The organism is Rhodococcus sp. BP-160 (assembly GCF_019836205.1).
Classification (GTDB): Bacteria; Actinomycetota; Actinomycetes; order Mycobacteriales; family Mycobacteriaceae; genus Rhodococcoides.
This window is the reverse complement of the sequence record NZ_JABUEK010000007.1, coordinates 1-94,534: the sequence shown is the minus strand read 5'-3', so window position 1 is coordinate 94,534 and position 94,534 is coordinate 1. Positions and strand designations below refer to the sequence as shown.

Genomic DNA, 94,534 nt, shown 5'->3' with positions numbered 1-94,534 from the left:
ACTAGTGGACGACATCGTCGCGACGCGGCGCGAGCGAGATGCCCCGGGGAGCGGTGACCTTCTCGATTTGATGTTGAGCACCGCGGACCCGGCGACGGGGGAGCGGTTGTCCGATCAGAACATTCGCAATCAGATACTCACGTTTATGGTTGCGGGCCAGGAGACGTCAGCCGGTGTGATGGCGTTAGCTCTGCACTTCTCGTCGACTCATCCGGACGTGGTCGAGCGGATCCGGGCCGAGCTCTCGGCGGTGTGCCCCGATGGTGATCTCCAGTTCGATCACGTGGGCAAGCTGCGGTACCTGCGGCGCGTGGTCGACGAGACGTTGCGGCTGTGGCCGGTGGCGCCCGGTTACTACCGGAAGGCTCGGCGAGACACGATGGTGGGGGAGCACCCCTTCGAGAAGGGGAAGTGGGTGTTCGTGGTGTTGCTACAGCTGCATCGCGATGCGGCGTGGGGTGCTGATTCGGAACGATTCGACCCGGATCGCTTCGAGCGCAGTCGCGTCCCCGCCAATCTCGCCGATCTGTACAAGCCGTTCGGGACTGGAATGCGCGGCTGTATCGGCCGACAGTTCGCCTATCACGAAGTGCTTGTTGCACTTGCTCTCATAGTTGGTCGAGTCGACTTGATCGAGGACCCCGACTACTCTCTCGAGGTAGACGAGACTGTCACTCTGAAGCCCCGTAATTTGTCCCTGCAGGTCCGTAAACGGTCCGATTTCGTTGCGTAGCCCGCGGGCTGTTCTTGTCGACAAGGAAGTCGGAGCGCTGCCGACTTGGTAAGCGAGCGGTCTTCGGTTCAATCCCGAAAGGAGTCTCCTCGAGATGGCTCTGACCAGCGAAACAATTGGGACCGTTTATTTTTGGGCTGTTGCCACCGCTTGTTCCTTGTGCGACCCGGTTCGTCCACCTGGGTGTAATTGTCCTGTGTGACCTCGGGTTTCGCCGGTTCGTCGGCTCGATTCGGTATTCGGTGTCACGGAATGTCACAACTCGTTGCTAACTCACCGGTGAGCATTCGTGTGGATGTAGGTGGATGCGTATGGACTGGGCTGCAGGTGTTCGGGCTGTATTACCGTGTTGCGGTGGGTGTCGGGTTTGTAGGCTTGGAGCCTACATATTCGATACACGACGGACGTGCCCGTGACTTCGAGCGATGTGCGACGCCGTCACACCGGTCTGCCTCCGGAGTTTGCGCGGCTTCTGATGCGGATGGTGCGCGTGCCGCGACGGCGGCCGATGTCTACGCGCACCCGCGCGCCGAGCTTGCGCGGCTGGCGGACTTGGGTCTGCTGCATCGGGTAGCGACGGGCTTCCACGTGGCGCTGCCCGACGACCAGGTCGGGACCGAGTGGATGTCTGGATTGGAAGCAGCGGCGGCCGGTATCGCTGTTGCGGCCTGCAGTGCCGACGAAGCCGTCGTGATGGGTGTCAGCTCGGCCCGCTTGCACGGTGTGATTCCGCGGGCCTTGGCGACGGCTGTGGTGGCTGTTCCGACGCGACAAGATCCGATTCGGTTGGCGGATCGGCAGGCGGTGATTCGGTTCGTGGTTTACGACACCGCACGTCTGAATGCGGAGCGTATCGATACCGAGTTGGGTCCGGTATAGGCGACTACTGCGGAGCAGACGGCGTTGGATCTGGTGAAGCGTCCGGGGCTCGGTGATGCCGAGGGTGAGGTGTGGCCGGCGGTGGAGAGGTTGTATCCGAAGTGCGATCCAGAGGTGTTAGCCGAGATCGCAATGCGTTCTCAACCTGCCCTTCCCGCCTGGCAGCAGACCGTCGCGAATCGTCTTGGCTACGCATCAGTCGAAGGTGATGACGACCTTCGGTGGCGGGCACCGCTCCGACGGCCACCACCACGACATCGGCGTCCAGCCTCTCGCCGGTGTCGAGTACGACGCCGCTGACGCGACAGTCGGAATCGGTGAGGGACGACACCGCGACCCTGGGCCTCAGCACGACGCCTCGTTCGGTGTGCAGAGTGCCCACCAATTCACCGACCATCGACCCCAATTGCGCCGCGAGGGGATGGTCCTGCGGGCCGACCAGTATGACCCGACTAGCGGATGTGATTGCGATGGCGGCGATTTCGGTACCCAATACCCCGTCGCCGACGACGACCACACGGGAGTGTTTGTTGAGTGCCGACCGTAGCTGCTGCGCATCGTCGATACCACGGAGCACAAAAGCACCGGCCAGATCGCGCTGCCAGGGCGGTGTTCGGGGTGCGGCGCCAGTGGCGATCACGATGTCGTCGGCGTGCAGGACGGTGCCCGACGCGGTGGTCACCGACCGTGCGGCCGCATCGAGGGCCACTGCCCGATCGCCGAGTCACAGATCGATGCGCGCGGAGGCCAGCTGTTCGGGTGCGCGCAGTCGGGTGCGTTCGGGTTTCCATGCGCCGCTCAGTACCTGTTTGGACAGCGGGGGCCGATCGTAGGGGAGATGCTCCTCGTCCCCGAGAAGGGTGATGGTGCCGTCGAATCCACGCTGTCGGAGGGCTTCGGCGGTGCACACCCCGGCCGCCGAGGCACCCACGATCAGTACACCTGCTACGCCCGCTGATTCACGCGAGTGCTGTTCACGATGCCCCTGTCGAGGACGGTGATCCCGGACCAATTTCGGTGTCACCGCTCAGCGAACAGAAGAATCGCGATTAGGTCACGCAAGTGACTTAATCAGCGGCAGTCGAGTCGGCTTTCCAGATCCCGACGATGGCGTCGACCAGTTGGTGTCCGCACTCGTCCCAGGAGGCGGCGGGATCGGCGTCCGGCCTGGTGAGGTAGCGCTCGAACTCGGCGCATCCATGCGTGACGAGGATTCGTGCCATCGAGTTCCTGGCCGCGCGGGTGCCCTCGGACAGGCCGGGCGTGCATGCGGCCAGCTGGTTGACCGCGAAGCGCAGCGACTGCGACTTGGTCGCTTCGTTGACGAGCGACGCACGGATCTCGGGGTCCGTGGCGATCTGGGCGCCGAACCGGGCGTACGAGGTCGGATTGCCCATCGATGCGAGGTGGTCGGTGACCGGCAAGACCATGCACGACACCCAGGCCCGAATATCTCTGGAGCCCTGATGAAGTCGGACGAGCTCTGTGCGACCTGCGTCGATGGCGACCGTATGTCTGTCGATGATCGCCTTCACCAGATCGATCTTCGTGCCGAAGTGGTATCCGACGGCCGCGTTGTTGCCTTGGCCGGCGGCTTCACTGATCTGCCGATTGGATACCGACAGCACCCCGTTCTCGGCGAAGAGTCGTTCGGCGGTGGTCAGGATGGACTCGCGCGTGGCCGCGGCTCGCGCGTGCTTGGGGGCCGATGTCGGCATGGATCGTCTCCGTCGTCGGTGCGAGTCCCGCGCAGTGATGTCGGGTTCAGGGTAAGGCATGGCAGGCGGTGTTTAAGTCAGTCAGTTGCTTTATAGTCCCCTGGGTTAACGCTCTTAGCCCGTTGAAGGGACCGCCCACCATGTCGAACACCGACCTCACGACGCGAGCGGAGGCCAAGACCCGAACGTGACACCGATCATCGTGTCCCTCGCGTTCGCGGTCATCGTGGTCTCGCTCATGCAAACCCTGCTCATCCCGATCACCCGCAGCTCCCGACACTGCTCGATGCGAAATCGTCGGACACGTCGTGGGTGATCACCGCGACCCTGCTCGCCGGTGCGGTGTCGACACCGATCGTCGGCCGCCTCGGCGACATGTTCGGCAAGCGCCGGATGTTGCTGGTGAGCGTCGTGCTTTTGATCGCCCGATCGGTGATCGGGGCGCTCAGCGAATCGCTGGTGCCGCTGATCGTCGCCCGAGTGCTGCAGGGACTGTCCGCGGGTGTGGTGCCGTTGGGTATCAGCATCCTGCGCGATGTGTCGCCGCGCGAGAGACTGGACTCGGCCACGGGCATGATCAGCTCATCCCTCGGTGTCGGTGGTGCCCTCGGGCTGCCCATCTCGGCCGTCATCGCCGACAACTGGGACTGGCACATGCTGTTCTGGGTGTCCACGGTGCTCGGGGTGATCGTCCTCGGCTTGAATCGCGGTGGTCCTGCCCGAGTCTCGGGTGCGCACAGGCGGGGCGTTCGCCTACGTGAGTGCGCTCACGCTGTCGACCGCTCTCGTGGGACTGCTGCTGGCCATCTCCAGTACGTACGGTCCAGAAGGGGGACGGTCCGCCGAACAACGGTCATCGACTCGTGCAGCGACTCCGGGCGGAGGTGTGGACGCAGACAGGGGGTTGTCCGCACGCCCCGGTCGGGTGCCGGGGGTCGTTCGTCTGCATCGGTAGTTCAGCGAAAGGCCCGTGGGCCGGATTCCGTGGCGGCCCGGAGGCGCGGTCATTGCGTGTCGTCGCCGGGCTCTGCAGCGTCGGCGAGGCCGTGGCGTAGCGGCTGCGCTGCGGCACGCAGAAGATCGTGGAGGTCGGCATCCTCGTCGACGAGCCACTGTTCGTACGCCGAGATCGCCGTGCCCAGGGCGAGCCATCCGCAGGTGCGGGGAATGAGATCTTCGCTGTCGCGACCGGTACGCGTGGCGACGAACTCGGCTATCACGTGCCGCCATCCCTGATACATGATGGTCGAATACGACTGCAGTGCCGGTACTTCGAGGATCAAGCGCATACGTCGGCGGTGTGTCGGTCGTTCGTCCTCGGGGAAGGTGTTGAACTGGAGGATGGCGTCGAGTATCGCGTCGGCCAGGGGAACCTCGCGGGGGATCTCGCTCAGTAGCCGTCGCAACAGGGCGAGACCGTCGTCGAAGTCTCCCCATGGCACCGCGTTCTTCGAGGGAAAATAACGAAAGAAGGTGCGTCGCGCGATGCCGGCTGCCTCCGCGATGTCGTCGACGCTGGTCTCGTCGAACCCCTTGGCGACGAACAGTGCGATACCGACGTCGCTGATTCCCCCCTTGGTCGTCGACGGCGGACGTCCGACCTGAGCGGGCAGCTGGTGCTCCACTCGTTCTCCTCTCCACTCCCAGCATCCTGTTTACTTTGTGCACTCGATGCCATTATTGTGTGTGGTGCGCGCCACCATGCGGTGGAACTGCGACTCGAATCTCACTCTCCTGGAGGTTTCCATGTCCGATCAGTCGAACACCACGTCCGAAGCATCGCAGTCCGAGGAGCCGCTGGTGCAGGAATCGTTGGTGGAGGAAGTGTCCATCGACGGTATGTGCGGCGTGTACTGAGTCGACCGATGAACATCGACGATCGCTGGCAGTTGCACCCACAGGTGGCGCTGCGTCCGGAACCGTTCGGGGCGTTGCTGTATCACTTCGGAACCCGCAAGCTCTCGTTCCTGAAGAACACGGCGATCGTCGACATCGTTCGGTCGCTGCCCCACCACGACGACGCTCGTTCGGCGTTGACGGCGGCGGGTGTGTCGGACGAGGCGATGCCTCGATACGCCGACGCGCTCGCAGTCCTGGCCCGTTCGAACATGATCGTGTCCTCACCCGGTAAGGAAGGCCCGGCATGACCTCCACACTCGCCCGCCCCGAGCAACCTGTCGGCCGCCTGGTCGACCAGTTCGAGCTCGGCCTCGACGCCCCCATCTGTCTGACCTGGGAGCTCACCTACGCCTGCAACCTCTCCTGCGTTCATTGCCTGTCTTCCTCCGGGCGTCGTGACCCGCGGGAACTCTCGACCGAGCAGTGCAAGTCGATCATCGACGAACTGCAGAAGATGCAGGTGTTCTACGTCAACATCGGCGGCGGCGAACCCACCGTGCGATCCGACTTCTGGGAGCTCGTCGACTACGCCACCGCGCACCAGGTGGGTGTGAAGTTCTCCACCAACGGCGTCAAGATCGACGAGAAGGTGGCCGCGAGGCTCGCCGCGTCCGACTACGTCGACGTGCAGATCTCCATCGACGGCGCCACCGCCGAGGTCAACGACGCCGTCCGCGGTCCCGGCTCGTTCGACATGGCCGTCCGCGCCCTGAAGAACTTGAAGGACGCCGGGTTTCGCGACGCGAAGATCTCCGTCGTCGTCACCCGCCACAACGTGTCACAGCTCGACGAGTTCAAGGCCCTCGCCGACGAGTACGACGCCACTCTGCGCATCACTCGTCTGCGTCCGTCCGGTCGCGGCGCGGACGTGTGGGACGACCTGCACCCCACCGCCGGTCAGCAGCGCGAGCTCTACGACTGGCTCGTAGCCAACGGCGACGGTGTGCTCACCGGCGACTCCTTCTTCCACCTCTCGGCCTTCGGCGATGCCCTGCCGGGGCTGAACCTGTGCGGCGCCGGGCGAGTGGTGTGCCTGATCGACCCGATCGGCGACGTCTACGCCTGCCCCTTCGCCATTCACGACCAGTTCCTGGCCGGCAACATTGTCCGCGACGCCACCCCCGACATGGGCGGCTTCCAGGCCGTGTGGCAGACCTCGGAGCTGTTCCAGGAACTGCGCTCACCGCAGACCTCCGGCGCGTGCACGAAGTGTGCGCACTTCGATGCCTGCCGCGGTGGTTGCATGGCCGCGAAGTTCTTCACCGGCCTCCCCATGGACGGCCCCGACCCCGAATGCGTGCAGGGTTACGGCGAATCCGCCCTCGCAGCCGACCGCGGCGTCGTCCCGAAGTCGAGTGTCGATCATTCCCGCACCGGAAAGCGTTCCACCCCGAAGGCGTCGATCCCGTTGACGCTGCTCACCCGCCGCGACGGCGCACCCGCCAAAATCTGCGACGAGAACCCCCTCGCAGGAATGACTTTCAGCAAGGACTATCAGTGAAGCTTCGCGACATCCAAGCCCACAATCCGTGGGCGAAAAACCCGTGGATGGAATCCGTCGCCGAGATGCAGCGACGAGCCAAGAAGCGTCTTCCCCCGTCGGTGTACTCGGCGCTGATCGCCGGCTCCGAACGTGGCAACACTTACGACGACAACATGGCGGCGTTCGGCGAACTCGGCTTCGCACCACATGTCGCCGGCCACTCGGCCGTGCGTGACCAGTCCACCACCGTGATGGGTCAACACATCTCGATGCCGGTGATCATCTCGCCGACCGGCGTGCAGGCGGTCGACCCCGAGGGTGAGGTCGCCGTCGCCCGTGCCGCGGCCGCCCGCGGCACGATCATGGGACTGTCGTCGTTCGCCTCCAAGTCCGTCGAGGATGTCGCCGCGGTCAATTCGCAGACGCTCTTCCAGGTCTACTGGCTCGGCACGCGCGAAGAGATGGTCGCGCGGATGGAACGGGCGAAGGCGGCAGGTGCTGTCGGCATCATCCTCACCCTGGACTGGTCGTTCTCGTACGGCCGCGACTGGGGCAGCCCCGCCATCCCCGAGACGATGAACCTCGCCGCCATGGCGAAGTTCGCCCCCGAGGGCCTGATTCGTCCGGCGTGGCTGCTGAAGTTCGCCAGGTCGGGGCGCATCCCGGATCTCACGACACCGAACATTCTGCCCGCCGGTGCTCCGCAACCGCCCACGTTCTTCGGCGCCTACGGCATGTGGCAGCAGACCCCACCGCCGACCTGGGAGGACATCGCCTGGCTTCGTGCGCAGTGGGACGGCCCGTTCATGCTCAAGGGCATCTCCCGCGTGGACGACGCACGCCGCGCTGTCGACGCCGGCTTCTCCGCGATCTCCGTCTCCAACCACGGCGGCAACAACCTCGACGGCACACCCGCCACCATCCGGATGCTGCCCGCCGTCGCCGAGGCTGTGGGTGACGAGATCGAGGTCCTCCTCGACGGCGGGATCCGCCGCGGCAGCGACGTCGTCAAGGCCGTCGCCCTCGGTGCTCGCGCGGTGATGATCGGCCGCGCCTACCTGTGGGGTCTCGCCGCGAACGGTCAGGCCGGCGTGGAGAACGTGTTCGACGTCCTGCGCATGGGTGTCGACAGCGCCCTGCTCGGTATGGGCAAGAGGTCGATCGCCGATCTGCGTCCCGACGACATCGTCGTTCCCGACGGCTTCGTCAAAGTGCTCGGAGCCACTGACGATCAGGCTGTGCGCAGCTTCTGACATGGCCGATCTCGGGTCGGCGCGGTGGCCGCACATCGACGGTGGGCTGGTGGTCGTGCCGGTGGGGTCCGTGGAACAGCACGGACCCCACCTCCCGTTGAACACGGACACCGTGATCGCCGAGGCGGTGGCAGCCGGCCTGTCCGATGCCTGGATCGCCCCTGCTCTCGCCTACGGCGCGAGCGGAGAACACGAAGGTTTCCCCGGCACCGTCTCGCTCGGCCGCACGGCACTGCGCACGGTCATCGTCGAGTACGGGCGCTCGATCTGCCGCTGGGCCGACCGGGTGATCTTCGTGAACGGACACGGGGGCAACGGATCCGCGCTGGTCGACGCGGTCACGCTCCTACGCTACGAGGGACGCGACACCGCGTGGTTTCCGTGCAGTGTCCCCGGAGCGGACGCGCACGCCGGACGGACCGAGACGTCGTTGATGCTGCACATCGCACCGGATCAGGTCGGGATCGAGTCGGCGGTCGTCGGCAACACCGAGCCCATCGCCGCACTGATGGAGCGACTGACAGCATCGGGCGTCGTGAGTGTGTCTCAGTCCGGTGTACTCGGCGATCCCAGCGGAGCGACATGTGCAGAGGGCGCCGACCTACTCGCAGCCCTCAGACAACGGTTCGTCGCGGCCGTCGAACAATGGACTCCGGACGACCGCGGACTCCTCCGATGACGACACGTCCCCACCGTGGTTGACGTCATCGTCGTGGGAGGCGGCAGCGCGGGCTGCGTTGCCGCAGCGACATTCGCGCGGGCCGGGGCCTCGGTGCTGATCATCGAAGCCGGCCCCGTCTTCCTGCCCTCGGCCACCACCGAGTCGTGGCCACCCGATCTGACGGACGTCCGCCGCATGCCGATCGGTCCAGAGTCCCCCTACATCGACCCGATCACAGCGAGCACCTTTCGACACCGACAGTTCGTTGCCACGCGAGGACGCGTGCTCGGAGGGTCCGGAGCCGTCAACGGGGCCTACTTCGTCCGCGCACCTCTTTCCGACTTCGACATTTGGCCTCGAGACCTGTGGGACCGAGAGACCGTTGCCCGGTACTACAACCGCATCGAGACCGATCATGACTTCGGGCGGCTCGAGCACCACGGCTCGACCGGCCCGGTTCCGGTGACGCGAGCGGTCACTTCACGTGTAGCGCAGAATTTTCAGAACGCAGGCAGGGCAGCGGGACACCGGCAACTGGACGATCTCAACGCACCCACGGCGGGCGACGGCATGGGCGCGGTCCCGTCGAACGTGCGCGACGGGCGCAGGATCTCCATGGCCGAGGCCTACCTCTCGCCCGTTGTCGACAGGATCACCGTTCGAGGACGCTCGCAGGTGGCGCGCTTGTTGTTCGACGGCGACAAGGTCATCGGTGTCACCGGCCGCGACGACGACGGCACCTTCGACGTTCACGCAGATCGGGTGGTGCTCGCCGCCGGAGCAATCCGCACACCGAACCTCCTGCTGCACTCCGGGATCGGCGATGCCGACACACTTCGGCGGGTGGGCGTGCCGGTCGTGCAGCACCTCCCGGGGGTCGGGGTCGGCATGGCCGACCACCCCGAAGTCACGATCGACTACCGGCCTGGAGCGAAACCCGCCGCGTCCGACCGTGGGACACCACTGCAGGTAGTCCTGCACTCGGGTCCGATCGAGATCCGTCCTTACACCTCCTCGTTCGACCATCTGATTCCCGGATTGCCCCCGATGTTGCCGGCGGTCGGGGTCGCGCACATGACTCCTGAAGCACGAGGGGTCGTCACCGTCGTATCGCCCGATCCGTTCTCTGCACCACACGTCGAACACAGGTACGCAGAGACCCGAGCCGACAGAGAGGCGCTGCGCACCGGTATCGGACTGGCCGAGGAACTACTGGCGATATCGGCACTGGTGCCGTACGAGTCCGATCTGTCGGCACGTGACGTGTGCGGTTGGTCGATACCTCTGGGGGGATCACTGCACACGATGTGCAGCGCCCGCATGGGAACCGACGACGATCCGCTGGCGGTCGTCGATCCGATCGGTCGTGTACGAGGTGTTCGCAGCCTGTCCGTCGTCGACGCGTCGATCTTCCCGGCGCCGGTGTCGCGCGGTCCGCACGCCACCGTGGTGATGGCGGCACTTCGAGTGTCGGAACTGCAGATCGAGTGACGTTTCGGATTCGAGAACTCGCGGTTCGGAAGTGAGTACGTCGAGCGAGCCGACATTGCCTCCGCATTTCCTGGTCACGTGAATTGAACTGTGGTTCACTGTTGTGAACACGTTGTTCCGTAGCATGCGACACCTGCTGGAGACACGACGACAAGGCGGGAGCGGAAGTGGCCGAGGTTTCAGTCAACGGTGGGACGGTGGTCTACGAGTTCGTCGGTCCTGCCGACGGCGAGGTAGTGGTGCTGACTCCGGGAGGGCGATTCGGTAAGGACCACGGTGGGGTGCACGAACTCGCCGAGGCTGTCGCCGCCGGTGGCAAGCGGGTGCTCCTGTGGGACCGGCCCAATTGTGGGGCGTCGGATGTTCAGTTGTTCGGCAGAACCGAATCGCACATGCGGGCCGAGACCCTCGGATCCATGCTGAACATTCTCCGAATCGGGCCGGTCGTTGCCGCGGGTGGCTCCGGCGGCGCACGGGACATGATCATCTTCGCCGACATGTACCCGGAGCTCGTCACCAAATTGGCAGTCTGGTCTGTTGTCGGTGGAACCTTCAGCACCCTCAACCTGGCGTCGTTCTATCTGCTGTCGGAACTGAGGACGGTCCAGACCTCCGGAATCGACGGTGTGATGGCGCTGCCCGCGTGGGCAGAGCTGATCCGCGTCAACGGCAACAATCGCGAACGCCTCCGAGAACTCGGCGTAGCCGAGTTCGAGAGGGTGATGAATCGGTGGCTCGATGCGTATGTGCCCAAGGCGAACGAGATAATTCCGGGCGTCCGCGACTTCGAGGTGAGCCGCATCGATGTTCCCACCCTCATCATCCGCGGGGGCGAGAACGATCGAGATCACCCGAAGCGCACGTCGTACGAGTTGCACGCCTTGATGGGTACATCCGTGATCGTGGATCCACCCTGGCCGGAGGACGCCTGGGAACGGGCTCTCCAGGAGGCGATGGTGGGTCGCGGCAGTGTCTTCGATCCGTGGCAACTGGCGGCGCCGGTTCTCCTGGACTTCATCGAGGGTCGCCCGTTCGCGACCACGTCGGTAGCAGAGAGGGTGTCGTGATGAGGTCGGTTCGCTCGGAGGACGAGGTCGATGTCTGAGATCGAAGTCAACGGTGGAATCGTCGTCTACGACTTCGTCGGACCCGAGGACGGCGACGTCGTGGTTGTCACTCCCGGTGGTCGACTCGGTGTGGATTCAGCAGGAGTGCGGCAGCTGGCGCTCGCTCTCGCAGACGGCGGCAAACGAGTTCTCCTGTGGGACAGACCGAATTGCGGGGCGTCCGACATCCAGTTGTTCGGTCGCTCGGAGTCTCACATGCGCGCAGACACACTGGCGAGCATGGTGAAAGAGCTGGTCGACGGACCTGTCGCGGTCGTCGGTGAATCCAGTGGAGCCGTGGATTCCATCGTGTTCGCCGTCGAGTACCCGCATCTGGTCTCGACGATTGCGTTGGGCTCGATCGTCGGCGGGGCCTTCAGCACGATGTCCCTGGCCGGGGCGCACTCGATCTCCGCATTGCGGACGGTGCGGGACGCCGGTGTCGAGGGAATCTTGCAACTCGACGACGGAGCCGGCAGTTGGCGCGACCTCGTGGCCGCCGATCCGCGCAATCGAGAGAGGCTTCTGGCCCTCGGAGCACACGAGTTCGAGGCCGTCATGACGCGCTGGCTGGACGCGTACATCCCGAAACCCAACGAGGCGGTACCGGGGGTGGCGGACTGGGAGATCGAAGGTATCGACACACCCACGCTCATCATGTGCGGCGGCGCGGCGGATCACGACCATCCGAAGCGGACGGCGTTCGCGGTTCATTGTTTGATCAGGACATCGAGACTGGTCGAAGCGCCGTGGGCGGACGGTGCTCGGACGCGGCCGTCGCCGGACACGGGACGGGGTGACAGCGTCGTCGCCCCGTGGTCGAAGGCGGTTCCGCTCCTGCTCCACCATCTCGATGCCGAGCCTGCAGGCGGCTCCACCGCACTTGTGCTGTGACGGGCCACACAGTAGCCTGGTGATCAAATATTTGGTCCGCATCCCCCCTCAGAGATGCCTCATCAAGGCGACAGCGTTGCCGGTACGGCCGGCGAAGACTCGCACGCCAGACATCAGCGACACAGCAACGGAGAGAACATGGTCAGCAAGGATGACAGCTACGACTTCGTGATCGTGGGCAGCGGCGGTGGGGGACTGGTTGCAGCACTCGCAGCGGTCGAGGCCGGCCTCCGCCCCATCATCCTCGAGAAGCAGTCCGTCGTCGGTGGATCGACGGCGATGTCCGGTGGCGTGGTGTGGATGCCGAACAACCCGTTGATGCAGCGAGACGGCGTCCCCGACTCGTTCGACGAGGGCATGACGTACTTCGACTCCGTGGTGGGACCTCCGGACGCCGCGTCGTCGATCGAACGGCGTCGGGCATTTCTGACGGAGGGGAACGAGATGCTCTCGTTCATCGAGCGGTGCGGCGTCCGGCTCGAACGGTGCGAGGGGTACTCGGACTACTACGACAACGTCCCGGGTGGAAAGGCGCGCGGCCGATCCGTCGAAGGAATCCCCTGGGACGGTAAGCAGTTGGGTGAATGGCACGCACGCATCAACCCCGGCATGGCGCGCCGGATCGGACTGGCCGTCAAGACCAACGAGGTTCGACACGTTCCGATGGTGTTCCGCTCGCCGTCGAGATTCGCCCGTGTCGCGCGCGTCGTCATGCGCACCTACCTCGGCAAGTTCAGACGTCAGGACCTGCTGACGAACGGTATGTCCCTCGTCGGACAACTGGTCCAGATTCTTCTCGACAGGGGCGTCAGGATCAGTCTCGAGACCACTGTCGACGAGTTGATCGTCGAGAACGGACGTGTGGTCGGTGTACGGGCGACGAAGGACGGCGACGCGCTCGAGTTCCGCGGTGAACGGGGGGTTCTCCTCGCAGCCGGCGGATACGAGCGCAACAGTGAATTCCGCAGCAAGGAGACCGAAGCGACGCAGCCCAACGACGGTCGGTGGAGTCTCGGCAACCCGGGTAACACAGGTGACGCGCTCGCGGCCGCCATCGCACTCGGTGCGCAGACCGACTACATGGACGAGGCGGTCTGGTTCCTGACGCCCAGGTTGGAGATGGCAGGTTCGACGCTCACCTTGGCTCGTCAGTTCCCGCACACCATCTTCGTCAATCAGGACGGCAGACGATTCGTGAACGAATCCAATTCGTACATCGAGGTCGGTCGGGCGATGTACGCGAACAACGGCGCACCGTGCTGGCTGATCTTCGACGACACGTATCGCCGCACCGTGCCCTGGAGCACCGGGATGCCGAAATTGCGCAAGTTGTGGTCGGCGCGTCCGGGCAACATGCCGCAGGAATGGGTCGACAGCGGCTGGATCGTCAAGGCCGACAGCATCGAAGCGCTTGCCGCTGAGATCGATGTCGACCCGGCGACGCTGGCGCAGACGGTGCGGACGTTCAATGCGGGCGCGGCGACCGGCACCGACCCCGAATTCCACCGCGGCGAGTCGCAGTACAACAAAGCGCTCGGCGACCCGGGCCACAAGCCCAATCCGGCCGTCGGTGACATCGCCACCGGGCCGTTCTACGCCACGCAGATCTTCCCGGGCGATGTGGGAACGATCGGCGGCGTGGTCTGCAACGAGCGAGCCCAGGTGCTCGACGATGCTGCCGCTCCGATCCCGGGCCTGTACGCGGCCGGAAACATGGCCGCGACTGTCATGGGGCGTACCTATCCGGGTGCCGGCGCGTCGATTGCCCACACGATGGTGTTCGGCTACATCGCTGCCAACGACGCTGCACGTGCCGGGGCATCGGCAGAACCGGCGAAACATGCTGCTGACAATGCGCTTCCAGGCAACACACCGACGGCGCGTGCGCTGTGAAAGGAACACGATAGTGGACGAGAAGACTCGAGACGCGCGCGCCGAGTTGGGGCGCAGCTTGTACATCAAGATGGCGCGGGCCTTCACGGTCGACGAGCGGCTGCGCAAGGGAATCGGCCGCGGTGAATTCGCTACCGTCATCTGGCCGTCGCGCGGACAGGAAGCCATCCCCGCCGGGATCGGCGAAGCGCTGACCGCTGACGACCGCCTGGTCACCACCTACCGCGGACTGCACGACCTGGTCTGCAAGGGCGTGCCACTCACCGAGGTCATGGGCGAGGTGCTCGCCAGCACCATCGGTGCCTCCGGAGGCAAGGGCGGGACCATGCACATCACCGCTCCGGATCACGGCGTCATGCTCACCACCGGCATCGTCGGTGCAGGGGTGCCCGTCGGCGTCGGGCTGGCGTTGGCAGCCAAGCAGCAGGGCAGTGACAGGGTCGTCGTCGTCACCTTCGGGGACGGCGCCACCAACACGGGCTCGTTCCACGAAGGTCTGAACCTGGCGGCGGTGTGGAAGTTGCCCGTGATCTTCGTCTGTCAGAACAACCTGTACGCAGAGCTGACACCCGTCGAAGACACGATGAACATTGCCGAGGTGCGCGAGCGGGCGCTGGCGTACAACATCCCCGGACTTCGCATCGACGGCAACGATCCCGAAGAGGTCTTCGCGACCGTGACCGCCGCTGCCGACCGGGCCCGTGCCGGGGAGGGCCCCACGCTCATCGAAGCCGTCACCTTCCGATTCAAGGGCCACTACGTCGGCGACACGATGAAGTACATGCCGAAAGAACAATTGACAGAGGCGAAAGCGAAGGATCCGATGGTGACGTATCGACGCAAGCTGATCGACGAGGGGCTGCTGACCGTCGAAGAACTGGACGACATCGATCGATCGGCCGTTGCCGAGGTGGAGGAGGCGGTCGTCGCGATCGCCGCCGCCGGCAGACCGGGGGCCGATGCGCTCGAGAACGATCTGTACGCCGATATGACGGGTGTGCCGGCATGACCGCCGTCACGACCGAGGCCATCGCTGCGACCACCACGATGGGGAACCTGCAGGCGATCAACGAAGCCTTGGACGAGGCGATGGCGGCGGACCCCCGAGTCTTCTTGATCGGCGAAGATCTGGCTGATCCGGGCGGCGGCGTCAATGGGGCGACCCGCGGGCTGTCGACCAAGCACGGCAAGGCCAGGGTGCTCGACACTCCCATCTCCGAGGCCGCGATCGTGGGAGCGGCGATCGGTGCCGCGATCGAAGGGCAGATCCCGGTCGCCGAGATCATGATCATGGACTTCATCGGAATTGCGATGGATCAGATCGTCAACCACGCGGCGAAAGCGCGGTTCATGTCGAACGGTCGAACGACGGTGCCCCTCACCGTGCGAACCGCGACATTCGGCGGACTCGGTAGCGGTGCGACCCATTCCCAGTCTCTGGAGGCGTGGTTCATGCACGTGCCCGGGCTCAAGGTCGTCATGCCGAGTACGCCCGCGGACATGAAGGGCCTGCTCAAAGCGTCGATCTTCGATCCCGATCCAGTGATCTTCATCGAGACCGTCGCGTGCTACGGCGTCAAGGGCGAGGTTCCCACCGGCGACCACATCGTGCCGATCGGCAAGGCCGACATCAAACGGGCGGGCACCGACGCGACCATCGTCACCTACGGGCGCGGCGTCTTCGATTCGCTGAAGGCAGCCGAACTGCTCGCGTCCGAGGGGATCGATGCCGAGGTACTCGACCTCAGAACACTACTTCCGCTCGACACGGAGACGATTCTGGAATCCGTGGGTCGTACCGGACGAGCGATCATCACCCACCATGCCGTCGAGTTCGCCGGCCCGGGAGCCGAAGTCGCGGCACAGATCAACTCGAACCTCTTCGGCCGACTACGTGCACCGGTGGAGCGGGTCGGAACCAGATTCCGTTCCATTCCCTCGAGCACGCTCGAATCCGAAGTCCTTCCCTCGCCCGACAAGATTGCAGCCGCCGTCAGAAAGACATTGGAGTACGGAAAATGAGTAGCGAAGTGTCGGTCCAGATCCCGAAGCTCAACATGGCCGCCACCGAGGCCACCTTCGTCGGTTGGCTGGTCGAGGACGGAGCATCGGTCGTCGAGGAGGAAGCGATCTACACCGCCGCGACCGACAAGGTCGAGGTCGAGATCGAGGCGCCCGCAACGGGAATCCTGCGCCACGGCACGGCCGAAGAGGACGAGGAGTACGAGGTGGGTACCGAGATCGGAAAGATCGAGGTCGGATAGCGACTTCGGTCCGAGGGCCGTCGTCGTCCTACGAGTGAGGAGTGTGAAGCGATGATCATCGCGAACACGATCGGTGACGTGACAGTTAGTGACGTCGCACAGGATCTTGGCGCAGTCGTGGCGACGTTGAAGGATCTCGACGAGCAACGCATAGCGAAGAACGACGACATCGTCCTGCGGAAGGCAGTGCTGGCCCTGCTCGAACTGGTCGGTCGGCTCGAAGAGCGAGTCGTTCGGCTCGAGCGAGCCGGAGTCGACGGGAAGAACGGCGAAGCCGGTGACGTCCCATGACGCTGGTGCGCATCGAGGGATCCGATGTGGAGATCGACGTCCGTCCGAACGAGTCCGTGGCGGAGGCAGCGTGGCGCCAGGGATACACGTGGCCGACGAAATGTTGGGGCCAGATGGAATGCATGCAGTGTTTCGTCCGCGTGAAGGACGGTGAGGTCAACATCGTGCCTGCCGAGGAGGACGAGACGTACGCGATGAGGACGTTGTTCCCACCGCGCCTTCGTAGTCGGATGGTCCGATTGGGTTGTCGACTCCAGGTGTCAGGTCCCGGTGTAGTGCTCGAGAAGAAGAGCGTGAGGGCCCCGGTCGACGCTGTACCGGGGGCCGAGGCTGAACAAACAGGAGAAAGGATCACCTGAGGTGACATCACCCACGGGCCTGCTGGTGGACGCGAGCGCACATGTGTTCTTCGAGAGCGAGCGGGATCTACGCGATCACCTGCCGGAGCCGATCAGGAGCCGGGGCTGGCCTGCAGTCGACGTGGCGCTCGCGGCGCCGATCGGCCCCAAGTATGCAGCGGGCACCGAAGGCTCCGACGGGAAGCACCCCGGATCCGACCCCGAGCTGGCCGGCCGTCACCTGTTCGCCGAACGGGGGTTCGATCTCGCCGTACTCCACCCGATGTCCGCTGCCACGAACGTGCCGGACTGGCACGTCGGCAGCGCGATCCTGGGCGCGACCAACAGAATGCTGGCGGAGCGTTGGCTGGAATCGGGTACCTACGCGGACCGCTTTCGTGGAACCATCCGTGTCAATCCGCACGACATCGACGGCGCGCTGCGCGAGATCGAGATCTGGAAGAACCATCCGAGAATGGTCCAGATCGGATTGCCGATGCAGACGCAGATGCCCTATGGCCGGCCGTACTACGACCCGATCTGGCGCGCCGCGTGCGACGCAGGTCTTCCGGTAGCGGTGCACTGGGAGATGGGAATGGGCATCACCCATCCGCCCACGCCCTCCGGTCCGGCCCGGACGTACGCGCACCACGGCGCGTTCACACCCATGACTTTCATCTGGCATCTGCTGAACATGATTCCCGAGGGCGTGTTCGCGAAGTTCCCCGACCTGAAGATGATCTGGGCGGATGGTGCGGCCGACATGCTCACCCCCTTCATCTGGCGGATGGACACGTTCGGGCGACCGCATCTCGAGCAGACTCCCTGGGCGCCGCTGATGCCGAGTGACTACCTGGCGGACCACAACTTCTTCGTCCATTCGTTGATGGACGGGCCGGGAGACGCCGATTTCGCGGGCGAGTGGCTGAGAATGACAGGCAAGGAGGACATGCTGATGTTCGGGTCGAGCTACCCCGATTGGCAGCTCGTGTCGCCCGCGGATCTTCCGACCGCCTGGAGTGATCAGCAGCGCCGAAAAGTATTGGGCGACAACGCGGCGTCGGTCTTCGGGTTCGAGCACCTCGCTCCGGCCCGTTCCGGACCGAGTCGCCCGACCGGTAGCGAGAGGACACACGCATGACCATCGAGATGAACCGCCGCCAGGCACCCTTCGACCTCGGGATCACCACCCCGGTCAGAATTGTCGATACCGACGTCCATCCGTCGCCGAAGTTCGGCGAGCTCGGGCCATTCGTTCCCGAGCCGTTTCGAAGCCGGCTCGCGAAGCGCGCGGAAGGGGCCGGAAGCGGCATCTACTACGACGCCCCGGACTTCGCCCACGCGATGGCGATGCGGGTCGACAGCTATCCCGACGACGGGAACTTCGCGGGCTCGGACCCTGACTTGCTGTTCAAGCAACTGATCATGGAAGCCGGCTCGGACATTGCCATTCTCGGTCCCACCAACGGATCGCCCGGCCAGACCGAGGAGGAGGTACACGCTCTCGCCGTCGGTACCAATCTGTGGCAGGACCAGTGCTGGCTGGACTCGAAAAACAACTGGCACAAACGATTTCGTGGATCGATCGTGGTCGCCATCGAGGACCCGCAGGCAGCTGCACGCGAGATCGAGACCTGGGCGGGCCACGAATACTTCTCGCAGGTCCTGATCAACGCGGAGATGCGCCCGGCGTGGGGTGATCCCCGGTACGACGTCGTGTGGGCGGCGGCGGCCAAGCACGATATACCTGTGGCCTGCCACCTCAGTCGCGGGCGGTACAACGAACTGCCGATGTCCCCTGTCGGGTTCATGACCTACAACCACGACCTGATGGTCAGTTACTCGATGCTCGCGGCGAACCAGGTCATGAGCTTGATCTTCGATGGAGTGTTCGACAGGTTTCCCGATCTGAAGATCGTCTTCATCGAACACGCCTTCAACTGGATTCTTCCCCTGATGTGGCGGATGGATGCGATGTACGCCAGGCACGGTGTCCCCGAGACCAACTTGAAGCGGAAGCCGTCCGAGTACGTGAAGTCCAACATCTGGTTCACCACACAGCCATTGGACTATCCCGAGGACAAGTTGGAGCTCACCAATGCTCTGAACTGGATGGAAGCCGACAAGATACTGCTGTTCTCGTCGGACTACCCGCACTGGACGTTCGACGATCCCCAGTGGGTCGCGAAGCACATGCCGGAACCCATGCGTGATGCCATCATGTTTCGGAATGGTCTGGACTTGTTCCATCTGCCCGAGGAAGTCCCGGCGCTGCCAGGTCAGAAGCGAGCATACTGATGACTGCAGAACCCACCGCCGGGCCTGCGACCGGATCCGCCGGGGGCGCTGGTTCTCTGCCTGCGCGGGGCCGCGAGCACGTGGTGGCGACCGTGTCCGAGATCGAGCCCGGTGAGCACAAGGTGGTTCCGATCGGTCGGCACGGCGTCGGGGTCTACAACGTGAGCGGCAAGTTCTACGCGATCGCGAACTACTGTCCCCATGAGGGCGGTCCGCTGTGTAGCGGTCGAACCCGCGGTCAGTCCGTCGTCGACCCGTCGGAGGCAGGCGGTCAATCCGAGTCTCGCGCCGGTGAGTTCATCTACTGCCCCTGGCACCAGTGGGGTTTCGAACTTGCCACTGGAACGACAGCGGTCAAGCCGGAGTGGAGTATTCGGACGTATCCGGTCCGAGTGGACGGCGACGACGTGATCGTCATCGCATGATCGTCATCGTGAAAGGACGGAAAAGATGACGCTGTCGACCGGAACTCGGTTGAGCGGGGACGTCCTCGTGTACCCGGGCATCGAGAACCGCCTCGTCGTCGACGGTGACAACGACGAGGACGCAGTGCTCTACCGCACGCGCGGAGGCTATCGCCCGCTGACGGACGCGACCGCATTTCTCGCCGATGTCTCGGCGGCCGGTGTCCGGGGGCGTGGGGGTGCCACGTTCCCCGCTGCCGTCAAGTTGTCCACCGTGCGCGCCGCGACCGGTGGATCGGTGGTGGTGGCGAACGGAGAGGAAGGCGAGCCGTCGTCGGTCAAGGACCGCTGGCTGATGCGCCACCGTCCGCATCTGGTACTCGACGGTCTGCGGTTGGCGGCGCAGGTCGTCGGTACGACGTCCGCGGTCGTCTATCTGTCCGACGATCTCGCGGCTCGGCGAATCGAGTCCGCGCTCACAGAGTTGTCGAACGACACGGTGTTCGATCTGCAGGTGCGGATCGTGAAGGTCTCACCCACCTATGTGGCAGGCGAGGAAACGGCGGCCGTGCGAGCGATCAACGGGGGGCCGGCTCTTCCCACGGACAAGCCGCCGCGCCCGTTCGAGGCGGGTGTCGACGGAGTGCCCACTCTGATCAACAACGTCGAGACGCTGGCCCATCTCGCGCTGGTCCACCGACTCGGCGTCGACGGCTATCGAAGCGTCGGCACCGAATCCTCGACCGGGACGTTCTTGATGACACTCACCACCGCAGCGGGTGCGGCGCTGTACGAAGTTCCGTTCGGGGTCACGCTTCGCGATGTTCTGACCTGGTCGGGTACGGACACCGATACCGTGACCGGCTTTCTGGTCGGTGGGTACTTCGCGGGAGTCATCGGCCCGCATGCTCTCGATCTCCCTCTCGATTACGACGCGTACGCGGCTGCCGGCGCCGGACTGGGGTGCGGTGCCATGGTCGTTCTCGATACCGATATGTGTCCGGTGGCCACGTCTGCTGCGGTGATGACGTATTTCAGCCGAGAGAACGCGGCCCAGTGTGGTTCCTGCTTCAACGGGACGTCGGCCATGGCGAACGTGCTGGAATCGTTGCGGGACGCCGTTGCCGACGAAGCAGAGGTCGATCGGCTGAAGTACTGGTCGACGTTTCTCCGCGGACGCGGCGCCTGCGGAACCCTCGACGGTGCGACGAATGTCGCGGCGAGTTTGCTGCGTGAATTCCCCGACGTGGTCGACGCGCATCTGCGCGGAGCGTGCGTCAGATGTGCAGACGGACATTTTCCGGCCTACCCACCGCACGGCGTCCAGTACGCCGCGGACCACACGTGAGGAACCGATGATGAAGATCAGACTGGATCGCACGTTGTGCGACGGGTTCGGTATGTGCGCAGAGTATGCGCCGCAGACCTTCTCGGTCGATGAATGGGGATACGTCTCGCTGCACAAGGGGAAGGGCGACGTCGAGCCTGCCGAAGAGGACGGTGTGCGGCGTGCACTGTTGGACTGCCCCGTCCATGCGATCATCGACGTCACGTCGAAGGATGCCTGAGTCCGCCGACGATCGGACACGGCTCCCGGTGTCGGCGGACGCCGACATCAGTGCGGCGGTGCGAATCTCACCTCGGCATTCAAGGCCGCTTCCAGCGCAGTGTGCAGTCGACTCTCCGCCACGCGGGCTCTCGAGGATTCGGTCAACGACACGGTGAAGACTTCCCGGTCGTTCTCGACGGTGCCCTCGACCGTGCCGGCGACGCCGAACCGAGCGAGTACGCTCCGTGCGTCGTCCTCGGTTCCACGGCTGATGTAGGTGATCACTCCGAGGGCGGGGTCGACGCCGAACGCGGTTCGGCACTCGGCCAGATAGTCCTCGGCCGCCGGGAAAGCGCCTCGGTCATCGGCGATCACTTCGATCTCGTGCCGCGGAACGTCGGCGGACAGGCTCGGTGCGGCGACCACCTGGAGCCCTCGGGAGCGAAGGCTCCGAAGCCCGTTCCGGTAGGCGTCGTCGTCGAGACGTCCGGTGGGGTCGACGGCGACTCGAATCACTGCAGTGGGCACGGTCGGTTCCTGTCGTTCACGGGGTAGCGCTTCGGTTGGTCTTGTCCACGACATCCGCGGCAGCCATTCCGGCCTCGGGACCGGGCTCGACTGCGGAGCCCACCGAGGAGGCAGTGGTGCCTGCCACTTTCGCGATCGGTGTGATTCTCGTGCTCCTGTCCCAGAGAATGGTCCGGGCCATGACGAGCACGACGATCGCGAAGGCCGCCGATATCAGCAGCCAGGTGCGAAAACCCTCCTCGGAGTACTGCACTCCGGTGGGGGTGACGGTGGCGTAACGCGCGAGCACGGCGAACATCAACACTGGTACGACCGCGCCGAAGCCCGTCTGGCAGAGCTGTACGGTGCCGGACGTCGAGCCCTGATCGTCGGGCGGTGTGGCCCGGATGACGAGGTTGGGTACCGATCCATTGGCCAGGCCGACACCCGTACCGAGGATGAGAGCGGCGGTGACGAGGTCGAAGAGGGTGTCGTTGCGAAATGCCAACAGCACGAGACCGATGGGCCAGAACGTCATGCTCAATGCCATGAAGGTCTGCGGATGGCGACCCTTGGCGACCAAGGTTCCCAACACCACGCCCACGACCACTCCGCACAGGGCGAACGGTGTTGCGATGTAGGAAAACTGAGATGTGGTGAGGCCGAGCCCGTAGCCGTCCGTCCCGGCGGGGGCCGTCGCCATCAGCGGAAGAATCGTTCCGGCAATCCCCGCGAAAGCGTAGCCGGTCGCGCCGGTCAGGGTGACGAACTGGAGTTGCCTGCGGCGAAAGAGACCGAGGTTGATGATCGGATCGCTGGAACGAGACGTGCGGCGGTAGAACAAGAACAGGGACACCACACCGAGTGCGGCGAGTGCGAGACCGTTCACCGACGTCCATCCCCAGGTGCGACTCATGCTCACCCAGACGAGCAGGGGAACCACGCCCGCCGCGAGATAGAGCGCACCGAGGAGATCCGGACTCGCTGCTCGGCGGAGTGGCGACTCCTCCACGACGAGCAGGATGGCCACAGCGAGTGCGGCCATCCAGACGGTGTCGAACCAGAACATTCCGCGGAAGCCCCAGTTGTCCACGAGCCACCCGATCAGCGACGGCGCGACGATGGAGAAGGCGCCCATGCCCGTCACGACGACGCTGGCCGCGATCGCAGCCGGCTTCGGCGGATAGGTGTCTCGAATCAACGAGTACGACAACGAGATCGCGGCCAGGATGACACCCTGCAGTGCACGTCCGGCGATCAACATCGTGAAACTGACGGACAGGGCACAGATGACGGCACCCACACACGAGACGACGAGCGTGACGAGCAGAACCGTCCGTTTGCCGTAGATGTCCGAGAACTTCCCCAGCACGGGTGCTGCCACGGCGCCGGCCAGGTAGTAGGTGGTCAACAGCCAGCCACCCTGGTCTGTCGGAAACTCCGCGAGGATGCTCGGAAGCCCGATGGTCACCATGGAGGAGCCCAGGGCCAACGCTTCCAGGACCATCGCGAGAAAGAGAGTCGTCAGGACGAGCCGGGAGTTCCATCCGCGGTCGTCGGACACAGGAGTCGACCTGTCGACAGGGGAGTCTTCGTGCATGGGACGTCCTCGCATTCGAGAAGATGCAATGAGGTGCGGCGACGACTCCCCGCCGGGTCTCTCTCGGCGGGGAGTCACATCGGAGCCGGCGCGGGCACGGCCCCTGCGGTGTCAGCTGTGACGAGCGATGACGCGGTCGATCTCTTCGTGCAGATTGGTGATAGTGCTCTCGACGGTGGGGGACAGGCGATGGCCTTCGTAGGAGGCGGATCGCAGCCCACGTTGCTGGCGCTCGATGTTCGAGAAGTCCTGGCGCGGAATCAGACCCCAGTTCTCGGTGTCGTCCTTGTCGAAGATTCCGCGAAGCTCGGCACGTTCCGGTTCCTGACCCACCGGGTAGGTGGTCAGCGACCACACGTCGAAGATGCACTTCCCCGGATCGTCCTGGTAAGGCCGGACGCGGTAGGACAGAGCGTTGGCGTACATCGGGAAGATGAAGAAATTCGGGAACGCGAAGATCTCGCCACCCCAGTTGATGTGCTCGGTCGGCGGGGACATCGGGATGCCCGCGCCCGCGGCGTACTCGAACAGGGCGCCCATTGCCGCCTTGACCTTCTCGTTGGTGCTGCCGTGCGAACTGTTTCGGAAGCCCTCGAAGATCTGGACCTCCCGGTCGAGCGCCATCGCGTCCTGCCCCTGCGCGAGCAGTCGATTCGACTCGATGAAGTCCTCGTAGTCCCAGTCGCTGGCACGTTCTCCACCGGGCGAGTGGAACCGGCCGTGGCCGCCGCGGAACGCCGTGTAGACGGTTCCGTACGCCATCCGCAGGGCTTCGTCCTCGGATCCGCTGAGAATCAGTTGGGGGTGGGTCTGCATGACGTGGTAACCCTCGAGGAACGCCTCCATGGCGATCTTCCAGTTCGCGTCGAGTACGACCTGCTTCCACCACTTCACGCGGAGATTGCTGGTACCTGCCTGATCCAGGATCTCCTTCACGGGAGACATGGCCACGTCGAATGCGTCGGCGTCGTGGTCGAAGTTGATCCAGACCATGCCGGCCCAGACCTCGACGAGGCATTCACGCAGCGCGAGTTCGGACTTCTCGAGTGTCCGCTCGTCGAATGCTGCTTCGGCGAAGACATACGACGAGGAACCGTCCAGATTCCATCGCCAACCATGGAACGGACAGACGATCTGGCCGCCCGGTAGCCGTCCGCAACCCTTGGCCAACTCCGTTGCGCGGTGGCGACATGCGTTGTGCAGGGCTTTGACCGAGCCGTCGGCCTGCCGCACGATGAGGACGGAGTTGCCGACGATCTCGTACTCCGTGTAGTCGCCGGGCTCCGGAATCTCCTCGAGCCGTGCGGCCATCTGCCACGAGTGCAACCACACTGCACGCTCGGCTTCGTAGTGGTCTTTGTCGATGTAGCGGTCCCGCGGAATCCGCAGTCCGTCACTGACAGGGCACGGAACCTTGGCCTGCACTTCGGCACTGTTGGGACCCGGCGCGTACTTGTCCGGTGCGAATTCGAGATCGGTGCGTGGCAGGTCGGCTATAGACATTTCCGCGATGTTCCTCTCGGGGACAGGGTGGCGGTGGTCGCGCTTGCGAGTGGTCGGAACCGACCACGAACCAAAGGTTTGTTCTCAGCGTAGAGGTCTGTGATGTGGATTACAAGCGGGCCCGGGTCCTACCTCGGAACGGACTTCGCGACGCGGCGGGGACGCACTTCACCGCCGTGGACTGCGGGCGTGGCTGTGTAGAGTTCGTCCAGGCACGACGGTGGATCAAGAGGGATGTGTGAGGGCGGATGGTCGGCGAGACTGTGCATGATCGCGGGACCTCGGCACCTGCCGGTGAGAAGGCCCGGCGCCTCCAGATACTCGACACGTCGGCACGGGTCTTCGCCCAATCCGGTTACGCGGCCACCGTCATGAAAGACATCGCGGACGCGTGCGGGATTCTGCCGGGTAGCCTGTACCACCACTTCGCGTCCAAAGAGGCGTTGATGGTCGAACTGCTGCAACGGTTTCGGGCCGAGGCCGCCGACGTCGGCGCTCGTGCGATGGCCATCGCGTACTCCGAGGACCACCCCAGCGCATCCGATCAACTCGTCGCGCTCGCCTGGGCTGTCGCCGATCTCAGTGTTCGCCATCGGGCAGCTGCGCATTTCACGCGGTACGAGCCGCCGACGAACGCCGGAGCCGAATTCACCAGTCTGGCCAGCGGCCAGCCGCCCGAGATCGGACTCGCGATCACCGAGATCCTGGTGCAGGGACGGGCTGCGGGTGACATCACGGCCGACATCGACACTGCCGTGCTGGCCGAGGCCCTCTACGTCACCATGCAGGGCGTCGGCTTGGGGGTCCTCCACGAGAACGACGATCCACAGACGACGGCCGAGACACTTGCCCACCTCGTGCTCGAGGGCGTCGCGGTGGGCGACCATCCCGACTCGGAATTGAACGTCTCCGCCGCAATGGTGGCCGCCGAGCGGAAAATTGCCTCGTGGAACGATCACGAAGACACGGGTGTCGGCGACAAGCTCGCGCTGATCCAGGGCGCGGCGCGTGCGGAGTTCGCCCGGCGGGGATACGAGGCGACGACAGTACGAGACATCGCCACTGCCGCCGGAGTGGGACCGGGCGCCATCTACCGCGTGATCAATTCCAAACGCGATCTGTTGCTCTCGATCATGGGCTCTTACCAGGCCTCCGTGTCGGCCGCGTACGACACGGTCATGGAGTCCGATTCGACCCCGGTCGAGAAGATCGACGCCCTCACGTGGGTGAACCTCAACGTCATCGAGACCTTCCGTGACGAGTTCCAAATCCAGTCCTCGTATCTGCGGGTGGTGGCGCCGGCGTCGGGCACCGCGGAGTGGGCACCCCACGAGCGACGTGCCGAACAACTCCTGGCAGTGGTTCGGGAGGGGGTTCGGTCAGAGCAGTTGCGCGCTCGTCTGCCGGATCCTGCACCGACCGACGAACTGCTGGCCAGGTGCATCCGCGACCTCATGTGGCCGGCTCTGATCGTGCATCGATTCGGCAAGGACGTCGCGATGGCACTGTGCCGGCGCAGTCTGATCCGGGGATTGGCGCGACGCGCGTAGCGAGTGCGTGAGGTTGTCGGGGTGTCAAGCGCACTGATACTCTGAGAACAAATATTAGGTTTGTCTAGTGCGTGTGATATGAGGCTGCTCGTGACGATCGTCCGCTCCGAACTCGAGCTGCCTCGATGGTGACCGATGTGAAGCCGACGCCGACGTCGCGCGCGGTTCGACGGCCGGGACTCGTCATCGCCGTGCTCGCGTTCGCGGGGATGGGTACGTCGTTCATGCAGACGATCGTCATCCCGATTCAGTCCGAGTTGCCCGCACTGTTGAGCACGACCCGCGAAAACACCGCATGGGTCGTGACGATCACCCTTCTCATGTCGGCGATCTGCACTCCCATCTCCGGAAAACTCGGCGACATGTACGGCAAACGCCGCGTGGCACTCGTGCTGCTGGCGTTGCTCGTCGCGGGTTCGGTCGTCTCGGCGTTCTCGGAGACCGTGGGCCCGTTGATCGTCGGCCGGGGTCTCCAGGGCACCGGGGTGGGTGTCATCCCACTGGGAATCTCGATCCTGCGTGACACCGTTCCCCGCCGGCGGCTGGCGTCGGCCATCGGACTGATCAGCGCAACGCTCGGGGTGGGTGGCGCGCTGGGGCTCCCGTTGAGTGCGTTCGTGACCGAACATTTCGACTGGCACATGTTGTTCTGGCTGGCGGCTGGGATCGGGTGCCTGTCGTTCGGACTCGTCGCCGCCGTGGTCCCGGCCAGCCCGCGCAGGACGGGGGGACGACTGGATCCGGTGGGTGTCGTGGGCCTGTCGGTCGGTCTCGCCGGGTTGCTCCTCGCGGTCTCGCGAGGCAACGACTGGGGCTGGGATTCGCCCCGAACACTGGTGTGCCTGATCGGTGGTCTGTGCGTCCTGCTCGTGTGGGGCTGGTACGAACTGCGAGTGGGCAACCCTCTCGTCGACCTTCGTGTCAGTGCGCGCGCGCCTGTTCTGTTGACGAATCTGGCATCGGTCGCGATGACGTTCGCGATGTTCTCGTCGAGCATCGTGTTCCCGCAGATGCTCGAGCTTCCGGTCGCGGCGGGAGGTTTCGGGCTTCCCTTGCTGAACGCAAGTTTCGTTCTGATGCCCGCGGGGCTCGCGATGCTCGCCGTGTCACCGGTGGCAGGTCGGTTGGAGCGCTCGATCGGCGCCAAACCACTGCTGGTGGCGGGCGGGGCGATCATTGCCACGGCTTACGGCGCCGCCGTGCTCATCGACCTGGACGTCTGGCACCTCGTCGCGTTCAACATCCTGATCGGAGTGGGGATCGGCCTCGGTTTCGCTGCTATGCCGACCATCATCATGCAGTCGGTTCCCGATACCGAGACCGGCGCCGCCAACGGTTTGAACGCGCTCATGCGCGGACTCGGCACGAGCTTCGCCGCGGCATTGATCGCGATGATCCTGACAGAGTCGTCGACCTCCTACAGTGGCGCCGCTGTGCCGACCGCTGCGGGCTTCGACCTCGCCATCGTGTGCGGACTCGTCGCAGCAGTCGTGTGCACCGCCATCGCATTCTTCATCCCGAGACCGGCTCCACATCCGGACGAACACTCCGCCCTGACGCAGGGCGTGTTGTAGCTAGCCCGGGTGCGCGCCCCCGAGGATCAGGTCCATGCCTGCCCGAAAAGCCCGGTCGCCGGTCATGTCCAGTTCGACGCCACTCCCCGCGACGAGAGTGGCCAGCGACGCCCAGCCCCGCTGCCGCAGATCTCCTGTCTCTCGCAGCCCGGCCAGCGGCTCCCCGTTGTGCGTGCGGGACCTCTCGGCGATGACTGTCGACTGCGTGAAATGGGTTGCGGTAGAGAATATGTACCACGCCGAACTCGGTGTGAAGCCTGCACCGACGAGGTACTCCAGGATGCGGTCGAGGGCGCCGTACGCGAACGACACCGCGTCGTCGTCGTGTGGAGCGGGGCGCAACAACATGATGTCGGCCAGTATCGGGTTCTGGTTGTACACCGCCCTCAGTTGCTCGAAGTACCGGCGCAGGAAGGCGCGCCAGAGCTGCGGATCTTCGTGCGTCGGCCGCACCATCAGACGCTCGAGACGTGCCACGGCCGGCATGCTCATCGCCTTGATCAGATCGTCCTTGGTTCGGTAGTGCCAGTACAGACCGGTGACGCCAACTTCCAGGCGAGACGCGAGGTCGGGCATCGTGAACGACGCCAGTCCCTGTTCCTCGGCGAGCGCGAACGCAGCCTCGAGGACTCTTTCCGCAGTGAGCGAGCCGCGGCGTCGGCGTCGGCGAGGCGGGTCTGGCTCGGTTCCTGACATGGGGCCGAGTCTAGGAGTGCGAGTGTGCGTGACACGAATGTGCGATTCCGGTACTGAAAGCTTTCAGTAAAGATACGCTCGAGCTCCGGGCCGATCCGGTCGACGTGGACGGGCCGAGTGGGAGGTGATTTCTCCGGCCGGACCGAGGGTCGGTGAGGTCGCGCGGCACCGACCCCGCGTGCGCCGAGTCGCGCCCGCGTGATCCGCCTGAGTCACGCTGGCCGGGTGTGTGATTGGAGTAGAACCGGCGGTTCGGACTTCCCGCTCGCGCCCTGGTTCGCGGCGCAGCACTGTGATAGCATTCACACCGTTGAACTTTAGTTCATCCAAATGAGCAGATATGCAATGCGCCGATATCGTCGGCCGGCGATTGTCCGCACCGGAACTCTCGTGGTCGGCGGGGACGCGGCAACCCTGTCCCCGCCGGGGGAACATTCGATCGTCTCACTGCTGCGGCAGGCGGACGGAAAGCGAGACAGATACATGAACGATCAGGCTGCGAAGACCTTCGAAGAGGTCATGACCGTGCCGTTCGAGGATGCAGCCACCCCGGTGTCGGAGGCGACCGCGAATTTCGTCTTCGGAGACGTGTGGTCCCGTCCGGGGTTGAGTAGGCGCGATCGACGCTGGGTGACGCTGACCTGCGTCGGCGCAGCCGACTCGCTCAAGCCGATCGATGATCACGTCTACGCCGCGCTCAACAGTGGCGACATGACGATGGACGAGATGTTGGAGTTCGTACTCCATTTCGCCGTCTACAACGGCTGGCCGAAGGCCTCGCACATCGAGGGTGTCATCCATCGGCAGTGGGCACGGATCCAGCAGGAACGAGGGATCCAGGCGGAGCCGTTCACGGCACCGGCCAACGACCAACTGGGTCCGAACGACTGGGACGAGCGGCTGGCAGCGGGTGGTGAGAAATTCGCCGAGGTCAACTGCATCCCTGCGCCACCCCCGGTCACCCCCTACATTCACGCCGGCATCCTCAACTTCGTCTTCGGGCACGTGTGGCAGCGCCCCGGTATCAGCCGTCGCGACCGGCGTTTCATCACGGTGGCCTCGGTCGCGATCTGCGACTCCGCCACGCCTCTGGCTTCTCATGTCGGCTCGGCACTCGAGTCCGGCGACATCACCCCGGCCGAGATGGAGGAACTGGTTCTGCAGTTCTCGGTCTACTCCGGCTTCGCCAAGGGCGAGCAGCTTCGCGTGACGGCGGACGCTGCGCTGGAACGCTTGGGTGACCTGGTGGCCAGTTCGAAGCAGTAGTTCCCGCTACACAGTGTCGTTCGGAAAAACAGACGATCGTAGAACCGGCCGTGTCGGCCAGAAGGAGTTCGAAAATGTCAGGCTTTGAAGGACAGGTCGCGTTCATCACCGGAGCCGCACGTGGCCAGGGTCGGGCCCACGCGGTTCGGCTCGCTCGCGAAGGTGTCGACATCATCGGAATCGACATCTGTGAAGACATCGAGTCCATGGGTTATCCGAATGCGTCCGAGGAGGATCTCGCCGAGACCGTTCGGTTGGTCGAGAAGGAGAACCGACGGATGGTTGCGCGCAAGGCCGACGTGCGCAACTACGAGCAGCTGTCCGCGGCGTTCCAGGAGGGGCTGGCCGAGTTCGGGCGCGTCGACATCATTCTGGCCAATGCCGGCATCGTACGCATGGGCTCGGAGCCGGAGAATTTCCTCGAAGCATGGAACGACGTGATCGACACCAACCTCACCGGCGTGTACCACACCGTGCGTGCTGCACTGCCCGCAATGCGTGAGGGTGGACGTGGTGGTTCCATCGTGATCACCAGCTCGTCCGCCGGCCTCAAGGGTTCGGCTTCACTGAGTGCGGGCGGGAATGCGTACACCGCCGCCAAGCGAGGCGTGGTCGGTCTGATGCAGAACTTCGCACTGGAGCTGGCGCCGGAGATGATTCGCGTCAACACGATTCACCCCACCGGCGTGATCAGCGGAATGACCCAGAATGCCGCGATGGAAAAAATGATGGCCGATGCGGCCGCGGGCGGGAACAACGAGATCGCCGGAATGCAGAATGCGCTTCCCATACCGATCCTCGAAGCCGAAGACATCGCGAACGCAGTTGCTTACCTCGTGTCCGATCAGGCCAAGTTCATCACAGGAATCCAGTGGCCGCTCGATGCCGGGTTCGCAGCCAAATGACCACGGCAGTGCAGTCATTGGCTGTGACCGACAAGGTTCCTACCGGGCTGTTCATCGGTGGTGACTGGGTCACCGGCTCCTCGGGCGGTACTCGGGACCACATCTTCGCGGGTACCGGAACGACGAACGCGACGTTCGAGATCGCCGGCACCGACGAGGTCGACAGGGCTGTCCGGTCCGCGTGGGAAGCGCACCGCGAATGGATTTCCTACACCCCGGAACGCCGTCGCGACCTACTCGTCAATGTGGCCGATCTGCTGAAGTCCGACACGGCCAGGCTCGCGCGACTGAACATCCACGACTACTCGGTTCCCACCTTCCTGGCAGGTGGCCACGTCGGATTCGCTGAGCGATTCTTCCGCTATTACGCAGGCTTCGTCGACAAGGCGAACGGGTCGAGTACCCCCGTCTCGGACAAGTTCGACGTCAACCTCATCGAACACGAGCCCTACGGTGTGGTCGGGATCATCGCCCCGTGGAACGGCGCACTGGTTGCCATCGGCTCCAGTGTGGCTCCCGCTCTGGCGGCGGGTAATGCGGTCGTTCTGAAGCCGTCCGATCTGTCGCCGTTCGCTCCGTTGCGCTTCGGCGAACTCTGTGTCGAGGCCGGTCTTCCGGTCGGTCTCGTCAACGTGATTCCGTCCGGTCCGGAGGGCGGCGAAGCCCTCGTCCGTCACGCCGGTATCAAGAAGATCCACTTCACGGGTGGAGGGGGCACGGCGCAGAAGATCATCGCCGCTGCGGCAGGCAATCTCACGCCCGTCGCCACCGAGTTGGGTGGCAAATCGGCTGCTCTGATCTTCGACGATGCCGATCTCGACGTGGCTGCTCAGACGATGGCGTTCCAAGGCCCGCTCGTGCAGAGCGGCCAGAGCTGCGCGTGCGCCAGCCGAATCATGGTTCAGAGTTCGGTGTACGACGCTTTCCTCGAGCGGTACGTCGGGGTGATCGAGGCGGGCAAGATCGGTGACCCGTTCGACCCGACGACCATGGTCGGACCCGTCGTGAACCAGGCAGCCGCCGACCGCATCCTCGGCGTGATCGACGACGCTGTCGACCAGAACATGGGCGAACTCGTCACCGGTGGAAAGCGGCTGGGCGGAGACCTCGCCGACGGTTACTACATCCAGCCGACTGTGTTCTCGCGTGTGGACAACAAGTCCGCTCTGGCGCAGGTGGAGACCTTCGGCCCCGTCACGTCGGTCATCCCGTTCGAGGACGAGGCAGAAGGAATCGCCTTGGCGAACGACAGCGTCTACGGTCTCAACGCTTTCGTGCAGACCCAGAACGTCGGCCGGGCTCACCGGGTCGCACGGAAGCTCGAAGCGGGATCTGTTTGGGTCAACCGGCACAGCGATCTCGGTCCGCAGAGCCCCTACGGTGGCTACAAGCAGAGCGGTTCGGGACGTGCGGGCGGGATCGAGGGCCTACACGAGTTCCAACAGGTGAAGACGATCCGCATCGGACTGGACTGACCGTCTGTCTCGTGTGAGACGAAAGAACCCGCCGGCAAGAGAGCCGGCGGGTTCTTTCGTGTGAGCGATCAGGTCCGGGCCGTCAGATCGCAGAGCCGGCGGCAGGGCTCGGTCGGCGATGGAACAAGGCGAGTTGGCCGGCAGCGGCACCCGCTCCCAGACCGGCGGCGACGGCCGCTGCACGTGCGCCGCCGCCCGATCGGCCCCATCCGAGTGACTCGTCGACACTCCACCGGCCGGGTCCCAGTCCGGCGAGAGCAACTGCGGCGACCGCGAGGTTCATCACGTACTCCCAGCCCTCGGAGGTGATGAAGAAGCCGTTCTCGGCGTGGACCGAATGAGCGGCAACCGTCATGACCCCGACGACACCCGCAGCAGCGACGGGTGTGGCGGCGCCCGCGACGATCGCAGCTCCGGTGCCGATCTCCACGACCGCGCTCGCTCGGGCCTGCAGAGCGGGCTGACGGAACCCGATGGAGCCGAACCACCCGGCGGTTCCGTCCAGGCTACGAGCGTGTTTGACGCCGTGCGCCACCATGGTGCCGCCGACCGCCGCGCGCAACAGCAGTCTGGCGACGGTGTGGCCGGGTCCGTCCACTGTGGGAAGGGATGCCATCGAGGACCTTTCGTAGAAGCGAGACGTGGATCAGATGTTGAAGCGGAGGGCGCCGTCGATTCGGATGACAGTGCCGTTCAAGTAGTCGTTCTCGATGATGTTCTGGGCCAGGTGCGCGTACTCGTCGACGTGGCCCATCCGCTTCGGATTGGGCACCGTAGCACCGTATCTGGCCTGAGCTTCGTCCTCTGCCATCTGAAACGCCGGAGTGAAGAACGTTCCCGGGGCGATACACATGATGCGGACACCCATCGGAGCGAGATCGCGGGCCGCCGTGAGTGTCAGGCCGATGACGCCGCCCTTGGCCGCCGAGTAGTCCGATTGTCCGACTTGGCCTTCGAAGCCGGCGATACTCGCGGTCGAGATGATCACTCCACGCTGATCGGAGTCGACCGGATCGGAGGCGATCATCGCAGCGGCGGCACGGCTCATGACGTTGAACGTGCCCGTCAGGAAGATGTCGACCGTGCGGCGGAACGTGTCGAGTGGGATGATCGTGCCGGATCGGCTCACGATTCTGCGCGCCGCCGCCGGCCCGCCGTGAACGATGACGGTCGACCGCAAGGGAGCCACCTCGCCTGCCGCATCCACGGCGGCCTGTACCGAGTCCTCGCTGGTGACGTCTGTGCTGACGAACCGCACTCGACTGCCCAACTCGGCTTCGAGCGCTCGGCCCTTGTCTTCCGCGAGGTCCGCGATGAGGACGTGAGCTCCTGCGTTCACCAGACGACGAACCGTCGCTTCGCCGAAACCTCCTGCGCCGCCGCATACCAGGGCGGATGTGTCTTTCAGTTGCATGATGTCTCCTGTTGTCCGGGGCGGGTGGTCACGGGTGCTGGACGTACCACTGCATCACCGGAGGATCTCCGGCCATGTCCATCGATGTGGTGCTGTCGATGCGCCCGGCCCGCACCGCATCCATCAGCAGGGAACTGGCGCGCGAGACGTCGGCGTCGTCCATCTCGTACACGGCCAGGAACCGTCCGGTTCCGGTACCTGCCGGATCCGAGAGGCGGTATCGGCTGGTGGCGATGATCGACGGTATCGCCTCGCGGATCTGGGGAATGTGCGTGGTGTCGTACCAGTCGTCGAACTCTGCCGCGGCTTCGGCGGAGGTAGGGCTGGACCAGGCGAGAAGTAGCGCTGTGGCCATGAGTGTCGTCCTGTCGTGTAGGTGGTTGCTCGGACGGTCAGCGAACGTCGACGACGACGGCGCCGCCTTGGCCACCGCCCGCACACATGGCAGCGACACCGGTTCCGCCGCCTCGTCGTCGTAGCTCGTGTATCAGGGTCGTGAGCATGCGCGCGCCCGTCGCCGCGATGGGATGTCCGAGGCTGCAGCCGCTGCCGTGGATGTTGACCAGGTCTTCGTCGATGCCGAATTCTCGACAGGCAGCGACGGGGACCGACGCGAAGGCCTCGTTGATCTCCCACAGATGGACATCCTCGATGCGGAGGTCGGCGCGGGTGAGAATCTTTCGAATTGCGGCGAGAGCGCCGTCGCCGGTGTATTTCGGATCGACTCCCACCGACACCCAGCTACGGACTGTCGCCAGGGCGTCGATGCCGTTCGCCGCCGCGTTCTCGGCACTGGTCAGGGTGAGCGCCGCCGCGGCATCGTTCGAGCCGCAGGCGTTCGCCGCGCTGATCGAGAACCCCTCGATCTCGGGGTGGATCACGGTGACCGCGGCTGCCTTCTCCAGCGACGTGGTCCGCCTGGGGTGCTCGTCCACGGCGAAGTCGGTGATGGAGCCGTCCGGCATCGTCACCTTGATCGGGGTGATCTCGTCGTCGAACGTGCCGGCGTCGATCGCGGTGACAGCTCGTCGGTGCGAGCGCACGGCCCACGCATCCATCTGTTCGCGGCTCAGACCGTACTTCTGCGCGATGTTCCACCCGACGGACAGGGATGTGTCGTCGGCGGCGTCCTCGGTGTAGGGGAACGTCGGAGCGATGCGAGTCTCGGTCTCCTCGGAATCGGCGATTCGCCAGACGGACCTGGGCATCATCGACGTCGATTGCACGCCGCCTGCGACGACCACCGATTCCATGCCTGCACGGACAGTGCTCGCCGCGATTCCGACCGCGGAGAGTGAGCCCGTGCAGTGACGGTTGACCGCCAGGCCGGGAACTCCGACCATGCCTGCCGCGACGGCGGCGTAGCGCGCCAGGTCGCCGCCGCCGTACATCGATTCGGCGAACACCACGTCGTCGACCGCGCCGGGTTCGAAACCCGAGCGCCGAACCGCCTCCGCGAGAATGTGCGTCGCGAGGGTCTCCGCACTCGTGTTGCGCAGCGTGCCCTTCATGGCGGTACCCACCGGCGTTCGTACGGCACTGACGACTACTGGTTCGTTCATGGTCCCTCGTTTCGATGGGCGCCGGACAACCGGCCAAACGTGAATGCAACAGAGTGAACGCTAGTTCACGGAAGCTCTACGGGCAACGGTCGAAGTCGTGGAGATTCGATGGGCGAAAACGTTTCTAAACGATCCTTCATCTGATTGAATGGAAGTTCAGCAAACAGACGACAACCGAGAACGAGGTTCCTCGTGGCGGATTCGCACGACCACACCCTGCGTCGCAACGACTACTCGCTGGACGATCAACAACGCGCGGTCCAGGAGACGTTTGCCGACTTCTTCACATCACTGTCTCCGAGTTCCGTCGTGCGGGCGGCCGAGCCGATCGGTTTCGACAAGTCACTGTGGCAGAGGGCCCAGGCGACCGGTGTCGTGACGATGGGCGTTCCCGAAGGTCGCGGCGGCGACGGCGCAACCATGATCGATCTGGTTCTGGTGGCGGAAGAATACGGAAAGGTGTTGGCACCGATCCCGTACGTCGAGGCCTCGGCGGCGGCGGTGCTCCTCGCCGGTATCGACGGCTCGGTGGCCGACGAACTGCTCACGCAGGTTCTGGAGGGTTCCAGCACGGGTACGGTAGCGCTCCATCCCGTCGACGGACGGCGGCATCAGTTGGTGCCTGCCGGCGCCGTTGCCGACTTCGTTCTGGCGCTCGACGGTACCGACCTCGTGGTCGTCCGACGCCTCGGCGAGGTCGCGCTCGAGCCGAACCTCGGTGGAGCGCCCGTCGGCAGGTGGGATCTGCGTGCGTCGGATCGCACGGTTCTCGTGGAGGGCGGCGCCGCCGTCGCGGCGCATGCGCACGCGGTTCGTCACTGGAAACTTCTCACCGCGGGCGCGTTGGCGGGTTCCGCGTCCGCGGCAGTACGACTCGGCGTCGATTTCGCGAGTAGCAGGCGCGCTTTCGGTCAGTTCATCGGTTCGTTCCAGGCCATCTCTCATTCCCTGGTCGACGCAGCGACTCTCGCCGAGGCGTCGCGCAACCTGACGCGGAAAGCGGCGTGGTTCGAGGAATACGAACCATCGGCCGAACCCGCCTTGGTCTCGATGGCTTTTCTGGCGGCGTCGCGCGCGGCAGTGAAGGCATCCACGGTCGGAGTGCACGTGCAGGGCGGCTTCGGCTTCACGAACGAATCCGACATGACACTGCACTTCAGGCGGGCCAAGGGGTGGCCGTTGCTGGCCCAGCGCCCGGTCGAGGATCTGTCGATCATCGCCGAGTCGCTGCCGTCGACTCCGCACATCTGAGTACGAAGAGCGAGGACCACACATGGATTTCGGAGCAATCGAACTCGACGCCGGACAGCTCGACTTCTGGAAGGAAGTCGACACCTTCCTCGACGAGCACATCACGGACGAGGTGCGGGAGGAAGAGGAGCGTACGGGTTCCGGTCACAATCAGGCCGTGCACGAGGAGATGGGCCGGCGTGGCTGGATCATGCCGCGCTGGTCGAAGGACGAGGGTGGCGCTGATCTGGACCCGGTTCGCGCGCGCATCCTGCAGCTCGAGTTGGACCGTCACTACCTCCCGAACGTGACCATCTCGACGACCGGTATGACCGTGGCCGTCGTGCGGGCCAACGGGAACGACGTCCTCAAGGCGAAGGTGCTGCCCGGCGTCGCGTCGGGTCACACGAAGATCTGCCTCGGCTACACCGAGCCCGACGGCGGCTCGGACCTCGCGGGCGTGCGGACCCGGGCGACTCGAACCGAGGGCGGGTGGTTGATCAACGGCGCCAAGATGTTCACGACGGGTGCGCACAACTGCCAATACAGCATGCTGGTCACGCGAACGGATCCGGACGCGCCGAAGCATCGCGGAATCACCGTCTTCCTCGTGCCGCTGGACGGACCGGGTATCGAGATCCAGCCCGTGCTGACCCTCGGTGGGGAGCGAACCAACGCGGTGTTCTACGACAACGTGTTCATCGACGACGATCACCGCCTCGGGCCGGTGAACGGCGGTTGGGCCGTGATGAGCGCTCCGCTGGACTACGAGCACGGGGTGAAGGCCTCCGACGGGCTCGCCGAGATCAGTGGCGGCGCCACGTACGGAATGACGTTGCGCCGGTTGCTCTGGCACGCGACGCGCTGGGCCACGACGGAACGCGCGGACGGTACGCGCCCCATCGACGAGAGCCTCGTGACGATGGCGCTGGCCGAGATCGCTCTCGACCTCGAGACGATTCGTAATGCGCAGGGCCCGATGGGTCGTGTGCTGTCGTCCGAGAAGCTGATTCAGCGCTCGGCCGAACTGCTCGATCTGGTCGGTGTCGACGCTCTGTTGCCCAAGGGGGTCGACGGTGCGATCGAGGACGGGATCCTCGAATGGGGCCATCGCTTCGCTCAGGGAACGGCGATATACGGCGGCACCACGGACGTCGCCCGCAACATCGTCGCTCAGCACACGCTGGGGCTGCCGAGGCCGCCGAAAGTCGTCTGACCGTGCTGGTCGACGCGATCGTTCTCTGCTCGGGACACCGCACTCCGTGATAATGTTCACAAAAATGAACGCACGCTCATAATGCTGATATCGACGCCGGTAGTCGAGGAAGGGGTTCCGATGTCGAACGTGTCGTACCCGTCCCCGACTCGGTTCGTCGTGGACGTCGACGGCGTCCCGATGTCCGGACTGCTGAGCGCAGTCGAGAGGCCCCGGGCGATCGTGGTCGCAGTGCACGGGGGAGCCACGACGCCCGAGTACTTCGATGCACCTGGCTTTCCCCATCAGTCGCTGCTGCGGATCGGTGCGTCCCTGGGTTTCACCGTGGTGGCGCCCGATCGTCCCGGCTACGGCGCTTCACGTGAGGTTCTCGGGGAGCGCGTCACTCCGTCCCGCCAGCTCGACCTGACCTTCGGCGTGCTGGATCAGGCCCTCGCCGGTCATGACCGCGGCGCAGGGGTGTTCGTGCTGGGGCACTCGCAGGGTTCGGTGTTGACAGCGCGGATTGCAGCACACCCGGGGGCCTCGGATCTGCTCGGACGTGATGTGCCCGGAGCGGGTCTACTCGGAATAGAGATGTCCGGAACCGGTGTGCATCACAGCGAGGAAGCGCGCAGACGCATTGCGTCGTTCGCCGCCGGGGGGAGTGCCGGGTCCGATCTCCGGAACCTCTTCTGGCAGCCGGCGTACCTGTACCGGGATCGAGAGCGGGTGCTCAGCCCGGCACCGAAGTTCGACGGTGTGGACGCAGCGTCGTGGCCGCAGGACCTGACCGAACTGGCCCCACGGGTCACCGTTCCCGTGCGGATCAGTCTGGGTGACCACGAGCACTGGTGGTCGGCCGGTACGGCCGGACTGAACTCGATGGCAGAGTTGTTCGTCTCCTCGCCACGGGTGGTCGTGGACGAGCAGTTCGAATCCGGACACAGCACGAGCCTGGGTGTGTCCGCCCTGGCGTACCACTTGAAAGTCCTCTCGTTCGTGGAGGAGTGCGTGCTCATGCGCGAGCATGCCGAACTGAACAGCAATGTGAAGGAGAGAGAACATGTCTGACTACAAGACCGGTGAGCGTCTGCGGAGTCGAGTGTCGTCCGCACAATTCGTCGTCGTGAGCGCCGCCGCCGGGACAGCCGAGATCACCTGTGGGGGTGAGCCCCTGGCCCGCGACGGTGAGGACATCTCGCCCGGCGCCGGAGCGTCGACCGAGGGACCGAAGATCGAGATCGGAAAGCGATACGAGGACGAGGCGGCCACGGTGGAGTTGCTGTGTGTGTCGGCCGGCGTGGGCGATCTCGAGGTCGCCGGCTCGCCGTTGCAACTCAAGATGCCGAAGCCTTTGCCGGCGTCGGACTGACCGCACCCGAATCTTGCGCACCTGAACTGAGGAACTCGACGTGAACGTTGCAATGCTCTTGGAGATGGCCGCTTCCGCTCGGCCGACCGACACGGCCGTGGTCGAGCGGTCGGATCGAGTCCGCCGAATCACCTACGGCGACCTCGACACCAAGTCGTCGGGTGGAGCGGCGCTCGCCGATTCCGAGAACGCGGACGCCATTCTGTTCGTGGGCGTCAACGGGGTAGCCATGCCGGTGGCACTGTTCGCGGCAGCGAAGGCCGGAATACCGTTCGTGCCGTTGAACTACCGGCTGGCCGACGACAAACTGGCCGCGTTGCTGGGAGAGTTCGAACGGCCACTGATCATCGCGGACGACCCGTCACGTATCCGGGGCGAGCACACGATCCGCACGCCGCAGCAGTGGCTGGACGATGCTTCCGCAGCCGGCCCTGTCTTCGCCAAGGACATCGACACCGAAGCGCCGGCGGTACTGCTGTACACCAGCGGTACCACCGCTGCGCCCAAAGCTGCGGTGCTACGGAACCGGCACCTCGCGTCGTACATCTTGGGAACCGTCGAATTCGCTTCTGCCGGGCCGGAACAAGCCAATCTCGTGAGTGTTCCGCCCTACCACATCGCGGCCGTCGCGAACCTGCTGTCCAACGTCTACGCAGGGCGTCGGCTGGTCTACCTCGACCGCTTCGACGCCGAGGGTTGGCTGGACATGGCGGACTCGGAGGGCGTCACGCACTCGATGGTGGTCCCGACGATGCTGGCCCGGATCTGTGACTACCTGGCCGAGCACGACCAGAAGGCCCCGCCGGTCACGTCCATGTCGTACGGTGGCGCGCGGATGCCCGTCAGTGTTCTCGAACAGGCGCTCGAGGCGTTCCCGAACGCCGGGTTCGTCAACGCTTACGGCCTGACCGAAACAGCGTCGACCATCGCACTTCTGGGTCCCGACGATCACCGTGACGCGTTCGCGACCGATGATCCGGCCGTTCGAGCGCGCCTGGGTTCGGTCGGTCGTCCGGTCCCCGGTGTCACCATCGCTGTCGTCGACGAGAACGGTGCCGAGTGCGCCCCCCACGTTCGCGGTGAGTTGTGCGTGCGCGGACCGCAGGTGTCCGGCGAGTACCGCGGAACGGGATCGCTGCTGAGCGAGGACGGTTGGTTCCACACTCGTGATCAGGCGTACGTGGACGATGCCGGGTACGTGTTCGTCGAGGGACGCATGGACGACACCATCATTCGTGGAGGCGAAAACCTCGCCCCCGCCGAGATCGAGGAAGTCATCGTCGGACATCCCTCGGTCGAGGACGCGGGCGTCGTGGGTGTGCAGGACGACGAGTGGGGTCAGCGGATCGTCGCACACGTGGTCACCTACCCGGGAAGAACCCTCGACGAGAACGACATCAAGGAGTGGGTCCGCGCTGCCTTGCGTTCGTCCAAGACTCCGGACGACGTGGTCTTCCGTGACGAGCTTCCCCGTACCGACACCGGAAAGCTGATGCGCCGACTCCTCTGACCTCGCGTCGGCCGCGTCGTTCCGCGATCCAGCACACCACGAAGGACACCCATGACACCGGCACCGAGTCGCCCCATTCCCGTCGTCACGCCCGAGACGGAGTTCTACTGGACGTCCGGCGAGGACGGGCGACTGCGAATGCAGTCGTGTGTGTCCTGCGCGGGCCTCATCCATCCACCGCGGCCGATGTGCCCGTACTGCCGAAGCAAGGACACCACGGTACGCACGGTGTCCGGCTTCGCGAGCCTGTTCGGGTTCACCGTCAACGAGCGTTTCGCGTTGCCCGGATTGACCCCGCCCTACGTGGTCGCCCAGGTGGCACTGATCGAGGATCCGCGGGTCCGCCTCACCACGTCGGTCGTCGACTGTGTGCCGGAGGATCTGGTTCTCGGAATGCAGATGGAGGTCGTGTTCGAGAACGTCGACGACGTGTGGCTGCCGCTGTTCCGCCCGACGACGGAACAGGTCGAGCCGGAGCCGTTGCCCGAGGACGAGATCGATGCTGCCGAGTACTCGGCGTGGATTCGGCCGATGGCCGCGCCGCACAAGTTCGAGGACAAGGTGGCGATCACCGGGATCGGAGCGTCGGACATCGGGCGTCGTCTGATGGTCGATCCCCTGAGCCTGACCATTCAGGCGTGTGAGCGCGCAGTCGCCGACGCGGGGCTGACGCTCGACGACATCGACGGGTTGTCCACGTACCCGGGCAGCGGGGCCGACTCCGGCTTCAGCGAGGGTGGCACGACGGCGCTGGAATCGGCCCTGCGGATTCGACCGACCTGGTACAACGGCGGCGGCGAGACCTTCGGCCCCGGTGGATCGGTGATCGCGGCCATGCTCGCCGTGGCATCCGGTCTGGCCCGGCACGTCCTGTGCTTCCGCACGCTGTGGCAGTCCACACACGAGACGTTGATGCGCGAAGGCAAGCTGGCGTCGCCGGGTGGCGGACGCGTCAGCGGGCCGATGATGTGGACCATCCCGTTCGGCGGCATCTCGGCCGCGCACACCCTGTCGATGAACGCGCAGCGCCACTTCCACAAGTACGGGACAACGCGCGAGACCCTGGGGTGGGTCGCTCTCAACCAGCGAGCAAACGCGGCACTGAACCCCACCGCCATCTACCGCGAGCCGCTGACCATGGACGACTACATGAATGCCCGTCCGATCACGACGCCGTTCGGGCTCAACGATTGCGATGTGCCGTGCGACGGAGCCGTGGCGGTCATCGTCTCCGCGGTCGACGCGGCGCGCGATCTGGCCAAGCCCCCGGTGCTCGTCGAGGCTGTCGGAACGCAGATCGTCGAGCGCTTGGAGTGGGATCAGAGCACGTCCACACACGAGCCGCAGGTGCTCGGGCCCGCCGCGCATCTGTGGACACGGACCGACCTGACACCGGGGGACGTCGATGTGGCGGAGCTGTACGACGGCTTCACCTTCAACTGTGTGTCCTGGATCGAGGCGCTGGGCTTCTGCAAGATCGGTGAGGCCAAGGACTTCCTCGACGGCGGACACAACATCGCCCGAGACGGCGTGCTCCCGTTGAACACCAACGGCGGTCAGCTCTCGCACGGGCGCACGCACGGTATGGGTCTGCTGTACGAAGCGGTGTCCCAGTTGCGGGGCGAGGCCGGCGCGAGGCAGGTGTCCGACGCGAAGGTCGCTGCAGTCGCCAGTGGGGGACTCACCCCGAGCGGAGTCATGTTGCTGAGGGCCGATCGATGAGTCTGACCGCGCCGGACCGAACCGTCCCGGATGCAGATGCGGGCATGGTCGACATCGTCGTCGAGTGGGACGCCGGGCTGACGTCCCTGGATCCACTGGACTTTCCCGGATACGCGGGCGATCGGACCGGTGTCGAGGCCGTACGAACAGGTGTGGGGTATGTCGGTGACGTGACGTGCGTGGTCGTCGAGAGCGACTACTCCGTGTTCGGGGGCAGCATGGGACTCGTCGTGGGGGAGAAGGTGGCGAGGGCCTTCAGGCGAGCGGCCGCGGAGCGACTCCCGGTCGTCGCGACGGTGCGAACCGGCGGCGCTCGAATGCAGGAAGGCATGCTGTCGCTCGTACAGATGCCGCGCGTCGTCGCGGCCATCGGTGCGCATGCGGCGTCCGGCGCGATCTCCGTCGGTCTGCTCCGGTCTCCCACCACGGGTGGGGTGTTCGCTTCCTGGGCATCGCTCTTGGACCTGCGTGCTGCGGAGACTGCGGCAACCATCGGGTTCGCCGGGCCGCGGGTGGTCGAGACGATGACGGGCGAGTATCCGCCTGCGCATTCGCACACCGCCGAGTCCGCATACGATGCAGGGCTCGTCGACGCCGTGCTCGCACCGGGAGAGGTGTCGCAGTGGCTGCACGGAGTGCTCGGCGGCGAAGAAGGCGCGCTGGACGTCCCCACCGGTCGGCCTGGTCTCGACGGACGTGGCTACTCCCCGTCGGTGCCCGGATCGTCGGCGACGGACAGGGTGCGGGATATCACTCGTCCGTCCGGCCTGGAGTGGGCCGGCGTGCTGTGCGACAGCTGGTCGGAGATCAAGGGATCGGATTCGTCGGTACGGGCAGGTCTGGCCACCGTGGGCGGAGTTCGGTGCGTCGTGATCGCGATGGACCGGCACGCGTTCGGCGACGGGCGCGCACGCCAAGGCACGGAGGCGTACCGATTGGCACAGCGGGCGGTCGAACTGGCCGACAAGGTGAGCGTGCCCGTGCTGACGTTGATCGACACTCCCGGCGCGGATCCGTCACCGAGTTCGGAAGCGGGTGGAATAGCCCGCGAGATCGCGCGAACACTGCGGCGCTTCGACGAACTGAGCACTGCGAGTGTCTCGCTGTGCGTGGGTGAAGGAGGAAGCGGTGGCGCGATCGCGTTGGCCCACACCGACCTCTTCCTCATGCTCGAGGATGCGGTGTTCTCGGTGATCGGACCGGAGGCAGCGTCGGTGATCCTGTGGCACGATGCATCGCGCGCGAGCGAGGCGACGTCGGCGTTGCGTATCGACGCACGTTCGCTGTACGACCTGGGTGTGTGCGACCGAGTCGTCCCGTCCGATGTCACGGCCAAGTCCGTGGACGAGGTCCGGTCCGCAGTCGCCACCGCACTTCTGGAGGCGACGCCGGGAGATCGTCACGGACGGATTGACGCCGCAACCGAGCGGTGGTTCGTCGGCGATCCGCCTCACTTCGACGAGGGCGCAGCCAACGAGGCGCCACGTCGATCTCCATAGGTTCACGAACGAGAACCGTGGTTCAATTGGTTACCGGTCTGTGCTGCGGCTGGACCGGTACCGTGAGAGATGTCCTGTAGGAGGGGGTGGCACATGCCGAAGGATGGATCGAGCGTACCTGCGCGATCGCGGGCAGTCACTACGGTTTCGCCCGGCAAGTCGGCGGCGACCCGGTCGGCGGCGCCGACCAAGCGAGCAACGCCTGTACAGCGCGCTGCAACCGGCGAACCTGCTGCGCCCGCGAAACGAGCGACTGCTGCGAGGAAACCGGTGAAGCAGAGTCCGCGGGAGGCACGTCGCCTCCAACGCATCGAATTGTCACGCGAGCAGATTCTCGACACTGCCGAGGAACTCTTCGCGACACACGGGTACTACGACACGGGTCTGAAGGACGTGGCCGCGAAATGTGAGTTCTCGGTGGGGTCGATCTACACGTTCTTCGAGAGCAAAGACGTTCTCTACGAACAGGTGTTGATGCGTCGAAGCATCGGGGTCGATGCGCTGCAGATTCTCGCACCGGAGTCGATGCCTGCCGACGACCGCTTGGTCAAGATCGCAGAAGTGCTGATCAACCACTCGGTGGAACATCCGGCCTGGGGTGCCCTCACCGCGGAGGTGACGCGGATCGCGCGGTCGCCGGGAACCTCGATCCCCGAGGTCTGGGGTCACCATGCCGTGCGCCTGCACAAATTCCTGGTCGACGTGGTCAAGAAGGGGCAGGCGGACGGCACGCTTCGTCACGGATCCCCGAGAAGTCTTGCTCGACTCTACTGGGCAGTCGTGACGTCGTTCATCGTCGTCAGTGCCATGGGGACGATGTACGGGACCGATCAGCCGGACGACCCGGAGGAGTTCCTGATGTTCCTGCGCGACACGTTCTCCACTCGTACGAGTGCAGATCCGCTCGACGACTAGCGTCGCGACGGACCCGACCGACAAAGGGGGTCGGCGAGCACTCGCTCGCCGACCCCCTTTGTCGGTCGCTGATCAGTCCCTGAACGTGTCGCCCGGGACCCGGCGCGTCGTCCACCGGAACGGGACGCCGTGCGTCGTCTCCGGCCGGCTCAGAATCGTGTCGTCGTCTCGGGATTCTGTCTCGATGCCCTTGGACGCCAGGTACTTCTCCGCTGCATCGAGATCCTCGACGCGGAACGCCGCGGCGTGGTGTGCCTCACCGTTGGTGGCAAGGTCTCTGCCTGCGATGGTGTCGGCTTCGGTCGGCAGTGACAATTGCACCACCGCTTCGCCGACGCGGACGTAGATGTCCTCGGTGCCGGTCAGGGTCGACGTGGAACGCTCGAGGACGGTTCCACCCAGGACGTCCGCGTAGATGTGGGTCGCTTTGTCCAGATCCTTGGTGATCACGGTGGTGTAGGCGAGTCCGTGCAGTCCGAGCGGATGGTTGTCCCGCCACCACAGGGGGTCGTAGTCCGGTGCCAGCCGCGGGTCCAGTGAGCGGAACTCCCGCGGTGGTTCCATCTCGAGCTGGGCGATGGTGTCCTTCGGGTGCGTCATCAGTGTCGCGTCGGGAGCCGGCGGTCGATCCGTTGACGAGCCTGCCGTGCCGAGGACACGAATGTTGTTGTCGACCAGATTCTTCCAGACTGGTCCGTTGTCCTCGCAGTACCAGGCTATGGAGTGCCAGTGGTTGCCGAATTTCTTGTAGAACCGGCCGAGAGGGTATTTGTCCCAGTGCTCGACCGAGAACGAGGGTGCGAGAGGTTCGATGACGACGTCGGCGACGGTCACCAGCGATGCGTCCCTCTGCTCCGACTCCAGGTAGTTGTGGTCCAACCATCCTCTGCGCACGGCGAACACGTCGTCGTACCAGGCTTCGAGCGACGGCAGATCACCGGTCATGTGGATCAGGTGAAAGATCTTGCCGAGCGTCAACGGACGCTCCTTTCGGTGTCGGTGAGTGAGGAGTGTCAGTCGACGAGTTCGACCGTGGCCGAGCCCGGAGTGAGAACGGTGCCGTTCGAGTCGGAGATCCAGATGTCCAGATCGACGAGACGTCGACCGGCATCGTCGCGCACGGCCGTGACGGTCCCGCCCGCGGTGAGCTTCATTCCCTTGGTGTTGGGGCTGCGGAACTGGCACCTCACCTCGCGAATACGACCGGCGTCACCGATCCAGTCGCGCAGCATGCAATGGAGGTAGGACCACAGAAGATTTCCCATACCGAAAGCGGAGTCGTACCCTGCCGCGCGGCCGGCCTCGTCGTCCATGTGGATGTCGACGAACTCATGGTTCACGGCGGCGAATCGGTTCCAGTTCGCGAAGCCGGTCGTACGTTCGAACGGCGGGACCGATTGGCCGACCGCGACCTCGAAGGTGTTGCTGCTCATCATGATGAGGCCCAGCTTTCAGTATCGGATGATGGTCATCTTCTGGCGGCGGACTTCGGCGCCGGTCTGATTGGTCCATGTCGTCTCGAACGTCGTGAACAGCATCAGCCCGAGACGGCCTTCGCGCTCGGAGAGTGCAGAGACGGCCGCGCTGGACGTGATCACGTCGCCCGGCTTGATCGGCTCGCCGTACGAGACTTCCAACCCGCCGTTGACCTGGCGCTCGAGCCCGGGGCCGTCGACCCCCAGCTTCGTGAAGTGATCGTCCGGGTCGTACACCGCTGACGATGCCTGCGGGCCCGCGGCAGTCATCCAGGCGAAGGGGTTGAAGTCCTCGGGGGCGACGATGCTCGATACCGACGACGAATCCCAGTACCTGCGTGGGGGCGGGTCCGGGTAGTACGTCGCCATGGCCCACCGTCGAATATCGGACTCCGAGACCGGGAAGCTGGTCGCCGTGGAGTACTCCTTGCCGATCACCGACCGCATCGAATCCGTGATGTGTCCCTCGCTCACAACGCTCCTCGCCTCGTATCGCACGCCGTGTTCTCACTCGGGCACCAGGAGGGTGCGCAAGATTCGAATCAGTCTTATCACAGAAAAGTACGCAATCTCAGTAAAATGAACGTAAGTTCAGGCTTGCCTGATCCTGCTGGATCCACCCGCGCCAACCGAGGAGAACGTCATGACCGAAGCGTCCACAGTGCCGGCTACCGAGGGCAGGAGCGTCGACTCCGTCCGTGTCGGTTTCATAGGTCTCGGCAGCCAGGGCGGGCCGATGGCACGGGCCATCGCAGAATCGCAGGTGAGGACCACCTTGTGGGCGCGCCGCCAGGAGACGCTCGACGAGTTCGCGGACACCGGTGCGGTCATGGCGCAGACGCCCGCCGAGCTGGCGGCCTCGAGTGATCTGGTGTGCATCTGTGTCGTCGACGACGCAGGTGTCGAGAGCGTCCTCCTCGGCGACGACGGAGTGCTGGCCAACATGGCCCCGGGTGGCGCAGTGGCCATCCACAGCACGATCCATCCGCGGACCTGCCTGCGTCTCGCAGAGGCTGCAGCGGAGCGTGGAATCGGCCTCATCGACGCACCTGTCAGCGGCGGGGGAGGGGCCGCCGCGACCAGATCGCTGCTCGTGATGGTCGGCGGCGACGAACAGGTGCTGGAGCGGTTCCTGCCCGTGTTCGCGATCTTCGCCGATCCCGTCGTGCACCTGGGGCCGCTCGGATCCGGTCAGGTGACCAAACTGCTGAACAACACGGTGTTCGCAGCCCATCTCGCAACGGCAGAGAGCGTTCTGGGAGTGGGCTCGGAACTCGGAATCGACCCGCGAAAGCTGTCGAGTGTGATCGCCCGCGGTAGCGGCGCGAGCTTCGCGATGAATCTTGTCGGACCCATGGGTGGGGATCTCGCACCCATGGCGGCCACAGCGGGCCCGTTGCTGCACAAGGACGTCGGGCTGCTCGCGACCCTGATGGCGGAACGGTCGGGTACGGACGGGTTGGTGTGGAGTGCGGCAGACGCTGCGCTGGCCAAGCTCTCGCATCCACGGTGACGGGAAGTCACACAAATGAACGGGCATTCATTTTCATGACTCGGTGGTGCATCGGAATGAAAGCAACTACAGTCTGAGTGACGCACATCTCACGACGAGGTGGCGAATCTCGATATTCAGGAGTGCAGATGCCAGCCAGGCCTATGAGTGGTGTTCGAGTCGTCGAGGTCGCTCAATTCACGTACGTCCCGGTGTCAGGCGCAGTCCTCGCGGACTGGGGCGCCGATGTCATCAAGGTGGAGCATGCCGTCAAGGGTGATGCCCAACGCGGCTTGAGTAACCTGGGCGGAGGTGATTCGATGGGCGGCTTCGCACCCCTGATGGATCACCCGAACCGTAGTAAGCGGGGAATCGGACTGGCCCTCGAGAAGCCCGAAGCCCTCGAAGTTCTGTACGAGATCGTCCGCAACAGTGACGTTTTCGTCACGAACTTCCTTCCGGACGCACGCAGTCGGTTGAAGATCGACGTCGAGCACATCCGTGCGATCAACCCGAAGATCATCTATGTCCGGGGTACCGCACTCGGCGTTCGCGGACCCGAAGCGGACAAGGGCGGTTACGACTCGCCCACCTTCTGGTGCCGAAGCGGCAATTCGTTCGGCGGCACACCGCCCAGCCTGAACGGCGCCCTGAACCAGCCCGGGCCGGCATGGGGCGACACCATCGGCGGCATGAACATCGCTGGCGGTATCGCCGCAGCGTTGTTCGCGCGGGAGAAGACGGGTGAGGGCTCCATCGTCGACGTGTCACTGCTCGCCAGTGGCGCCTGGGCGAACGCCCTGTCGATCGACGTGGCCCTGAACGGCGGACCCGTCAAAGGCGGATCGGACCCGATGTCGGGAGTTCCGGGCAACCCGTTGGTCGGGATGTACACCACGAAGGACGACCGCCACATCAACCTCTGCATGTTGCAGCCCGGTCGGTACTGGGCGGACTTCGCGGAGCATCTCGGCCGCACCGATCTCCTCGAAGACCCGCGTTTCGACACCACGGAGAATCTGATGCGGAACTGGCAGCCCGCCTCGGCGGAGATCGCCGACGCCATCCGTGCGCAGCCGCTCTCGCACTGGATCGAGAAGTTCCAGACGCTGGAGGGCCAGTGGGGCGCCGTTCAGAATGCGCTGGAAGCGGGGAACGACGTGCAACTGCGCGCCAACGGACATGTCGCGACGGTCGTCGACATCGACGGCGTCGACCGGGAACTGGTCACCTCGCCCGTGCAGTTCGACGAAACGCCGGCAGCCCCGGGCCGCGCGCCGATGTTCGCCGAACACACCGACGCCATTCTCAAGGAGTTCGGTGCGAACGACGAACGCATCATCGAGCTCAAGATCGCCGGTGCGGTCACCTGAATTGTCCGAGACCGACAGGGACAGCAGGTACTCGAGCAGAACGGCGTGACGTGGTCATCGGCTTCATAGGTGCGGGCAGGATGGGCGGCCCGATGGTGTCGCGGTTGGCGGCGGCGGGAGAATCTGTCGTCGTCCACACGCGGACACCGGCCGAGACGGTGACTCGAGCGGACGGCGTCGCCACCGCCACCGACCTTGCCGATGTCGTCGTCGATGCCGGAGCTGTCGTCGTCTGTGTTCACACGGACGACCAGGTGCGGGCAGTGTGTTTCGAGGGCGGAATGCTCGAGGCGATGCGCCCGGGATCAGTCCTCATCGTGCACACCACCGGTGACCCGCGAACCGTGCTCGGCATCTCGCGCGCGGTCTCTCACCGGGGTATCGATGTGGTCGATGCCCCGGTGAGCGGCGGTCCGCACGACATCGAACAAGGACGTGTCACGACGTTCGTCGGCGGCAGCGCGGATGCGTTCACGGCCGCGAGCGCAGTGATCGGGCACTACTCGAATCCGCGTTTTCACACCGGTGCACTCGGGTCCGGTCAACTGACGAAACTTGTGAACAACGCCGTCTTCGCGTCCAACGTCGCGGTTCTCGGTGCCGCTACCGAGCTCGGTCGCCAGTTCGGTATCGACGACTCCGTGTTGGCGCGCTGTCTGCACCGTGGCAGTGCGAGCAGCACGGCTCTGGACAACGTGATTCGGGCGGGCACCTTCGGGGCGTTCGCCGGCGCGGTCGAAGAGTTCCTGGCCAAGGACATCGCCGTGGTACGGGAGGTGGCCGCCGACTTCGACGTCGATATGGGGTTGCTCGAGACGGCTCTGGATGCATCGAATCGATCACCGCACAGCACTACAACGAATGGAAGCCACTGATGACAGGACACGACATGGCAAGGCTCGAAGGCAAGGTGGCGTTCATCACCGGCGTCGCACGCGGGCAGGGGCGAGCGCACGCGGTCCGGCTGGCCAGAGAGGGCGCCGACATCGTCGGCGTCGATCTCGCCGACACACTGCCGGGAGTGCCGTACGACTCCGCGACGATGGCGGATCTGGCGGAGACAGCGTCCCTCGTGGAAGCAGAGGGGCGCGGGGCACTTCTGGAGCAGGCGGACGTGCGTGATCTCGGGGCGTTGAAGCGCGTCGCGGAGAGCGGAGTCGCGCGGTTCGGCGGCCTCGACATCGTCGTGGCGAACGCGGGAATCTGCATACCCGCGACGTGGGACGAGTCCACTCCCGAGATGTTCCGGGACACGATGGACATCAACGTGACGGGGGTGTGGAACACCGTGATGGCGACGGCGCCGCACCTGGTCACGCGCGGCGGCGGGTCCGTCGTGCTGATCAGCTCGTTGGCGGGTATGAAGATGCAACCCTTCATGGTGCATTACACGACCAGCAAGCACGCGGTGACGGGAATGACGCGAGCGTTCGCCGCCGAGCTCGGACAGCACAGTATTCGCGTCAACAGTGTGCATCCCGGCGCGGTCGGAACTCCGATGGGATCCGGCTCGATGGTCGACCGCATCACCGCCACCGCCGCGTCCTATCCGCGCCTCGCGACGATGGGCACCTCGATGCTGCAACAGTGGCTCGCGGACCCCTCGGAGGTGGCCGCAGTGGTCGCGTTCCTGGCCTCCGACGAGTCGACGTTCATGACAGCGGAACACCTGTCCGTCGACGGTGGCGCTCACGCGTTCTGACCTCGCCGAGAGTCACCGCGCTGCGATGGCGTCGATCAGTCCCCATCGCAGCGCGGTCGGCGAGTCTATTCGCGCGCCCGACACCACCAGATAGGCCGTCCGCCAACGGCCGATCCGCCTCGTGACGCTGACGGTCCCGCCTGCACCGGGGATCAGACCGAGGTTCAGTTCCGGTAGACCGAACACACTGTCCGGATGAGCGGTCACGGTGTCGCAGAACGACGCCATCTCCAGTCCGCTGCCCATGACAGCTCCGTGCACGTCGGCACCGAGTGAGGTCGACGATCTGCTGCGCAGTTCTTCCAGCAGGCGGGCCGGGCTGTGCAGTGTGCGCGCCAGGTGGGCCGACGCAGGATCGGCGGACAAGCCGAATTCGCCCAGATCGCCACCGCTGCAGAACGAAGGCCCATTGCCGCGCAGCATGACACCGGTCACGGACGGGTCCGCCGCAGCGACGACCAGACCCTCGAGCAGACCGGCCCGGAGCGAGTCGCTGAAGGCATTGTGCCTGTCGGGCCGGTCGAATGTGATGTCGAGCCGGCCCCCGTCCCTGACCAGTCGAACGGAGTCGTCCTGCTCATGTCGTCTCGCGGGCTTCCGGTCGGCGAGCCACTCATGAAATTCCGGCCCGGCCTGCAGCGTCGAGTACGCCAGGGATTCCGTGAGGAGGCCTGCCTCGACATCGCCGTGGCGAGCGAAGGCGCCGAGTACATCGAGAAGTACCGCCGTGGTCATCGGGCGTCCGTCCACCCGGTCACGACACACCTCCATGGCCTCCGTGATCGACGGGACCTGCACGAAGCGGGTGTCGTCGATGTGAGTCTCGGTGAGAGTGAACGCCATTCGCTCGCACATCGCGAACTCGGTTCCGGTCAGGGTGGTGGGATCTGCGCAGACACCGATGACTACGCCGACCGACTCGGCACGGTCGAATCCTTCGATGTCCGATCGCGTCGGATCGACGAACGTCGCGTGGCGAGACACCCGGCACTCCTGTTCCGGCCGACCGGTCTCGGTCCGTGCCTCCTGCCGGTGATCGTATCGTCGGCATGGTGAACGAGACAGGGGCATCGTGAACGAGACAGGGGCACCGTGAACGAGACAGGGGCACGAGCGGACTGGGCCGCCAGCGGAATCCCCGCGCTGACGGGCAGGTCCGACGGCCCTGCGCTGTTCCCGCCGGGTGAGGCGGCCACGTGGGCTCGCCGCTGGGCGAGGTGGGTCTGCGACGCGGGATCGATGTCCGAGGCTGTCGACGGCGCGGCATTGCTGGGTGAGCGAGCGGCCTTCACCGGACACGTCCGGCAGGGTCGGACATCGGTCGGCGGCCACGCCAGGCTGCTTCCGACAGCAGAGGGGTGGGCGGCCGTGTCGTGCGCGCGACCGGACGACCTCGGCTTGCTGGGAGCCATGATCGGTGCCGCGATCGACGCGGAGCCCTGGGACGCCGTCGCGCGGTGGCTCGCGGTTCGAGGCAGCGACGAGGTGGACGAGCGGATGGCCTTGCTGGGCATCGCCGGCGGGTGTGTCCGCCGACGACCCACCGGGCTCTCGGCTGGTCTGCCCGCCGAGGCTCGATCGGTCGACGGAGCAGTCGTCGTGGATTTCAGCGCGCTGTGGGCGGGGCCGTTGTGTGCGCACCTTCTCGGTAGCGCAGGGGCGCGTGTGATCAAGGTCGAGACACCCGACAGGCCGGACGGGGCACGCGGCGGACACCGGGGTTTCTACGATCTGCTGCACGCGGGCCACGAGTCGGTCGTCCTGGATCCGCGTCGTGCGGTCGAGCGCGATGCGCTGGCCGTGCTGGTGGATTCTGCCGACATCGTCATCGAGGCATCGAGACCACGTGCGCTGGCCCGTTTCGGACTGGATGCGCGTGCTGCGGCGGACCGGGGCTGTACCTGGATCTCGATCACCGCGGACGGACGGTCCTCGAACCGGATCGGCTTCGGCGACGACGTGGCGGCATCGGCCGGTCTGGTGGCACACGAGAAGGGCGAGGGCCCGTCGTTCGTGGGCGACGCGATCGCCGACCCGCTGACCGGCCTTCGTGCCGCCGTGTGCGCGCTGGACGCGCGGAACGAGGCGTCGGGTGCAGTCTGGGACGTGTCGATGACCGACGTCGTGACATCGACGCTCGGACGTCCGGCCGCCGATGGGGACGTGTCGGCCGAGGCGCCTGACGTGAGTCCACCGCGCGGGAGAACGCCGATGGGGCGCGCGCCCGCCAGTGGTGCACACACGTCCGAGGTGCTCCACCGGCTGGGTGTCGATCTGTGACAAAATCTTGAATATAAGTTCAATGAACTGAAAACAAGTCCAGTTCCGCGATAGACTGGACACGCGGTCACGGCGATCGCCTTGTTCAGCTTGGGAGAGTTCATGTCGTTGCCGTTGTTCGATCGCCCCGCGGATACGCGAGATTCTCTGTTCATCAACGGGAAATGGCGATCAGGGGCCACGGACGAGTTCCTGGAGGTGACCAACCCGGCGACCGGTGAGGTGCTGGCATCGGTCGCAGCGGGACAACCGTCGGATGTTCGAGAGGCCATCGAGGCCGCCGACGAGGCATTTCCGGCGTGGTCCGAGTCGACCGCGTACCAGCGAGCCGACTACCTCTACGCTGCTCACAAACTGATGCTGGAACGCTCCGAGGAGCTGGCCACGCTCATGACGATGGAGCAGGGTAAGCCGCTCAAGGCGTCGCGCACCGAGGTGAAGTACGCCGCCGACTTCCTGATCTGGTTCGCCGAGGAAGCGAAGCGCGTCTACGGCTCCACCATTCCGTCCGCCCGAGCCGACCAACGATTCGTCGTGCTCCAGCAGCCCGTCGGCGTCGTGGCGGCGATCACTCCGTGGAACTACCCGATCTCGATGATCACGAGGAAGGTCGCGCCCGCCCTGGCTGCAGGATGCACCGTCGTTCTGAAGCCGGCCAAACAGACACCGCTGACCGCGCTCGCAGTGTTCCGAATCTTCGAGGAGGTCGGGATCCCGGCAGGCGTGGTCAACCTCGTCACGACCAAAAAGCCGAGCTTCTTCTCGGACGAGGTGCTGGCCAGCACGTCAGTTCGAAAGATCACGTTCACCGGTTCCACCGAGGTGGGCAAGATGATCGCGCGTGACGCCGCGGCGACGGTCAAGCGGGTGTCACTGGAGCTGGGCGGGCATGCTCCGTTCATCGTCTTCCCGGATGCGGACCCGGAGCATGCGGCCAAGGGCGCCACCTTGGTGAAGTTCCTCAACACGGGCCAGGCGTGCATCAGCCCCAACCGCATCTTCGTTCACCGGTCCATCGCCGAGCGGTTTCTCGACACGTTGGTGGCCAGGTCCTCGAAATTGCAGGCAGGCAACGGAATGGATCCGGCAAGTGGCGTCGGACCGTTGATCGACGAGGCATCCGTGCAGCGGATGCAACGGCAGGTCGACAATGCGGTGTCCGGAGGTGCGCGGGTCCTCGCGGGCGGAGCTCGATTGGGTGACGCTCCCTTCGATGCGGGTTATTTCTACCCGCCGACCGTCCTGACCGACGTGTCCTCGGACATGGAGATCTACCGCGAGGAGACGTTCGGCCCGATCGCCGCGGTCACGATCTTCGACGACGAGGACGAAGTGATCACGATGGCCAACGACACCGAGTACGGCCTCGCGTCGTACGTCTACACACGGGACATCTCGCGGGCGATCCGAGTCGCCGAGAAGTTGCGATTCGGCATGGTGGGAATCAACGACATCAATCCGACCTCCGCGGCGGCGCCGTTCGGTGGCGTCAAGGAGAGCGGTCTGGGCAGAGAAGGATCGGCTGTGGGTATCGGGGAGTACCTCGATACGAAGCTGATCGGCATCAGCGTCTGACTCGTCGATGACACCTGCGGGTGCATCCGACGACAACCGACCGCGTGACCGCCCTCGGGTGGTCACGCGGTCGGTCCTGTTCGTGGCACCGTCGCAGGAGATCCGAGACCGTGAGTCCCCTTGTGTATCGCGCTGCTTCGGTCTTTAATGACATACGTCACAATTGGTCGCCGAGGCGAACGCGCGCGTTCTTGCGGGTCGCGACCTGACCACCCCACCCACGAACCGCTAGGTCGAAGTTCTATCCACTGTCTGTGAACAGATATTTGTTCACAGACGCTGACGACGACACTGCAGATCCCCGACGAAAGGAGGTACCGATGCTCGTCGACGTCTCGAAGCGAGTGGGCCGCAGCGTTGTCGTGGTACTGCTCGTCACCATCGCCGTGGCGGCACTCCTGAGTCTCGCCCCGGGTTCGGTGTCGCAGGTGATGCTCGGGGAGAACGCCACCCCCGAGGCGCTGGCGGCACTCGATTCGAAACTGGGACTGAACGATCCGGCCTGGCTTCAGTACGCACACTGGCTCGGCGACGCAGTTCGAGGCGATCTCGGAGTCTCGCCGTTGACCGGGCAATCGGTCAGCGAAGCCATTGTCGAGCGACTACCGGTCACGCTCCAACTGGCGCTCATAGGACTGACCCTCTCCTTGCTCGTCGCGCTCGTCCTCGGGATCGTGTCGGCGTCACGGCCGGGCAGCGGGACGGACCGCGCGATCAACGCCGTCACCTCGGTCTTCCTGTCCGTTCCGGCTTTCATCGCGGGTCCGGTGCTCATCTACCTGTTCGCCATTCAGGTGAACTACTTCCCCGTCACGGGGTGGTCCCGGATGGCGGACGGCCTCGTCGACAACCTGCAGAGCGCTCTGCTACCTGCTCTGGCGATCTCGCTCACCGAGATCGCAGCCTTCCATCGACTGATTCGGACCGACCTGATCGGAACTCTCCGAGAGGATTTCGTCGTCGCGGCCCGAGCCAAGGGAATGAGCAACTCCTACGTGATGCTTCGGCACGCTCTTCGTCCCTCCACCTTCTCCCTGATCACGGTCGCCGGCATCAACCTCGGTCGCCTCATCGGTGGGACCGTCGTCGTCGAGACGCTGTTCGGGCTCCCGGGCCTCGGGCAGCTGGTCGCGTTGTCGATCACGTCCAGGGACGTCGTCATGGTTCAGGGAGTAGTGGTCTTCATCGCGATCGCTTACGTCGGCATCAATGCCGTGGTCGACCTCAGCTACGGGTTGATCGACCCACGCGTCAGAAAGGCAGTGCGCGCATGACCGACACGGCGACGACCGCTCAGTCGAGCGACACCGCACCGTCACCGGCCGCACCTCGCGTACCTGCGGTCAAGACCACTCGATCGGTGCTGGTGTACCTCTCGACGGCCTGGCTGGTGGCCATCGTCTTCGCAGCGGTGTTCGCCAGCGCCCTACCGTTGACCTCATACACGTTCCCGGTCGGTCTCCCGCGTCTGGGGCCGCAGTGGGGGTCGTGGGATCTGCTCCTCGGCACCGATTCTCTCGGCCGGTCGATGTTCTCGCGAATCATTCACGGCGCCCGGATCTCGCTCGTGGTCGGCACAGTCGCCGCGGCCGTCGGATTCCTGATCGGATCCTTGATCGGGATGGTGGCGGGCTACTTCGGAAAGGCGACAGACGCAGGAATCTCACTGGTGACCGACGCCATGCTGGCGTTCCCCCCGCTGATTCTTCTTCTCGCCCTCGCCTCGATCCTGGAGCCGAGTGTGGGGACCATTCTGTTCGGTCTGAGCCTGATCGTGATTCCGTCGTTCATCAGACTTGCTCGCGCCAACACGGTGGCGTGGTCTGCGCGGGAATTCGTCTGCGCCGCACGGAACATGGGCGCTGGACACAGCCGCATCCTGTTCAAGGAGATCATGCCGAACCTGTTCGCCCCCATCGCTTCCTATCTGCCCATCGTCATGGCGGCGCTGATCGTCGCCGAGGGTTCCCTGAGCTTCCTGGGAATGGGCGTTCCGCCACCGGAGCCGAGTTGGGGAGGAATGATCAACGACGGCAAGGACGCGATCGCGACGTCCCCGCATCTGGTGTTCGTCCCAGCTGCCGCCATCTTCTTCACCGTGTTCTCGTTGAACCAGGTCGGCGACCATCTGCGAACGACATTTGATTCATCACTGCGTGACTGATTCTGTCCGATCGAGAGGTAGCCATGTTCCACCGACGAATCTCGTTGTACCACCATATGATCGGGTCGATCGCGCTCGTCGCGGTGATGTTCGCCGTCAGTGCCGGTTGCTCGGTCACGCCACCGGAACCCACCGAACCGGCTGTCGGAGCAACCGGGGATCCGGTACTCGGTGGTTCCATCCGGGCGGTCCAGGCGGCCGAGCCGCGTGGCCTCGACCCCGCCGCGATGTCCAACACCTGGACCACGCAGGCCTTTCTGGGAAACGCGCTGTACGGGACGCTGCTCGTCAACGATGTCGTCAGCACCGCCGTCCAGGGTTCGATGGCGTCGAGCTTCGAGACCACGGACGGCGGTGGCACGTTCACCCTGACCCTGCGCCCGGGCGTGGTGTTCTCGGACGGAAGTCCGTTGGACGCAGCCGCGGTCAAGTTCAACTGGGATCGGTTGAGGGACCCGGCCACGGCATCCTCGACCATCGCGCAGGCCGGAACGATCGCCTCCAACGAGATCGTCGATCCACTCACCCTGCGCTCGACACTCCGGTCACCCAACCCCCATTACGCGCAGTCCGTGGTGAATTCGGCGATGAACTGGATCGCATCGCCCGCTGCGCTCGGCGCGGGACCGGAGGCGTTCAACGCCGCACCGGTCGGTGCCGGGCCCTACGTCCTCGAATCCTGGGCCCGCCAGGACGTCCTCGAATTGGTGCGAAACCCCCGCTACTGGGACGCTCCGCGGCCGTACCTGGACGCGATCAGCCTGCGGTCCGCCAGTGACACCAATCAGCGGATCAACACGGCCATCGCGGGCGGTGCCGACGTGGTGATGGACTCGAACTGGGCGAGCCTGGCCAAGGCCCGGCGCGCCGGTCTCCCGGTCGATGTGGTGCCCATGGGCGGGGGGCAATTCATCTCGATGAACCATGCCAGAGCTCCGTTCGACGACATCCGGGCACGGCAGGCGGTGGCGATGGCTGTCAACGTCGAGTCGCTGAATCTCGCGATCTACAACGGAGAGGGCGAGATCCCCGAGACGATGTTCGTGGAGGAGTCGCCGTTCCACACCGATACCGGGATGAGCAGATACGATCCGGACGCCGCCCGGGCGCTGTTCGACGAACTGGCCGCCGAGGGCAAGCCGGTGAAGTTCACCTTCACCGCGATCACGACGGTCGAGAACCGGGCAAACGCCGAGAGTGTGCAGGCGCAGTTGAGCGCGTTCGACAACGTCGAGGTCGACGTCGAGGTCGTCGATTTCCCGACCGGTCTGGCGAAGGCGGGTGCGCGTGACTTCCAGATGATGGTCAGTGCGTCCAACATTCAGGATCCGGACTTCGGGCTGTGGACCGCATTCCACAGCACCTCGAGGGGAAACACGACGGGGGTCGTCGACACAGAGCTCGACCGAGCGTTGGAAGTCGGCCGGTTCAGCCAGTCGGTCGAGGAGCGCAAGGCCGCGTATCAGATCGTGCAGGAGCGCCTCGTCGCGCTCGTTCCGGGAATCTACTACGTGCGGGCTTCGCCTGCTGCGGTCACGGGGCTCGACATCGGCGGTGTTCACCAGTACGGCCAGGGATCTCTGCTACCGGAGGAACTGTGGAAGGCCGAGTAGGTCGTCGCACGAGAGAGGACTGTCCATGACCACCGAACCACTGCTCGACGTTCGCAACCTGCGGGCGTACATCGGCACGGCCCGCGGAGAAGTCCGTGCCGTGGACGATGTCACGTTCTCGCTGGGTGAGGCCGAGTCCCTCGGTGTGGTCGGTGAATCCGGGTCCGGGAAGTCGGTCATGGCGAAGGCGATCATGGGTCTGATGCCACCCAGGTCCGGGCGCACCGGTGACGTCACCTTCCGGGGTCGAGACTTGTTGTCGCTCAGCAAGAAAGAAAAGTTGGAGGTGTGGGGAAACCAGATCTCGATGGTCTTCCAGGACCCTGGTCGTTCGCTGAATCCGGTCGTCAGGGTCGAGCGGCAGCTGACAGAGGGCATGCGTAGACATCTGGGATTGTCACGGTCCGCAGCACGTTCGCGCGCACTCGAACTTCTCGAGGAGGTCGGCGTCCCCGACCCCGAGCGTCGTCTCCGCAACTACCCCCACGAGATGTCCGGTGGCATGCGGCAACGCGTCATGATCGCGATCGCGCTGGCGTGCGAACCGGATCTGCTCATCGCCGACGAACCCACCACGGCACTGGATGTGACGATTCAGCGTCAGATACTCGATCTACTTCGCCGTATTCGACGGGACCGAGGGACGGCGATCATGTTGATCAGCCACGACCTCGCGGTCGTCGCGGGTCAGACCGATCGTGTCGCCGTCATGTATGCCGGCCGGATGGCCGAAGTCGGTTCCACGAGAGAGGTGTTCGAGGCTCCTCGACACCGGTACACGCATGCGCTCCTCGGAGCGACCCCCACCATCGACCATCCGAGGCACGCCCCGCTGCGACTCATCGACGGCTCGCTACCGGACCCGGTGAACCCACCGAGCGGCTGCAGATTCAGCCCTCGTTGCAGCGCGGCCGTGGCGGAATGCTCGGTGCCCGGTCCGGTGTTCGAGTCGGTCGGTACGGACCATCACGTCGCATGTCTGGAACTGGTCGGTAGAGCGATCACAGGAGAAGACCGACATGGCAGGTAGTGGAACCGCTCATCTCCGCGGCGATGGAGCGTTGCTCAGCGTCGAGGACCTGGTCGTCGAGTATCCGTCGAAAGCGGGCGTCGTACAGGCGGTCTCCAAGATCAGTTTCGACGTACTGCCGGGCGAGACGCTGGGCATCGTGGGCGAATCCGGCTGCGGAAAGTCCACGACCGGTCGGGCTGTCCTGCGATTGGACCGAGCGGTTGCCGGGAAGATCACGTTCGACGGTGAGTCGATCGACGGAGCAACCGAGGCTCGTATGCGCGAGCTCCGACGTGCGATGCAGATGATCTTCCAGGATCCGATCGGATCGCTGAATCCGCGGCGTGCGGTCAAGGACATCGTTGCGGAAGGACTCGCTGTCGCGGGTGAGTCTGCTGCTCACCGTGACGCGGCGTCGACAGCCGTTCTGGACCAGGTGGGTCTGGGCGGGACACGTTTCGCTGCCATGTTGCCGCGCCAGCTGTCGGGCGGCCAGGCGCAGCGCGTGGCCATCGGGAGAGCGCTCGCTGTGGAACCGACATTGCTCATCTGCGACGAACCGGTGTCCGCGCTCGACGTGTCGGTGCAGGCGCAGATCATCAATCTGCTCGAGAAGTTGAAAGCCGACTTCGATCTGACCATCGTCTTCATCGCTCACGATCTCGGCGTCGTACGGGCGATGAGCGACAACGTCATGGTCATGTACCTGGGAAAGGTCTGCGAGTTCGGTGATTCGACTGCGGTGTACGACAACCCCGCTCATCCCTACACGCGGGCGCTGCTCGACTCGGTGCCACTGACGGACCCGGACAGGGGTTTCGAAGGGCCGGCACTCGCGGGCGACCTACCCTCGCCCTTGGCTCCTCCGTCAGGCTGTCGATTCCGCACCAGATGCCCCGCTGCGCAGGAGCTGTGCGCGTCCGAGGAGCCGGTGATGCGGAAGGTGGACACCGGCCAGTTCGTGGCCTGCCATTTCCCGGCCACGGGTGCGCCGTGACGTGTCACCGTTCGACGACGACAATGCCGCGAACGATGGTGGCGCGAACGAGGTCGGCCGACAGTTCTTCCAGGACGGTGGCCGGAGGCGCAGCGAGGATGCACAGATCGCCGCTGTGGCCCGGCTGGAGCAGGCGTGGAGTGGCGGGAGACCCGGCGGAACCGAGAAACATGTCCAGGGCTCGTCGGGCGTCGATCCGCTCGTCTGCGCCGAGGACAGATCCGGAGGCGACCGCACGGTCCCGCGCCGCGCGCATACACGCCCAGGGATCCAGGTCGCCGAAGGGTGCATCGGTGCCTGCGGCGGTGGGCACCCCCGCTCCGATCAACGACGCGACGCGCCACAGTTGCCCGTGGTCCGACTTCGGGACGTCTCGAAGGTACTGATCGCCGCGCTCGACGACGAAATTGGGTTGCGTGACAACGGTGACACCGAGGTCGACCACGTCTCTCAGCACATCGTCGGGAACCATGGCGGCGTGCTCGATGCGGTCGCCGGCCACGGTTCCGACCATCCGGAGCGCCACCACGGTCAGCACCAGCTGCGCCACGGTCACGCAGTGAACCGCGACCGCCTGACCAGCCCCGTGCACGTCCTCGATCCACGTCGTCACATCGTCCAGCACGAGGTCGGTGTCGTCGAGTATCCGTTTGACAGGCCCGAAGGTCACCGCACGTCGTTCTCGGTCGCGTCGCGCCAACAGATGGAGGTTCTGAACGAATCGTCCTGCACGCATCTCGTTCTCGAAGAAGTCGATGGCCCCGGAGTCCATGTTCGGGGTTGCATCCGTGCACCCCGTGACTCCGAAGGACGCCAGACGTGTACTGATCGTCGTCAGATCACCGTCGGTGCCTCCGTCCCGACGGCTGAACTCGGAGTCACGGCGAAACAGCACACCGTCCGAGTCGGCCGGCTCGTTCAGAAGTCGCGAACCTGCAGAGTTGACGATCCACAGAGCGCCGCTGCGGTGTTGCACCCGGACCGGTACGTCTGCGCGCCAGAGGTCCACTCGGTGTCGGTCGAGGGGTCCGGCGACGGACTCGTGATATCCCACGGCCCGAATCCATCCGTCGGAGCGCACGGCGGCCGTGCGGAGCATTGCGCGCGCCTCCGCGTCGGTGGACACGCGCGGGGGACCGAGGTGGACGGAATCGTCAGCTGCCGCTGCAGATCTCAGGTGCACGTGGTGGTCGTGCAGACCGGGCATCACGGTACCGCCGCGGGCGTCGACGACCACGTCGTGGGCCCCGGCGGACAGGTACGGGCCGCGCTCGGCGATGACCCCGTGCTGCAGCCGCAGACTCACCGGCGTGCCGTCGAGGTCGACACCGCCCTGCACGAGTACTGCTCGATCTGCTGGTCCGGCGGACATCGACCGAGCATAACTGCCGGACATGCGGACGGGTCGTCCCTGCTCGCAGGGGCTGAGGATGGAAGTGTCGAATGCAGTCTCACAACTATGAACCAAGTTTCACTTGTGTGAATCAGTACTCGGCACTACTGTGGGTGTGGTCTCAGACACACTGATACGCCCGGGTTCGGGCGGTACGGAGCGCTGTATGAAACTCGCACTTCATCTGAACGACTACTCTCACTTCGGCACTCCGGTGGAGATGGGCCCGTCGCTGGCTCGCATCGCGCAGTCCGCCGAGGAGGTGGGCTTCTCGCGGTTGAGCGTGACCGATCATCTCTGGCAGATCAGTCTGATCGGCGAAGAGAACGAGCCGATGTTGGAGGCGTACACGGTCCTTGCGTTCCTCGCCGGCTCCACGTCGAAGATCGAACTGCAGACTCTGGTGACAGCCACGACGTACCGAGCGCCGGGGCTACTGGCCAAGATCGTGACGACGCTGGACGTGCTGTCGGGTGGCCGGGCGTGGTTGGGAATCGGCACGGGGTGGAACGAGCAGGAGGCGACCGGGCTCGGCCTGCCGTTCGATCACCACGACGGTCGCTTCCGCCGGTTGGAAGAGACTCTGAAGATCGTCCTGCAGATGTGGAGCGACGACGACGGCGAGTACGTGACCGAGAACTACCAACTCGGTCAGACGATGAACGTCCCCGCACCCGTCTCCAGTCCTCGTCCCCGAATTCTGCTGGGCGGCGGTGGTGAGCTGCGAACACTGAAACTGGTGGCGAAGTACGCGGACGCCATGAACGTGTGGGGCGGTGAGGAAGCCCGCCAGAAGATCACACGACTGAACGAGCGCTGCGAGGAGATCGGCCGGAACCCGGACGAGATCGAGAAGACCGCGCTCGTCAACTTCGACGTCGAGCGCGACGGTGGGGTCGACGCCCTGCTGGAAAATCTGCGCAGGTTGCACGACCTCGGTTTCACGACCGTCTACGGATCGGTGCCGGATCTGAGTGACGTCGCCCCGCTCGAATTGCTCGGGTCGAAGGTCATCGCCGAAACGAACTCGTGGTGAACGCCGTCCACGCGCGAACCTCCCCTGTCACACGAACCGAAAGGAACCGAGTATGAAGATCGATGACATGATCATGTTGAGCATCGATGACCACGTCGTGGAACCGCCCGACATGTTCAAGAACCACGTGCCGGACAAGTGGAAAGACCAAGCGCCGAAGAGCATCGTCGACGAGAACGGCTTCGAGCGCTGGTGGTTCCAGGGAAACTCGATGGGCACGATCGGCCTCAATGCGGTCGTCGGGTGGCCCAACGAGGAGTGGGGCCTCAATCCTTCGACATTCGCGGAGATGCGTCCCGGCGCATACGACATCCACGAACGCATTCGTGACATGAACCGTAACGGCATCGTCGCATCGATGTGCTTCCCCTCGTTCGCCGGTTTCAGCGCGAGATACTTTCAGGAAGCGCATGACAAGGACATGGCCCTGATCATGCTCAAGGCCTACAACGATTGGCACATCGACGAGTGGTGCACCGCGTACCCCGGCCGCATGATTCCGTGTGCCATTCTCCCGGTCTGGGATCCGGTCGAGCTCGTCGCAGAGGTTCGCCGTGTCGCAGCGAAGGGCGTGCGGGCCGTCACCATGCCCGAGCTTCCCCACCTGCAGGGCCTGCCCAGCTATCACGATCTGGAGTACTGGGGCCCCTTCATGCAGACGGTGTCCGAGCTCGAGGTCGTGATGTGTCTGCACATCGGTCAGGGGTTCGGTGCGATCAACGGCGCACCGGGGGCGCCACTGGACAACATGATCATTCTCGCCACTCAGGTGTCCACTTTCGCGGCCCAGGACCTGCTCTGGGGTGGCGCGATGACGAAGTATCCCGACCTGAAGATCGCCTGGTCCGAGGCGGGAATCGGCTGGATTCCGTTCTATTTGGACCGTTGCGATCGGCACTACACGAATCAGCGCTGGCTCGGTCACGACTTCAACGGAATGTTGCCCAGTGAGATCTTCAAGAAGCACTCACTGGCGTGCTACGTCACCGATCAGACCGCGCTGAAGGTTCGACACGACATCGGCATGGACATCATTGCGTGGGAATGCGATTATCCGCACTCGGACGCGATCTGGCCCAATGCTCCGGAGTTCGTCCACGCCGAGATGGGGAACGTGGGAATTCCGGACGACGAGATGAACAAGATTCTCTACCAGAACTCGGCACGATTCTTCGGTATCGATCCGTTCAAGCACATCTCGAAGGAGGACGCCACGGTCGGCGCCCTTCGCGCATCGTCGCCCGACGTCAGCACGGAGATCCGTTCGAAGCACGAATGGCGCAAGCTGTACGACCTCGCTCACGCGCCGAAGTAGACGTCTTCCGGCCCGCGAACGGCCCGCCGCCGAGATCTGTCCGCGGTGGGCCGTTTCGCGGTGCGCAGAGCACGTGTGGCTCGATCTTGCTCTGCCACTGAGATTTTCGGACTCCACGCTGTCGGGGAACTTCTCTCCCACTAGACCCGAAAGCGGTGTGAGATTCGTCGCAGCGGTGTACGTTCACACCGAACGCATGTTCATTGTGGTGAATTAAGCCTCGACCTGTGGATCGACCACCTCGAGACGGCGAGCCGCCGTCGACGCAATCGCATCAGTCCGGCGGTGCTCACACGAAGTGCCTGCCCCCATCACCTGGAGATCGCTTTGCCAACACCATCATCTGGGGTTGCCGCCGCCGGCGGTACGTTCCGCGGCGCAGGCTGGACACCCCGCCTCGTTCTGTCCTTGGTCAGCGTGGTCTTCCTCATCGAGGCCGTTGCGTTGTCCTACACCAAGGCCACCACGGCGCTGCCGTTCATCAGCACCCACTTTCAGACGACTCAGGGCGCGTGGATTCTCACGGTCTACTCGCTCGCGGGTGCCGTCACCGCGCCGTTGTTCGGGAAGCTGGCGGACAAGCACGGCAAACGCCGAATGCTCCTGATCATCGCGGCACTGGCCACCCTGGGTTCGGTGATTGCGGCAACCTCGCAGAGTTTCGAGATGTTGCTGGTCGGGCGCGCCTTGGAAGGCTGCTTGACCGGTGCGATGTTCCTGACCTACTCGCTGATTCGGGACACCTATCCGGCGAAGATCGTGCCTTTCGCTGCCGCGGTCACGGTGACCGGTGCCGGCGCGCTCACCGCATTGATCCCCACGGTCGTCGGAATCATCATCGACAGCTACGGGTGGCGAGGAGTCTTCGTACTCAGCGCGGTCTGGGTGGGAACGATGTTCTTCGCGATCCTCTTCACCACGAAGGAATCCTCGGTGCGCGCGGAGTCGCGCACGGATGCCCTCGGCGCATTCTTGTTCGCAGCAGCCCTCGGCAGCCTTCTCACCGGCATCAGTATGGGAAATCAGTGGGGTTGGGCCGACGTCAAGACCCTGGGTCTGATGGTTCTGGGTCTTGCTCTCGGCGCTCTGTACGTCATGACGTCACTCCGGCGCACAGACCCCATCCTGAACGTGCGCATGTTCACCCGACGCGGAATTCTGATGGCGGCCACAGCCGCCGCCGTGATGTACGGCGTGTCGGCGCTCGCGTTGACAGTGGTCTCGATCATCGGGCTCACACCGGCCCTGTTGGGTGGGGGGTACGGCCTCGGGCTCTCCGCGACGGGTCTCGCGCAGATCACCACGACCCAGTCGTTGACGTCCGTGGTGGCCGGCATCGTCACCGGGCTCCTGGTGCGGCGCGTCGGTCCGTGGCACACAGCTCGCACCGGAATGGTGTTGATTGCTCTGGGCACGGCCTACCTGGCATTCCGCCACGATTCGGTTCCGGACATGATTTTCGGTGCGCTGATCTTGGGCATGGGATCGGGATCGTGCTCGGCATCGGTTCCGAACCTGGTCATCGCGGCCTCGCCCAAGAAGGAACAAGCATCGTTCTCGTCCGGCATTCAGGTCGTCATCTCCGGAATCGGAGGAGTGACACCGGTCCTCGGCTTCGTGGTCCTCGGTCGAGCAGCCACCTCCGGGCCCGGCGGCGCGATCGTCTACACGGACGGGGCGATCACGACCGCACTCCTTGGATGTGTGGCACTGGCAGTGGTCGGCGCGCTACTCATGTCGACCGTTCTTCGCCCCCGTCCCGGCAGTCTGACGGCCGGTGACGACATCGATGAAGCTCAGGCCGAACTGCTCGCCGCGCAGTTGGGCGGTGCACCGCAGGAAATGGTGCCGAACCTCGTGGATCCGAAGTCTGCAGGACCGGCCACCGGATCGCCACAGGTGGACCGCAAGGTGTAGTTCGGTTCGGAGGCGACCGGCTCATTATTCTGAACTGAGGAGAATCACGTGGGAAAGCTCGATGGAAAAGTTGTCGTCATCACCGGCGTCGGCGCAGGCCTGGGCAAGCAGAACGCCATTCGGATGGCGGCGGAGGGCGCCCGAATGTCGATCTCGGACCTCTCCGCCGACAAAGTGGCCGACGTTGCCGACCTGTGCCGAGCCGAGGGCGGCGACGTCTTCGCCATCAAGTGCGACGTGTCGAAGACTGCAGACCTCGAGGCAATGGTCGAAGGAACGGTGCGGGAGTTCGGCACCATCGACGTGCTGGTCAACAACGCCAACTATCAGGCGGATCACGTGCCGTTCCTCGAGCAGAGCGAGGACCACCTCGACAAGGCTTTCGGTGTCGGTGTGTACGCCGCGTGGCGGCTGATGAAACTGTGTCATCCGCACATGAAGGGCAAGTCGGCCTCGATCATCAACTTCGTGTCCGGCGTCTACCAGAGCGGGATGGCCGGCTACGCGTCGTACGCCCCGGACAAGGCGGCCATCCGAGCGCTGTCCATGGTGGTTGCCCGCGAGTGGGGAGCTGACGGGATTCGCGTCAACAATCTGAGCCCGGTGGCGTGGACCGACACGATCGAGCACACCCTTGCACCGGAGTACACGGATTTCGTCAAGGCGGAGATGTCGAAAGGTCCGCTCGGACGGATGGGCGATCCGGCACAAGATATCGCGCCGGCGCTGATCTTTCTGGCTTCCGACGACAGCCGATGGATCACCGGTCAGAACATCAATGTCGACGGGGGCGCGACGATCAGACCGTGACCCCGGTGGACGTGGGCGTTTCGGGCGGTCGCTCATGCGTGGCCGAACCCGCCGAACCGGCGGCGGGGAAGGCAGGGTCGTCCTGCAGGCGAGGTTCGCAAGCCGAAGGGCTCTCGTCGACTTCCGCGCCCACGAGAGGCTCTCGTCCTGGCAGAGGACGTCACCGAGGAACGCGCTGCGAAAGCAGAACTGGAGCAGGCGCGGGCATTCCGCGACGCGGTCCTGACTGCCTCCCCGGACGTCACTACTGTCACTGACATTCAATCCGGTCGCACCTCGTGGGCCTCACGGGCCCTGGACACACTGCTCCAGAACTCGGTCGAGGGCAGGATCTCGTCGTGGCCCGGAGCCGATTCCACGGACTCGGACGGCGCACCGTCGCCGGGAGTGGACGTGGTTGCCGAGGACGTCGACGTCGTTCACGCCGCCGACCGTGCTGCCGCACTTCTGCCGGACGGGGAGAGTCACACCGTCCGGTATCGGGTGCGGACGCCGGACGGTGACATTCGGTGGTTGTCCCGGCGTACCACGCCCTTCCGTCGGTCACCGTCGGGCGAGGTATCGGACGTGCTGTCGGTGGTTCGTGAGGTCACCGACGTGGTGGAGGCTGAGCGCGCCCTCGAGAAGGCTGCTCTCCACGATCCCCTGACCGGGCTACCCAATCGGATGTTGTTGCTCGAGCGCATCGGTTCCGCCATCGAACGCGGTGAGCGAACAGGGTCGACGGCCGCAGTGCTCTTCTGCGATCTCGACGGCTTCAAACGAGTCAACATCACCGGCGGCCACGCCGCCGGTGATGCCGTGTTGGTCGAGGTGGCCCGCAGGATGCGGTCGATTCTCCGTCCGAGCGATTCCATCGCGCGCGTCGGGGGCGACGAGTTCGTTCTCGTGATCGACGGGATGCGCAACAGCGAGACAGACGCGGAGCCGCAGGGGAATGGGCACGCTGCACAACGGGTCGCCGAGCGTGTGCGTGCGGTCCTGGGCGCACCGATCAGCGTCGAGGGCCATGATCATGTGATCTCCGTCAGTGTCGGAATGGTGTTGATACACAGGGGAAACACCGCACACGAGGCTCTTCGCGACGCCGACTCCGCGATGTACCGGGCGAAGCTGTTGGGTAAGAACCGGGTCGAGTTGTTCGACGACGCGCTGCGCGCCGGCGCGCTCGAACGTGCTCACATCGAGAATGCTCTCCGGGGTGCTTTGGAGACACCGCAGCGCGGGGCAGCGTTGTTGAGCGTCGATTACCAGCCCGTGTACCACCTCGGCGGTGGCCGACTGGTCGGGTTCGAAGCCTTGGCCCGATTGCGCGATGACGCGGGTACGGCAATAGCCCCGGACCGTTTCATCCCGGTGGCGGAGGACACCGGTTTGGTCACCGCTCTGGGGGCACGCGTTCTGCACCTCTCGCTGGGTGCCCTCGCGCGGTGGAGGTCGACCGAAGCCTAAGCCGAATCCGACGCCGGCGGCGGTGTGCGACCTACGATGGCTGTGAACCTCAGTGCGCGCCAGGCGCAGCATGTGTATATGTTCGTCGTCGTCACCGACATGCTTGCGCGACACGGGCTCGAGTCGAGCGATCTGATCCTGGAGTTGACCGAGTCGGTACTCCTCGAGTCCGGTTCCTCGACGCTGCGTCAACTCTCGCAACTTCGCGCGAACGGAGTAGGAATTGCGATCGACGATTTCGGTACCGGTTATGCGAGTCTGCGACATTTGGCGACCTTGCCGGTGAGTGCCGTGAAGATTGACCGCTCGTTCACCGCCACCATGACGAAGGACCCGGCAAGCGACAGCATCGTCCGCGCCATCGTGGGCATGGCTCGGGACCTGCGACTCGACTGTGTGGTGGAAGGCATCGAAACGGTCGAGCAATTGCACTCGCTACCGGGGGAGGTGCAGGGTCAGGGATTCCTGCTTGGTCGACCGGCTCCGGATCCGTTCGATTCGTGGTCGGCGGCGGGATCTGCAACGTGAAGACCGCTGCTACCCGACGAGCGGCGTCACTGATCGCCTGCATGGCCGGTAGGTCTGTGATTTGAGCACTGTGGTGTGAGTCGAATCGTCCCGTCGCGACGGGTGTCGATCGACGTCACGCTCGAAACGGCGATCTTGTCGAGGTTCCCGCTTGCAGCGGGTGGTAAGTCGTCCAGTTCCTGGACCTATCCGGTGAGCGGTGACCATTCGGGTTCGTCGAAGACAAATCGTGTGCAGTGCCCGGAGAGGCGCAGCAACAGGCGCAGGTGTGGGTGTGTGTCGGCTGGATTGGCACGCATCACGGTCACGTCGGTTGCGCTCTCGTGTGTGGAGTGCACGTAGTCCAGGAGCGGGTCCGGCACGTACCCGAGAAGCAGTCCACTGAGGGTGGTGATGCGAATCGCTCGTGGATTCGTCATGTTCGTCGGCTCCGGTTCGAGTGAGAGGGCCTCTCCCGGAGTGAGGGTCGAGATGTGTGCGTGTGCTTCGTCGCTGCTGTGGCGCACTCCGTGAGCGAGGAAGTGAGCGGTGGTCTCGTGGGTGATGCGGTCCCAGGTCGGCAGAGAATCAGCTCGATGGGGTCGCCCTCGCGATGACCTCCCGATGCGGTGAGTATCTCCCATGCGTCGGCATCGGATGCGAGGTCCGGGCCTGCGAGGTACTGCGGGCGGTCCGGGCGCTTCGCGCTCATCACTCGGTCCGCGAACGAGGGGAACAGGCGGGTCGAGCTGTAGTGGCGTCCGGTATCGCCGAACCCGACGATCGGCACGAACGACGGGTCCCTCGTCGCGGCGACGAGGTAGCCGAACTCGTACACGGATCCGGCATCGCTGGAGATCATGTCGAGGTATTCGATTGCGCGGTACGTGCGATCAGAAGCTCCGCGGCGCGTCACTATGAGCCTCGACGTGCGCACACCGGCGGCTGTGCCGGCGGAGGTTGGTGCGAGGTCAGTGGAGGACATCGAGGAGTCGCTTTCGGTTCGTGGCTACGGCTGTGTTCAGGAAGCTACGGGTATGGTCCGACAAGTTCGGGGTGGCGCTGATGACATTCGTCGCATGAGTCCAGGTCGAGAACAGCTAGTCGTTCGCGCCAGTAACGCTGAACCTTGGTGCTCGTCATGGCGAGTGCCTTCGCTGCGAGGTCGGTCAGGTCGATGGCCCTGCCGCCGTCGAACCGCTTCGTCCGCCCCCGGCTACACCACTGTTCGACAGTGCCGAGCTCGACTCGATGGGCGCGGTAGTCGTCTCCGTTCCCGCTGGACAATGCGGATCCGTGGTCGAAGCTCGGGCCGAGGCGCACTGTTCCGGTCGCAGGGTCCTGGACCACCCCCAGTTGTAAGCGTGTCGGTCGGAATTGGCGATCCATGCGTCGAGCACGAGGTACCCGGCGAACACGTCGAAGGCCGGCCAGTCCTCGTATGCGGTGCCGACGGGTCCGCGTAGATCGGTCATGGCCTCGAACACCGCCTTAATCGTGTGACCGCGGCAGGATTCGGAGTCGAACTCGTTGTCGCGTTCGGCCAGCAATGCTGCGCCGGAGGTCCATCCCCAGTGTGGCGGCCGCATGTCGAGGCTTTTGGATCCTGAGACCGAGTTGTCGGTGCCGCGGCGAACGACCGTCGCCAGTTCCGTGTGCGCTGCCGGTACATCGATGAGTCGCGCGAGTTCGTAGGAAATCTGTTCTGCCCAGTCTTCCCCGCGGGTCAGTCGATCAGGTATATCGCCGCGTTCACATCGTTCTTTCGAGAGCATCAGGTCCTTGATGCGGCGCGGTTTGAACAGCCAGTGGCCGTCGTATTGTGATGTGTCCGGGGCCCTGAACCAGCGCTTCTCCTCGGCGCCGCCGGGCTCGGTCTCTCCGCGGGTCCACCCGGCGAGGTCGACGACGCGGTACTGATCAGCCACGCCCCAGACTGTAGGGGCGAATTGTGGAATTGCGTGAGATGGCGCCTATGGTCTGCGCGTCGAGACGGTGATCGCAGCGCCGTCGGTGGTACGCCGCGTCGAGATGATGCTGAAGGGCTTCGGCAGGACCGCGATGCCAAAGCTCGCTTTCGCGTGGGAACCGGAATCTTGCGCCACGGGGAGATGAGCCGTCGACGGACCCTGACTCACCTGCGCTGGCCGCAACCGTCCTGCCGCCGTACCCGCCTCAGCTGCTTGTTCGGGCAACGAGATACGCTGTCCGATAGAGTAATACAGATCTACTGAGTCCAACGGAGAACATTCTCGGTGTCACGAGAGTGTTACAAGTCGGGACGGAAGGAGGTGGACGCCGATGGACGATCGTGCAGCTCAGACCGGTTTTCTCGAGTCCAGGTGCATCCACCTGATCGGGTCGTCGATGCCTTGTAAGCGAGCGGTCTTCGGTTCAATCCCGAAAGGAGGCTCTCTGTAGGCCGCTTACCTGCAGAATGCCCTGAATCCGGGCTCGATGTCACGAGTTGTCACAACTCATTCGTAACTCGTTCGGTGGACTCGGGTTGATGTGGTGGGCTGTTGGGGACTTTGCGCAGAAGTGTCCACTACCGGCGTTGGACTTCCAAGGACTTCTGTGGACGGAAACCACTCGCCTCACGTCGGTCGCCGGTGGCGTGGACGTGTTCGTACCTCGATGGACGGGGTGCACCGTTCGCTTCCAACACATCGATATGGAAGGCCCGGGCCGCCCGACGGAGGCCTGGTTCGGCGCCTGCCGAGGTGCGACGTGGGGGCGGCCCGTGCGGTGTGCGTGGGCAGACTGGGAATCCCGAGTAGGTACCCCTGAGCGAGGGGCACACCGAGGTGGCGCAGCATGTCGAGCTGCCCGGGCCTTTCGACACCTTATGCGATGACCACGGCGTCCAGGCTGTCGGTCAGCTGCACCGGGGAGCGGACGACCGTGGCCATCCCGGGCAGTCGATCGAGCGCGTCGACGAGTACCGGTGCGAGTTTGACGATGTCGACGTCGAGCGCAGCGAGGGCCGACAGGCTGGTGTCGGTGCTGCCGAAGTCGTTGAGTCGTTGAGCCCGACCCGCACGCCGAGGGCGTGCATCTTCGCGATGCCGCGGCGGACGTCCTCGTTGTGCGGCGCGATCGCGTTCTCAGCGATTTCGAGAACCAGTTCCTCGTGTCGTAGCAGACCGGTGCCGAACACGGTTCTCAGTGACGCTTCGAGGTGCGCGGTGTCGAGTTCGACAGGGAGAACGTCGACGTGGATGCGTCCAGGGTGCGGAAAGTCGCCGGCACTGGTGCGATGCGCCGACCGGTGTGCTGCAGGGCGGCGGATGTCAGTTCCGGGAGGATGCCTCCCCGGCTCGCGGCGGCGACCACCGACAGCGGGTCGGCAACTGTATTCCCGCGCGGGAGGCGAAGCAGCGCTTCGGTTCCCCGTATCCGTCCGGTGGCAGTGTCGACGATCGGTTGCAGCAACACCGCGACAGTCGTTACTACGCGGCAAGTTCTTCGAGGGCCCGGTCGAGGTCACCGGCGAATTGTCGACCCGCGCTTGACATGAACTGGTCCGACTCGTTCGGACTTCATCCTCTGTCGGTGCGGTCGAGAATCAATCGAGTGGCTTCTTTCGGTGCGTCCCATTGCGGAAAGTGACCGCATCGCTCGAACCAGTGCAGTACGGCATCGGGGAACAGCTCGGAAGCGCGCGCTGCTTGCTTCGGCACTGTCACCAGATCTCGTCGTCCCCAACCGATTGTGACCCGCCCGGGCACTGTGCCGGACGAGGCGCCTTCCTGCTTCGGCCCGTGGATGAGGGCGTTCACAGCGGCCTCGGTCGACGGGGAGTCGGCGAGCCCGCGCACGTCGGGCAACACGGTGTCGCGCGAGAGCGCCCATGGCCGCGCCGACAACTGTGGCAGCAGCAAGGTCCTTCCCGCATCCATCGATCGCCGAGCGAACGGATCGATGATTGCCGAGTCACCCCCGCGCCGACCCCACCACGGGCGGCCACGTCGACGATGCTGTTCTGCGGGCGGTGATCGAACGGTCCTCGGACATGGTCGTGCTGTGGGACTCCGCCGGGATCGTGCGGTTCGTCAACCCGGCCGGACTGCGCCTTGTCGGGCTCACCGAGAACTTGGCCACGAACGTGACCACGACGGACCATTTCACCCCCGGCGCGACGTCCACCGTCGAGGACGCCGAACACACCGCGCGCGCGAAGCGGCCGTGGCGTGGAATCGGTGAGGTCCGCAGAACCGGCACCGACGTCCCGGTTCCGGTGGTGTTGTCGGCGTTCGTCGTGAGCCGCACCACCGCATCGCATCTGGTCGCCGCACTGATCCGCGAGCGTCCCCGCCACCCACGACTCGACGCCGAGCTCGTCGACGTGGACGCCGCTGACCGGCTCACGACCGGACAGGCAGCGCTCGCCGGGCTCGCGCGGCTCGGTGTCTCCGCCGATCTCGATGCTGTGTCGGCGGCCACGACGACAGCAGCGACCCTGCTCGACGTGCGATCGGCTGCTGTGGCCCGCCGCGGCGCGCCCACGGACCCGTTGCTGCGCATCGACGCGGTCACCGGCACCCTGCGCACCGACGTGGTGGTGCCCGTCGGCGACGGCTCGATGTCCGGTCACGCGTTGGCGCACCGTCAGCTGACGGTGCGCCAGGACGTCGAGACCGAATCCCGATTCGACCGGCGCGAGCTGCTCCGGGGCCGGATGGAGGTCGAAGCCGAATCCGTCGCGTACGTTCTCGCGGGGATCCTGGGACTCGACACCGCCGCCTACAGCGTCGGCTACGTCGCCGGATGGGCCGACGGCAACCTCGACACCGTCACCGACACCGCCCGCGCCGTTCTCGCCACCGTTCACGAGCTCGCCGACGCCCTCGACCCCCACACCGACACCGACAGCGGCGACACCGCCGCCGCTTGACCCGCACCACCGGAAGGAACTCACGTGCCAGCACAAGCATGGGTGACCCTGATCGTCGGCGTCCTCGCCGTCGTCGGGGTCGCCCTCACCATCCGACAACGCACCGTCGCCGACAAACGCGCCCAAGCATGGGACCGCATCACCTGGTGCCTGGACCACACCCTCAGCAAGGACGACGACGAGGCCGAACTCGGCTGGGACGTCTACGCGACCGTCACTGATTCACCTCTCATCACCAAGACAGAGGAGGCAGTTCTGGTCGCGGTGGCAGACCGAGCGATTCGGTCGACGGTGGCGGAACTCGCCGACACAGAGGACACTGACAACCAGAACGAGCAGGAGGACCCGCGATGACCACCACCGAATCCCGCGCAGTCGACAAGACACCGCGACCCCGCGTCGCCGCCGCCGCCGCGCGCGCGTCGATCGCGATGCGCGAACGCAGTGGGCGCGAAGTGCCGCAGTGGATCCGTGACGCCGCAGCAGGCAAGCCGACCACGGTGCCGCCCGAACAGTCCTGACCAGCGAGCACACGCAACGGAGAGGCCCGCACCCCAGGGTGCGGGCCTCTTTCGTGTCCGCAGGCGGCGCCGAAGCCGATGTCGCTACCCGTACAGCCAGGCGGCCGACGCTGCGCTCCGTCCTGTGAAAAGCGTCGTTCTTTCGACACATCTGGCTATCTTCGATCGTGCGGCACTCCCTGCCTCATCGCCAACACCCGACCTCCGCTGCGCTCCGGCCCCTGCGGGGTCCGGAAACTTCTCAGAGCGCCTCCGGCTGAGAACTTTCCGGATCGGGGGCCGGTATCGGTCACTCGCACCGCCGTCATCTGCGCTACGCCAGATGAGGGCGTGAGCAACTGAAGCTTGATGTACCGGAGGAACTCACTAACCAGGCAGCTGGGGGTCTGACTCCGTATGACGCCGAGAGTCGACGCGCCCTGAAACCGACGCCGATCGCCAGATTCGAGAGATCTTGGACCGGGCTCAACTGATCGGGTTCACAGTGGTCGCTCGCGGGCGGGAAAGTGTTCCCTGGCTTCTTCGGCGACCCGATGCAGCAGATTTACGTGTCGGTCAGGTAGGGCATGGCGGGTTCCTACGCCTCCGCGGTCTTCTCGATCGGGAGATGCAATGAGGTCCGCTCGACGAAATCACCGAACTAGATTCCGCGACCTTACCGGTATGCGTGTCCTTCGGCAGAATTCCCGGTATCGAAGGGGCGAGGTCGAAAGGTGCAACACCCACCTTGGGCGTGCTGTGGTCCGCGGCTGCGGCGCTACTGGTGCGCCGTTGCGGATGGTCGGCTTCCTGACACGGACGTCCCACGGTGGTCGGATGGCGGCAACGCGAGGCCACGTATTTCGGTAGGTGTTCGGCCGACCACGTCGTAGTCGCGGTTCAACTCTGCTACAAGCCTTTTCAGGCTACGAGCGTACCCGTATCCGACGCGGAGAGCGGCGACGGCGGCCGCGGGGCCTACTGCACCGCTACGTCTTGCCCTCGTGTCGCCGACGTCCGCAGCCGGCAACGCATGGCTGCCGACTCGCGGTGTCGTCGACCGAATTCTTGCGGAATGTCGAGCGATGTGTCAGCCTTAAACCAATGCATGCGCGCGCAACTAATGCGGGTGCGAGTCGGGAGGCGCCATGAAGATCGCGAACGTACAGGGTCGGGCTGCCCTCGTCGAGAACGGGTTCCGTGTAGATGTGGGAGTCGCAAGCGGGGGGAGATTCGGTCCGTGCATGCCCGAGCTCTACTCGGACTGGCAGCAGTTCACCGAGTGGGCCGAGAGCCGGACGGTTGTCACGGACGGCACGCCTTTCTTGGCGACGGAGGCCGGCCCGCCCAGTCCGGACCCGAGGCAAGTTTTCGCGGTCGGAATCAACTACCGCCAGCACGCCGCCGAAAGTGGCTGGCCGGTACCGGAAGTGCCACTCGTGTTCACGAAGTTCCCGAGCTCGATCACCGGTCCACATGGCGAGATTGCCCTGCCGTCCGACGTCGTCGATTGGGAGGTCGAGGTGGTGGTCGTCATCGGCACCGGCGGACGTCACATCTCGGCGGATCGCGCGCGAGAACACATCGCGGGGGTCACCACGGGGCAGGACCTCTCGGAGCGCCGAGTTCAGATGCGGCCGAAGGACGGACCCCAATACAGCCTGGGCAAGTCGTTCCCCGGATTCGCGCCTATCGGTCCCGTGCTCTACACCACCGACGAGATCCCCGATCTTGCCAGTATTCCGCTCACCTGTGCGTTGAACGGTCGGACCGTTCAGCAGGGATCGACTGCCGACCTGATCTTCTCCATTCCCGAGCTCGTCTCATACTTGTCGGGCATCGTTCGGCTCCTGCCCGGGGACCTGATATTCACCGGCTCGCCCTCCGGGGTCGGCGCCGGCATGACGCCGCCGCGCTTCCTCACCTCTGCCGACACCATCGTGTCCGCGATCATGGACGGCGACGAGATGAGGCAGACCTTCCGCGACGAGATCCGGGACGAACAGTGAGCTGTTCGGAAAGCTCGGCGCAGGCGGTCGATGCCGAGATCGGCGACGTGAATCTCGAAGACTTTCAGCGCTGGCTACGTAGCACGCACTCCATCGACGTCTCGACCTACCACGATCTGCACAGGTGGTCCGTCGACGATATCGAGCAATTCTGGCGCGTCCTCGCCGAGTACTTCGATATCGCGCACACCGGATCCCTCGAGCCGACGCTAGCCGAGTCGGCGATGCCGGGTGCGCGTTGGTTCCCCCACGTCGAGCTGAATTACGTCGAGCAGGTGATGCGGCATCTCGATCAGTCCGGCGTCGCGATCATCGGCGTCTCCGAGACAGGCGAGCAACGACACGTGTCGTGGCCCGAGCTCGCCCGCCAGGTCGGAGCTCTGGCCACCACCCTTCGAGCCGCGGGCATCGGCGAAGGGGACGTCGTCGTCGGATATCTCCCCAATGTTCCCGAGTCCATCGTGGCGTTCCTTGCCGCAGCCGCACTCGGGGCAACCTGGGCCTGCTGCGGACAGGACTTCTCCGGCGAGGCTGCCGAGGCGCGCCTCGGACAGCTCACTCCGAGTGCGCTGGTGACGGCCGACGGCTACCGCTTCGGCGGCAGAACAGTCGACAAGCGCGACGACGTGCGTACGCTCGCGCGTTCCCTCTCGAACGTGCGCCTGACGGTGATCGTTCCCCGCATCGGGCTTTCCATGGACGGCGTTATCGACGCGTCCACCGGCATGAGCTGGTCGAACGCCACCGAGGGCGAACACCCGATTCGGCCTGTTCGGGTTCCTTTCGACCACCCCCTGTGGGTTCTCTTCTCCTCCGGCACCACCGGACGTCCCAAGGGGATAGTGCACGGCCATGGCGGGGTACTGCTGGAGCATCTGAAGCAGATGTGGCTGCATTGGGACCTGACCGACCGAGACGTGTTCTTCTGGTTCACGTCGCCCAGTTGGATGCTGTGGAACATGCAGCCCGCTGCCCTCCTGGTGGGTGCCACCGTCGTCTGCTATGACGGCAGCCCCGACCATCAGTCGCCCGCGACGTTGTGGGACATCGCCAGCCGGAACGGTGTCACCTTGTTCGGTACCAGTCCGGGATATCTCCAACTGAGCGAGAAGAGCGGCGTGGCGCCGAACCGAGACCAGTTGCCGAACCTGCGTCTGATCGGCGCCACGGGCTCTGTGGTCCCCTCCTCCGCCTACCGGTGGGTCGAGGCGCGATTCGGCGTCGACATGCCGCTGCAGAGCATCGCCGGAGGGACCGACATCGTGAGCGGGTTCGCCGGCCCGGTTCCGACCCTGCCCGTGCGCGAAGGCCGTCTGACCGCCGCGCTGCTCGGGGTCGCCCTGGAGTGCTGGGACGATGCGGGTCAGCCTGTCACGGGCCGCATCGGCGAACTCGTCGTCACCGCCCCGCTGCCGTCGATGCCGATCGGGTTCTGGGACGATCCCGGCGGGGAGCGTTACCGTGCGACGTACTTCGATCGGTGGCCGGGCGTGTGGCGCCACGGAGACTGGATCACCATCGACGGCGATGGGTCGGTCCTGTTCCACGGGCGATCCGATGCGACATTGAACCGCAACGGTGTGCGGATGGGTAGTGCGGACATCTACGCCGTCGTCGAGCAGATGCCGGAGGTATTGGAGGCACTCGTGGTGGGCGTCGAGCTCCCCGAGGGGGGCTATTGGATGCCACTGTTCGTCGTACTCCGGCCGGGCGCTGTCCTCGACGATGAGTTGCGCTCGCGCATCGTGAACGCGATCCGGCGGGAAGCCTCGCCACGGCACGTGCCCGATGTGATCCTCCAGGCGTCCGGACTTCCCCACACACGCACCGGAAAGAAGCTCGAGGTGCCCGTGAAGCGCATCCTGCGAGGAGCCGCGGTCGACGACGTCCTCGACGTACGGTCTCTCGACGACGCGTCGTTGCTCGATCAATTCGTTCGGTTATCCAAAACCCTGATTCCCCAACAATAGTGGCGTTCCGCGACTGTCCCGAGCCGCCGGGTGTCGACCGGCATCTCACCACACCTGCACCGGAAGGCACCGATGTCCCACGACAGCGTCGTACTTCTCACCGATCGCGCGTGGCCCGATTCGACCGTCGAGTGCGATCTGTTGCGGGCGGCGGGTCTGACGTTGGTCGAGGGCCCTGCTGCCCCGGCTCCGGGCGACGAGATCGAGCGCCTCGTCGCCCGTCACGACCCGATCGCCGTCATGACCTGCTGGGCGCAGGTCTCGGCCGCGGCCATCGCCGCGTCGAGCAGACTGAAAGTCGTGGCACGGATGGGTGTCGGACTCGACAACATCGCGGTCGACGTGGCGACGCGTCGGGGTGTCCTCGTCACCAACGTGCCCGACTACTGCGTGGAAGAGGTCTCCGACCATGCGGTCGGCATGATGCTCAACTGGACGCGTGGACTCACGATCTTCGACCGCGACGTCCGTTCGGGAACCTGGCAGCCGGCAGCGGCGCTACTCGGCCGTCTGCGTAGCAAGACGGTCGGCATCGTCGGCTACGGCCGGATCGGACACGCCACGGCCCGCAAGCTCGGTGCGTTCGGATGCTCCATCGTCGTCCACAGTGAAAGCCACGCACCGAGACCGGGAGTCGACTGGGCGACGTTGCCCGATCTGCTCTCGCGGAGTGACATCGTGGTCCTGCACCTGCCCTTGACTCCACGAACCGAACTCATCATCGGCGAGAAGGAGCTTCGCTCGATGCGACCCGGTGCACTTCTGGTCAATGTCGGCAGAGGCGGGCTGGTGGACACCGATGCACTCGTCCGGGCACTGGACTCAGGTCACCTCGCCGGGGCCGCTCTCGATGTTCTCGAAAACGAACCGGTTGTCCCGGCCGGCCTGCTGAGCCACCCCGGTGTGACCATTACGCCCCACATAGCCTTCTCGTCGGTCGACTCCGTCCTCGAACTACGTCGCAAGGCGACCGAGGACGTCATTCGCGTCGCGAACGGGCTGTCCCCGAACTACCCCTGCAACGCGCCGGCGATGGTCGCCGCAGACAAGGACGTCACGACGTGAACACGATCAGTGGGATCCATGCCCGGATGATTCTCGACTCCCGCGGTCGTCCCACCGTCGAGGTGGACGTCGCGACGAGTGGCGGCACCGTCGGGCGCGCGGCCGTGCCGTCGGGTGCCTCGACCGGTACCTACGAGGCATGGGAGCTGCGTGACGGCGGAACTGAGTGGGGTGGGCTGGGAGTCGACCGCGCAGTCGCCCACGTCACCTCCGAGATCGCCGACGCGGTCGTCGGCCTCGACGTCCGTGACCAGGAGAAGTTGGACGGCCTGCTGGTCGAACTCGACGGATCGACCCGGCTTCGGCGTCTGGGTGCCAACGCCGTCCTGGCCGTGTCTCTTGCCGCCGCACGTGCTGCGGCGACCTGTCAGCGGTTGTCGCTCCACGACTGGATCGGAATGCTCGTCGGCGGCGACCGATCGCCCACCATACCGTTGCCCATGGTCAACATCCTCAGCGGTGGTCTGCACGCACGTGGCGGAATGGACGTCCAGGACTTCCTCGTCGTCCCCGTCGGAGCCGGGTCCACGCGGCACGCCATCTCGATGTCCGTCGACCTTCGTGCCGCCGCGCAAAAGGCCTTGTCCGCACGCGGACTCAGCACGCTGCTCGCCGACGAGGGCGGTTTGAGTCCGGGTTTCGCCACCGGCGACGATGCCCTCGCCTTCATGGTCGAGGCAATCGAGAGGGCCGGACTGATCCCCGGCCGCGACGTTGCCATCGCGATCGATGTTGCGGCACATACATTATGGGATCCGACAACGAGTTCCTACGCCTTCCGGCGAGAGGGCGTACGCCGAACGACCGCCGAGGTCATCGATCTCGTCGAGGAATGGGTGCACTCGTATCCGATCGTGTCCGTCGAGGACGCCCTGGACGAGGAGGACTGGGAAGGATGGACGGAGCTGACCGCTCGGTTGGACCACCGCGTCAACCTCATCGGCGATGACCTCTTCACCACGAATCCTGTTCGACTCCAGCACGGAATCGATCATGGTGCAGCCAACGGTGTTCTGGTGAAGGTCAACCAGAACGGGACACTTACCGGCACACTCGCCGTGCTGCGAGCGGCGAAGAGCGCAGGTTATGTACCGGTCGTCTCGGCGCGATCCGGTGAGACGGAGGACAGTTTCATCAGCGACCTCGCCGTGGGAACCGCCGCCGGGCAGATCAAGATCGGTTCGATGCGCAACTCCGACCGACTCTCGAAGTACAACCAGTTGTTGCGAATCGACGAGAAGGGTGATGTGCCGTTCGCCGGTACCTCCGCATTACAGCGATGGGAACGCCGGATGGGTTCGCGAGCATGACGACCGACGAGGCCGCGGTGTCCGTCATTCCCGAGGAGGCGCACAAGTTCCTGGTCGACGCCGGGCTCGCCGAGGCTCACGAACCGCAGACGTGGGAGGCCCTCACGGGCGGTGTCTCCTCGGAACTGTGGCACGTCGAGACGACGCGACACTCGCTGTGCGTGAAGGGTGCGTTGGCACGCCTGAACGTGGCGGGGGAGTGGCACGCTCCGCTCGGCCGCAATCAGGTGGAGTGGGACTGGCTGCGTTTTGCCCACCGGACGGTTCCCGGCGCCGTGCCCGTCCCACTGGCGCACGACGCGGATCGCGGATTGTTCGCGATGAGCTATCTACCACCCGTCAGCCATGCTTTGTGGAAGGCCGAGCTGCTGTCGGGACGCGTCGATCCGGCGGCCGCTGCTGCCGTCGGCTCGCTGATCGGTCGGTTGCACGCTGCGAGCGCCGACGATTCCGAGCTGGCCCACGAGTTCGCCACCGACGACAATTTCCGCCAACTGCGGGTCGATCCCTACATGACCAGTACCGCTCGGCGCCATGAGGATCTGGCCGCAGCCATCCGGGCGACGGCGGAAAGGACCATGAGCACTCGACGCGTCCTGATCCACGGAGACGTCAGCCCCAAGAACATTCTCCTGGGCGACAGCGGTCCCGTGCTGCTGGACGCGGAGTGTGCCTGGTTCGGCGATCCCGCTTTCGATGTCGCGTTCGTCCTTGCTCACCTGATGCTCAAGACGATGGTGGTCTCGCACAAGGTCGACGAGCTGCTCGCCAGTGCGGCACTGTTGGTCGCGTCCTACATGAAGCATGTGACCTGGGAAAGCCATCGAGCGCTGAGTGCGCGTGTCGCACAGTTGCTTCCGTTGCTTCTCCTGGCGCGCATCGACGGGCTCTCGCCGGTCGAGTACCTGGACGACCACCAGCGCGACGGCGTTCGATCAGCGGCGCGACGGGGAGTCGCCGCCGACCACGATGATCTGGAACAGGTGCTCGCGCGGACGAGCACCGAGTTCGAACTCGCGAACCGACGCTCGACAGACTGCTAGCGAATGCGCAGTGGCTCCGAGGCAGCGAACTGATGGTTGCCGGTCGCCGCTGCTATCTGTTCGGCGTCGCCCCCGAGGACTGCCTCCACCAGCCGGGCGTGGACGCTGAGTCTATGCCCGAGATACTCCGGCAAGCCGTCCGTGGGGATGACCGATGCGTTGCTGCTCGCCACGATGGACAACAGCTGAAGATAGATGGCGCGCAGCGTCGTGTTCTGGCAGTAGCCGGCCAACTGGCGGTGCAATTCCCAATCGACCTTGAAGAACGTCTCGGGATCGTCCAGCCTCTGCGCCATCTCCGCGACGGTGCTGTGCAGCTCGGCCGCCGCGGACTCGGGAAGATGCTGGGCGGCGTCGAGCAGTAGCGGCAGCTCGAGGGCCTCGCGAGTACGCAGAGCGTCTGCGACGAGCACCTCGTCTGCGGTGACAGAGAGCAGAGACTTGCCGAATTTGACGACGTGCTCCATCGGCGCAGGATCTCCCAGTGGTTCGTCGCCGCTGCTGAGCCGGTCGAGTAGCGACGTCAAGGGGGCGACATCGTCGTCCAGATGGCGGCCGAAATGTTGCTCGACCGCCCGGTTGTGTTCCGGAGTCGCACGGAGCACGACGTCTCGACCTTTCGAGGTGAGCCGCAGGACCACGTTTCTGCGATCGTGCGCCGCAACCTCACGCTCCACCAGACCGGCGCTTGCCATCTTCGCGAGCATGCGACTGGTCCCGCTCTGACTGAGGTTCGTCGTTTCGCTGAAGCGGTGCTGATAGACGGCGTCGCTCGACTCGTACAGGCCGGCGAGCACGATGTACCAGTCGAGGGGGAGTCCGCTCGTCTCCTCGAACTCGCGGGCGATCCTTCCCCCGACTCGCTGGCTGGTCACCCAGAGAGAGCGCCACACCCGGAGTGTGTCCGAGTTTCGACGCGGTGTCTCTGCTCCCATGTTCCGTCCCCTCTGATCGCTCGTGGACCGCCGTGGCAGACGTGCGACGCGACATCGGCGACTGCGCATACCTGACTGAAGCCAGTCTAAATGAAGAAATGCTGGCGCACGCATCTCTGCGAATCAATGCTTGCGCATACATGGCTCGGCTTGTAGAGTGACTCGAGACACAGCAAACAGGGCGGCGCAGGGAAAGGGACTCACGTGGACAACGGAAATGCGGTTCTGTGTGTGACCGTCGACAACCTGGGACGCGCCGCGGAGATCACCCTCGGCCTCGCGAGCCGCCCGGATCCGCACGAGCCGGGAATCCGAGCGCTTCCCCGGGTCCTGGACCTGTTCGAGCGTCTCGGAATTACGGCCACCTTCTTCGTGGAGGGCTGGAACGGGCTGCATCATCCCGAGGCCGTCCACTCGATAGCCGAGCGGGGACACGAGGTAGGACTCCACGGCTGGATGCACGAGAACTGGGACGAACTCACAGACGGCCAACGCGAGTCGCGGCTCTTCGACGGCACCGCAGCGCTCGGACTCGCCGGTGTCGAGCCAATCGGGTTTCGTGCACCTGGTGGCTACCGAGGAAGCCGCACCGCGGAAGTTCTGTGTGAGCTCGGGTACGCCTTCGACGCGAGCATCGATCGCGGTACCGAAGGTGATTTTCCGTCCGTCTCCATGCTGAGTCCCGGAATCCCGAGTGTCCCGTTCAGGTGGGACATGATCGATTTCTGGCAGTACCACATGCACCCCGCCGGGCCCCGCAGCCCCGCCCAGTACCTCGACCATCTCGATCACACGTTAGACGTCGCGATCGCGGAAGGGGGACTGCTCACCTTGGTAGTTCACCCTTTCGAATCGTTCGCGGACGAGGCCAAACTCGCTGTCGTCACCTCCTTTCTGGAACGTGCGACGGCGTCGCCGGACGTCGACGTGCTCAGCGCGGGCACGGTCGCCGCGCGCGCCGCGGCTCAGCTCGCGCCATCGATCTGACCGAAGCGACATCTCCCACCCACCACAAGAAGGAGCACCACCATGTCCGTCACCATTCATCCTCGGGGCATCAACCATCTCGCGATCGCGACACGCGACATCAAGACACAAATCGAATTCTTCACCGACGTTCTCGGCTGCAAGCTCAATGCACTGTTCTGGATGTACAACGTGCCGGATGCATATCACTGCTTCCTCGAGTTGAGTCCCACGTCGTTCGTGTCCTTCGTCCAGCACCCCGACAACCCGGACAAGGTCGAGTTGGGCCTGACTCACTCCGGATTCCCGGGAGGCACGGTTGCGGCCGGCGTCGCTCAGCACATCGCTTTCGATCTGGACAGCATCGAGAACCTGCACGCCATGCGTGATCGGATCCGAAGCAGGGGTGTGTGGGTCATGGGGCCTCTCGACCACGGAACGTGTGAGTCGATCTACTTCGCCGGCCCGGAGAATCTGACTCTCGAGATCACCGCAGGCCAGCCGTTCGATCCCGAATTCTGGATCGACCCGGAGGTGGTCGAACGCGCAGGCATCGACAAGGAGGAACTGGGCCGATTCCTCGACCCGTCCGAGTACGTCAGCCCGGACGGCATCAAGGGCAGCGTTCCTCAACCCGCGCTGGACCTCGACAAGCCCCACATGGAATTTCCTGACGACGGAATCTATCGCCTGAGCGACGAGCAGGTCCGTGAACTCCTCAGTCACACGGAGACTCCGGTCAAGCCGAATCTGTCCTGAAGAACGCCACAGTCGGCCAACGGCGGTAGGGCTCGCTCGCGACGCGAACTCTACCGTCTCGTGACCCTGCGAGCGTGCAAGGACCTCACCCTCGATCGACCATCGGAGACATGAATGACACTCACAGAACCGACGCGGACCAAGGCTCCGGGTGCGGTGGCACCGCTGGTGCGGGAGGCGTGGTACGTCATCGGCGCCCGCAGCGAGTTCGACCGCACGTTGAAGCAGCGAACCGTCCTGGGAGAACCGCTGTGCTACTACGAGGCAAGCGACGGCTCGCTGATCGTGCTCGATGACCGTTGTGCGCACAGGCGTTTCCCGCTCTCCAAGAGCCGACTCGACGGCGACGTCATCCAATGTGGCTACCACGGTTTCCGATACGGCAAGGACGGTGGATGCGTGGGTGTGCCCGGCGGTGCGAACCCCTCGGCGATTCGAGTGCGTTCCTATCCTGCGCTTCACCGGGGACCCTGGGTATGGATCTGGACCGGAAGTGACCCGAGCTCAGCCGATCCCGCGCTCATTCCTTGGCCCGGGGACCAGCTGGCCGGTCGCGACGAGTACATCACCGGCTATACGTGGAATCCCGCCAACTACGGCTTGATTCATGAGAACCTACTCGACCTGACCCACCTGCAATACCTGCACGACGTCGTCGACGACGTGTTCACAGCAGCGGAGCCGGTGATGTTCTCGACCGACGAACTGCCGCGCGGGTTCGCCGACAAGGCGGTGGGCTACTACAAGAACATCGACACCGTCCTCGGGGTTCATGCTCCCAATGTCGGTGCCGACCCCGCGCTGCCCATCATCAAGCGCGCCGCGTACCTGTCCGTCACGCCGGCACTCATGTACGGATTCGAACATATCGATCCGCACGATCCCGATGCCACAGATCTGCGGTCGCTCGCGGTGCTGCACTGCATCACACCGGAGAGCGAGAGTTCCACCCACCAGTTCTGGGCGTACTGGCAGGACGTGCCTCTCGTCATCGATCCCGACACGTTGACGTCGTTCATCAAGGTCGTCTTCGAACAGGATGTCGAGGCGCTGGAATGGCAGCAGGAGTACGTCTCGCGCGATCACCGTCCCGGTGTCGTCGAGGCGAGCGTGTCGGCAGACGCGCCGACTCTTCGCATCCGTCGATTGCTACACCGCTTAGCAGCCGAGCAGAGCTGAGATCCGCCGTGTCGACGACGGAGACCGATTCCCACGCATCGCAGGCCGGTGGGCTCGTCCGCAGCGGCGGTCCGGAGTATGACCTGACCCTCGTCGTCGAGGCGCGGCGCAGCGTCGCGGACGGAGTCCTCGAACTGACGATGCTGAGCGCCGACGGGCGACCGCTGCCCCCATGGACGCCGGGTGCGCACATCGAGCTCCATCTCCCGAACGGCCTCGTGCGCCATTATTCCTTGTGCGGTGACCCCGAGGACGGAACTGCCTGGCGTATTTCCGTACTACGTGAGTCGGAAGGTCGAGGCGGGTCCGCCTACGTTCACGACCTCGCTGCCGTCGGCGACGTCATCGAAGCGCGTGGACCGAGGAATCGGTTCACGCTCGAGCCGGCAGCCCGCTATCGGTTCATCGCCGGAGGAATCGGTATAACACCGATCCTGCCGATGGTGGTCGCAGCCGACGCAGCGGGGGTGGAGTGGACGCTCACGTACGGCGGCCGCACCCGCGCGTCCATGGCATACCTCGACGAGCTTCTGGCCTACGGTGACCGGGTCGTGATACACCCGCAGGACGAATGCGGGATGCTCGATCTCGACGCAGTCGTGCGCAACCCGAGTGCCGACACCCTCGTCTACTGTTGTGGGCCGGGAGTTCTCCTCGACGCGGTTCGACAGCGTTGTGCGACATGGCCTACAGGTGCACTTCACATCGAAAGATTTCGGGCCGACCCGGCCGAGGAGACGGTCCTGACCGACACGTTCGAGGTCGAGATCGCGTCGACGGGTACGAGGTTGTCGGTACCGCCCGGCAGCTCGGTCCTCGAGGTGCTGGAACACGCCGGCGTCGATGTTCTGTCCTCGTGTCGAGAAGGGATCTGCGGCACCTGTGAGACCGGGGTGGTGGCGGGCGAGGTCGACCACCGCGATGCGCTTCTCACCGATGCGGAGCGCGCTGCGAACACCACGATGTTCGTGTGTGTCTCTCGGGCGCGAACTCGTTCGTTGACCCTGGATCTCTGATCGACAGCGGGACCGACAGCGAAAGGCGATCGATGTCGAAACTCGATGTGGTCGAAGCGTGGTTTCGGTGCGTCGAGGATCGAGACTTCGACGCGGTGGCGCAATGGTATGCGCCGGATGCCCTCATCTGGCACAACGACGGCTCGACCGAGCAGACTGTTGCTGAGAACCTTGCCGTGCTCGGTGCCGTCACCGACGTCGTCGGAAACTTGCGGTACGACGTCGTGCGACGATGCGAGGTCGGTGACGGCGTGTTCAGCCAGCACGTTCTTCGCGGCGACCTGCCTGACGGAACGTCGATCGCACTCGACGCGGCCATGTTCATCCGTGTCGTCGACGGTCGGATACAACGGGTCGAGGAGTACATCGACACGGCCCGGGCCGCAGGGTTGTTTCAGGCATTGCGCCGGCGTTCGGTCGAGCTCGGGCCTGAACAGCCTATGGCACAGCATAATCCGTCGAATTACGACCACAATGTGAGGTTTCGATGACAGCCCAGTCCTCCGCCGCGACGAGCAGCGCCGACCACCAGGTCTTCGATCGGTTGCTCTCCGAACGCTACAGCTGCCGGGGGTTCCTGCCCGGCCCGGTTCCCGACGAGACGATCGAGCGAATTCTGCGTACGGCACAGAAGACGGCATCGTGGAACAACGTGCAGTCCTGGAACGTGCACGTAACTCGGGGCGAGGGAACCGAGCGTTTCAGGACGGCGCTCGCCGAACGCGCCGCCTCGGGTGCCGCCCACTCGCGAGACATCCCCGCCCCGCGCGAATACACCGGTGTCTACCTCGCGCGACGTCGCGAGTGCGGGTTCGGTCTCTACAATGCCGTCGGTGTCAGCCGTGGAGACAAGGCCGCATACACCCGGCAGACTGCCCGGAACTTCGTCTTCTTCGACGCCCCTCACGTCGCCATCGTCACGAGCGAGGAGGCGCTCGGCACGTACAGCGCCGTCGACTGCGGCGGCTACGTGGCCAACTTCATGACGGCGGCAGCGTCGTCGGGCGTCGATTCGATTGCCCAGGGCGCTGTGGGTGAGTACGCCGACTTCATTCACGAACACCTTTCCATCCCGCCGAATCGGCTGGTCGTGTGCGGTATCGCATTCGGATACGCCGACCCCGACAATGCAGCCAACACCTTTCGCACCCGGCGTGCCGACCTCGACGACGTCGTCACCTGGGTCGGCGGAAGCCCGGAGCTAACCGGTCCGACCTCACAGTCCGGAGCAGGACTGTCGTGAGCACACGAATCGCCTTCATCGGTCTGGGCAACATGGGCGGCCCGATGGCTGCCAATCTGGTGAAGGCAGGTCACGAGGTGGTCGGGTACGACCCCGTTTCCGAAGCCGGGGAGCGAGCTGCTCGAGACGGAATAGTCATCGCCGAGGATGCGGCCGGAGCAGCAAGTGAGGCAGACGTCGTCATCACGATGCTGCCGTCCGGATCGCACCTGCTCGACGTCTACCGGGGCACGCCGAGGAGTTTGGGCGTTCTCGACGCCGCGCCGTCGAACAGCCTGTTCATCGACTGCTCCACGGTCGCCGTTCACGACTCACGTGCGGCTGCCGGCCTGGCGTTCGGAGCGGGGCACCGCGCCCTCGACGCCCCGGTCTCCGGCGGCGTAGGCGGCGCGTCCGCCGGAACGTTGACCGTCATGGTCGGCGCATCGGACGACGACTGGTCGGCAGCTCACGACGTGTTGACCCCGATGGCCGGCCGCGTCGTGCACTGCGGCTCCAACGGCGCCGGCCAGGCCGCAAAAATCTGCAACAACGCACTTCTCGGCATCTCCATGGTCGCGGTCTCGGAGGCTTTCGTGCTGGGCGAGCGGCTCGGACTGACCCACCAGTCGTTATATGACGTCATCTCGACGGCATCGGGTCAGTGCTGGTCGGTGACGACGTACTGTCCGGTCCCCGGTCCCGTGCCGACCAGTCCGGCGAACCACCACTTCGCGCCCGGTTTCGCCACCGCGTTGATGCTCAAGGACATGGGCCTCGCGCTGAGTGCCGCCGAGGCCACGGGTACCGAGATGCGCCTCGGGCAGATTGCCGAATCGCTGTACCGGCGACTCGACGGCCATGACGGCGTCGCCGTCGACTTCTCTGCAGTCATCGACGAGATACGCGCCGGTGAATCACCGGTGTAGGAACTCACTCCCTGTCCAGAAGGTGGACTCGCGCAGCGTCCGCCTCCACGATCGGAAACAGCCTCAGGGCCAGCGTCAGAAAGAAACGCGATTCCGAGTTGTCGAGGTCGATACGTAGAAGCTTCCCGATCCGCTCGACCCGGTATCGAAGTGTATTCACGTGCACGTGAAGTGCACGCGCGGTCTCGGCGATGCGACGATCCCGCTCGAGGAACACCTTCAGGGTGTGTACGAGATCCGACCCGGTCGTGTCATCAGCATCGAGCAGAGGGCCGAGGGTGTCACGTACGCTGCTGCGGAGGGTCTCCACACCTCCGATGTGGGCGAACAGACGGAACATCCCGAGGTCTTGGCTGGAGACGAAGATCTGGCCGTCACCGGAGAAGTGAGCGACCTGGCGAGCGAAGACAGCCTCCTTCACCGACGTCGGGTAGTCGTCCGCCCGGCGGCACACCGGTCCGAGGCCCGCAGTCAGCCGCGGGGACCCGCAGGCGGTGAGCAAGCCGCGAATCTGCTCCGGCAGCCGACGTTCAGCTGCCGAGTCGGGCACCGGCCACAGCACGATCACCGCACCGTCGAACACGGTTGCCTGGCCGCTGAACGTCCGAGAGCGCATCTCGCGGACGATCGTGTTCAGTACCGGCCTGCTGACCGGATCCTCTCCACCGATGCAGACCACGGCTCGCGCCACCTCGAGGTCCATGCCCAGGAGGGACGAGCGGTTCCAGAGGCGAGCAAGTTCCTCGGTGTTCGCCGTCAACAAGCTATGCACGAACTGATCGGTCAGTCGAATCTCGGTCTCCATAGACGCGCGTCGGCGCGCGAGGTCGAGACCGACGATCTGCGCAAGCGATCGCATGGTGCGACTCGGGGCAGCGCCGTCCGCATCCAAGGTCGTGTTCTCTGCTCCGGGAATCGAGACGGATTGGTGAGGTATACGCGGTTCTTGCACCTCGTCGTCGGTGGTCGTGTCGCGCGAGGGCGCACGACGGTGCACTCCGTGCAGGGTGAGGCGCGCCCCCACGACGCCAGAGACCGCGGCAAGGGCCTCGTCCGCGCTTCGACCCCTCAGCAGCTCGAGGGACACCAAGTCCACGGCGTCGTTGAGACGCTCTGCCGGTACGGCCCGGGCAGCAACGTGTTCCAGCGTCTTCCGCGCCTCGCGTAGTTGTTGCGCGATGCCGGCGAGCCCGACGACGTGCCGCAGCTCGTCCTCGCGGAAGTGCCGTTCGCGGCGAGACAAGAGCACCACCACGCCGGTCACTGCTGTGCCGCTGCGCACCGGTACGGCCGCTGCCGACACGACGCCCTCGCGATGCAGCAGGTCGGGGGGGCCGTGCACCCCTGCCATGGTGCTCGCGTAATCGCGCATCGACACCGGCTCGTCCCGTGCGAGAACCTGTCCTGCAAGACCTTCCGACGCGCTGAGAACCATGTGTCGATGCGTCTCGGGCTGCAGGACGCCGGTGACCGCGACACTGGTGAGCTGGGCCCCGCTGCGATCCAGCCATGCGGCTGCGTCCGCGCCCAGGAGTGAACGGATCGAGGCAAGGGCCGCCATGGGCACGTTCTGAGCGTTGGACGACACAACATCTTGCACAGCCGTGAGGATGTCGTCGGGGGAGATGATTCGCGCGCTCATGGATGAATGCTACGAGGAAATGACGTATCGCCGTCGGATTCGCACATAGAGTGACGGCAGCGTTTGCCGCATGCTCGATGAATGCACGACATCGCAGCTCAGCCCCATCCCGATGCCCCACCGCTCGTCATCGTGGGTGCAGGGCCGGTGGGACTGGTGGCCGCCCTTGCGGCGCGCCATCGGGGCCTACCGGTCGTCGTGGTCGAGGCCGAGCCGGAAGATCGCACTCGCCCCGGTAGTCGCGCCACATTCGTCTTCCGCGAATCCCTGGATCTCCTCGAACGCATCGCACCCGGTGTCACCGAGCCCCTCGTCGATCGCAGCCGCGCCTGGCTCGACCTGCGCACGACGTATGCCGGTCGAGAGGTCTACCACCACCGCTTTCCTCCCGCCCCTCGCGGCCAGTTCGGAATCAGCCTGTCGCAGAGGGATCAGGAGGCGGTTCTGTTGGACCGTTGTCACGCCGAGGCGGTCGAGTTTCGGTGGGCGAACGGGGTGGCTCAGGTCGCGACCGACGCTGACGGCGCAACACTGACGTTGGAAGACGCATCCACGATTCGAGCCGAGTACGTGGTCGCCGCGGATGGCGCGCGGTCGAGTGTGAGGCGGTGCCTCGGCATCGGCATGGACGGTGGTCGCTCGGAGTCGAGCTTCATCATCGTCGACGTCGAGGACGCACCCGAGAATCCGATGTCACTGACCCGCTCGTTCCATTACCGTCATCCAGCGGTCGGCGGGCGCAACGTTCTGATGGTGCCGTTCGGCGGTGGCTGGCGTCTGGACCTCGAATGCAATCCGGGCGACGACGTCGAGCACTTCGCTTCCGAACCGGGTCTGAGCGCGTGGATCACCGCGGTAGCGGGTCCCGGCTATGCCGAGCGTCGGGCGTGGTCGTCGGTCTACCGGTTCAATCATTCGGTAGCCACCAGCTACACCGACCCACATGCACGGGTTCTCCTCGCCGGCGAAGCGGCACATCTGTTTCCCCCGTTCGGCGGTGGTCGCGGGCTCAATTCCGGCATCCCCGATGCAGTGTTCGAGGTCGACGCTGTCGCCGAGGCACTCGCCGCAGAACGTCCCGCTGCGGCAGCGGACATCATCGCGCGTGCGGCGACGGAGCGGCGGGCGGCCGGCCTCCTCAACCGCGATGCAGCCTCGGCTGCCCTCGTGCACATGGAAGGGCGCGGCCGGGTGACTCGGGCACGTCAGCGGCTTGCTGCACTCCTGGCGCCGCACAGTGAACGTTTCGGCAAATGGCTGGACAGGGCTCCGATGGGGCCCACCGTTCCAGTGAATTCCCGCTCACGATTCTGAAAGGCACACCGATGCGACACATCGACGGGGTAAAGGCTCTGACAGCGCTGGTCGGACACCGCCTCGGTGAGAGCGACTGGGTGACGATCGACCAGGCAGCCATCGATGCCTACGCCGACATCAGTTTCGATCACAACTGGATTCACGTCGATCCTGTGCGCGCTGCGGACACGACTTTTCGCGGCACCATCGCGCACGGTGGCCTCTGTCTGGCGGTGGTCGGCGGAAAGCAGCAGGAAATTTTCGTCGTCGACGGGCTGCGGCTCGCGCTCGCCTACGGTTTCGAGAAAGTCCGCTTCCCGCAGGCCGTCGAAGTCGACTCCCGTATCAGGGTGGTCGTCGACCTCGCCGAGGTCCGGCAGAACCAGAACACTGACGCTGTGGATGCACTGTGGCACAACGTCGTCGAGATCGACGGTCTCGACAAGCCGGCGTGTGTCGCCGACATGCTCATTCGGTATTTCCCGGCATCGAACTGAGTGTCGTCGAGCTGCACCGAACACTCGAGTCCTCACCATCAGGAGAGTCATGCCTACCGCAGTCATAGTCGACATCGCCCGCACGGCATCCGGAAAGGGGAAGCCGGGTGGAGCGCTGTCCAGAATCCACCCCGCCGACCTACTTGCTTCCGTCCTACGCAACTTGGTCGAGCGCAACGACCTGGACGCGGCTCTCGTCGACGACGTGATCGCCGGCTGTGTAGGCCAGTTCGGCGAGCAATCGTTCAACATCGCTCGTACTGCCGCTCTCGCAGCGGGATTCCCGGTGTCGGTACCCGCCACCACCGTGGATCGACAGTGCGGCTCCTCGCAGCAGGCTGCGCATTTCGCTGCACAGGGGGTGATCGCCGGCGCGTACGACATCGTCATCGCCTGTGGTGTCGAGTCGATGAGCCGCGTCCCGATGGGCTCGCCCTTCGGCGGCATCGACCCGCTGGTCCCTCTTGCCGACAGGTTTCCGCATCTTCCCAATCAGGGAATCGCCGCCGAGCTCATTGCCGCCCGGTGGCAGCTCGATCGCGATCGACTGGACGGGTTCGCTACCGAGTCTCACCGCCGTGCAACCGCATCCGCGGCTGCATTCGCGCGCGAGATCATGCCGCTCACCTTGCCGGACGGCTCAGAGCACGCTGTGGACGAAACGGTGCGACCCGACACCACCACCGGAGCCCTGTCCATGATGCGCCCTGCCTTTCGCACCGAGCGCATGGCGGTGCAGTACCCGGAGATAAGGTGGGCCATCACCCCCGGCAATTCGTCCCCGCTCACCGACGGCGCATCAGCGGCACTGATCATGAGCGAGGAGAGGGCGCGCCAGCTCGGATTGAGTCCCCGCGCCCGGTTCTGCTGCTTCGCTGTAGCGGGGTCCGACCCCGAGATCATGCTTACAGCACCCATTCCCGCGACGCGAAAGATACTCGACAAGAGCGGTATCTGCATCGACGACATCGACGCTTACGAGGTGAACGAAGCGTTTGCGTCCGTGCCCCTCGCCTGGGCCCACGAATTCGGCGCCGACCCGAACAAACTGAACCCTCGGGGCGGTGCGATCGCTCTGGGTCACCCGCTCGGAGGATCCGGAACCCGTCTTCTGTCGACGCTTCTGCACTACCTGGAGGACACAGGTGGCCGGTACGGGCTCCAGACGATGTGCGAGGGTGGCGGTCTGGCCAATGCGACCTTGATCGAGCGCCTGTGAGAATGTCGACCGCACGAGCTCTCGACCACGCAGGCTTTGTAGTACAGCTGGTTCCCCGGCACGGTTGCATCGTGTCGGAGCCACGACATGAACGTTGCTCGATCTGGACGTCACACAGAGTGCGTCAGTTGCCCTTCGTGAAGGTCGATGACGACGAACTCGGACGGCCTCATCGCTGCTCACGCTGATCGGCAACGGCAACAGTGTCGCCGGGGGGATCGTGACGGACTGCTCGTCGTCGCCGCGTGCAGCGATACGGGGCGCCGTAGAGGAAGGCGAGCAGCTCGGCTTCTACTTCACCGCCGTCGGGACGGGCGCACACTGATCTCGACGGCGCTCGTGCCCCGGCTGTCCGGCGGGTCACCGCCGAAATTAATCGCGATCGCAGGGCTCCTGGTCCAGGCAGGTGCGATCACCGTCCGGATGCTCAGCACCTCGTCGGTCCCGGGCGTGGGGTGCTGGTCGCGTTCCAGGCTGCAGCATCAACAGCATCACCGCCCGTCAGCTCGTCACTCCGGAAACCTGCAGGGCGCGGCCATGTCGAACGACGGCTCCTTCGACCGAGAGTCACCACCACCGCACTCATGCTGGCCTGGGGCGGACCACCGATCGGAGCCGCCTCGGCGGTGCACTGGTCGGACCGTTCGGCCTTCTCCCGACCGAGATACACCAGGTATGCGACACTAATCCACTTCAGGATCGAGAAGGCGGTCGCGCTGGCCAGGATCACGGCAGCCACCCCGGCGGCAGCGGCGCTCATGTGCACCAGCAACCCGCACCGCACCCCACACGCCGCGACCCACCCGGTCCGTCGAGAGGTCACCGCGGCGGGCATCACCACGAACCAGCCGGGTCCTGGCGTCACGTACGCAGAAGAGCGACGCCGCAGAACGCGAGCACTGTCTCGATCGGCATGCGTTCCACTGAACGCGCCGGTAGGTGGGTTCGTCAACGCCCTCGACGGGATGTCGTTCCCTCTGCGAACAAACGCCAAAACATTCACTGCGTCCTGGCATGGGTGGACGCTGAACACATGACATCACCATTGAGTCGGAGCACCTCGTGGCGGTGCAGATTCGGCTCGCCGCAGCCCTGCCCGGCGTGAGTCGGCGGGACGTCGAACAGGTCGTCGCTCGGAGTACGCCCGTTTCGAGGGCCGTTCGGTGCGGGACTTCGTCCCGCTGTTCGTCGAGCGCAACGCACGAGAAGCGCTTCGCTCGGCAGCTGCACACAGAGCACCTGTACACAGCAGCGCACGACCCGCTCAGAATCGTGAGCGGTCGTGCAGGGTGCGGCGAGTCGAGGACCCGCTAGC

89 protein-coding genes and 3 pseudogenes are annotated in these 94,534 nt (G+C 65.0%); 70 read left to right on the top strand and 22 right to left on the bottom strand.

What is annotated here, in order from left to right; translation table 11 throughout:
- Positions 1-733: cytochrome P450 (locus HQ306_RS21880; RefSeq protein WP_222633529.1), on the top strand; the 733-nt coding region annotated here is incomplete at its 5' end.
- Between the two features lie 588 nt (positions 734-1,321).
- Entirely contained in the window at positions 1,322-1,612 is a 291-nt protein-coding gene (locus HQ306_RS21875; protein ID WP_222633528.1) for a hypothetical protein, read from the top strand.
- Between the two features lie 4 nt (positions 1,613-1,616).
- Here the strand turns inward: HQ306_RS21875 and HQ306_RS21870 are convergent.
- Together HQ306_RS21870 and HQ306_RS21860 are read right to left on the bottom strand one after the other, a co-directional pair.
- Positions 1,617-2,522, bottom strand: a pseudogene (locus HQ306_RS21870) (FAD-dependent oxidoreductase).
- A gap of 157 nt (positions 2,523-2,679) precedes the next feature.
- Positions 2,680-3,330, bottom strand: coding sequence for a TetR/AcrR family transcriptional regulator (locus tag HQ306_RS21860; RefSeq protein WP_222633526.1), 651 nt, complete (start codon positions 3,328-3,330; stop codon positions 2,680-2,682).
- 312 nt (positions 3,331-3,642) lie between these two features.
- Between HQ306_RS21860 and HQ306_RS22715 the strand changes: the two are divergent.
- Positions 3,643-3,966, top strand: a pseudogene (locus HQ306_RS22715) (MFS transporter); the annotation flags it as partial.
- A gap of 368 nt (positions 3,967-4,334) precedes the next feature.
- On the opposite strand, the gene mftR reads toward HQ306_RS22715, so the two are convergent.
- Positions 4,335-4,955, bottom strand: a complete 621-nt coding sequence (gene mftR, locus HQ306_RS21850) for a mycofactocin system transcriptional regulator (RefSeq protein WP_222633525.1) — start codon at positions 4,953-4,955, stop codon at positions 4,335-4,337.
- Positions 4,956-5,076: 121 nt separating this feature from the next.
- On the opposite strand from mftR, the gene mftA reads away from it, so the two are divergent.
- The 19 genes from mftA to HQ306_RS21755 all read left to right on the top strand — a co-directional run bounded on the left by mftA (position 5,077) and on the right by HQ306_RS21755 (position 21,173).
- Entirely contained in the window at positions 5,077-5,187 is a 111-nt protein-coding gene (gene mftA, locus HQ306_RS21845; RefSeq protein ID WP_222633524.1) for a mycofactocin precursor MftA, read from the top strand.
- Positions 5,188-5,195: 8 nt separating this feature from the next.
- Positions 5,196-5,477, top strand: a complete 282-nt coding sequence (mftB, locus tag HQ306_RS21840) for a mycofactocin biosynthesis chaperone MftB (protein WP_222633523.1) — start codon at positions 5,196-5,198, stop codon at positions 5,475-5,477.
- Positions 5,474-6,730, top strand: coding sequence for a mycofactocin radical SAM maturase (gene mftC / locus HQ306_RS21835; RefSeq protein ID WP_222633522.1), 1,257 nt, complete (start codon positions 5,474-5,476; stop codon positions 6,728-6,730). The genes mftB and mftC overlap by 4 nt, the downstream gene beginning before the upstream one ends.
- A 47-nt stretch (positions 6,731-6,777) precedes the next feature.
- Complete coding sequence (gene mftD, locus HQ306_RS21830; protein ID WP_222633542.1) at positions 6,778-7,965, top strand: pre-mycofactocin synthase MftD; 1,188 nt, start codon at positions 6,778-6,780, stop codon at positions 7,963-7,965.
- Position 7,966: 1 nt separating this feature from the next.
- Positions 7,967-8,644, top strand: coding sequence for a mycofactocin biosynthesis peptidyl-dipeptidase MftE (gene mftE, locus HQ306_RS21825; RefSeq protein ID WP_222633521.1), 678 nt, complete (start codon positions 7,967-7,969; stop codon positions 8,642-8,644).
- Between the two features lie 15 nt (positions 8,645-8,659).
- Complete coding sequence (gene mftG / locus HQ306_RS21820; protein WP_222633520.1) at positions 8,660-10,117, top strand: mycofactocin system GMC family oxidoreductase MftG; 1,458 nt, start codon at positions 8,660-8,662, stop codon at positions 10,115-10,117.
- A gap of 167 nt (positions 10,118-10,284) precedes the next feature.
- Positions 10,285-11,184, top strand: coding sequence for an alpha/beta fold hydrolase (locus HQ306_RS21815; protein ID WP_222633519.1), 900 nt, complete (start codon positions 10,285-10,287; stop codon positions 11,182-11,184).
- 30 nt (positions 11,185-11,214) lie between these two features.
- Complete coding sequence (locus HQ306_RS21810; protein WP_222633518.1) at positions 11,215-12,117, top strand: alpha/beta fold hydrolase; 903 nt, start codon at positions 11,215-11,217, stop codon at positions 12,115-12,117.
- A 138-nt stretch (positions 12,118-12,255) separates the two neighbouring features.
- Complete coding sequence (locus tag HQ306_RS21805) at positions 12,256-14,010, top strand: FAD-dependent oxidoreductase (RefSeq protein WP_222633517.1); 1,755 nt, start codon at positions 12,256-12,258, stop codon at positions 14,008-14,010.
- 70 nt (positions 14,011-14,080) lie between these two features.
- Entirely contained in the window at positions 14,081-15,019 is a 939-nt protein-coding gene (locus HQ306_RS21800) for a thiamine pyrophosphate-dependent dehydrogenase E1 component subunit alpha (protein ID WP_222633541.1), read from the top strand.
- Positions 15,016-16,032, top strand: coding sequence for an alpha-ketoacid dehydrogenase subunit beta (locus tag HQ306_RS21795; RefSeq protein WP_261770416.1), 1,017 nt, complete (start codon positions 15,016-15,018; stop codon positions 16,030-16,032). The genes HQ306_RS21800 and HQ306_RS21795 overlap by 4 nt, the downstream gene beginning before the upstream one ends.
- Positions 16,029-16,274, top strand: a complete 246-nt coding sequence (locus HQ306_RS21790) for a lipoyl domain-containing protein (RefSeq protein ID WP_222633516.1) — start codon at positions 16,029-16,031, stop codon at positions 16,272-16,274. Before HQ306_RS21795 ends, HQ306_RS21790 begins: the two co-directional genes overlap by 4 nt.
- Positions 16,275-16,325: 51 nt before the next feature.
- Positions 16,326-16,565, top strand: coding sequence for a hypothetical protein (locus tag HQ306_RS21785; RefSeq protein ID WP_222633515.1), 240 nt, complete (start codon positions 16,326-16,328; stop codon positions 16,563-16,565).
- Positions 16,562-16,924 carry a 2Fe-2S iron-sulfur cluster-binding protein gene (locus tag HQ306_RS22815; RefSeq protein ID WP_222633514.1) on the top strand — a complete coding sequence of 121 codons (363 nt, stop codon included), beginning with the start codon at positions 16,562-16,564 and terminating at the stop codon, positions 16,922-16,924. The genes HQ306_RS21785 and HQ306_RS22815 overlap by 4 nt, the downstream gene beginning before the upstream one ends.
- A 1-nt stretch (position 16,925) precedes the next feature.
- Positions 16,926-18,044 (top strand): amidohydrolase family protein, encoded by a 1,119-nt coding sequence (locus HQ306_RS21775; protein WP_222633513.1) that lies wholly within the window; start codon positions 16,926-16,928, stop codon positions 18,042-18,044.
- Entirely contained in the window at positions 18,041-19,201 is a 1,161-nt protein-coding gene (locus tag HQ306_RS21770) for an amidohydrolase family protein (RefSeq protein WP_222633512.1), read from the top strand. Before HQ306_RS21775 ends, HQ306_RS21770 begins: the two co-directional genes overlap by 4 nt.
- A complete protein-coding gene (locus tag HQ306_RS21765; protein ID WP_222633511.1) occupies positions 19,201-19,626 on the top strand; it encodes a Rieske 2Fe-2S domain-containing protein in 426 nt (141 codons plus the stop codon). Before HQ306_RS21770 ends, HQ306_RS21765 begins: the two co-directional genes overlap by 1 nt.
- A 25-nt stretch (positions 19,627-19,651) precedes the next feature.
- Complete coding sequence (locus HQ306_RS21760) at positions 19,652-20,953, top strand: NADH-ubiquinone oxidoreductase-F iron-sulfur binding region domain-containing protein (protein ID WP_222633510.1); 1,302 nt, start codon at positions 19,652-19,654, stop codon at positions 20,951-20,953.
- Positions 20,954-20,963: 10 nt separating this feature from the next.
- Entirely contained in the window at positions 20,964-21,173 is a 210-nt protein-coding gene (locus tag HQ306_RS21755) for a ferredoxin (RefSeq protein WP_222633509.1), read from the top strand.
- Between the two features lie 47 nt (positions 21,174-21,220).
- Here the strand turns inward: HQ306_RS21755 and HQ306_RS21750 are convergent, their stop codons facing one another.
- The 3 genes from HQ306_RS21750 to HQ306_RS21740 all read right to left on the bottom strand — a co-directional run bounded on the left by HQ306_RS21750 (position 21,221) and on the right by HQ306_RS21740 (position 24,764).
- Positions 21,221-21,682 carry a hypothetical protein gene (locus tag HQ306_RS21750; RefSeq protein WP_222633508.1) on the bottom strand — a complete coding sequence of 154 codons (462 nt, stop codon included), beginning with the start codon at positions 21,680-21,682 and terminating at the stop codon, positions 21,221-21,223.
- A 16-nt stretch (positions 21,683-21,698) separates the two neighbouring features.
- Entirely contained in the window at positions 21,699-23,225 is a 1,527-nt protein-coding gene (locus HQ306_RS21745; protein WP_222633507.1) for an MFS transporter, read from the bottom strand.
- A gap of 147 nt (positions 23,226-23,372) precedes the next feature.
- Positions 23,373-24,764, bottom strand: coding sequence for an SRPBCC family protein (locus tag HQ306_RS21740; protein WP_222633506.1), 1,392 nt, complete (start codon positions 24,762-24,764; stop codon positions 23,373-23,375).
- Between the two features lie 248 nt (positions 24,765-25,012).
- Here HQ306_RS21740 and HQ306_RS21735 point away from each other — a divergent pair, with 248 nt between their 5' ends.
- Positions 25,013-26,314, top strand: coding sequence for a TetR/AcrR family transcriptional regulator (locus tag HQ306_RS21735; RefSeq protein ID WP_222633505.1), 1,302 nt, complete (start codon positions 25,013-25,015; stop codon positions 26,312-26,314).
- A 125-nt stretch (positions 26,315-26,439) separates the two neighbouring features.
- Positions 26,440-27,888 carry an MFS transporter gene (locus HQ306_RS21730; RefSeq protein ID WP_261770415.1) on the top strand — a complete coding sequence of 483 codons (1,449 nt, stop codon included), beginning with the start codon at positions 26,440-26,442 and terminating at the stop codon, positions 27,886-27,888.
- Here HQ306_RS21730 and HQ306_RS21725 read toward each other — a convergent pair whose 3' ends face one another.
- Positions 27,889-28,584, bottom strand: a complete 696-nt coding sequence (locus tag HQ306_RS21725; protein ID WP_222633504.1) for a TetR/AcrR family transcriptional regulator — start codon at positions 28,582-28,584, stop codon at positions 27,889-27,891.
- Between the two features lie 483 nt (positions 28,585-29,067).
- On the opposite strand from HQ306_RS21725, the gene HQ306_RS21720 reads away from it, so the two are divergent.
- The 3 genes from HQ306_RS21720 (at position 29,068) to HQ306_RS21710 (ending at position 32,230) form a co-directional block, all read left to right on the top strand.
- Positions 29,068-29,850 carry a carboxymuconolactone decarboxylase family protein gene (locus HQ306_RS21720; protein ID WP_222633503.1) on the top strand — a complete coding sequence of 261 codons (783 nt, stop codon included), beginning with the start codon at positions 29,068-29,070 and terminating at the stop codon, positions 29,848-29,850.
- Between the two features lie 74 nt (positions 29,851-29,924).
- The gene (locus HQ306_RS21715) at positions 29,925-30,755 is read left to right on the top strand and encodes a mycofactocin-coupled SDR family oxidoreductase (RefSeq protein ID WP_222633538.1); all 831 of its coding nucleotides are present in this window, start codon (positions 29,925-29,927) and stop codon (positions 30,753-30,755) included.
- Between the two features lie 17 nt (positions 30,756-30,772).
- Positions 30,773-32,230 carry an aldehyde dehydrogenase gene (locus HQ306_RS21710; protein ID WP_374197709.1) on the top strand — a complete coding sequence of 486 codons (1,458 nt, stop codon included), beginning with the start codon at positions 30,773-30,775 and terminating at the stop codon, positions 32,228-32,230.
- Positions 32,231-32,312: 82 nt separating this feature from the next.
- On the opposite strand, the gene HQ306_RS21705 is transcribed toward HQ306_RS21710, so the two are convergent.
- Genes HQ306_RS21705 through HQ306_RS21690 form a run of 4 tightly spaced genes read right to left on the bottom strand, consistent with a single transcriptional unit; the run spans position 32,313 to position 35,206 of the window.
- Positions 32,313-32,846 (bottom strand): DoxX family protein, encoded by a 534-nt coding sequence (locus tag HQ306_RS21705; protein ID WP_222633501.1) that lies wholly within the window; start codon positions 32,844-32,846, stop codon positions 32,313-32,315.
- Positions 32,847-32,876: 30 nt separating this feature from the next.
- On the bottom strand, positions 32,877-33,644 hold the full coding sequence (locus HQ306_RS21700; RefSeq protein ID WP_222633500.1) for an SDR family NAD(P)-dependent oxidoreductase: 768 nt from the start codon (positions 33,642-33,644) through the stop codon (positions 32,877-32,879).
- Positions 33,645-33,672: 28 nt separating this feature from the next.
- Complete coding sequence (locus HQ306_RS21695; RefSeq protein ID WP_222633499.1) at positions 33,673-33,999, bottom strand: DUF4286 family protein; 327 nt, start codon at positions 33,997-33,999, stop codon at positions 33,673-33,675.
- A 37-nt stretch (positions 34,000-34,036) separates the two neighbouring features.
- Positions 34,037-35,206 carry a thiolase family protein gene (locus HQ306_RS21690; protein ID WP_222633498.1) on the bottom strand — a complete coding sequence of 390 codons (1,170 nt, stop codon included), beginning with the start codon at positions 35,204-35,206 and terminating at the stop codon, positions 34,037-34,039.
- Between the two features lie 192 nt (positions 35,207-35,398).
- On the opposite strand from HQ306_RS21690, the gene HQ306_RS21685 reads away from it, so the two are divergent.
- The 8 genes from HQ306_RS21685 to HQ306_RS21650 all read left to right on the top strand — a co-directional run bounded on the left by HQ306_RS21685 (position 35,399) and on the right by HQ306_RS21650 (position 44,652).
- Complete coding sequence (locus HQ306_RS21685) at positions 35,399-36,457, top strand: acyl-CoA dehydrogenase (protein ID WP_222633497.1); 1,059 nt, start codon at positions 35,399-35,401, stop codon at positions 36,455-36,457.
- A gap of 22 nt (positions 36,458-36,479) precedes the next feature.
- Complete coding sequence (locus tag HQ306_RS21680) at positions 36,480-37,652, top strand: acyl-CoA dehydrogenase family protein (RefSeq protein WP_222633496.1); 1,173 nt, start codon at positions 36,480-36,482, stop codon at positions 37,650-37,652.
- Positions 37,653-37,772: 120 nt separating this feature from the next.
- Positions 37,773-38,705 (top strand): alpha/beta hydrolase, encoded by a 933-nt coding sequence (locus tag HQ306_RS21675; RefSeq protein ID WP_222633495.1) that lies wholly within the window; start codon positions 37,773-37,775, stop codon positions 38,703-38,705.
- A complete protein-coding gene (locus tag HQ306_RS21670; protein WP_222633494.1) occupies positions 38,698-39,006 on the top strand; it encodes a hypothetical protein in 309 nt (102 codons plus the stop codon). The genes HQ306_RS21675 and HQ306_RS21670 overlap by 8 nt, the downstream gene beginning before the upstream one ends.
- Before the next feature lie 40 nt (positions 39,007-39,046).
- Positions 39,047-40,516 carry a class I adenylate-forming enzyme family protein gene (locus HQ306_RS21665; RefSeq protein WP_308115554.1) on the top strand — a complete coding sequence of 490 codons (1,470 nt, stop codon included), beginning with the start codon at positions 39,047-39,049 and terminating at the stop codon, positions 40,514-40,516.
- Positions 40,517-40,567: 51 nt separating this feature from the next.
- A complete protein-coding gene (locus tag HQ306_RS21660; protein ID WP_222633493.1) occupies positions 40,568-42,238 on the top strand; it encodes a zinc ribbon domain-containing protein in 1,671 nt (556 codons plus the stop codon).
- A complete protein-coding gene (locus HQ306_RS21655; RefSeq protein WP_222633492.1) occupies positions 42,235-43,737 on the top strand; it encodes a carboxyl transferase domain-containing protein in 1,503 nt (500 codons plus the stop codon). The genes HQ306_RS21660 and HQ306_RS21655 overlap by 4 nt, the downstream gene beginning before the upstream one ends.
- Before the next feature lie 270 nt (positions 43,738-44,007).
- Complete coding sequence (locus HQ306_RS21650; protein ID WP_308115553.1) at positions 44,008-44,652, top strand: TetR/AcrR family transcriptional regulator; 645 nt, start codon at positions 44,008-44,010, stop codon at positions 44,650-44,652.
- 72 nt (positions 44,653-44,724) lie between these two features.
- Here HQ306_RS21650 and HQ306_RS21645 read toward each other — a convergent pair whose 3' ends face one another.
- From HQ306_RS21645 to HQ306_RS21635, 3 genes are read right to left on the bottom strand one after another with little or no spacing between them, the layout of a single operon-like run.
- The gene (locus tag HQ306_RS21645) at positions 44,725-45,630 is read right to left on the bottom strand and encodes a VOC family protein (RefSeq protein ID WP_222633490.1); all 906 of its coding nucleotides are present in this window, start codon (positions 45,628-45,630) and stop codon (positions 44,725-44,727) included.
- A 35-nt stretch (positions 45,631-45,665) separates the two neighbouring features.
- Positions 45,666-46,088, bottom strand: coding sequence for a MaoC/PaaZ C-terminal domain-containing protein (locus HQ306_RS21640; protein WP_261770413.1), 423 nt, complete (start codon positions 46,086-46,088; stop codon positions 45,666-45,668).
- Positions 46,089-46,103: 15 nt separating this feature from the next.
- Complete coding sequence (locus HQ306_RS21635; RefSeq protein WP_308115552.1) at positions 46,104-46,601, bottom strand: MaoC family dehydratase N-terminal domain-containing protein; 498 nt, start codon at positions 46,599-46,601, stop codon at positions 46,104-46,106.
- A gap of 169 nt (positions 46,602-46,770) precedes the next feature.
- On the opposite strand from HQ306_RS21635, the gene HQ306_RS21630 reads away from it, so the two are divergent.
- The 4 genes from HQ306_RS21630 to HQ306_RS21615 all read left to right on the top strand — a co-directional run bounded on the left by HQ306_RS21630 (position 46,771) and on the right by HQ306_RS21615 (position 50,694).
- On the top strand, positions 46,771-47,640 hold the full coding sequence (locus HQ306_RS21630) for an NAD(P)-dependent oxidoreductase (protein ID WP_222633489.1): 870 nt from the start codon (positions 46,771-46,773) through the stop codon (positions 47,638-47,640).
- 128 nt (positions 47,641-47,768) lie between these two features.
- Entirely contained in the window at positions 47,769-48,992 is a 1,224-nt protein-coding gene (locus tag HQ306_RS21625) for a CaiB/BaiF CoA-transferase family protein (RefSeq protein WP_261770412.1), read from the top strand.
- Positions 48,989-49,867 (top strand): NAD(P)-dependent oxidoreductase, encoded by an 879-nt coding sequence (locus HQ306_RS21620; RefSeq protein WP_261770423.1) that lies wholly within the window; start codon positions 48,989-48,991, stop codon positions 49,865-49,867. The genes HQ306_RS21625 and HQ306_RS21620 overlap by 4 nt, the downstream gene beginning before the upstream one ends.
- Before the next feature lie 14 nt (positions 49,868-49,881).
- Entirely contained in the window at positions 49,882-50,694 is an 813-nt protein-coding gene (locus HQ306_RS21615; RefSeq protein ID WP_222633487.1) for a mycofactocin-coupled SDR family oxidoreductase, read from the top strand.
- A 12-nt stretch (positions 50,695-50,706) separates the two neighbouring features.
- Here HQ306_RS21615 and HQ306_RS21610 read toward each other — a convergent pair whose 3' ends face one another.
- Complete coding sequence (locus HQ306_RS21610) at positions 50,707-51,549, bottom strand: enoyl-CoA hydratase/isomerase family protein (RefSeq protein WP_222633533.1); 843 nt, start codon at positions 51,547-51,549, stop codon at positions 50,707-50,709.
- 237 nt (positions 51,550-51,786) lie between these two features.
- On the opposite strand from HQ306_RS21610, the gene HQ306_RS21605 reads away from it, so the two are divergent.
- The 7 genes from HQ306_RS21605 to HQ306_RS21575 all read left to right on the top strand — a co-directional run bounded on the left by HQ306_RS21605 (position 51,787) and on the right by HQ306_RS21575 (position 60,335).
- Positions 51,787-52,974, top strand: a complete 1,188-nt coding sequence (locus tag HQ306_RS21605) for a CoA transferase (protein ID WP_308115551.1) — start codon at positions 51,787-51,789, stop codon at positions 52,972-52,974.
- A 102-nt stretch (positions 52,975-53,076) separates the two neighbouring features.
- Positions 53,077-54,549 carry an NAD-dependent succinate-semialdehyde dehydrogenase gene (locus HQ306_RS21600; protein WP_222633486.1) on the top strand — a complete coding sequence of 491 codons (1,473 nt, stop codon included), beginning with the start codon at positions 53,077-53,079 and terminating at the stop codon, positions 54,547-54,549.
- Between the two features lie 320 nt (positions 54,550-54,869).
- The gene (locus tag HQ306_RS21595) at positions 54,870-55,823 is read left to right on the top strand and encodes an ABC transporter permease (protein WP_222633485.1); all 954 of its coding nucleotides are present in this window, start codon (positions 54,870-54,872) and stop codon (positions 55,821-55,823) included.
- Positions 55,820-56,713 carry an ABC transporter permease gene (locus tag HQ306_RS21590; protein WP_222633484.1) on the top strand — a complete coding sequence of 298 codons (894 nt, stop codon included), beginning with the start codon at positions 55,820-55,822 and terminating at the stop codon, positions 56,711-56,713. The genes HQ306_RS21595 and HQ306_RS21590 overlap by 4 nt, the downstream gene beginning before the upstream one ends.
- Before the next feature lie 56 nt (positions 56,714-56,769).
- Entirely contained in the window at positions 56,770-58,326 is a 1,557-nt protein-coding gene (locus HQ306_RS21585) for an ABC transporter substrate-binding protein (RefSeq protein ID WP_261770411.1), read from the top strand.
- Positions 58,327-58,351: 25 nt separating this feature from the next.
- Positions 58,352-59,356, top strand: coding sequence for an ABC transporter ATP-binding protein (locus HQ306_RS21580; protein WP_222633483.1), 1,005 nt, complete (start codon positions 58,352-58,354; stop codon positions 59,354-59,356).
- Positions 59,346-60,335: an ABC transporter ATP-binding protein gene (locus tag HQ306_RS21575; protein ID WP_222633482.1), complete on the top strand. Its 990-nt coding sequence runs from the start codon at positions 59,346-59,348 to the stop codon at positions 60,333-60,335. The genes HQ306_RS21580 and HQ306_RS21575 overlap by 11 nt, the downstream gene beginning before the upstream one ends.
- 4 nt (positions 60,336-60,339) lie before the next feature.
- Here HQ306_RS21575 and HQ306_RS21570 read toward each other — a convergent pair whose 3' ends face one another.
- Positions 60,340-61,707, bottom strand: coding sequence for an amidohydrolase family protein (locus tag HQ306_RS21570; RefSeq protein WP_222633481.1), 1,368 nt, complete (start codon positions 61,705-61,707; stop codon positions 60,340-60,342).
- Positions 61,708-61,894: 187 nt separating this feature from the next.
- On the opposite strand from HQ306_RS21570, the gene HQ306_RS21565 reads away from it, so the two are divergent.
- The 5 genes and pseudogenes from HQ306_RS21565 (at position 61,895) to HQ306_RS22485 (ending at position 68,786) form a co-directional block, all read left to right on the top strand.
- Positions 61,895-62,764 (top strand): LLM class F420-dependent oxidoreductase, encoded by an 870-nt coding sequence (locus HQ306_RS21565; protein ID WP_222633480.1) that lies wholly within the window; start codon positions 61,895-61,897, stop codon positions 62,762-62,764.
- A 52-nt stretch (positions 62,765-62,816) separates the two neighbouring features.
- Positions 62,817-64,079, top strand: a complete 1,263-nt coding sequence (locus tag HQ306_RS21560) for an amidohydrolase family protein (RefSeq protein ID WP_222633479.1) — start codon at positions 62,817-62,819, stop codon at positions 64,077-64,079.
- A 417-nt stretch (positions 64,080-64,496) separates the two neighbouring features.
- The gene (locus HQ306_RS21555) at positions 64,497-65,996 is read left to right on the top strand and encodes an MFS transporter (RefSeq protein ID WP_308115555.1); all 1,500 of its coding nucleotides are present in this window, start codon (positions 64,497-64,499) and stop codon (positions 65,994-65,996) included.
- 48 nt (positions 65,997-66,044) lie between these two features.
- Positions 66,045-66,806: an SDR family NAD(P)-dependent oxidoreductase gene (locus HQ306_RS21550; protein ID WP_222633477.1), complete on the top strand. Its 762-nt coding sequence runs from the start codon at positions 66,045-66,047 to the stop codon at positions 66,804-66,806.
- A gap of 387 nt (positions 66,807-67,193) precedes the next feature.
- Positions 67,194-68,786 (top strand): annotated as a pseudogene (locus HQ306_RS22485) (putative bifunctional diguanylate cyclase/phosphodiesterase).
- A 185-nt stretch (positions 68,787-68,971) separates the two neighbouring features.
- Here HQ306_RS22485 and HQ306_RS22810 read toward each other — a convergent pair.
- The 3 genes from HQ306_RS22810 to HQ306_RS22805 form a co-directional block, all read right to left on the bottom strand.
- Entirely contained in the window at positions 68,972-69,409 is a 438-nt protein-coding gene (locus HQ306_RS22810; RefSeq protein ID WP_374197707.1) for an HIRAN domain-containing protein, read from the bottom strand.
- Between the two features lie 525 nt (positions 69,410-69,934).
- Positions 69,935-70,693, bottom strand: a complete 759-nt coding sequence (locus tag HQ306_RS21530; protein ID WP_261770410.1) for a hypothetical protein — start codon at positions 70,691-70,693, stop codon at positions 69,935-69,937.
- Between the two features lie 1,237 nt (positions 70,694-71,930).
- Positions 71,931-72,203, bottom strand: a complete 273-nt coding sequence (locus tag HQ306_RS22805) for an EAL domain-containing protein (RefSeq protein WP_222633474.1) — start codon at positions 72,201-72,203, stop codon at positions 71,931-71,933.
- Between the two features lie 490 nt (positions 72,204-72,693).
- Between HQ306_RS22805 and HQ306_RS21520 the strand changes: the two genes are divergently transcribed.
- The 8 genes from HQ306_RS21520 to HQ306_RS21485 all read left to right on the top strand — a co-directional run bounded on the left by HQ306_RS21520 (position 72,694) and on the right by HQ306_RS21485 (position 81,559).
- A complete protein-coding gene (locus HQ306_RS21520) occupies positions 72,694-73,662 on the top strand; it encodes a PAS domain S-box protein (protein WP_222633473.1) in 969 nt (322 codons plus the stop codon).
- A 24-nt stretch (positions 73,663-73,686) separates the two neighbouring features.
- Positions 73,687-74,016 (top strand): hypothetical protein, encoded by a 330-nt coding sequence (locus tag HQ306_RS21515; protein ID WP_222633472.1) that lies wholly within the window; start codon positions 73,687-73,689, stop codon positions 74,014-74,016.
- Entirely contained in the window at positions 74,013-74,183 is a 171-nt protein-coding gene (locus tag HQ306_RS21510) for a hypothetical protein (protein ID WP_222633471.1), read from the top strand. Before HQ306_RS21515 ends, HQ306_RS21510 begins: the two co-directional genes overlap by 4 nt.
- Before the next feature lie 1,223 nt (positions 74,184-75,406).
- Complete coding sequence (locus HQ306_RS21505; protein WP_261770409.1) at positions 75,407-76,171, top strand: fumarylacetoacetate hydrolase family protein; 765 nt, start codon at positions 75,407-75,409, stop codon at positions 76,169-76,171.
- The gene (locus HQ306_RS21500) at positions 76,168-78,141 is read left to right on the top strand and encodes an acetoacetate--CoA ligase (protein ID WP_222633469.1); all 1,974 of its coding nucleotides are present in this window, start codon (positions 76,168-76,170) and stop codon (positions 78,139-78,141) included. Before HQ306_RS21505 ends, HQ306_RS21500 begins: the two co-directional genes overlap by 4 nt.
- A 72-nt stretch (positions 78,142-78,213) precedes the next feature.
- A complete protein-coding gene (locus HQ306_RS21495; RefSeq protein WP_222633468.1) occupies positions 78,214-79,206 on the top strand; it encodes a C-terminal binding protein in 993 nt (330 codons plus the stop codon).
- Positions 79,203-80,516 (top strand): phosphopyruvate hydratase, encoded by a 1,314-nt coding sequence (eno, locus tag HQ306_RS21490; protein ID WP_222633467.1) that lies wholly within the window; start codon positions 79,203-79,205, stop codon positions 80,514-80,516. The genes HQ306_RS21495 and eno overlap by 4 nt, the downstream gene beginning before the upstream one ends.
- Entirely contained in the window at positions 80,513-81,559 is a 1,047-nt protein-coding gene (locus HQ306_RS21485; RefSeq protein ID WP_222633466.1) for a phosphotransferase, read from the top strand. Before eno ends, HQ306_RS21485 begins: the two co-directional genes overlap by 4 nt.
- On the opposite strand, the gene HQ306_RS21480 is transcribed toward HQ306_RS21485, so the two are convergent.
- A complete protein-coding gene (locus HQ306_RS21480) occupies positions 81,556-82,434 on the bottom strand; it encodes an FCD domain-containing protein (RefSeq protein ID WP_222633465.1) in 879 nt (292 codons plus the stop codon). The two genes, HQ306_RS21485 and HQ306_RS21480, sit on opposite strands and share 4 nt — an antisense overlap.
- A gap of 291 nt (positions 82,435-82,725) precedes the next feature.
- Between HQ306_RS21480 and HQ306_RS21475 the strand changes: the two genes are divergently transcribed.
- The 7 genes from HQ306_RS21475 to mmsB all read left to right on the top strand — a co-directional run bounded on the left by HQ306_RS21475 (position 82,726) and on the right by mmsB (position 88,565).
- Positions 82,726-83,481 (top strand): polysaccharide deacetylase family protein, encoded by a 756-nt coding sequence (locus HQ306_RS21475; protein WP_222633464.1) that lies wholly within the window; start codon positions 82,726-82,728, stop codon positions 83,479-83,481.
- A gap of 42 nt (positions 83,482-83,523) precedes the next feature.
- Positions 83,524-84,219, top strand: coding sequence for a VOC family protein (locus HQ306_RS21470; RefSeq protein WP_222633463.1), 696 nt, complete (start codon positions 83,524-83,526; stop codon positions 84,217-84,219).
- Between the two features lie 114 nt (positions 84,220-84,333).
- Positions 84,334-85,398 (top strand): Rieske 2Fe-2S domain-containing protein, encoded by a 1,065-nt coding sequence (locus HQ306_RS21465; protein WP_222633462.1) that lies wholly within the window; start codon positions 84,334-84,336, stop codon positions 85,396-85,398.
- Positions 85,399-85,406: 8 nt separating this feature from the next.
- Positions 85,407-86,414, top strand: a complete 1,008-nt coding sequence (locus tag HQ306_RS21460) for a PDR/VanB family oxidoreductase (protein WP_308115550.1) — start codon at positions 85,407-85,409, stop codon at positions 86,412-86,414.
- Positions 86,415-86,446: 32 nt separating this feature from the next.
- Complete coding sequence (locus tag HQ306_RS21455) at positions 86,447-86,905, top strand: nuclear transport factor 2 family protein (RefSeq protein ID WP_222633461.1); 459 nt, start codon at positions 86,447-86,449, stop codon at positions 86,903-86,905.
- On the top strand, positions 86,902-87,657 hold the full coding sequence (locus HQ306_RS21450) for a nitroreductase (RefSeq protein ID WP_222633460.1): 756 nt from the start codon (positions 86,902-86,904) through the stop codon (positions 87,655-87,657). The genes HQ306_RS21455 and HQ306_RS21450 overlap by 4 nt, the downstream gene beginning before the upstream one ends.
- The gene (gene mmsB / locus HQ306_RS21445; protein ID WP_222633459.1) at positions 87,654-88,565 is read left to right on the top strand and encodes a 3-hydroxyisobutyrate dehydrogenase; all 912 of its coding nucleotides are present in this window, start codon (positions 87,654-87,656) and stop codon (positions 88,563-88,565) included. The genes HQ306_RS21450 and mmsB overlap by 4 nt, the downstream gene beginning before the upstream one ends.
- 4 nt (positions 88,566-88,569) lie before the next feature.
- On the opposite strand, the gene HQ306_RS21440 is transcribed toward mmsB, so the two are convergent.
- Positions 88,570-90,207: a helix-turn-helix domain-containing protein gene (locus HQ306_RS21440; RefSeq protein WP_222633458.1), complete on the bottom strand. Its 1,638-nt coding sequence runs from the start codon at positions 90,205-90,207 to the stop codon at positions 88,570-88,572.
- Between the two features lie 81 nt (positions 90,208-90,288).
- On the opposite strand from HQ306_RS21440, the gene HQ306_RS21435 reads away from it, so the two are divergent.
- Genes HQ306_RS21435 through HQ306_RS21425 form a run of 3 tightly spaced genes read left to right on the top strand, consistent with a single transcriptional unit; the run spans position 90,289 to position 93,219 of the window.
- Complete coding sequence (locus HQ306_RS21435) at positions 90,289-91,521, top strand: FAD-dependent monooxygenase (protein WP_222633457.1); 1,233 nt, start codon at positions 90,289-90,291, stop codon at positions 91,519-91,521.
- A gap of 11 nt (positions 91,522-91,532) precedes the next feature.
- On the top strand, positions 91,533-92,000 hold the full coding sequence (locus tag HQ306_RS21430) for a MaoC family dehydratase (protein WP_222633456.1): 468 nt from the start codon (positions 91,533-91,535) through the stop codon (positions 91,998-92,000).
- A 49-nt stretch (positions 92,001-92,049) separates the two neighbouring features.
- Complete coding sequence (locus HQ306_RS21425) at positions 92,050-93,219, top strand: thiolase family protein (protein ID WP_222633455.1); 1,170 nt, start codon at positions 92,050-92,052, stop codon at positions 93,217-93,219.
- 427 nt (positions 93,220-93,646) lie between these two features.
- Here the strand turns inward: HQ306_RS21425 and HQ306_RS21420 are convergent, their stop codons facing one another.
- Positions 93,647-94,084, bottom strand: a complete 438-nt coding sequence (locus tag HQ306_RS21420; RefSeq protein WP_222633454.1) for a LysE family transporter — start codon at positions 94,082-94,084, stop codon at positions 93,647-93,649.
- 298 nt (positions 94,085-94,382) lie between these two features.
- Here HQ306_RS21420 and HQ306_RS22800 point away from each other — a divergent pair.
- On the top strand, positions 94,383-94,534 hold a 152-nt coding region (locus HQ306_RS22800), incomplete at its 3' end, for a hypothetical protein (RefSeq protein ID WP_374197749.1).

Coding starts and splice junctions, on each gene's coding strand:
- HQ306_RS21860 (WP_222633526.1), bottom strand. CDS start 3,330: ATGCCGACATCGGCCCCCAAGCACGCGCGAGCCGCGGCCACGCGCGAG.
- mftA (WP_222633524.1), top strand. CDS start 5,077: ATGTCCGATCAGTCGAACACCACGTCCGAAGCATCGCAGTCCGAGGAG.
- mftB (WP_222633523.1), top strand. CDS start 5,196: ATGAACATCGACGATCGCTGGCAGTTGCACCCACAGGTGGCGCTGCGT.
- mftC (WP_222633522.1), top strand. CDS start 5,474: ATGACCTCCACACTCGCCCGCCCCGAGCAACCTGTCGGCCGCCTGGTC.
- mftD (WP_222633542.1), top strand. CDS start 6,778: ATGGAATCCGTCGCCGAGATGCAGCGACGAGCCAAGAAGCGTCTTCCC.
- mftE (WP_222633521.1), top strand. CDS start 7,967: ATGGCCGATCTCGGGTCGGCGCGGTGGCCGCACATCGACGGTGGGCTG.
- HQ306_RS21810 (WP_222633518.1), top strand. CDS start 11,215: ATGTCTGAGATCGAAGTCAACGGTGGAATCGTCGTCTACGACTTCGTC.
- HQ306_RS21805 (WP_222633517.1), top strand. CDS start 12,256: ATGGTCAGCAAGGATGACAGCTACGACTTCGTGATCGTGGGCAGCGGC.
- HQ306_RS21800 (WP_222633541.1), top strand. CDS start 14,081: ATGGCGCGGGCCTTCACGGTCGACGAGCGGCTGCGCAAGGGAATCGGC.
- HQ306_RS21795 (WP_261770416.1), top strand. CDS start 15,016: ATGACCGCCGTCACGACCGAGGCCATCGCTGCGACCACCACGATGGGG.
- HQ306_RS21790 (WP_222633516.1), top strand. CDS start 16,029: ATGAGTAGCGAAGTGTCGGTCCAGATCCCGAAGCTCAACATGGCCGCC.
- HQ306_RS21785 (WP_222633515.1), top strand. CDS start 16,326: ATGATCATCGCGAACACGATCGGTGACGTGACAGTTAGTGACGTCGCA.
- HQ306_RS22815 (WP_222633514.1), top strand. CDS start 16,562: ATGACGCTGGTGCGCATCGAGGGATCCGATGTGGAGATCGACGTCCGT.
- HQ306_RS21770 (WP_222633512.1), top strand. CDS start 18,041: ATGACCATCGAGATGAACCGCCGCCAGGCACCCTTCGACCTCGGGATC.
- HQ306_RS21765 (WP_222633511.1), top strand. CDS start 19,201: ATGACTGCAGAACCCACCGCCGGGCCTGCGACCGGATCCGCCGGGGGC.
- HQ306_RS21760 (WP_222633510.1), top strand. CDS start 19,652: ATGACGCTGTCGACCGGAACTCGGTTGAGCGGGGACGTCCTCGTGTAC.
- HQ306_RS21755 (WP_222633509.1), top strand. CDS start 20,964: ATGAAGATCAGACTGGATCGCACGTTGTGCGACGGGTTCGGTATGTGC.
- HQ306_RS21740 (WP_222633506.1), bottom strand. CDS start 24,764: ATGTCTATAGCCGACCTGCCACGCACCGATCTCGAATTCGCACCGGAC.
- HQ306_RS21735 (WP_222633505.1), top strand. CDS start 25,013: ATGGTCGGCGAGACTGTGCATGATCGCGGGACCTCGGCACCTGCCGGT.
- HQ306_RS21730 (WP_261770415.1), top strand. CDS start 26,440: ATGGTGACCGATGTGAAGCCGACGCCGACGTCGCGCGCGGTTCGACGG.
- HQ306_RS21725 (WP_222633504.1), bottom strand. CDS start 28,584: ATGTCAGGAACCGAGCCAGACCCGCCTCGCCGACGCCGACGCCGCGGC.
- HQ306_RS21720 (WP_222633503.1), top strand. CDS start 29,068: ATGAACGATCAGGCTGCGAAGACCTTCGAAGAGGTCATGACCGTGCCG.
- HQ306_RS21715 (WP_222633538.1), top strand. CDS start 29,925: ATGTCAGGCTTTGAAGGACAGGTCGCGTTCATCACCGGAGCCGCACGT.
- HQ306_RS21705 (WP_222633501.1), bottom strand. CDS start 32,846: ATGGCATCCCTTCCCACAGTGGACGGACCCGGCCACACCGTCGCCAGA.
- HQ306_RS21700 (WP_222633500.1), bottom strand. CDS start 33,644: ATGCAACTGAAAGACACATCCGCCCTGGTATGCGGCGGCGCAGGAGGT.
- HQ306_RS21695 (WP_222633499.1), bottom strand. CDS start 33,999: ATGGCCACAGCGCTACTTCTCGCCTGGTCCAGCCCTACCTCCGCCGAA.
- HQ306_RS21690 (WP_222633498.1), bottom strand. CDS start 35,206: ATGAACGAACCAGTAGTCGTCAGTGCCGTACGAACGCCGGTGGGTACC.
- HQ306_RS21680 (WP_222633496.1), top strand. CDS start 36,480: ATGGATTTCGGAGCAATCGAACTCGACGCCGGACAGCTCGACTTCTGG.
- HQ306_RS21675 (WP_222633495.1), top strand. CDS start 37,773: ATGTCGAACGTGTCGTACCCGTCCCCGACTCGGTTCGTCGTGGACGTC.
- HQ306_RS21670 (WP_222633494.1), top strand. CDS start 38,698: ATGTCTGACTACAAGACCGGTGAGCGTCTGCGGAGTCGAGTGTCGTCC.
- HQ306_RS21660 (WP_222633493.1), top strand. CDS start 40,568: ATGACACCGGCACCGAGTCGCCCCATTCCCGTCGTCACGCCCGAGACG.
- HQ306_RS21655 (WP_222633492.1), top strand. CDS start 42,235: ATGAGTCTGACCGCGCCGGACCGAACCGTCCCGGATGCAGATGCGGGC.
- HQ306_RS21640 (WP_261770413.1), bottom strand. CDS start 46,088: ATGATGAGCAGCAACACCTTCGAGGTCGCGGTCGGCCAATCGGTCCCG.
- HQ306_RS21630 (WP_222633489.1), top strand. CDS start 46,771: ATGACCGAAGCGTCCACAGTGCCGGCTACCGAGGGCAGGAGCGTCGAC.
- HQ306_RS21625 (WP_261770412.1), top strand. CDS start 47,769: ATGCCAGCCAGGCCTATGAGTGGTGTTCGAGTCGTCGAGGTCGCTCAA.
- HQ306_RS21615 (WP_222633487.1), top strand. CDS start 49,882: ATGGCAAGGCTCGAAGGCAAGGTGGCGTTCATCACCGGCGTCGCACGC.
- HQ306_RS21610 (WP_222633533.1), bottom strand. CDS start 51,549: ATGTGCGAGCGAATGGCGTTCACTCTCACCGAGACTCACATCGACGAC.
- HQ306_RS21600 (WP_222633486.1), top strand. CDS start 53,077: ATGTCGTTGCCGTTGTTCGATCGCCCCGCGGATACGCGAGATTCTCTG.
- HQ306_RS21595 (WP_222633485.1), top strand. CDS start 54,870: ATGCTCGTCGACGTCTCGAAGCGAGTGGGCCGCAGCGTTGTCGTGGTA.
- HQ306_RS21590 (WP_222633484.1), top strand. CDS start 55,820: ATGACCGACACGGCGACGACCGCTCAGTCGAGCGACACCGCACCGTCA.
- HQ306_RS21585 (WP_261770411.1), top strand. CDS start 56,770: ATGATCGGGTCGATCGCGCTCGTCGCGGTGATGTTCGCCGTCAGTGCC.
- HQ306_RS21580 (WP_222633483.1), top strand. CDS start 58,352: ATGACCACCGAACCACTGCTCGACGTTCGCAACCTGCGGGCGTACATC.
- HQ306_RS21575 (WP_222633482.1), top strand. CDS start 59,346: ATGGCAGGTAGTGGAACCGCTCATCTCCGCGGCGATGGAGCGTTGCTC.
- HQ306_RS21570 (WP_222633481.1), bottom strand. CDS start 61,707: ATGTCCGCCGGACCAGCAGATCGAGCAGTACTCGTGCAGGGCGGTGTC.
- HQ306_RS21565 (WP_222633480.1), top strand. CDS start 61,895: ATGAAACTCGCACTTCATCTGAACGACTACTCTCACTTCGGCACTCCG.
- HQ306_RS21560 (WP_222633479.1), top strand. CDS start 62,817: ATGAAGATCGATGACATGATCATGTTGAGCATCGATGACCACGTCGTG.
- HQ306_RS22810 (WP_374197707.1), bottom strand. CDS start 69,409: ATGGGAGATACTCACCGCATCGGGAGGTCATCGCGAGGGCGACCCCAT.
- HQ306_RS21510 (WP_222633471.1), top strand. CDS start 74,013: ATGACCACCACCGAATCCCGCGCAGTCGACAAGACACCGCGACCCCGC.
- HQ306_RS21505 (WP_261770409.1), top strand. CDS start 75,407: ATGCCCGAGCTCTACTCGGACTGGCAGCAGTTCACCGAGTGGGCCGAG.
- HQ306_RS21495 (WP_222633468.1), top strand. CDS start 78,214: ATGTCCCACGACAGCGTCGTACTTCTCACCGATCGCGCGTGGCCCGAT.
- HQ306_RS21485 (WP_222633466.1), top strand. CDS start 80,513: ATGACGACCGACGAGGCCGCGGTGTCCGTCATTCCCGAGGAGGCGCAC.
- HQ306_RS21470 (WP_222633463.1), top strand. CDS start 83,524: ATGTCCGTCACCATTCATCCTCGGGGCATCAACCATCTCGCGATCGCG.
- HQ306_RS21465 (WP_222633462.1), top strand. CDS start 84,334: ATGACACTCACAGAACCGACGCGGACCAAGGCTCCGGGTGCGGTGGCA.
- HQ306_RS21455 (WP_222633461.1), top strand. CDS start 86,447: ATGTCGAAACTCGATGTGGTCGAAGCGTGGTTTCGGTGCGTCGAGGAT.
- HQ306_RS21450 (WP_222633460.1), top strand. CDS start 86,902: ATGACAGCCCAGTCCTCCGCCGCGACGAGCAGCGCCGACCACCAGGTC.
- HQ306_RS21440 (WP_222633458.1), bottom strand. CDS start 90,207: ATGAGCGCGCGAATCATCTCCCCCGACGACATCCTCACGGCTGTGCAA.
- HQ306_RS21435 (WP_222633457.1), top strand. CDS start 90,289: ATGCACGACATCGCAGCTCAGCCCCATCCCGATGCCCCACCGCTCGTC.
- HQ306_RS21430 (WP_222633456.1), top strand. CDS start 91,533: ATGCGACACATCGACGGGGTAAAGGCTCTGACAGCGCTGGTCGGACAC.
- HQ306_RS21425 (WP_222633455.1), top strand. CDS start 92,050: ATGCCTACCGCAGTCATAGTCGACATCGCCCGCACGGCATCCGGAAAG.